Raw genomic sequence first — 114395 nt, forward strand, 5'->3', positions numbered from 1 at the left:
GTCATCAGGTACAGCCAGAAACCGAATACAGTCATGGATCCGGCATCGTGGTGCCCATGCTCCTCAGCATGGGCAACTTGGTTGTGAAGAACTTGACTAGACATAAGTTTAAGCCTGACTCGCTGCTAGTTTCTGGAGATGTTCATTCTCGATACGTGCCACTTCAGCGGCAGGTACGTAGTAGTCGATGTCATCGTCGAAGCTGCGAACGATAAAGGTAGCGATCATGCCGACGAATCCAACAGCAGCTAGCCACCAGATGTGCCAGATAAGAGCAAAGCCGAGGGCTAGACTGAACATACCCATGATGAATCCAACGCCTGTGTTGCGCGGCATGTGAATGTCTTTGTAGTCAGCAGCTTTACGCTCAGCCAGACCTTTTTCCTTAGCTCCCCAGTACGCGTCGATATCATCAACAACCGGCTGCTCTGCGAAGTTATAGAAAGGTGGCGGAGAAGAAGTAGACCATTCCAGTGTACGGCCACCCCATGGGTCACCGGTTACATCCTGGTTCAGTTTACGGTCACGGATGCTGACATAGTACTGAAGCAACTGGCATAGGACGCCACACAGGATGATAGCTGTACCAATAGCCGCCACGATCAGCCAAGGATGCCAGTCCGGGTTGTCATAGTGGTTCAGACGACGAGTCATACCCATGAAGCCCAGTACATACAGCGGCATGAAGGCTACATAGAAGCCAACCAACCAGCACCAGAAGGCGTATTTACCCAGTCTTTCATTAAGTGTGAAGCCGAAGGCTTTCGGGAACCAGTAGGCAACACCTGCAAAGTAACCGAATACAGCGCCACCAATGATCACGTTATGGAAGTGAGCGATCAGGAACAGGCTGTTGTGCAGAACGAAGTCGGCACCTGGAACAGCCAGTAGAACGCCGGTCATACCACCGATACTGAAGGTGACAATAAAGCCAATCGTCCACAACATGGGAGTAGTGAAGCGGATACGGCCTTTATACATGGTGAAGAGCCAGGTAAAGATCTTCACACCAGTTGGGATGGCAATAATAGTCGTAGCGATACCGAAGAACGCATTGACGTTAGCGCCGGAGCCCATGGTAAAGAAGTGGTGCAGCCATACGATAAAGGACAGCACGGTAATAGCCAGCGTAGCCCATACCATGGATACGTAGCCGAACATGCGCTTGCCGCTGAATGTAGACGCTACCTCAGAGAACACGCCAAAGGCGGGCAGAATGAGGATATATACTTCCGGGTGACCCCACGCCCAAATCAAGTTGACGTACATCATGGGGTTGCCACCAAGCTCGTTGGTGAAGAAGTGCATGCCCAGATAACGGTCAAGCGAGAGCATAGCCAATGTGGCGGTCAGAATCGGGAAAGCTGCAACGATCAGAATACTGGTGCACAGGGCGTTCCAGGTGAAGATCGGCATTCTCATTAGAGTCATGCCAGTGGTACGCATTTTTAAAATGGTTACCACAAAGTTCACACCTGTTAACAACGTACCCAGGCCCGAAAGCTGCAATGCCCAGATGTAGTAATCTACCCCTACGCCCGGGCTATATTGAATACCCGATAGTGGTGGATAGGCTACCCAGCCGGTTGCTGCGAATTCACCTATGGCTAGAGACAGGTTGATGAGGATCGCACCTACCGCGAACACCCAGAAGCTGAAAGAGTTCAGGAAGGGGAAGGCAACGTCCCGCGCGCCAATTTGCAGCGGCACGACAAGGTTCATCAGGCCAGTCACCATCGGCATGGCCACGAAGAAGATCATGATCGTGCCGTGTGCGGTGAAAATCTGGTCATAGTGATGCGGAGGCAGATAGCCTTCTGCACCGCCGGCTGCGATAGCCTGCTGTGCACGCATCATAATGGCGTCGGAGAAGCCGCGGAGCAGCATGATGAGCGCCACCAGGATGTACATCACCCCGATTTTCTTGTGGTCAACTGTCGTGATCCATTCGGACCACAGGTAACCCCATTTCTTGAAATAGGTGAGGCCGATAAATACGGCTATCACACCCAGAATCATGGCACCGACCGCACCTACGATGATCGGTTCATGATAAGGAATGTCTGCGAGACTTAATTTTCCGAACATGATTTACTCCGCCGCACCTTCGTGCGCACTCTTATTCATTGCCTGATCCATTACCTGATCTACACGCTTGCTGTAATCGCCTTTCAAGTATTTATCGATGATGTCCTGGAAAAGGTGAGGAGCCACGGATGAGTAATACTCGATCGGGTGCTTCTCGCTGGGCATGGCCAGGTCTGCATAGACCTCAGAGCTCAGTGTCTTAGGAGAAGCCTTGACCTTGTCGACCCATGCGTTGAACTCTTCAGGTGTCGTAGCGTGTGCGATGAACTTCATATCCGAGAAGCCAGCGCCGCTGTAGTTGGCCGAGCCACCGCCATACTGGCCAGTTTCATGAGCCATCAAATGCAGTTGGGTCTGCATGCCACCCATGGCGTAGACCATGCTGCCCAAGGCCGGAATAAACAGAGTGTTCATGACGGTATCGGAGGTGATGCGAAAGTTAACCGGCGTGTTGGCCGGGAATGCAATCTCGTTGACCGTAGCGATACCCTGTTCCGGATAAACGAAAACCCACTTCCAATCGGTAGCAATAGCTTCGATGGTAATCGGCTTGACGTCAGAGTCGAGTGGCCTGAAAGGGTCAAGAGAGTGGCTGGTCTTCCAGATGAGCACGGCCAGAATAGCCACGATCACCAGCGGAACACCCCATACAACCACTTCGACCTTGGTCGAGTGCGCCCAGTTGGGTGCGTAATCGGCATCCTTATTGGAGGCGCGATATTTGATTGAGAAAAGGATCGCCATGACGATGACTGGGATAACGACAATCAACATCAGGCCAGTGGCAGTCAATATAAGGTGTTTTGATTCTAAACCTACTGGGCCTTTAGGGTCTAAAAGCGTCATGTTACAACCACTGAGTAAACCAGTGGCACCTAAAGCCAATAGGCTAGAAAAAATACTATGTTTCTTTTTTCTCATCTCACGACCTCGGTTGAGGGGCACTCTTCGTTTCAGGGGGATAGCCAGTAATCGGTACCATCACTTATTTAAGTGCGGCGCAGAAATAGGTCAGGCTGATGAAGCTTTGGGTGTCGCGGTCATTACAAACGTGTCGATGACGTCGTGCGTCATTGAGTCACATGTAAGGATATGTTACGACCGAAATCCATTTGAGCCAAGCTGAGCCAGTCTTGGGCCTACGTCTGGATTGCACGTTTCACCAGTCCTCCTTACCTAGCCTGCGTAGAGTGCGGGCTTGTTCGGGCCTTAATGTTGAAATCGATCGCAACTGGAAAACAGGACTCTCCCAGACAGGCTACGCGCTCGTGGTATTACCAAGCATAGCAGGGGATACATTTAAGGCTTGGCCGTGCCATGAATCTTATTCACGTCAGTGCCGTGTACCAAAAATAACGCTGCAACTTGGGTAGCGTAAGCTGTACCAATAAGCACGAGGCCTATGCGGACGCGCTAATGGGCAGCATCCGGACCAATCTCGCTTGCTTACCAACCCGGTGGACTTGAAGCCATCTGCTTGCGAGCGAGCATATTGTTGCAAGTTGAAAATTCACCCTGCCTTATGTAGGCATATTGCTATCAATCAGGTGTTTTTTCTCTCTCTCAAGAGCGCTTCAAGGCACGCCTTATTGGGCCGTGCGCAGTTTAAGTTCATCTAGGGTTCACGTCTATCATTGAGTCGCTTTTAGGCGATACAAGGAGCTAGCTAAGTCCTTGATTTTTCAATGCCTGCTTCAATATGTCGCACCTTGGTTGAGAGATTGTTGATTGTAGGGAATTGACAGCAGGCAAGTACTACAAAAAGAAGCGGAAAAGGAGTCGAAGCGAGAGTGCTAAAAATAAAGATTGTTACATATTATGAAATTATGTTTTGTCATGAAAGTGCGCTGACAAGCATACGCCAGCGCAACTCAAATAAGGTTTGGTTTCTACGAAGTCAGCTCTGTTATGCATATTGGGGCTTTCTTATTTAAAAGACTATTTATTAAGTTCAGGTAATTAATTTAGCAGCATACCTTTTAATAAAGGTTTTTAGTTCAAGTGCGACCCCATTCTTTGCACATCTTGAAGCCATCTCAATCGTTGTTCCTCGCTACTTGCTCTTATTGGTGCGAATTCCAGATGTTCACGAATCTGTATGCCACACACATCCAAGGCCTCTCGCATCATGAGGCGATGCGGAGAAAGTCCTCTCAGGCGCTTCCAGGGAGTAGGCAGGCTGTCAGCAGTGACGATAAGGTCAGCGCTTCGGCCTGATAGAAGTTGTTCACCTCCCCAGATCTGATCGCGATAAGCGAATGCAAAGCCTGGCAAGAAAACACGCTCGATAAAGCCGCTTAAAAGGGCAGGTAGACCACCCCACCAGATGGGGTAAACAAATAGAAGATGTTCTGCCCAATGAATCAGTCGTTGAGCTTCCAGCAAATCTTCTTCAAGAATCTGGCTCTTATCGTAGCCTTCTCGAAGTACCGGGTCGAAACTAAGCTCTCCCAGTCGTAGTTCACGTACCACATGATTATGTTGGCGAGCCCCTTGTATATAGGCTGCGCTCAGCGCATGACAGAAGCTTTCGCTCTTGGGCGAGCCCTGGATAACCAGGACTCGTTTGCCATCGCCCTCTAGAGGTGTTGCGCCCGTTCTTGGCTCAGCCATGGCTGCCTGCTTCCAGCATGGTTTCAGGCCTTACCCACTCATCGAACTGCGCCTCGCTCAGATGACCAAGCTCAAGGGCTGCTGTTCTGAGGGTCTTATTTTCGGCATAAGCCTTCTTCGCAATTTCAGCGGCCTTGTCATAACCAATGTGGGGGTTCAAGGCTGTTACAAGCATCAGACCTTGCTCAAGGTGAGCTGCCATTTTCTCGGCGTCAGGCTCCATGCCGGCTACGCAGTGTTTGTTGAAATTGCGGCAGCCGTCGGCCAGTAAGCGAATGGATTCAAGAATGTTATAAGCAATGACAGGCTTGAAGACGTTCAGCTGCAGATGCCCCTGGCTGGCAGCGAAAGTGATGGTGGTATCGTTTCCCATTACCTGGCAGGCCAGCATGGTTAAGGCTTCCGCCTGGGTTGGATTGACCTTGCCGGGCATAATGGAGCTGCCAGGTTCATTGGCTGGTAGTTTGACCTCGGCAAAGCCTGCCCTGGGGCCAGAGCCTAGCAAGCGCAGGTCGTTACCAATCTTCATGAGGGCTACCGCCAGAGTTTTCAGTGCGCCTGACAGTGCGGTAAGTGGTTCGTGACCTGCCAGGGCAGCAAACTTGTTGGGTGCAGTGACAAAGGGTAGGCCGGTAAGTGATGCAATTTCTTTTGCAATCGCCTCGTCGAAGCCTTTGGGAGAGTTGAGGCCAGTTCCTACTGCCGTTCCGCCCTGAGCAAGTTCATAAATGGCTGGAAGGGCTGCACGAATGGCGCTCTGAGCGATGTCGAGCTGAGCGACGTAGGCCGACACTTCCTGACCGAAAGTAATAGGTGTTGCGTCCATCATATGGGTACGGCCAGTTTTGACCAGACTCATATGGCGTGCGGCCTGCTGGGCCAGACCTCCGGAAAGCTCATCGATAGCAGGCAGCAGATCTCCCAGTACGGCTTGTGCAGTTGCGATGTGCATGGCAGTCGGGAAGCAGTCGTTGGAGCTTTGGCCGCGGTTGACATGGTCGTTAGGGTGCACAGGCTTCTTGCCGCCCTTGCCCTGGCCTGCAAGTTCATTGGCGCGCCCCGCAATCACTTCATTGACGTTCATATTGCTTTGGGTGCCGCTGCCGGTTTGCCAGACAACCAAGGGAAACTGATCATCATGACGCCCTTCAAGCACCTCATTGCTTGATTGCTCGATAAGGTCCGCTATCTCTTGCGGCAATTCGCCTAGCCCTGCATTCACCCGAGCCGCTGCTTTCTTGATCAGCGTAAGTGCATGCACGATCGCCAGCGGCATTTTCTGGCCACCAATGGCGAAGTTTTCCATAGAGCGCTGTGTCTGAGCTCCCCAATAGGCATTTTCGTCGACTTCTACGGGACCTAGGCTGTCGGTTTCGGTACGGCTCATGATGCTCTCCTGCATGCAGATTTGGGTGGTCGGCGCGCTGGCCAATGAAAGGCTTTCAAGTAGTGATGGGAAACCAATAGAGCCAAGGCTAGCGCTTATCGGTGATTAGTCTATTCAGATGTGGGGTGGGTTCCGAAAACATCAGGCGGGTCAGATTTCAGCTGGATTTACCATTGAAGATGCTGAAGCTTGCCTGAACGGAGCCGGAATACGACTTGAGTCATCGGGAAACACGTGGGCAGAATACGGATCTTTTAGCTATCGCTATTCATGTTTAAAGGATGTCCGATGAAGACTTTTCGTGCTGTCTGCACCGCTGTGATGCTCTCTGGTGTCAGTGGCCTGGCCCTGGCTGATGCGGCTAGCCATGCTGCCCAAGCCGAGCGGTTTCTAAAGCTGGCCAACGCCGACAAGCTCACTACACCGGTTTATGCCCAAGTGCATGAATTGTTTGATCAGCATTTCGCCCAAGCCAAGGCTCCGAGCAAGAAGGCTGTTCTTGAAAGCTACGTTGCGCGTGCTAATGCGACACTGGACAAGTCGATTGGTTGGGACAAGGTTAAGCCTGATCTGGTCAAGCTCTATACTCAGAACTTCAGTGAAGCCGAGCTGAAAGACTTGATCGACTTCTACCAGTCTCCACTGGGTAAGAAAATGATGAACACGCTACCGCAGATCTCCATGCAGTCTGCCCAGCTGACCCAGGGCAAGCTCGAGCAGGCCGTTCCCCAGGTCAACAAGCTGCTGAGTGATATGGATAAGGAGCTGGGTGTTAAGCCACAGGCTGCTCCTGAAGGTAGCGGTTCTAAGAAATAAGCGAGACCTATCCATGAGTATGCGCGACCGTATTCTTTCAACGTTAAGCATGCTGCAGCCGCAGCATCTTGATGTTGTTGACGAAAGCCACATGCACAGCCGTGGTCAGGAAACCCATTACAAGGCTGTAGTGGTCAGTGAACAATTTGAAGGGTTGAATGCCGTTAAGCGGCATCAGAAGGTCTACGGGGCGCTGGGTGGGCTGATGGGTGAGTTTCATGCCCTGGCGCTTCATACCTACACACCCGAAGAGTGGGCCAGACAAGGAATGGCACCTGAGTCGCCGACATGTCGCGGTGGCAGCAAGCATGACGGACTGCACGACTAGAAATGGCTGTGATCCGCTTGAGGGCTCTGTTCAAGCCCGTCGCGCTTCCTTAGACTTGTCGCTCCAGCGCCGGCCTTTGCCGGCGTTGTGCATTAACCGGTCCGTCCCTTACGAGGACGACCACTGGAGAAGTCGACATGTCTGGTTCTATTGTTGTAGCTGCACTGTATAAATTTGTCACCCTTGAAGATTACGTCGACCGCCGTGAGCCCTTGCTTACTGTCATGTTGGACAATGAGGTAAGGGGTACCCTGCTACTGGCGCAAGAGGGCATCAATGGCACCATTGCTGGCTCTCGGGCCGGAATTGATGCGGTTCTGGCTTTTTTGAAGGCAGACTCGCGTCTGGTTGATCTTGAGCACAAGGAATCCTATTGCGATGAACAGCCGTTCTATCGGACCAAGGTCAAGCTCAAGAAGGAAATTGTCACCTTGGGCGTGCCGGGCGTCGATCCCAACAAGAAGGTTGGAACCTACGTAGATCCGAAAGACTGGAATGCGCTTATTTCAGACCCTGATGTTGTATTGATTGATACGCGCAATGATTACGAGGTCGGTATCGGGACCTTTACCAATGCGGTGGATCCCAAGACCAAATCCTTCCGCGAGTTTCCTCAGTATGTCAGGCAGAATTTTGATCCTTCCCGTCATAAAAAAGTGGCCATGTTCTGCACTGGTGGTATCCGCTGCGAGAAAGCGTCGAGCTTCATGCTCAATGAGGGCTTCGAAGAGGTCTATCATCTTAAGGGTGGTATTCTGAAATATCTGGAAGAGGTGCCGCAGGAAGATAGTCTTTGGCAGGGCGACTGTTTTGTGTTCGATAACCGTGTAACGGTCAGGCACGATCTGAGTGAAGGGGAGTATGATCAGTGTCATGCTTGCCGGACGCCCATATCAGCTGCAGATCGGGAATCTGAGCACTACGTGCCTGGCATTAGCTGCCCTCATTGCTGGGACTCATTGCCAGAAAAAACACGTATCAGCGCACGTGAGCGTCAGAAGCAGATTGAACTGGCCAGGCAGCGGAATCAGCCGCATCCCATTGGCCGGGATCCCCGACAGGTTTCCAAGCTATCGCAGGAGGCTTGACCTATGAAGGCGCGATTGCTCTATGTGATGGATCCTATGTGTTCCTGGTGCTGGGGGTTCGCGCCTGTCATGGAAGCACTGGCTGAGCAGGCACGTCTCTATGGCGTGCCTATGCATCTTGTCGTAGGTGGGCTGCGTAGAGAGCGAGTCGCCATGGATGCCGCCGCTCGTGTACGTACCCTGTCCTATTGGCAGGCAGTCGAAGAGACTACAGGTCAACCCTTCACAATTGACAATGCACTGCCTGAAGGCTTTGTCTACGATACAGAGCCGGCCTGTCGAGCACTGGTTGCAGCAAGAGGACTGGATGAGCAGGCGGTATGGCCGCTGGCAAAGCTTATCCAGCGTGCTTTTTATGTGGAAAACAGCGATGTTACCCAGCCGGCTGTTCTTGTTGAGCTGGCGGAGAAGGTAGGGCTGCCTCGCATTGAGTTTGCTCCGGCTTTCGATGCCCCAGAAACAAGAGCCGCAACCCAGGCGGATTTTGACTGGGCTCTCAATTTAGGCATTGCAGGCTTCCCAACCTTGCTGGCGGAGCGTGAGGGTCAACTAGCACTTGTCACCAATGGTTATCAGCCTCTCGATAACCTCTCCGAGCTTTTGGGCATGTGGTTGGTGCGCGGTACTGAGTTCTAGTCCGCCTATTGTCTTTAAACCCTCATGATCCCTTGAGGTCTATCAAGGTACGTCCTTGCTTATGGCTGCATATCAATGATTAGTATATCCAATACTGTTTCCCTGCCAGATACTGAAGTGGAATTGACGGCGGTGCGTGCTCAGGGGGCGGGCGGCCAAAATGTAAACAAGGTATCCAGCGCCATTCATTTGCGTTTCGATATTCGGGCTTCGTCGCTCCCGGATTTTTATAAAGAAAGGCTGCTGGCTCTGCAGGACACGCGTATTACGCGTGAAGGTGTTGTGGTACTCAAGGCGCAGCAATACAGAACGCAGGAGCAGAACCGTGAAGATGCATTAACGCGTCTTGCTGAGCTTATTCAGAGTGTTACCCGCGTTCAAAAAACACGTCGTCCAACCAAGCCAACGCTGGCGTCCCAAAAGAGACGACTCGAAGGAAAGACCAAGCGCAGTGCAGTCAAGGCAGGGCGTGGCCGGGTTGATTTTTCATAGAGGAGTTTGTACGGACATTTGATTTGTCTGCAGTGTTTCCTGAGCATGACTCCCTTCTTTTGATGTAAGCCTGCCTTTTTGATGGTAATCAGATTATCTGGCGCCTCGGCTGTCTTTCACCGGGACATCAGCGATTTGCGTTCCTGTCCATGATCAAGCGGCATCAGTACTGAGATAGCCGTTAAGACCTTTGTCGAATAGTTACCAAGGCGCTCAGCCAGTAAAACGGAACTACAAAAACAACAAACTTCTCCGTTGAGGTAACCGCCATGAGTGCCGCATCCCTCTATCCCGTACGTCCTGAAGTAGCCGCCCTGACGCTGACTGATGACGCTAGCTATAAGGCTCTATATCAGAAGTCCGTGATTAATCCAGACGGATTCTGGCGGGAGCAGGCCCAGCGGATCAGCTGGACAAAGCCATTTACTCGCGTCAAACAAACTTCATTTGACGATCACCATGTCGATATCAAGTGGTTTGCCGATGGAACGTTGAACGCGTCTTACAATTGCCTTGATCGCCATCTCGAAACGCGGGGTGATCAGGTGGCTATTATCTGGGAGGGCGATGATCCTTCTGAGCATCGTCACATTACCTATCGTGAATTGCACGAAGAGGTCTGCAAGTTTGCTAACGCACTGCGTGGCCAGGATGTACACCGTGGCGACGTAGTCACCATCTATATGCCGATGATTCCAGAAGCAGTGGTGGCCATGTTGGCGTGCGCTCGCATCGGTGCGGTGCACTCTGTCGTCTTTGGCGGCTTTTCTCCCGAGTCATTAGCGGGTCGTATCAGTGACTGTCGCTCTAAAGTCATCATCACTGCGGACGAGGGTGTCCGAGGCGGCAAGAAAACACCTCTGAAAGCCAACGTTGACGAGGCCTTGACCAATCCGGATACATGCTGTGTTCGTAAGGTCATTGTATGCAAGCGTACGGGTGCCCCCATTGCCTGGCATGCGCACCGCGACGTCTGGTATCACGACGTAACTCAGGTTGCCTCCGCGCACTGCGAGCCCAAGGAGATGAATGCCGAGGCGCCACTGTTCATCCTGTATACCTCAGGCTCTACCGGTAAACCCAAGGGCGTCATGCATACTACTGGCGGCTATATGGTTTATGCGTCACTCACGCATGAGCGGGTGTTCGACTATAAGCCAGGCGAGGTTTATTGGTGTACGGCTGATGTAGGCTGGATTACCGGTCATAGCTACATTGTCTACGGGCCTTTAGCCAATGGGGCTACCACATTATTGTTCGAAGGGGTCCCTAACTATCCGGACGTAACCCGTGTCGCCCAGATTATCGACAAGCACCAAGTAAATATTCTGTATACCGCTCCGACGGCTATCCGAGCGATGATGGCCCAGGGGGATGCGGCTGTTCGAGGGGCCGATGGTAAAAGTCTGCGCCTGCTGGGGTCAGTAGGTGAGCCGATCAACCCTGAGGCGTGGCACTGGTACTACAAAACCGTAGGACAAGAGCGCTGCCCGGTTGTTGATACCTGGTGGCAGACCGAGACAGGCGGTATTCTTATCAGTCCGTTGCCTGGCGCTACGGCCTTGAAGCCTGGCTCCGCCACTCGTCCTTTCTTTGGTGTCCAGCCGGCACTGGTCGACAATGAAGGCAATATCATCGAAGGTGCCGCGGAGGGCAATCTGGTTATTCTGGATTCCTGGCCGGGACAGGCACGCACGATTTACGGCGACCATGATCGTTTTGTGGATACCTATTTCAAAACCTTCAAAGGTATGTATTTTACCGGAGATGGTGCGCGTCGCGATGAGGATGGTTACTTCTGGATTACTGGTCGCGTTGATGATGTCCTTAACGTTTCGGGGCACCGCATGGGTACTGCGGAGATCGAAAGCTCAATGGTTGCGCATTCCAAGGTGGCCGAGGCGGCTGTCGTAGGGATGCCTCACGATCTCAAGGGGCAAGGGATCTATGTCTACGTTACCCTCAATTCAGGTGAAGAGCCTTCTGAAGCGCTACGCCAAGAACTCAAGCAGTGGGTGCGTAAGGATATAGGGCCTATTGCAACGCCTGATATCATCCAGTGGGCGCCGGGACTGCCCAAAACACGCTCTGGAAAAATCATGCGTCGGATCCTGCGCAAGATTGCTGTGGGTGAATATGACTCGTTAGGCGATATTTCAACGTTAGCCGATCCGGGTGTTGTTCAGCAGCTTGTTGATACCCATCGTGGCATGACTCAGGCTGTAGCATGAGTACGTAACAATGGATGCGCCGAAATGAGGCCATGAGTAACATCTAGGCTTCATTTCGGCGCATTCTCTCTTCCCTGGCTCTACACGAATTGAGCTAAGCAGCGGTTTCATAAGGAAATATTGTCCTTGGGCGCGCTTATTGCTTCGTATATCTATTTTTAATTTTTTTCAAGCATGCTATCGTATAGCCTGTCAAGACTGTTTAGGTCTGTCTAAAACCCTTCTGTAATTACTTGTCGCATAGACGAAATAACCCTTACTAGGCTGCCGCTAGAATGCCGCTACCCACGCTGCTGCATTGCTGGTGCCATGCATGTGCATAGAGTATTGCCATGCGTATTGGTAGCCTGGGCTATTAACTAACGTCCGCAGCCCATTCCTTCGTAGGAGCTTGCATGAAAAAGCTGGCATTGCTTGGCGCTCTCGCGCTGTCTGTCCTCACCAACGTATCCGTAGCGGCCGATGGCAAGCCGGTTCGCATCGGAATTGAAGCAGCGTATCCGCCCTTTGCCTCGAAAGCAGCCGACGGTAGCATCGTGGGTTTTGACTATGACATCGGTAACGCGCTGTGTGCTGAAATGAAGGTCAAGTGCCAGTGGGTTGAGCAGGAATTTGATGGTCTTATCCCTGCACTCAAGGTACGCAAGATCGACATGATCCTGTCATCGATGTCCATCACCGATGAACGTAAGCGTTCCGTTGACTTCACTAATAAGTACTACAATTCGCCAGCCAAGCTGGTGATGAAGGAAGGTGCTCAGGTCAACGATATCAAGACTGACCTGAAGGGTAAGAAGCTGGGTGTACAGCGTGGCAGTATTCATGACCGCTTTGCTACTGAGGTACTGGAGCCTGCCGGCGTTAGCATCACCCGCTATAGCTCTCAGAATGAAATCTATCTTGATCTGACTGCGGGCCGTCTCGACGGCACATTGGCCGATGCTACCTTGCTGGACGACGGCTTCCTGAAAACTGATGCAGGCAAAGGGTTTGCCTTTACCGGGCCTGACTTCAATGATCCCAAGTATTTTGGCGAAGGTATCGGTATCGCTGTACGCAAGAACGACGGTGAGCTGAAAGAAAAGCTGAACACTGCAATCAGCACCATTCGCGAGAACGGTACGTATAAGAAAATTCAGGACAAATACTTTAATTTCAATATTTACGGAAATTAACGAATCCTGATGAGGCGTGGTGGCTTCACTGCCATCGCGCCTGTTTTGTATCTGGGCGCTTGATTTTGTTGCGCTGAGGAGTTGTCCACTATGCTCAACGGCTACGGGGCGAATATTGTCGATGGTGCCTGGCTTACCATACAGCTGGCCCTGATATCCATGGTGTTGGCCTGCGGCCTGGGTCTGGCTGGCGCTGCCTTTCGCCTTTCACCGGTACGCTGGCTGGCTTGGCTGGGCGATCTGTATTCGACAGTCATTCGGGGAATTCCCGACCTGGTATTGATTCTGCTGATCTTCTACGGTGGTCAGGATTTGATCAATCGTCTGGCTCCTATGGTGGGGTATGACGATTACATAGATATCAATCCGTTTGCAGCAGGTGTTTTTACCCTGGGTTTCATCTTCGGCGCATATTTGTCCGAAACCTTTCGAGGCGCTTTTTTGGGTATTCCAAAAGGGCAGGCTGAAGCGGGTGTTGCCTATGGCATGAGCGGCATCCAGGTATTTTTCCGAATTCTTGTCCCGCAAATGATTCGACTGGCCATCCCTGGATTTACCAATAATTGGTTGGTACTGACCAAGGCAACCGCGCTGATCTCTCTGGTGGGACTGCAGGACATGATGTTCAAGGCCAAGCAGGCGGCCGATGCTACCCGCGAGCCCTTCACGTTTTACGTGGCTGTTGCGGCGCTTTATCTGATTATCACCAGCGTGTCGCTTCTGTTGTTGAGGCTGGTTGAAAGACGTTATTCCGCGGGCGTTAAGGTGGCTGACCTATGATCTTTGACTACAACGTCATCTGGGAAAATTTGCCGCTTTATTTTAACGGGCTTCTGGTTACCTTGAAGTTGCTGGCTGTTTCTCTGGTCATTGGACTGGCCGCTGCCATCCCGCTGGCGTTTATGCGGGTATCCAAACGTATTCTGATCAATTTTCCTGCCTGGCTTTACACGTATGTAATTCGAGGAACACCAGGCTTGGTGCAGCTTTTCCTGATCTATTACGGCTTGGCTCAATTCGAGGTGATAAGGGAAAGCTGGCTCTGGCCTTGGCTCTCGAACGCCACGTTTTGTGCATGCCTGGCCTTTGCCATCAACACGAGCGCTTATACCGCGGAGATCATTGCGGGTAGCTTGAAGGCAACGCCGCACGGTGAGATCGAGGCGGCTCAGGCGATGGGAATGTCCCGTTCGCTCATGTATCGGCGGATCGTATTACCTTCTGCATTGCGTCGCGCACTGCCTCAGTACAGCAATGAGGTCATCATGATGCTGCAGACGACTAGTCTGGCCTCGATCGTAACCCTGGTCGACATTACCGGCGCAGCCCGTACAGTCAATTCCCAGTTTTATCTGCCTTTCGAGGCCTATGTCACCGCCGGCGTGTTCTACCTTGCGCTGACGTTTATTCTGGTCCGGCTATTCAAACTGGCCGAGCGGCACTGGCTCGCCTATCTGGCGCCTCGTAAACATTAAATATCGAGTACGAGCCGGGGCCTGTGCACTGGCTAGACTAATCAAGGCTTTGAAACCATGTTCAAACTTGAAATACAGGATCTACACAAGCGTTACGGTGATCATGAGGTGATCAAGGGGGTTTCGCTTGCGGCCAAGGCCGGCGATGTCATCAGTATCATCGGCTCCAGCGGTTCGGGTAAATCGACGTTGCTACGTTGCATCAATATGCTGGAACAGCCCCATGCGGGCAAAATCCTGCTTAATGGTGAAGAGCTCAAGCTGCAGTCTACCAAGCAGGGTGCGCTCAAGGCGGCAGATCCCAAGCAGCTGCAGAAGATGCGCTCGCGCTTGGCGATGGTGTTTCAGCATTTCAATCTATGGTCACATATGACGGTAATGCAGAACGTGATCGAGGCGCCAATTCATGTATTGGGTGTTCCCAAGGCTAAAGCCATCGAGCGAGCTGAGCGTTATCTGGCCAAGGTCGGGGTATCTCATCGTAAGGATGCATACCCTGCCCATATGTCGGGAGGCGAGCAGCAACGCGTAGCAATAGCTCGCGCGCTGGCCATGGAGCCTGAAGTCATGCTGTTTGATGAACCTACCTCTGCGCTGGATCCTGAGCTGGTAGGCGAGGTGCTCAAGGTGATGCGTGATCTGGCGCTTGAAGGGCGTACCATGGTGGTGGTTACCCATGAGATGGGCTTTGCCAGAGAGGTCTCCAATCAGGTTATCTTTCTGCATCAGGGGCGCGTCGAGGAGTCTGGCAATCCTCGTGAAGTCCTGGCTAATCCGAGCAGTGTGCGACTACAACAATTCCTGTCTGGCAGCTTGAAATAACATATGGCCATTCGTATAGGCTTTTTGATTTGGCCCGAAACCCGCCCTTTGACGGTAGCCCTGGCCGAAGAAGCCTTTCGAGTGGCTAGACGGCAGCAGGCCAGCGCTGAATACGTGCTTGAATTGATACGCATCGATCAGGCCGAGCAGCGCTTGACGCATATCTCCTGGCCCGCTCAACTGGAGCACTTCCAAAGAGTGTTTTTGTTGGCGGATGAGATTCCGCAATCACTCTCGGTCCCGCTGAGTACGGCGCTAAAGCAGTGCGCTCGATCCGGAGTGCAGGTAGGGGCCATTTCAGCAGGCGTATTTCCGCTGGCGCAGTCAGGTCTGCTTGACGGGTACCGCGCTGCGGTGCACTGGCGCTGGCTGGATGATTTCACAGAGCAATATCCCAAGGTTATCGCAACCAATCATCTGTTTGAGTGGGATCGTGACCGGCTCTCTGCTTGTGGCGGTCTGGCTATCCTGGACATGGTCTTGGCCATGCTGAGCCATGACTATGGGGCGGACCTGGCTGGTGTTGTTTCGGAAGAGCTGGTTGTCGAGCGAATCCGCGAGGGTAATGAACGCCAGCGAATCCCGCTGAAAAACCGGCTGGGCTCCAGTCATCCAAAGCTGACCCAGGCAGTCATGCTCATGGAGGCCAATATTGAAGAGCCGCTTACCACTGATGAAATTGCGCAGCATGTCTGCGTGTCACGTCGTCAGCTCGAGCGCATTTTCAAGCAGTACCTGTCACGTGTGCCAAGCCAATATTATTTGGAGCTTCGGCTGAATCGGGCACGCAAGATGCTGATGCAGACCAGCAAATCCATTATTCAAATTGGGCTGTCGTGCGGTTTTTCGTCGGGGCCTCATTTCTCCAGCGCCTATCGAAATTTCTTTGGTGTGACGCCGCGTGATGATCGTAATCAGCGGCGTGGTGCAGGACCGGATGTCGCGGTTGTTACCGAACGTTGAACCGGGGCTTGGGCTTGCTCAGCCAAACAGTAGAGACAGTTCATGCGCAGGTAATGCCTTGCTGAAATGAAAGCCCTGTACCTCGTCGCAGGCATCGCCACGTAGGTGCTCAAGTTGCTCTGCTGTTTCTACGCCTTCAGCCGTAACCGTCATGCCAAGGGATTGGCCCAACGTAATGATGGCCTGGACGATAGCGCGATCGTCTGGGTTTGTACCGATACCAGCGACAAAGCTGCGGTCTATCTTGATGCCATCAAAGGGGTAGCTGCGTAGGTATCCCAGAGAAGAAAAGCCTGTACCAAAATCGTCCATGTGGAGACGTATCCCGAGCGCCTTCAGGCTGTTGAGTGTCTCCAGCGCTCCGTCAGCATCGTCCAGCATGACGCGCTCGGTAATTTCCAGTTCAAGTCTGGAAGGATCCAGCCTACTCTCGGTCAGCGCATTTTGTACCTGATTGATCAGGTCATGACGACCAAACTGTCGGGGCGAGAGATTCACAGAAATACCCACCGGTTGTGGCCATTTGACGGCTACGTGGCAGGCGCGTTTCAGTACCCAGTTTCCGATGGGAACGATAAGGCCGGTGTCTTCTGCCAGTGCAATGAAACTATCGGGTAGCAGCATGCCATGTTCAGGATGCTGCCAGCGTAATAGCGCTTCGAACCCGGTCAGCCGATTTCCTGTAAGCGAATAACGTGGCTGAAAATGGAGGCTCAATTCTTCTCTTTCCAGCGCCTGACGGAGATCGTTCTCCAAGCGTCGACGGCTGGTAATCAGCTCGTTCATTTCGTGGGAGTAGAAACGCCATGTATTACGGCCTGCAGCCTTGGACTGATAAAGCGCAATATCGGCGAGCCGCAGAAGCTCCTCTGCGTTATTTGTATCAGAGGGCGCTAGTGCAACGCCTATGCTTCCTCCAATAAACACGGTCTGGTCATCCACTTTGATAGGCTGATGGAGCTGATCAATGATTCGTGAGCTCAGTGCAGAAATTTCTTCATGGTTCTGAAGGCGGGTCATCACGACAATAAACTCATCACCACCGACCCGCGCGACTAGATCGGCTTCTCGAATGCAATTACGCAGGCGCTTGGCTACTTCCCTGAGCACTCTGTCGCCCGCTGCATGACCCAGCGCATCGTTGACCGGTTTGAAGCGATCCAGATCCACACTTAACAAGGCCACAGGGGCAACGCGTGTTGATGGGCCTACATGCTTTTTTAGAAACTCGTTCAAACGGTTGCGATTGGGCAGATCGGTTAAGGGATCATGCAGAGACAGGTGCCTTACCTGAGCTAGCGCTTTGACCTCGTCGGTAATATCGCTGGCCGTACCGCGAAACCCTTGCATGCCATCTTTTATCGGTCGCGCCGAGACGCGGCAGGTCCGCTGCTTACCTTGTCGGTCATGATAATGACAGACGAGTGGAGTAGATGTAGAGGTATTCCTTCGATGGTTCAGCCATGTTGTCAATGACTCATGGTCTGCTGTCAGCAGTTCATCAAGGTTTTTACCAAGCCACTGCTCAGGTGTAGTGCCTGTAACTTCCTCGAAGCGCCCTGAAAGATAGGTCAGGCGGTACTGAGCGTCGATTTCCCACAGCCAGTCCGACGCGGCTTCTGCTACGTCTCTGAAGCGCTCCTCGCTAACCGCCAAAGCTTCCTTGCTCTGAGTCAATTCAACGTAATGAGCTTCCATGAGTCGTGCCGTAGAAAGTGCATTACGCAGGACTAGCCAGGTTGACGCGATCAGCATGAGACCCGCGATACCGAAGTAGGGAAGAATCGAGTCAAGCAGCGTCTGCCCATGACGTGGCGGGTCCCAGGCCAAGTAGCTATCAGCGCCAGGTGCTAGACGAAGCGTGGACGAGCCTTCAATCTGAGGCGTCTGTGTAGTCCGCAGATTGACTAATCCATATTGTGTACCCAGCGCCTTGAGCTTGTCTGGTGTAAGGATATTGACGAAGAGAAGTACTGAGCGGGTGCCGGGCCGCTCCTTAACGGTTGGGTCTTTTCCTGGCGTGATGGATCCAGCCGCAACGATGGCAGGTACTGAGTCGACTTTCAGGAGCTCACTGACTACCTCTTCCTTATTTTCAGGCGCGCGTGCCTTTTTCAGCAGAGCGTCAAAATCGCCTTGTAGCCATTGTCGGGCATCAAGAGGTGTTTGCTCACCTTCAAACAGTGAATAGACGGTTTTGTCCTGCGCATTTAGAACAAGTAATCCCTGAAAGCCATAGAGCTCATAAATCGACTCGCCCAGGTTTTCTCCGTCATACGCCCAGCTGATGTTGAGCTTAAGGTGCATGTTCTTGTAAAGCTCACCCCATTTGGAATAGTCAGATATATCCTTTTTTATGCTTGTATTCAGGTCTTCAAGGGCTTTTTGAGCAGCGTATAAGGTGTCTGCCTGAGCCTGTTGATCCTGGCTACGAGCGTTGTGGATCAACAGCCCACATGCGAGCGAAAACATCAGGAACAGCAATACTGTAACCAGAGGGAATACGCGACGGGTAAAAGTAGTACTGAGCATAGTAGGCAAAGGCGGCGCAGAGTGGTCTTGAAATATAGGCATTGATGGCAGATGGCCACTCTTGGGGAGGGGAGGCATCCTATAAGATGTCGACTGATGTGTGAAATAATTCAGCTAAAACAGATATTAAACTAGCAGGCCTAGTGAGCTTGGCGAAATAGATATTCGTCTGATGTAAGGCGGGCGCCCATGAGGCAGTAAACGAAGAACCTTGGATAAGAGGCTTTCATTGCCAATGCGTGCTGTTTGAGGCTTAGTAACAGCACGCAGGACTGGATTTCTTTAATGGGTGTCAGTAGCACCGCCATAGTGCGCGCAGCCTGACATGCTCTTGCCATTGACACGCAGCTCCGCCTGAAGGGATTGAACCGTACCAGTGCTTTCATCAACACAGCGCTGCGGACTAACCCATAGCTCGACACGCTCGCCGTTGGCTTCGGTAGACAGGCTACGACTACCGTCGGGTAGTTGCTCCTGCAAATATGGAAGAGCCTGCTGGCTGCGATCGGTCGAGGCTATAACCATGCCTTGGCCACTTACTACCACATTCCATTCTGGAGTATGACCGGCTGCGCGAAGCGTCAGGCGCTTGAAATTAGGGTCTGAACAGCCGGGCCCGGTATACTGCATGCGATACACCTCGGAAACGGCAAATACGCCATCGCTTCCAGCCGGCCCTCCAGATTTCATCTTTCCGCGTAAATCTGCGAATAGGCTGCTGGCACCGCTATCGGCCGTCAACTCATGAGCATCGTTGATAATAGACGTGTTGGCCGCATCGTCTATTTGAAAGTAGCGATGCTCCTGACAGGGGCGAAAGAGTAACTGGTCATTCGCTAACCGCAAATCACCTTGCAGGCGTACGCCTTGAGACGCCTTGGACGAAGCGATGCTATCGCTCGGGGTGCTATGGCAGCCTGCCAGCAACGTGGCCAGCAAGGTCAGGGGCAGCAGCAAGCGTGGCGCTAACATCTAGAGCTCTCCATTGAAACAAGGGTGGCAACGTTACTGAGCTATATCCGTTAGGACAAGGCTGAAATGAACTTGTGCGCTCTTTTTGAACGGAGCGCACAAGCGATCCTTTAGCCTCCCAGGTAGGCCTTGCGTACGTCAGGGTTGGCCAATAGGGCTTCGCCGGTATCCTGCATGACGATATGACCATTTTCTAGAACGTAGCCGCGGTCTGCCAGTCTGAGCGCCTGGTTGGCGTTCTGCTCGACCAGAAATACCGTTACGCCATCCTCGCGCAGTTGTTCGATGATATCGAAAATCTGCTGAATGATGATGGGGGCTAAACCCAATGAGGGCTCGTCAAGCAGCAGGAGACGCGGATGACTCATCATCGCACGACCGATGGCCAGCATCTGTTGCTCCCCACCGGACATTGTGCCTCCGCGCTGGTGATAGCGCTCCTTCAAGCGAGGAAACAGGCCAAGAACCTTTTCAAGCTGACGATCATAGTCATGCTTGTCGGTAAAAAAACCGCCCATGGCGAGGTTTTCCTCGACAGTCAGGCGAGCAAAGACGCGGCGACCCTCAGGAACCACGGCGATACCCTTGCGCATGATTTCGGAGGAGTCTTTTCCGACCAGCTCTTCACCTTCGTAACGAATACTACCGCCAGCTGCCTTAGGAGAACCGCATAGCGTCATCAGGAGGGTAGACTTGCCAGCGCCATTGGCGCCGATGAGTGTCACGATCTCCCCTTTGTTGACGGACAGGCTGACCCCATGCAGCGCCTGGATCTTGCCATAGAAAGTCGAAACGTTTTCGAACTGCAGCATCACGCTTCTCCCAAATAGGCTTTGATCACGTCAGGGTTATTACGGATTTGCTCCGGCTTACCATCGGCCAGGGGGGTGCCCTGATTGATAACGACAATATGATCCGAGATGCTCATGACTAGGTGCATGTCGTGCTCAATGAGCAGAACAGTTACGCCGTGCTCGTCTCGCAGCAGGGAAATCAGCGCTTTCAGGTCTTCCGTCTCGCGAGGATTAAGGCCGGCGGCAGGTTCATCAAGCATGAGGAGTTGGGGGCGTGTCATCATGCAGCGAGCAATCTCAAGACGGCGCTGTTGGCCATAGGCCAGATTGCCGGCAGGTCGGTTGGCGACCTCGGTGAGGTTGACCTGCTCAAGCCAGTGGCGGGCAAAGTCCATGGCTTCAGATTCTGCGCGGCGAAAGTCGGGAGTTTTGAAAAGGCCAGCTAGAAAATTCGTATTCAGATGGCGGTGTTGAGCAACCAGCAGGTTTTCAACCGCCGTCATTTCCTTGAACAACCGAACATTCTGGAAGGTGCGTACGATGCCGCGTCGAGCGATCTGGTGACCCGGCAAGCCATGAATGGGCGTACCTCTAAGTAGAATTTCACCTCCTGTTGGTTGATAGAAACCGGTCAGGCAGTTGAACACGGTTGTCTTGCCAGCGCCGTTCGGTCCTATCAGGGAAACGACCTGCTTTTCCTCGACGCTGATATTGACGCCATTGACCGCCAAGAGGCCGCCAAAACGCATGGTCAGGTCTTTAGCTTGAAGAATAAGTTGGCTCATTTACGCAGCTCCAAATGGGGGCGCTGCATCGGGAGCAGGCCTTGCGGCCGCCAGATCATCATCAGGACCATCATGGCGCCAAACATCAACATGCGATATTCACTGAACTCACGCATCAGCTCTGGAAGCAGAATCATGACAATGGCTGCCAGAATGACGCCCAATTGTGAGCCCATTCCACCCAGAACAACGATCGCCAAGATGATGGCTGACTCAATGAAGGTGAACGATTCCGGCGACACCAGCCCTTGGCGAGCCGCAAAGAAGCTGCCCGCGAAACCTGCAAAGCAGGCACCCAGCGTAAAAGCGGAGAGTTTGATAAGGGTCGGATTCAAGCCTAATGCACGGCAGGCGATCTCATCTTCACGTAAGGCTTCCCAAGCGCGACCGATGGGCATGCGCAGTAACCGATTGATCACGAAAAGCGTAAGCAGGACGAGCAGTAACGCAACCAGGTAAAGAAAGATCACCTTGTAGTTCGAGTTGTAGGCGATGCCAAAAAACTCATGGAATGTCTGCATGCCTTCAGGGGCACGCCGCTCAAACGTCAGGTTGAATAGCGTAGGCTTGTCGATTCCGCTAATGCCGTTGGGGCCGCCGGTGATGCTGGTAAGGTTGCGTAGCAGAATACGGATGATCTCGCCGAAGCCGAGCGTTACGATGGCGAGATAGTCACCTCGCAGGCGCAGCACGGGAAAGCCCAGCAAAAAGCCGAATAGCGCAGCCATCAAACCGGCAATGGGCAGGCAGATCCAGAATCCAAGGCCGTAATAGTGGGAGAGCAGGGCGTAACTATATGCCCCTACGGCGTAAAAGCCGACGTAGCCCAGATCAAGAAGACCCGCCAGGCCGACCACAATATTCAGACCAAGCCCCAGCATCACATAGATGAGAATCAGCGTAGCGATATCCACGGCCCCCCGTGAGCCGAAGAATGGCCAGACTAGCGCGACAAGAACCAGCCCGAGGATGACCCAGCGTTGAACAGATGGCTCGGTGAGCTGGGCGCCTAGTTTGGTCAGTGGTGAGGTGTGGGTGCCCCTGGTTCGGCGCGGCATGGGAATGCGATCACGTACCAACTGCCATACGAACATAAGGGCGGCCGCCCCAAAAATGATCGTCAGGGTGGTTGGGCTGGCGCCATGGACTTCGAGCCCGATACCCACTGTGGTCAGTTTTAGCCCCAAAACAGGGTAGGCCACTGCGAGTACGAGAAGCGCACTGAAAAAAGCCGTTTTAAGCTGTTTGTTGAAAGGGGTACTGCTCATACTTTTTCTACCTCCGGACGGCCCAGAATGCCGGTCGGCCGGAACAACAAAACGAGGACAAGAAGTGTGAATGCCACGACATCCTTGTACTGATCACCAAAAATATCGGCCCCGAACGCTTCGGCTACCCCTAGCACCAGTCCGCCCAGCATGGCGCCTGGAATACTGCCGATCCCGCCCAGTACTGCGGCAGTAAACGCCTTGATACCTGCCAGAAAGCCCAGACTCGGATTAATGACGCCGTATTGCATTCCGAGCAAAACAGCCGCGATGGCTGCCAGGGATGCGCCGATAACAAAGGTCAGGGCGATAATGTTGTTGGTGTTGATGCCAAGCAGGTTGGCCATCTTGATGTCTTCGGCGCAGGCGCGGCAGGCGCGGCCGAGACGCGAACGTGAGATGAACAGCGTCAATCCGAGCATGGCCAGAAACGTGACCACGAAGATCAGAATCTGCATGTACGAAATGACGACTCCACTCATGGCATCATTGCCAAATATGATGTTGCCAGGTAGCAGGCTGGGAATGGCCTTGTCCTTGGAGTCCTGTGCCAATAGCACTTCGTTTTGCAGAAAGATGGACATGCCGATAGCTGAGATCAACGGAATCAGGCGATTACTGCCACGCAGCGGACGGTAGGCAATACGCTCAATACTGTAGCCATAGGCACTGGCAACAATAATGCTGGCAGCAAAGGCCGCAATCATGATGATCGGCAGACTATGAATGCCCATGAGTGCCAATCCGGCGATGACAATGAAGGCTACATAGGAGCCAATCATGTATACCTCGCCATGGGCGAAGTTGATCATGCCAATAATGCCGTAGACCATGGTGTAACCAATGGCTATCAAGGCGTAGGTGCTGCCAACGGTCAAACCGTTTACCAGCTGTTGAAGATAGTGGTAGAGCTCAGGCATTACTTTCTCCTGAATAGCGGCCACAGTGCTTTTGGCGTCTTGGCACGCCTACTCATTTGGAATGAACAAAGCCCACGGAGGATACCGTGGGCTTTTGAGGACGTTTGCCAGACAACGTGCTGGCAAGTTCCTGCTTAACGGTTACTTGGCTTCGGTCTTGGTGCCGTCGGCGTGCCACTCATAGACGACAAATTCGAAGTTCTTCAGGTCGCCTTTTTCGTCAAACGCCAGGTCGCCTGTAGGTGTGCTGAACGTACTGCTGCGCAGGGCCTCTGCTACAGCATCGGTTTCAGTGTTGCCTGCCTTCTTGATGCCATCAGCAATAACTTGCACGGCTGCGTAGGAGGGGAAGACGAACGGGCCGCTCGGATCCTGCTTCTTGGCTTTGAATGCTTCAACCAGGGCTTTGTTTTTCGGATCCTGATCGAAAGAGCGGGGAAGGGTTACAAGCATGCCCTCTGAGGATTTGCCTGCAATGGCGGAAATTTCAGAGTTACCCACACCTTCCGGCCCCATGAAGCGAACTTTCAAGCCTTTTTCCTGTGACTGGCGCATCAGAAGGCCGAGCTCCGGGTGATAGCCGCCGTAATAGACGAAATCCACACCCGCCTGCTTCAGCTTGGAGATCAGAGAAGAAAAGTCCTTGTCGCCGGCATTGATACCTTCGAATACGGCAACTTTGACATTGGCGCCTTCAAGTGTCTGCTTGACGGCCGTGGCAATGCCTTCACCGTACTGCTGCTTGTCGTGGATGATGGCGACTGTCTTGGGCTTGATATGCTCGGCTATATATTTGCCGGCAGTAGGGCCTTGCATGTTGTCAAGACCAATGGTGCGGAAGATCAGTTTATGTCCGCGTGCCGTGAGATCAGGGCTGGTTGATGCTGGGGTGATCATCAGGATGCCTTCGTCCTCGTAGATATCGGACGCCGGCTGAGTGGAGCTGGAGCACAGGTGGCCAACCACGAATTTCACTTCGTCATTGACGATCTTGTTGGCAACGGCAACCGCTTGCTTGGGGTCACACGCATCGTCGTAGACTACGCCTTCGAGCTGCTGGCCATTGACGCCGCCAGCCTTATTGATTTGCTCGATAGCCATTTTGGCGCCGACAAATTCCATTTCCCCATATTGCGCTACAGGACCGGTAACCGGGCCGGCCAAGGCGATTTTTATTGTATCGGCAGCGACGCTGTAGCTGGTGAGTCCAGCCAGGGCCATGGCGGCGAATAGTCGGGAAAGACGCTGAGTTGCCTTATTCATAGTGCTCCACTCGAAATGCTTATTGGTTTTGGCAGATCACAAACGTTTATTGCAGTATTTATTCTTATTGCTGGCTTTCTTGTTATGACGATAAATCGGCATCGCAACGTGCGGAGTGTAGAGTGCCGATCACGGAATTGAAAAGTGGCACATCGACTGTATCGATACACTTTGTCGCATCATGTATCGGATACGAGCCGAAACCGGGCTGAAGACATGTCAATCCTGTCGACAATAAGCGACAGCCGCTATCATGTCGCTTTATTTTTAGGGGTGACGTGATGTCCGAAACCAGCACTCTGTACGCTACGCTGTTGGGCCAGACCGCTGAAATCACATGGCAAGAGTTACAGCCGCACTTTGCCAAGGGTTCGTTGCTTCGGGTGGATGCCGAGATAGACTTGATAGAGGCGGCAGAAGCCATTGTTCAGGACAATACAGGCAAGGTTTCTGCCTGGCTGACGTCCGGGCAAATGGCCAAGGTGACCGAGGATGAGGCACGGGGGTTTTTGGTAAGCGATCCAGTCTTTTGGGCAGTGGTCGTTGCGCCCTGGGTGCTTATACAGGCTAGAAACGGTAACAGCGGCGAGGCATGAGACCGCCAGGGTGGATCAATGATTGATCCACCGCTGACGGATCCAGGCACTAAAAGCGTCCACCAGCAGTACCAGGGTCAGCATGGCCAGGATAATGGTTGCAGCCTGAGCGAGTTGAAACAGGCTGAGGCTGATTTGAAGCATTTGTCCTAGGCCGCCAGCGCCCACGAATCCCAATATCGTCGCCATGCGGATATTGTTTTCCCAGCGATAGAGAATATAGGCAAGCAGCTGAGGCCAGACGCTTGGCAGAATGCCATAGGCGAAGGCGGCAAGGCGTCCGCCCCCAGCCAGTCTGATCGCATCGCTGGGGGCGGACGGAGTGTTTTCCAGCGTCTCGGCAAACAGGCGACCCAGTACACCCGCCGTATGCAGTGCCAATGCAAGCGTGCCGGCGTTGGGCCCTAGCCCTGCAGCCAGTACCATCAGTGCCGCCCACACCAGTTCCGGGACGGCGCGGAGGGCATTGAGCAAGAACCGCGCAACTGCTTTGAATAAAGTGCCGAGTCGGCCTGCCGCAGGCAGGGCCAGTATTATGCCAAGCAGGGCTGCCAATAAGGTACCCATGGCTGACATGGCCAGTGTTTCAAGGCAGGCCCAGGCAATGGCGTACAGGTGACTGCGGGAGAAATCGGGAGTAAGAAATCCGTTGGCAAATTTTGCCATTTGCGCAAGAGAGGTCCGCGAAAACAGCTCGATAAAATTCGTCTCAAGGTAAGCAAAGGACGAGGCAATGGCGGCTAGTACTACGATAACGGCGGCAAGACCCTTGATTTTCATCGTTACGGCTCTCGCAGCAAGCGGCTGATCAGGTCGGCCAGCATGACCAGTATCAGAAAGGTCAGCATCAGGCTGGCAACTTCTCCGCCAGCAAACATTCGCAGAGACAGATCGACCTGTTGTCCCAGCCCGCCAGCGCCAACAAATCCCATGACGACCGATGCACGGATAGCACACTCCCAGCGGTAGATCGTATAGGAGATCATTTCGCCGCTGGCGGCCGGTAGCAGTCCATATGCGAATGCCTGAAGTCGCGAGCTGCCACCCAAGAGCAATGCTCGCGTCGCGTCAGCAGGTACGGATTCGAAAATCTCGGCGTACACCTTACCCAGCATGCCACCATACGTGATGGCAATGGCCAGGACGCCCGCGGTTGGACCTAGGCCTACCGCTCGTACAAATAATAAGGCCCAGACAATTTCGGGAATGCTGCGCAGAATTACAAGAACGATACGTACCGTATTGCGAATCGTCTGACCCAGCCACGAAGGACGTCCTTGCCGATGAAGCGCGGAGATGGAAAGCGAGCGGGTTGCCAGCAAGGCTGCTGGAAAGGCGATCACCCAGGCGAGCGTCATACCGGCCGTGGCAATGGCTAGGGTTTCCAGCGTGGCTTTGCCAACTATCGAGAGAAACTCCGAATCGTAGGCTAGCGGCCAGAATCCTGCCAAAAAGCTACCCATGATTCTGGCGTTCTCGCCGGTGAGCAAACCAGGAATATCCAACTCGGACAGGTGAAGCCCAGGCCAGAGCAGTAAGAGTGCCAGTAGGCTGATGCCTAGACGAGGCAGGGCGGCAGGATCACGCGAGGGGGCAATCAGCATCGCGGTGGTGTGGCAGGCATGAAATAAACACTGGATGAGTTCTCTGGTGCTAATTGCTCATTGGCATAGAGCTGCTCCAGATCATCGGAGGTAACGGCTTGCGTTGCTTTGTCGAATACAATAACGCCTTGGCGTAGCCCAATGATTCGCGGAAAGTGTTTGATCGCCAGCTCTACGCTGTGCAGGCTGGCGATCAGCGTTGCGCTTCGTGTTTCGGCCTCACGAGCGAGAATGGTTAGTGTATGGCTGGCAAGTACAGGATCCATGGCGGAAACAGGCTCATCCGCCAGTATCAGCTCAGGCGCCTGGTATAGCACGCGGGCAATGCCGACGCGCTGGAGCTGGCCCCCCGAGAGCTGATCGCAACGCTGATACAGCTTTTCTGACAGGTCCAGCTTTGCCAGAGCCTGTTGGGCGCCCGGACGATCCAGTGGATAGACAAGGCTGACCAGGCTCTTCCATAAAGGCCATTGGCCCAGGCGCCCAGCCAGTACCGCCGTTACGACGCGTTGCCGCGCCGGGAGGGGAGGTGCCTGGTGAATCAGACCGATATGTGCACGAAGCGACTTCAATCGGGACACGCTCAATGACCACGGATCGGTCTGCAATACGGTGAGTTGTCCTGCCGTTGGCTTATGGCTTGTCGCCATCAGGCGGAGCAAGCTGGTCTTGCCTGCTCCAGAAGGGCCAATCAGTGCTACGCGTTCACCTTTGGTGATCTTCAGGTCAAGCTTTGAAAGCGCGCGATGCCCATTGGCGTGAAGAAGCTCCACGCCAGCTAACTGGACGCTCACTTCAACAGACCGGCCGCACGTGCAGAGCCTTCGATGCCCTTATAGTTTTCAGGAGAAGTTTCTACAAAACGACTGGCTGCCTGTAGATCCAGAATGGCTTTGTCTTCAGGCTTCGAAGGATCCAATGCAAGAAAGGCCGCCTTGATTTTGGCCGCCAGTTGCGGATCCAGATTGCCTCTGACGGTCCAGTTGTAATCGTAATAGGGCGGAGTGGTCGCGAAGACCTTGACCTTGCTTGTGTCTACTTTCTTGGCATCAACCAGCTTCTGCCAGACCGAAGCGTTCAAAACGCCTCCATCCACTTTTCCAGCCTGTACCCAGGCGGCAGTTGCATCATGGGCTCCAGAATAGGCTACACGTGAGAAAAACTGCTCCGGTATTACCCCTTCCTGCTGCATGAAGTAACGGGGCATCAGGCTGCCGGAGGTCGAAGAGATCGAGCCAAAGGCGAACGTTTTGCCTTTTAGGTCTTGAACCGATTTGACGTTTGGATCAGCTGTAATGAATTTGCTGGTGAATTTCTGATCTTCTTCCCGTTGTACCAGCGGATTCATGGGCGCTTTGAGTTGGGCCTGGACAAAGGTAAAGCCACCCAACCATGCCATGTCCAGTCTGTCAGAGGCCAGCGCTTCGACCACGCCTGCATAATCGGAGACCGGCACGAAGGTAACAGGCATGCCAATCTGCTTTTCCAGGTACTCTCCCAGCGGTTTGAACTTGCGAAGCAATTCGGTAGGTGCTTCATCCGGGATAGCCGAGACGCGTAGTGCATCTGCTGCCTGGGTAAGAAGGGAAGTGGCGCACAGGGTAAGACCGGCCACGAGGGCCAGGGAACGCTTCAACATGAGTTTCTCCGGTTCAATAGCGGAAAAAATAGAGCCGCGAAGTATACGGAGATTGACGAAATTTCACAGCCGCTTAATGGCACCCTGGTGTGGCGACGTGTAACGAGGCAGGAGCTGCAAAGCTATTGCAGCTCCTGCTTAAGTCATCAAGTTTCGTCAAAGAAGCGTTCGTGCCACTCTACCAGTGGCTGAGGCGTATTGAGTTTTTGGCCGTAGATGACCGCATACGCTAGCACGTTTTGGACATATTGACGGGTTTCGTCAAACGGAATGGTTTCTACCCAGACATCGAACGCCAAGTGCCGGGCGTCCTTCAGCCATCTTTTTACACGTCCGGGACCGGCGTTATAAGCCGCTGAGGCTAGAACACGGTTACCGTTGAATTGTGCATGAACCATGCTCAGGTAAGCGGTGCCCAGCTGGATGTTTGTGTCCGGTTGCAGGGCTGATTGAGGGCTGGCCAATGGAATAGAAAACTTGCTGGCAGTATGTTTTGCCGTCGCAGGCATCAACTGCATCAAGCCCATGGCTCCCACGCCTGAACGGGCATCGGCCATGAAGCCGCTCTCTTGCCGGGTAATAGCGAAGACCCAGCTGCTATGCAAGCCTCGCTGGCGCGCTTCACGAACGAAACTGTCGCGGTAGGCGATAGGGAAGCGGATGTCCAGATCGTCCCAGTACTTGGCTTGGCTAATTGAGCGAATAGCCGGGAAATACCATTGCATGTCGTAGGCCATGCGGGCCTGGGCAACCAATTCGTCCCGGTTGAAGCTGCGGCTGACATGAAACCACTCGCGCCGCGCATTTACAAATTCACCACGTGCATAGAACTCGAGCGCGCGCTGAATACCAGGCGTGGTGCGTACGCGGTTGCGAAGGCTATTGCTCAGTACGAGCGGACGATTGTTCAGCTGATAAGGCGCCTTGATGCGGTCGGCTGCTAGAAAGCCGTAGAAATCGCGCTCACGCGAGACTGGCTGGTAATCAGCCAGTACGCTTGAGCTTTGCGGCTGAGACAGCTCCAGGGTACGGGCGCGCCAGTATTGCCAGCGGTTGGTTTCCAGAAGCGATGGGGGAAACCGCTGGATTAACTGGTAAGTCTCTTTCCAGCGGGCCAGACGCAGTAGAAGGCGCGCACGCCATTCGCTGACCGTGTCATCACGGAGTTCCGGATCGTAACGCTCCATGAGCGGAAGGGCTCGTGGGTCAAAGTTCTTGGCCAGGGTCAGCCCGATCTCACGCGCAATGGATACTTTTTCGTCGCGCGAAAAGGGCAGGCGCTGACTATAGGTATCGAGTAGGCCCAATGCTTTCTCGGGATCCTGTTTGGCAAGGCGTCGCAAACCCAGACCAACCACATCGGCCATGGGCTCGCTGGCAGGTGTGAAGCGCTGCACATCGGCTAGCTGTTGGGGTTTCTGAGCGATATCGCTCATCAGGTTGGCAAGTGAGCCCAGGGTGGGCATCTGCTGTCCCAAATGGGTGACTAGCCCGTAATTACGCGCTTCGGCCGCCAGCTTGGCACGTTTCCAAACCATGCTTTCAGGCATCTGGCCGCGAGCAGCCCAGGCACTGAAAAGGCCATCACAGGCGGCTGGTTGTGACTTGCCTACCAGCCAGAGCTTTTCCGCTGTCTTGAAGGGTTGTGTTGTCTGGCCTTCCTGAATCTGGTGCTGGGCATTCAGGCAATCCAGTTCGGTAAAGTTGAGCTTGGAGTCATAGTAGCGGTCAAAGGTACTCCAATCGCCGCGCTCGGAGAGCCAGCGCAGCCAGCGCAGCTTCATCCAGTTTGCCTGCGGGAGATCGCCATGCTCGGCAAGAAAGGCTTCTATTTCTGTATTGCTGGCGTTCTTGAGGCGTGCGGTCAGCTCGTCATATTGCAGGTAGGGCTCCAGGGGATACCCTTGCAACGCATTGCGTGACTGCAAATAGAGACTGGCATCTCCCTTGGCCAGCGCTGCCTTGGCTTGGTCGTATAGGAGACGTTGTTGCTCAATGGGGGCCGCGTGAGCGGTTTCCAATCCAATGAGAGAAGCAAAGACACAGGTCAACAGCTTGAACAGACGGCCGCGCATGAGATTCCCGGAGAAGACTGCTGGTACATGCGGCTCGGCCGCACAAAGGCGATTACTTTAGCTTGTCGGCCATTACGACGAAAGCGTATGAGCTACCAACGGTCAGGCTAATAATCTTGTCGTCATATGTACGAAAACATTGAGTGCCGTCGGTAGGAAAACATGCAGTTCGTGCGGATGGGCACTAGAATGCACGTCCTTTTTCTTGGAGATGCCTATGACCTTGCTCAAATTCACCGGCGTATCCCTGGCTTTCGGTGCCATGCCATTGCTGGACGGAGTGTCCTGGCAGATTGCTCGGGGTGAGAGAGTCTGCGTGATCGGGCGCAACGGTACTGGCAAGTCCAGCATGCTGCGCCTGGTCAAGGGCGAGCAGATGCCAGACGATGGCGAGATCTGGCGTGCTCCGGCGCTGAAGATCGGAGAGTTGCCTCAGGAGCTGCCTCGGGCAGATGATCGTACCGTATTCGATGTTGTGGCCGAGGGATTGACTGGCGTAGGGGAGTTGCTGGCGGAGTATCATCGACTGTCCCAGAACATTCACACTGACGAAGACCTGACGCGTCTGATGCGCGTTCAGCAGGATTTGGAAGCCAAGGATGGCTGGCGACTGCAGCAGCTGGTCGAGAGCACGCTGAGCCGCCTTCAGTTGCCTGCAGAAAAGACCCTTGCAGAGCTTTCCGGAGGCTGGCGTCGGCGTGTGCTATTGGCGCAGGCCCTGGTGGCCGAACCTGACTTGCTGTTGCTCGATGAGCCAACCAACCATCTGGATATCGGGGCTATTGCCTGGTTGGAAGAGGCCTTGAGTCAATATCCGGGTGCGATTCTGTTCATCACCCACGACCGAGCCTTCTTGCAAGCCCTGGCGACACGCATTCTTGAGTTGGATCGAGGCCATCTGATCGATTGGCAGGGCGATTACGCCAGTTTTCTGGTGCATAAAGAGCAGCAGCTTGCAGCGGAAGAGACCGCCAACGCACTGTTCGACAAGCGTCTGGCTCAGGAAGAGGTCTGGATTCGTCAAGGCATCAAGGCTCGACGTACCCGCAACGAAGGGCGAGTGCGTGCATTGAAGGCCATGCGCTTTGAACGCAGCGAACGACGCGAACGCCAGGGTAAGGCAAACCTGCAGCTGGAAACCGCCGACAAGTCTGGAAAACAGGTCATTGTTGTCGAGCACGTGGATTATGCCCATCCAGGCAGCGAACCCATTATCCGTGATTTTTCCTTGGTGGTGCAGCGAGGCGACCGGATGGGCTTGTTAGGCCCCAACGGCTCTGGAAAGACAACCCTGCTTAAACTGCTGCTGGGTGACCTTGAGCCGACGGCAGGAAAAATCGTGCATGGCACCAAGCTCGAAGTGGCCTATTTCGATCAGCTGCGACATGCGCTTGAGCCTGAAAAAACCGTCATCGACAACATGGCTGAAGGGCGTGAAATTATCACAATCAACGGTCAGGATCGTCATGTCCTCAGTTATCTGGGGGACTTCCTGTTTAGCCCACAGCGTGCCCGTACGCCAGTGAAAGCGCTGTCAGGGGGCGAGCGTGCTCGGTTGTTGCTGGCGAAGCTGTTCAGCAAGCCGGCCAATCTGTTGGTACTCGACGAGCCTACCAACGATCTGGATGTGGAAACGCTCGAACTACTGGAAGAAGTGCTTCTGAGCTTTGAGGGCACCGTGCTGATGGTCAGTCACGACCGGGCGTTTCTTGATAACGTCGTAACCAGCACCCTGGTGTTTGAAGGCTCGGGCCTTGTACGTGAGTATGTCGGGGGCTATCAGGATTGGCTACGTCAAGGTGGATCGCCTCGCTTGTTAGGTGCGACAGGGTCGAAAATGGAGGCCAAGTCGGATGCGGCGGCCACTCAAGCGACACCCGTAGAAGCATCCAAGGCAGCAGCGCAGCAGGCGCCGGCCCGTAAAAAGCTCAGTTATAAGGATCAACGCGAGCTGGATGCCTTGCCGGCACAAATCGAGGCGACGGAAAACGAGCTGGCGAGACTGCAAAGCCAGATTTCCGATCCGGCGTTCTACCAGCAGCCGCTTGAAACGACGCGTGTCGTTGTTGAGCGCTTCGAGGCTTTACAGCTTGAGCTCGATCAGCTGCTGGAGCGATGGGCTGAACTGGAAGAATGAAAAAAGGGCTCCTGAGGGAGCCCTTTTTAGTATTACTTCCGGGTCAGGGAGACCGCTAAGGTGTCACACGGGGCACCATGTAACAGGTCATTGGCGGTCGAGCCCAGAAGAAGGGCAAGGCCATGGCGGCCGTGGCTGCCTACAACGATCAGATCACAGGCATTTTCGCGAGCAAAGCGGTGGATTTCCTGGCGAGGCTGCCCATAGGCCAACTGGCACTGGCCTTCCAGAAGGCTGTATTGCGCAACAAAGCTGTCCAGGCGTTCACGGGACTGTTCGATCTGCTGTTGTTGAAGGGAGGAAAGGTCCATGGGCACGTCACCGCCGAACGCCATAGCCATTGGTTCGACCACATGGACCAGGGAAACCTTGCTTTGGAGGCCGGTAGCCAGATCGACAGCACGACGGATTACGGCATGGCATTCATCAGTCAGGTCGATGGCTACCAGAATGTGTTTATAAGACATTTTATTTCTCCTCCTTAAGGATGGCGAACATTTCAAGTATGGCCTGTCTGGTGCGGCTCGCACCTGCTATCCAGATACCGTTTGGACCGCATTTCGCGGTACTTGCTCCTTGCTGCGGGTGTTGCGCCTCGCTGTTGTTAACAGATCGCTGCGCCAATTGCACCTATCCTTTGTAGAGATTGACGATTTTTCAGTCTCATGCCCTCTGGGCTCAATGGGTTGTTATGCCACGTTAACGCATGGGTCGAATTGACATAACGCAGGTTTTGAATGATCGTGTAGGGGCTGTCAAACACTTGTATGAATCAGATGTTTGTCTTGCGGGCCCTGTAGTGCTCGGGCAGAGAAGAGAAGGTTGCCGCAAGGTATAGCTTTCGCGTTTCGCCCGGGCTTAACGAATCCTAGTATCACGCCATGCAGTTGGCTGCCTGCCTGAATGGGCAACAAGGCTTGGATGTGAGTGTTCCGCTTCCACGTATGGAGATCAGTTGATGATTTACGAAGGTAAAGCCATCACGGTTAAGGCTCTAGAAAACGGTATCGCCGAGTTAAAGCTTGATCTTACTGGCGAGTCGGTCAATAAATTTAATCGCCTGACCTTGAACGAGCTGCGCCAGGCTGTCGATGCCCTCAAGGCCGACGCTTCGGTCAAGGCCGTCATTCTCAGTAGCGGAAAGGATGTTTTCCTCGTAGGGGCAGACATCACCGAGTTTGTCGAAAGTTTCCGTATGCCAGACGAGGATCTGCTGGCAGGAAACCTCGAGATCAATCAGATCTTCAATGACTTTGAAGACCTCAACGTCCCTACCGTAGCGGCAATTAACGGCATCGCGCTTGGCGGTGGCCTTGAAATCGCCATGGCTGCCGACTTCCGGGTCATGAGCGAGACCGCAAAGGTTGGTCTGCCAGAAGTAAAACTGGGCATTTATCCCGGTTTTGGCGGGACTGTTCGGTTGCCTCGCCTGATCGGTAGCGACAATGCCATCGAGTGGATTGCTTCGGGCAAGGAGAACTCTGCTGCCGAGGCGCTCAAGGTCGGTGTCGTGGATGCAGTTGTTGCACCCGACAAGTTGCAGGCCGCGGCGTTGGATCTGGCACGTCGAGCCATTTCTGGCGAGCTTGACCACAAGGCCCGTCGTCAGCCCAAGCTTGAAAAGCTCAAGCTAAACCCCATTGAAGCCATGATGGCATTCGAGTCGGCCAAAGGCTACGTTGCAGGTCAGGCGGGTCCGAATTATCCCGCGCCAGTAGAAGCGATCAAGACCATCCAGAAGGCCGCTAATTTCGGACGAGAGAAGGCGCTTGAGGTCGAAGCCAAAGGCTTCGTGAAGCTCGCCAAGACAACTGTTTCGCAAAGCCTGATCGGTCTGTTCCTGAATGATCAGCTGCTCAAGAAAAAGGCTAAGGTTTACGATCAGCAGGCGGGTGAGATCAAACAGGCCAGCGTCTTGGGGGCAGGTATCATGGGCGGTGGTATCGCCTATCAGTCTGCGCTCAAAGGCACGCCGATTCTCATGAAGGATATCCGTGAGGAAGCCATTCAGCTCGGTCTTGATGAAGCGAGCAAGCTTCTCAACAAGCGCGTCGAGAAGGGCCGTCTCGAGCCGGTGAAAATGGCTGAAGCGCTCAATCGTATTCGCCCCACTTTGTCCTATGGCGACTTCAAGTCGGTGGATATCGTGGTTGAGGCTGTTGTTGAGAATCCCAAGATCAAGCAGGCTGTGCTGGCAGAGGTCGAAGATCAGGTTGGTGAAGAAGCCATTCTGGCGTCCAATACCTCAACCATTTCGATCAGCTTGCTTGCACAAGCTCTGAAGCGTCCTGAAAATTTCTGCGGTATGCACTTCTTTAATCCGGTGCACATGATGCCTCTGGTTGAAGTAATCCGCGGCGAAAAGACCAGCGAAAAAACGATTGCGACCACTGTGGCCTATGCCAAGAAAATGGGTAAGAACCCTATCGTGGTCAATGATTGTCCGGGCTTTCTGGTCAATCGGGTGCTGTTCCCTTATTTCGGTGGTTTTGCCGGCCTGATCGGGCAGGGCGCTGATTTCCAGCGTATCGACAAGCTCATGGAAAAGTTTGGCTGGCCTATGGGGCCGGCTTACTTGATGGATGTTGTGGGGATGGATACGGCGCATCACGCCCGTGATGTGATGGCGGAAGGCTTCCCTGACCGGATGAAAGAGTCCCGCAAGACCGCTGTTGATACGCTGTACGAGGCTAAACGTCTTGGACAGAAGAACGGCAAAGGGTTCTATGTGTACGAGACCGATAAAAAGGGCAAGCCAAAGAAAGTCGCTGATGCAGAAACCTATGCCTTGCTCAAGCCTGTCGTGTATGAGCAGCGCGATTTCACGGATGATGAAATCGTTCAGCGCATGATGATTCCGCTGTGCCTGGAAACGGTTCGTTGCTTGGAAGATGGCATTGTCGAGTCGGCTGCCGAGGCGGACATGGGATTGATCTATGGCATTGGCTTCCCTCCCTTCCGAGGCGGTGCGCTGCGTTATATCGATTCCCTGGGCGTTGCCGAGTTCGTGGCACTGGCCGACCAGTATGCTGATCTGGGGCCGCTGTATCACCCGACTGAAAAGCTGCGCGAAATGGCCCGTAACGGCCAGTCCTTCTTTGGTTAACGCAGACAGTACAGAGCGAGAATTCTTATGAGCCTGAATCCAAGAGACGTTGTTATCGTCGACTTTGGCCGCACACCGATGGGTCGCTCCAAGGGTGGCATGCATCGTAATACCCGGGCAGAAAACATGTCTGCCCATTTGATTACCCAGCTTCTGGCACGCAATCCGCAAATCAATCCGGCAGAAGTGGAAGATGTGATCTGGGGGTGCGTAAACCAGACGCTCGAGCAAGGCTGGAACATTGCGCGAATGGCGTCCTTGATGACGCCCATCCCTCATACTAGCGCAGGGCAGACCGTAAGCCGGCTCTGCGGGTCTTCGATGAGCGCACTGCATACAGCTGCGCAGGCCATCATGACCGGTAATGGGGATGTGTTCGTGGTAGGTGGCGTCGAGCATATGGGACACGTCAGCATGATGCATGGCGTTGACCCTAACCCGCATCTGTCGCTTTATGCTGCAAAGGCCTCTGGCATGATGGGGCTCACAGCAGAGCTGCTGGGCAAGATGCACGGCATTACCCGGGAAGCACAGGATAAATTTGGCTACCGTTCGCACCAGTTGGCTTGGAAGGCCACTCAGGAGGGTGCGTTCAAGGACGAAATCATCCCCATGGAAGGACATGATGAAAATGGCTTCCTGAAGATGTTTGACTATGACGAGACCATCCGTCCTGATACAACGGTGGAAGGCCTGGCCGAACTCAGACCTGCGTTTAATCCAAAGGATGGTACAGTAACTGCAGGTACGTCATCCCAGATCACCGACGGCGCCTCCTGTATGATTGTGATGTCCGGTCAGCGGGCAATGGACCTTGGCCTGCAGCCACTGGCACGTATTCGGGCCATGGCGGTTGCTGGCGTAGACCCTGCGATCATGGGCTATGGTCCTGTTCCGGCTACCCAGAAGGCCCTCAAGCGTGCAGGGCTGTCGATGGGCGACATTGACTATGTCGAACTCAATGAGGCTTTCGCAGCCCAAGCATTACCGGTGCTGAAAGACCTCAAGCTCCTCGACAAGATGGACGAAAAGGTCAATCTTCATGGTGGGGCCATCGCGTTAGGTCATCCCTTTGGTTGCTCTGGAGCCCGTATTTCCGGCACGCTATTAAATGTCATGAAACAAAAGGGTGGTGCACTGGGCGTAGCAACCATGTGTATCGGCCTGGGTCAAGGCATTACGACGGTGTTCGAACGCGTCTGAGAATGGCGTTTATGCTACCGAAACCGGGGCCTGGCCCCGGTTTTTCTTTCTGGAGGGAACATGTCCTTACAACCTGGGCTCTATCGGCATTACAAGGGGCAGGAGTACCGTGTCCTGGGCGTAGCCAAACATTCTGAAACGGAAGAGGAGCTTGTTTTTTACCAGGCGTTGTATGGTGAATACGGCCTTTGGGCGCGTCCGCTCAGCATGTTTCTGGAAAGCGTCGAGGTGGACAGCGAGCGTGTTCCCCGCTTTGCTTTAGTAAAGGTTGAGGAGAATCCGTTAGGGCTTGCCGATAACGCGCAGCCTTGACCTTGCTCCAACAGCCACTATATATAGCGGGGCCTTACAGCCACGCTGTCATGGTTCGTCAGTCACTGCCTCACTGCCAAATGTCTGTCAGACTGTCTCGCCTTTCTCTTTACATCTTTTAATAACGCAGGAATCAACCGATACATGGGCAAATCGCTGGTCATCGTGGAATCCCCGGCCAAGGCCAAGACCATCAACAAGTATTTGGGCAACCAGTACGTGGTGAAGTCGAGTATCGGCCATATCCGTGACCTGCCTACCAGTGGGTCGGCAGGCGCGTCAAAAGAGCCCGCCACGAAAGGACGCAAGTCTGCTGCCGAAGCTCCAGCCCTTTCTCCAAAGGAAAAGGCCAAGCGCCAGCTTATCGCTCGCATGGGGGTCGACCCTGAGCATGGCTGGAAGGCGCACTACGAGATCCTGCCTGGAAAGGAAAAGGTGATCGAAGAGCTCAAGCGTCTGGCTAAGGAAGCTGACACTGTTTATCTCGCAACCGACTTGGACCGCGAAGGGGAAGCCATTGCCTGGCATCTTCGTGAGGCCATCGGAGGAGACGAAAGCCGATTCAAGCGGGTCGTCTTCAACGAAATCACTAAAAAAGCGATTCAGGATGCGTTCTCCAAGCCGGGCGAGCTGGATATCAATCGAGTCAATGCTCAGCAGGCCAGGCGCTTTCTGGACCGTGTAGTAGGCTACATGGTCTCGCCTCTGCTATGGCAGAAGATCGCCCGAGGGCTTTCGGCTGGACGTGTTCAGTCCGTTGCGGTCAAGCTGCTTGTGGAGCGTGAGCGGGAAATTCGTGCCTTCGTCCCTGAAGAGTACTGGGAAGTTCACGCCGATTTGGCGAACCCCAAGAATGCCAAGGCGCGTTTTGAGGTCGTCCGGCAAAACGGCGAAGCATTCAAGCCGTTGAACGAGGCGCAGGCAAGTGCTGCCGTCGAGAAGTTAAAGGCTTCCAGCTACAGCATTAGCAAGCGTGAAGACAAGCCTACCAGCAGCCGACCTTCCGCTCCGTTCATTACATCGACTTTACAGCAGGCTGCCAGCAATCGGCTGGGCTTTGGTGTAAAGAAAACCATGATGATGGCCCAGCGTCTTTACGAGGCGGGTTATATCACTTACATGCGTACCGATTCGACGAACCTGTCCAGCGATGCCATTACCATGGCTCGGGCGTTTATCGAAAATGAATTTGGCGACAAATACTTGCCGGCCAAGCCTAATTTCTACAGCAGCAAGGAAGGTGCGCAGGAGGCTCACGAAGCAATTCGTCCGTCTGACGTAAACACGCGTCCTGACCAGCTGTCTGGCATGGAGCGAGACGCCGAACGCTTGTACGATTTGATCTGGCGTCAGTTCATTGCCTGTCAGATGCCTCCTGCGGAATATCTTTCTACGACCGTTACGGCAAAGGCCGGTGAGTTTGAGTTGCGCGCCAAAGGGCGAATCCTTAAGTTCGATGGCTTTACCCGAGTTCTGTCGCAACAGAGCAAGCCTGGCGAAGACGACGTACTGCCCGAAATGAACCAGGGCGATGCCATGAAGCTGCTGAAGCTGGATCCCACTCAGCATTTTACCAAGCCGCCGGCACGTTTCTCCGAGGCCAGTTTGGTCAAGGAGCTGGAAAAGCGCGGTATTGGTCGTCCGTCAACCTATGCAGCCATCATTTCCACGATTCAGGATCGCGGCTATGCCACCGTGCATAATCGCCGTTTCTATGCGGAAAAAATGGGTGACATTGTTACTGATCGGCTGGGTGAGAGCTTCTCTGACCTCATGGATTATGGTTTTACCGCCAACATGGAAGGTGATCTCGATACCGTAGCGCAGGGCGAGCTCGACTGGAAAAACCTGCTGGATGAGTTCTATAGCGACTTCAAGAAAAAGCTGGAAGCCGCTGAGAGCGCTGAAGGGGGGATGCGTGCAAATGTGCCGACTCTCACGGATATCCCCTGTCCGACATGTAGCCGGCCGATGATGATCCGTACCGCTTCAACGGGTGTGTTCCTTGGATGCTCGGGTTATAGCCTGCCGCCCAAAGAGCGTTGCAAAGGAACGATCAACCTTGTTCCGGGTGATGAAATTGCTGAGGACGACGAAGGTGAGTCGGAATCGCGTGTGCTGCGCGGCAAGCACCGCTGCGATATTTGCGGAACCGCGATGGATGCTTACCTGATTGACGAGCATCGCAAGCTCCACATCTGTGGCAATAACCCCGATTGCTCGGGTTATGAAGTTGAAACCGGTAACTATCGCATCAAAGGCTATGAAGGGCCTTCGTTGGAGTGTGACAAGTGCGGCAGTGAAATGCAGCTCAAGACGGGTCGCTTCGGCAAATTCTTTGGATGTACCAATCCTGAGTGCAAGAATACGCGCAAGCTGCTGAAGAACGGCGAGCCGGCTCCGCCCAAGATGGATGCCATTGCAATGCCTGAACTCAAGTGCGAGAAAGTCAACGATACGTATGTATTGCGAGATGGAGCTTCAGGTTTATTCCTGGCGGCCAGCCAGTTTCCAAAGAATCGCGAAACTCGCGCACCGTTGGTCAGCGAGCTGTTGCCGCACAAGGATGAAATCGATCCGAAATACCATTATCTATTAAGTGCTCCGGCCAAAGACCCAGACGGCCGTTCTGCTGTTATTCGCTTCAGTCGCAAGACGAAGGAGCAATATGTACAGACAGAAGAGAATGGTAAGCCGACCGGTTGGAAAGCCTATTTCGATAATGGGAAGTGGAAGGTAGAAGACAAGCGTAGTTGATGCGCTGTATCTGGTTGCCAGGTCTGCAAGCCTGGCAATCGGTGTCTGTGTAGCGGGGCAGCTGGCACCGCTTTGCCTTGGGAGGATTCAGGCATGTCTCATGAGATCTATACTCGTACCAACCAGAAGTTGTACTTCGCCGGTTTAAGCCTTGAATCGTGGCGCAGAGCGGAGCACGAGCAGAGCATGAATGCCCAAGGGCAGATTCAGGCCGAGCGAGAGGCAACGTTGTTTCATTTGTATGGTGCTGTTTTGGGGTTGTGTCATGAAGTGGCAGGTTATTACCGCCTGCCTAACGCCCAGGCTGCCTCAATCGAGCAGTTTTTAAACCCACAAGCTTTGAAAGATTCGCCAACTCCTGAGTTGGCTGAATTGTTTGAATTGGCAAGTCATCAGCAAACATGGCTGGCTCAGTTGCTGGATGGGTTCTCTGCATTGCAAAAACCACCGCAGCCTATCAAGCAGGCTAAGGTTGACCCTGGTCTGCCGCTGATTGAGTCGGTTACGCTTGATGAAGAGAAGAGGCTGCTGAGCCATACTGAACTCGAAGCCTGGAGAAAAAACATCAAGGAGTTGGCGCTGCGCTTTCGTGGTTTATTGACCGAATGGTGAGGCACAGACGCCAAAAATGTGTAGATCTTCTTGATTGAAGAGCTGTCTTGCAACATTTTAGTCTTTATTGCATTACGTTAATCGATAGAGCCTAGGGAAGGGCAGGTGCGACTGCTACAATGCCAGCGCCTGCTGGAGATGCACATATGTCTACGTCTTATCTTGAAATTGTCGAACTGGCTGATGGCCGTATCGTTCTGCGCCGTGCCGATGGTGAAGAGGCACTGGTGACATTGGAATTTTCTTCCGATGCGAAGGACTTTCTGCATGGCCAGCAAGTTGAAGTGGCTAAAGCCATGTTCAATTTGGGTGTGCAGATGGCGGGGCGTCTAGCCGAAGGAGATATGATAGAACGCGAAGATACTCCCCGCGTTCTTCATTGATCAGCCCAAGCGAATGTTAAGGCTTTGGGCGTTGCCTGTCTGAGCGGCCAAAGCCAGCTTTTTCTTCTCGGAAGTCTTCATGCCGTGGAGCCAGCTCACCACGGTATGGCTTCTTCCTGAGCGTAAGGCTTCACAAGCAAGCTCTAGTGTCTGCATGCTCTGACGCGGTTGCAGCAGCAGGATTCTATTCAGATTCAAATCCCTTGAGCGCAGCCACTTTGTCGTTAGCAGCGTCGGAGGTGCTATCAGTGTCAGCCACCGGGGATCCTGTTCGTCACTCAACTCCCGCAGCATGGGTGCTAGCAAATGCAGGCAATGGTCTTGAGCGCCGTTTAGAGTCACTTCACTAAAGCAATCAGGCAGAGTCGCCGCCTGAATAGGTCCAGCCAAAAAAGGATTGAGCGACGGTTGAACCAGTGCGTCGTGAAACAACGGCAACTGTCCATGATCCGGCGGCAATAAAGATTGCACTGAACACCTCCTTATAGATACGTTGACTCGTTAACGCCTGATGACACCTACGCTCAGGCCTTCGATTACTAGATCCTGCTTATTGAGGTCCACCTCAATAGGCTGGAAATCAGGGTTTTCAGCAATCAGCCAAACCTTGTTGCCCTCACGTTTGAACCGCTTGACCGTAACTTCTTCTCCGACACGAGCAACCACGACTTGCCCGTTGCGCGCCTCACGAGTGACGTGAACCGCCAGAAGGTCACCATCAAGAATACCAATGTTCTTCATGCTCATGCCTTCTACCTTGAGAAGGTAATCCGCACGTGGTTGGAAGAAGTCAGGGTTAATATTGCAATTTTCTTCCACGTGCTGCTGGGCCAGGATTGGCGCGCCTGCAGCGACACGACCGATGACAGGGAGCTCACTGTCAGAAGGTTTCTGTGTTTCCAGCCCAGGAATGCGGATTCCGCGAGAGGCACCAGGCGTCATTTCAATAGCGCCTTTACGTGCAAGCGCCTTGAGGTGCTCCTCTGCCGCATTCGGGGATTTGAAGCCAAGCTCCTGAGCGATTTCCGCACGGGTGGGCGGGAATCCGTTTTCTTCAAGGCAGCGCTTGATGAAGCTCAGGATTTCAGACTGTCTCGGAGTTAGTTTTAGCATGATAGGTGTCTGGCTTTATATACAGTTCCTGGGATTATATACAGTATTGGTTTGAGGGCAACCGACTTTTTATCAGCCAAATGCCATTACGGCACTTAGCTATCCCAGGCATTGACTCAGGAATGTTTTAAACATATGTTTAAAACATTTTATGATCAGGTAGTTAAGCGATGGCTCAATCTGAAACGGTCGAGCGGATATTGGATGCCGCTGAACAACTTTTTGCTGAGCGTGGCTTTGCTGAAACATCGCTCCGCCTGATAACCAGCAAGGCGAATGTAAACCTTGCAGCAGTGAATTATCACTTCGGCTCGAAGAAATCCCTTATCCAGGCGGTATTCTCTCGTTTTCTGGACCCTTATTGCGCGTGTTTGGAAAATGAGTTGGACCGACGGTACGGCAAGTCCGGGACCAAGGCAGACCTTAAGGAGCTTCTTTATCTGCTGGTAGATCAGGCGTTAGCCATCAAACCGCGTCACGGTAATGATCTTTCCATTTTCATGCGGCTTTTAGGGCTGGCATTCAGTGAGAGCCAGGGGCATCTGAAGAAATACCTCGAAGAGGCATACGGACGCGTTTTTCGTCGCTACATGGAGCTGGTTGCCATGGCTGCGCCTGCCATTCCTCCGCTGGAGCTGTTCTGGCGCGCTCACTTCATGATAGGGGTGGCTGCATTCAGCATGTCAGGTATCAAGGCTTTGAAGGCCATGGCTGATAATGATTTTGGTGTACATACGTCAACGGAGCAGGTATTGCGTTTGATGGTGCCTTTCATGGCCAGTGGCATGCTGGCGGAGAGTGCAATGACGGATCAGGCTCTGGCATCTGCGCAATTCAAGCCCCGCAAGCCTGTCAGTCAGGATGCTCAGCGCTTCTGAGTGAGGATATGCCAGCGCTTTCAGCAAAGGCATTACTGACACATTGATTGAAACGAGTTGAAAGGGCACCATGCCTCACTTGTTTTCTGTGCCTCAGGAATGCCTATGCAAGGCTCATTAATGGTGGACATTGGCGGCACATGGCTGACCGCTGAAGACCGACATTTCCTGCGCCAGCCCGAAGTGGGTGGGCTCATTCTTTTTGCTCGCAATATCGAGCATCCTCGCCAGGTGCGTGAGCTATGTGAAGCCATACGCGCCGAGCGGCCGGAGTTGCTATTGGCTGTCGACCAAGAGGGCGGCCGCGTCCAGCGACTTCGACAGGGCTTTGTACGTCTGCCTGCCATGCGGCGATTTGCCAATCATCCAGAGGCCGACCGCCTTGCCGAGGCATGCGGGTGGATAATGGCAACCGAAGTGCTGGCCGTCGGGCTCGACTTCAGCTTTGCTCCGGTTCTGGATCTTGATCATGGCCGTAGCGCAGTAATCGGTCAGCGAGCCTTTGAAGGAGCGCCGGGCAGGGCAACCGATCTGGCGGGTGCTTTCATTCGCGGCATGCATGCTGCCGGCATGGCTGCAACTGGCAAGCATTTCCCGGGACATGGGTGGGCAGAAGCCGACTCGCATGTGGCCATTCCCCGTGATGAGCGCAGCCTGGAAGACATCAAGGCCGTCGACCTTGTACCTTTCAAGCGCTTGAGTGGGCAGTTGGAGGCGATCATGCCTGCTCATGTGATCTATCCCTGCGTAGATGAGCAGCCAGCCGGGTTTTCGCGGCGGTGGCTGCAGGACGTGCTTCGCGGCGAGTTGGGTTTCAAGGGTGTTATTTTTAGCGACGATCTATCCATGGCCGGTGCGCATGTTGCCGGTGACGCGGCAGGACGCATAGAGGCTGCCTTGAGTGCTGGCTGTGACATGGGGCTCGTTTGTAATGACCGTGCCGCGGCTGAGCTGGCGCTAACCGCGCTGCAGCGCTTGAAAGCCAAGCCTTCGCAGCGGTTGAAACGCATGAGTGCAAAAGCATTTCCGCCCATTGAATACCGTCAGCATCCTCGCTGGCTTGCGGCTTTATCTACTCTGCGCCAAGCAGGTTTGATTGATTAAGGAGTTTATATGACCGTTTACGCCATTATTGGCGGGACTGGCCTGACGCAGCTGGAAGGTCTGACGCTGGATGAGTCCCTCAGAATAAACACGCCCTATGGCGCGCCTTCGGCGGACATTCTCAAGGGCCATTATGCAGGGCGCGAAGTATTGTTCCTGGCACGCCATGGTCATCCACATCGCATCCCGCCTCATCAGGTTAATTATCGAGCCAATATATGGGCGCTCAAGCATGCCGGTGCAGAAGCAATCCTGGCCGTTAATGCGGTAGGCGGTATCCATTCAGCAATGGGTAGCGGGCATCTATGTGTGCCTCACCAGATCGTCGACTATACATGGGGTCGTGAACACACCTTTTTTGAAGGGTCTCTGGAAGCAGTAACCCATATCGATTTCAGCTACCCCTATGATGAGGCGCTTCGCCAGCAATTGATCAGTGCGCTGCGTCAACACGGCTATGCCCACAGTGATCAGGGCGTCTATGCCTGTACACAAGGGCCGCGCCTGGAAACGGCAGGAGAGATCGTTCGCCTGGAGCGTGATGGATGTGACATCGTGGGGATGACAGCCATGCCAGAAGCCGCACTGGCTCGGGAGCAGGATTTGGCTTATGCCTGTCTGGCGTTGGTTGTTAATCCAGCTGCAGGTAAGGTAACTGGCGTTATCACCATGGCTGAAATAGAGCAGGCGCTGCATGAGGGTATAGGCAGGGTTAAAGCTGTACTGGCAACAGTACTGGCAGGTTAAGCCCGACTGGCCGGGCACCTCCTGAGTGCCCGGCCGGTTACCTGGACTAGACGTTTTCCGGGGTCAAGCGCTCGAAAAGTGCCTCAATGATATTGAAACGCTCTTCAGGACGCTCCATCGGTACCTGGAATTTAAAGATGGTTGCACCCTCAAGGCGATACTTGTTGGGCTGGCTTTGTATCATTTTGACCAGTACCAACGGATCAACCTTCGTATCATGAGTGAACTCGATGCGACCGCCTTGCGGGCCGGCATCAACCTTCACAACACCTAGGGCTTCTGCCTTGATCTTCATAAGTGTCAGGCGGACCAGGTTTTTGACGGCATTGGGCAAAAGGCCAAAGCGGTCAATCATCTCGACCTGTAGCTCCTTGAGTGCATCTTCATCGGCTGCAGAAGCAATACGCTTGTACAGAATCAGGCGAGTATGGACGTCTGGTAGATAGTCCTCTGGAATGAGCGCAGGTACCCGCAGATTGATGTCCGGACCACCCCCAAGGGGCTGTTCCAGGTTCGGTTGTTCACCTTTGCGAATAGCCTTGACCGCCCGTTCCAGCATTTCCATGTACAGCGTAAAGCCTACAGCCTGGATCTGGCCGCTTTGACCTTCGCCCAGGAGTTCGCCGGCGCCCCGTATTTCAAGGTCATGGGTGGCCAGAATGAAGCCTGCGCCCAGGTCCTGCGCACCAGCAATCGCCTCAAGACGTTTTTCAGCATCAGGCGTCATGCTTTTTCGTGGCGGTGTTAGCAGGTAGGCATACGCCTGGTGGTGACTTCGTCCCACGCGTCCACGCAACTGATGCAGTTGCGCCAGGCCAAACTTGTCTGCACGCTCGATAATGATGGTATTGGCGCTGGGCACGTCGATACCGGTCTCGATAATAGTTGACGCTACCAGCACGTTGAAGCGCTTGTGGTAGAAGTCGCTCATGACTTGTTCCAGTTCCCGTTCGCGCATCTGCCCATGACCAATGCCAATACGGGCCTCCGGCACCAGCTCCGCAAGGTCCCGGGCGCACTTTTCAATGGTCTTTACTTCGTTGTGAAGGTAGTAGACCTGTCCGCCGCGTAGCAGCTCGCGAAGAAGGGCTTCCTTGATAACCGCGTTCTGCTGCTCCATGACGAACGTCCGGACCGACAAGCGTCGAGCCGGCGGAGTGGCGATGATGGACAGATCGCGCATACCTGCAACAGCCATATTGAGCGTGCGCGGAATCGGTGTGGCCGTAAGGGTCAGAATATCGACTTCGCTGCGTAGCGCTTTGAATTGCTCCTTCTGACGCACGCCGAATCGGTGCTCCTCATCAATGATGACGAGTCCCAGATTCTTGAGCTTCACGTCGTCCTGCAACAGTTTGTGTGTGCCGATAATAATGTCGATATTACCGTCAGCCAGTTCCTGTACGGCCTTTTCAACATCCTTGGCAGACTTGAAGCGAGACATCACCTCGACGCGCACAGGCCAGTCGGCAAAGCGGTCGCGAAAGCTGTTGTAATGCTGCTGCGCCAACAGTGTTGTAGGAACCAGGACGGCCACCTGCTTGCCGCTGTGTACCGCTACAAACGCCGCCCGCATGGCGACTTCGGTCTTGCCAAAGCCTACATCGCCGCAGACCAGACGATCCATGGGCTTGCCTGACAGCATATCCTTGAGTACAGCATCGATAGTAACTTGCTGGTCAGGTGTTTCTTCAAACGGAAAGCCTGCTGCGAAGGTTTCGTAATCCGCTTTGGGATCAGTAAACGCAAATCCTTCCCGAGCGGCTCGACGGGCATATACATCCAGCAGCTCGGCGGCAACATCGCGTACCTGCTCAGCTGCCTTGCGTTTGGCTTTCTGCCAGGTTTCAGAACCTAGTTTGTGCAGTGGAGCAAGCGCGTCGTCAGCGCCTGAATAACGGGCAATCAGGTGCAGGTTGGCAACCGGAACATAGAGCTTTGCTTCGTCTGCGTATTCTAGCAGTAGAAACTCTTGCGCCTGGCCCTCCAGTTCAAGCGTTACCAGACCCATATAACGCCCAACGCCGTGATCGATATGCACGACCGGTGCGCCCTCGCGTAGCTCGGTCAGGTTCTTGACGACGTTGTCACCATGCTCGTTGCGCTTTTCCCGGCGACGACGCTGCATGATACGCTGACCAAACAACGGACTTTCGGCAATGAGGGCTACATCGGGTTTTTCGAGTAGCAAACCTTCGTCGAGCGGCGCGACTGTAATCGACAGGCGCTCGTCAGTTTCCTGAAAATCTTCCCATCCCTCGACCGATGTAGGACGCAGGTTGATACGTGCCAGCAACTCAAGCAGCACCTCCCGACGGCCGGCGGATTCTGCTGTAAACAGGATGCGTCCATCAAACTCAGCCAGGAAATTTTGCAAGGCCGCCAATGGCTGGTTAGCCTTGGCCTCAATGGCAAGGTTGGGCAGAGGCCGCGCTGAAAAACGCTCACGACCCACACCCGGCTCGATATCATCGCTACTGATAACAATGCGTGGCCATTGCTTGAGACGAGCGAAGCACTCTTCTACCGGGAGGAAAACTTCAGCCGGTGGTAATAGAGGACGCTCCGGGTCAACGCGACGGTCTTCGTAACGGGTCCGTACGTCCGTCCAGAACTGTTCAGATGCCTGCTCGATGCCTGGTAACGAAAAAACCTGTGCGCTCTGGGGCAGGTAATCAAACAGCGTCGACGTCTCATCAAAGAACAACGGCAGGTAGTACTCAATGCCCGCGGGCGTCAAGCCACTCGCCAGATCCTGGTAAAGAGGGCTGCGACGATAATCCACATCAAAACGCTCTCGAAAGCGTGCCCTGAACCCTGTGACGGCTTCTTTATGCAGCGGAAATTCTCGAGCAGGAAGCAGTCGGATCGAATCCACCTTGTCGATTGATCGCTGCGTCTCTGGATCGAATGTGCGTAACGTCTCAATTTCGTCATCGAATAAGTCGATTCGGTACGGGAGGCTACTGCCCATCGGGAATAGATCAATCAATGCTCCGCGAACCGTGAACTCGCCATGCTCGTAGACGGTATCGACATAGCGGTATCCGGCTGCCTCCAGGCGAGCCCGCGTAGCCTCTACATCCAGACGTTGCCCCACATCCAGCACAAGACTGCTGCCTAGCAGGAAGCGTGTAGGTGCCATGCGATGTAGGGCTGTTGAGATAGGCACTACCAAAATGCCGTGATCAAGCTCTGGTAGACGATAGAGCGCCGCTACACGTTGGGAAATAATGTCTTGATGCGGCGAGAAAATATCGTAAGGCAACGTTTCCCAATCAGGGAAATGCAGTACGGGAAGCCTCGGGGCAAAGAAGCGCAGTTCTTGCTCCAGGCGTTCGGCGCTCTGGCTGTCCGGCGTTAAAAGTAGGGTGAAGCGTTGGCTGGCAGCGCTTGCAGCCTCGGCAATAGCCAGACTTAGCGCGGCTCCGGGGAGATTTCCCCAATGCTGTCGTCCGGCGGTATCAGGAATTGATGGAATGCGCAAAACGGGCACGCTGGTTAGGCTCCGTTGAAAAAATCTGAGTTGGGATTGTAACGACGGTCTCGTCTCGCTGTCAGTGCATCGACGCGCGAAGATTGCCGGTTCAGGCAGGTGCGGTCATAATGTAGTTCCTTTTGTTAGCCCCTACATATGGAAGGTATCACCGTGAGTCAGAACTCCGACCAGTGTCTTGGTGAATGGATCGATCGTGAGGCGATTGCGGAGGCAATGATTCCGCTGATCGGTCAGCTCTACCGTAATAATAATGTTGTGACCTCTATATATGGGCGTGGTTTGGTTAATCGTTCAGTGATCGCCATTCTCAAGGCGCATCGCTTTGCACGTCAGGTCGATGATGTCGCATTGTCTGTACACGATACCTATCCGCTGCTTAAGGCTATTAGTGAACTTGAGCTAGGTGCCGCTTCCATTGATTTGGCGCGTCTGAGCTTGAAATTCAAGCAGGCGGGGGCAGGGCGTGATCTAAAAGAGTTCCTACGCGAAGAACTGGCTGCCGTTGTAGGTAAGCAGGGCACCGAAAAGCGCCAGGGAACCGATGTGGTTCTGTATGGCTTTGGCCGTATCGGACGTTTGCTTGCACGTATCCTTATCGAGCACTCTGGAAGCGGCGATGGCCTGCGTCTACGTGCCATTGTGGTGCGTAAAGGCGCTGAAAACGATCTGGTCAAGCGCGCCAGCCTGTTGCGTCGCGACTCGGTACATGGCTCCTTTGAAGGCACCATCACCGTTGACGAGACCAACAACACAATTTGTGCAAATGGCACCTTGATTCAGGTGATTTATTCCAACGATCCGACCACAGTCGACTACACCCAGTACGGTATCAATAATGCGATCATTGTTGATAACACCGGTAAATGGCGTGATGCAGAAGGCCTGTCGCAACATCTGAAGTGCCCGGGCGCTGCACGTGTCGTGCTGACTGCGCCTGGCAAGGGTTCGCTCAAGAACATCGTTCACGGTATCAACCACAACACTATCAGCCCGGAAGACAGCATTGTTACGGCGGCTTCCTGCACCACCAATGCTATCGTGCCCGTGCTGAAGGCCATCAATGACAAGTACGGCATCATCAGCGGTCATGTAGAAACGGTTCACTCCTTCACCAATGATCAAAACCTGATCGACAACTTCCACAAAGGTGATCGTCGCGGTCGTAGTGCACCGTTGAACATGGTGATTACCGAGACGGGCGCCGCCAAAGCGGTCGCCAAGGCGCTGCCAGAATTGGCTGGCAAGCTGACAGGTAATGCCATTCGCGTTCCAACGCCCAACGTGTCGATGGCTATCCTGAACCTGAACCTTGAAACAGGCACCAATAAGGAAGAGATCAACGATTATCTGCGTTATATGGCGCTGCACTCTGATCTTCACAAGCAGATCGATTTCGTCAACTCGCCTGAAGTGGTATCCAGCGACTTCGTTGGCTCTCGTCATGCTGGCATAGTAGACGCAGGTGCTACCATTTGCAGCGATAACCGTGTCGTTCTCTATGTGTGGTACGACAACGAGTTCGGCTATAGCTGCCAGGTTGTTCGTGTGCTTGAGGAAATGGCTGGTGTAAACCCACCGGCTTATCCAGCGGTTTAAGCATTGTTCATATGAAGACGGGAGCTTAGGCTCCCGTTTTTATTTATCGCTTTAAATTGAAAAGATTTTCTAGTGTGACGAAAGGTCGCAACGAGAGGATAGGTGTAACCTATATAGAGATCATCGCTTAAATCGGGTTGCCGTAGAGCCGGTGATGATGTGCTCGACGCTCATGAGCGATCGGTTCGTTTTTTCGAGGAGTAATCATGGCTGTCTATAACTATGACGTAGTGGTGCTGGGATCGGGCCCGGCAGGCGAGGGGGCTGCAATCAATGCAGCCAAGCACGGACGCAAGGTGGCGGTCGTGGACAGTCGCCAGGTCATCGGTGGAAATTGCATTCACCTTGGCACCATTCCGTCAAAGGCTCTGCGTAACTCAGTCAAGCAGATCATTCATTTCAACAATAATCCGATGTTCCGCACGATTGGCGAGCCTCGCTGGTTTTCCTTTCCTGACGTGCTCAAGAGTGCTGAGCGCGTCATTGGAAAGCAGGTTAATTCACACACATCCTATTTTGCTCGTAACCGGGTCGATGTGTACTTCGGAACCGCAAGCTTTATCGACGAGCACACGATCAACGTCATAAATCCCAATGGCGGTACCGAACAACTGGTTGGCAAGCAGGTGGTTATTGCAACGGGCTCGCGTCCTTACCGCCCAGCTGATGTTGATTTCTCCCACCCGCGTGTCTATGACAGCGATACCATCCTGACCTTGAGCCATACACCACGGCGCCTGATCATTTATGGAGCAGGTGTCATTGGGTGTGAATACGCCTCCATCTTCAGTGGCCTGGGTGTGCTCGTCGATCTGATCGATACGCGCGATCAGCTGCTGAGCTTCCTGGATGATGAAATCTCCGATGCGCTTAGCTACCACTTGCGCACCAATAATGTGCTCATTCGTCACAATGAAGAGTATGAGCGTATTGAAGGCCTGGAGCATGGGGTCGTTCTTCACCTTAAGTCAGGCAAGAAGCTGCGAGCTGACGCGCTTCTGTGGTGTAACGGGCGCACCGGCAATACCGACCAGCTGGCGTTGGAGAATGTTGGTATCGAGGTGAACAGCCGCGGCCAAATTAACGTGGATGAGAATTACCGCACCAGTTGCCCCAATATCCTGGCGGCTGGAGATGTCATTGGTTGGCCTAGCCTCGCCAGTGCAGCGTTTGACCAAGGTCGTTCAGCTGCCGGTAATATTCTGGATGATGATTCAGCGCGCTATGTCGATGATATTCCTACTGGAATTTATACCATTCCCGAAATCAGTTCTTTGGGTAAAAACGAGCGCGATTTGACGCAGGCTAGAGTACCCTACGAAGTTGGCAAAGCGTTCTTCAAAAGCATGGCGCGAGCGCAGATTTCAGGCGAGCCGGTAGGCATGCTCAAAATCCTGTTCCATCGCGAGACTCTGGAAGTCCTTGGTGTTCACTGCTTTGGCGATCAGGCGTCCGAGATTCTTCACATCGGACAAGCCATCATGAACCAGAAAGGTCCTGGCAATAACATCAAGTACTTCATCAATACGACGTTTAATTATCCCACCATGGCTGAGGCGTACCGCGTAGCTGCCTTTGATGGGTTGAACCGGCTTTTCTAAGCCGGCTTAGCCTGTGGTTTGTGATCATCCAGCACGGTTCTGGCCAGTGCTGGATAATCCGTAATTAAACTGTCTGCACCGAAGTCGATTAGGCGTCGCATCAAGGAGGGCTCATTTACCGTCCATACCGATACATGCAGGCCCTGGCGCTGGGCCTTCAAGAGTCGCTCAGGGGTGCACAGCGTCCAATTGAGCGCAAGTAAATGGCAGCCGTAGTTAGCAGCCACTTTCAGCGGATCCAGCCAGGCGTATTCTGCCACCAGCCCACGTTGAAGCCAGGGAGTGTCACGGTTAAGCGCCCTTAATACTTCCCGTGAGCTGGACGTTATCGTAATACGGTCGCTGAGATTGAAACGTTTCGCCAGCTCATCGATGGCTTTGATGGTGCGTGCAGCCCGGACGCGTGAAGCGCTTTTGACTTCAAGCTGCCAATGCTCGAAATCCACTTGCTTGAAAAGATCCTCAAGGCGTGGAATAGGGCAGGGTCGAGGCCATGAGGGACCTGCCAAGCGTGCGTCGTAGGTAACCAGCGTATCGGCAGGCAACTCGGCAACCTTACCTCGACGTCCCGTAGTACGCTTGAGGGTAGGGTCGTGAATGACCATCAATTCTCCATCACTGGACAGGTGGAGGTCCAGCTCGCAGCGGGTTACGCCCACCTGCAGGCACTGCTCAAAGCTGGCTAGCGTGTTTTCCGGGGCCTCGCCTTTGGCTCCTCGATGGCCGTAGATGACTGTCATGGCGTTTCCCTGCGATTAAGTGGCTGATGGTCACGAACCGCATCAATGACACGGTTATTCTCAAAATAGACGCTGAAGTCGCGATAGTCCCAGCGAGTAATGGGCGGCTTACCTACGGCTGGATGTTCTTCGTCCGGCAAACCAAATCGATTCAGCACCTCGGTGCGAAGTTGCCCAGGTTGGGGCAGGGCCGTGTGGGTGTCACCTTGACGACTAATAGGGATCGAGAGCGTATCGGCGAAAACAGCTGTTGGGCCGAGCAACAGTAAAAAACTCAGCCAGTAGTTCACTATTGCTCACCCTTGGGCTGTGCTCTGAGCGTACGGCGCTCATGGGCCTGCTTCTTGAAGATATGCCGAGCAAGCAGCTGACGTTGTGCATCGCTGATGTCTACGAAGCTGGTGCCTATCTCATAACTGTCTGGCGTAGCCGGCTGGCAGTGAATCACTTCAGCTTTCAATTCAAGGCCCAGTGCCTGAGGCATCAGTATCATGCGCAGGCTTAGCTGGCTACCCAGTGAAAACGCCTCTGAATGTTGAAAGCTGATGCCACCCTCGGACAGCACGACAGGTCTGGGTTCTCCGACTTCATGAATCAAATTCCAGGTCAGTGCCTGACCCAGTAAATCGATTCGCTTGTTGAGCAGCTTTATACAGGCGGCAATTGGGCGGTCGCGCTCATTGACGCTACGCAAAAGGTGCTGTGATTCGAACTCCAGAAGATGCATTTCACTTAGCAGATCGAACAAAGGTGACACATTAGGCGTGGCGGATTGTTCTGTCCCGGCAAGTGGGGTGATTTCCAGTGCGATCGAGTCTGTGATGCGATAGTATTCGCGGCGTTCATCCGCGTCTGGTGCGGTCATGGTAAACCCACGGCGATGATCGAAGCGTTGAGTGTAATGCCTGCTGATGGGGGCTTGCCAGTCTGTAAGCTGGCGCTTCGTCAGGGCTGTGAAGCAACAGGGATTCGCTCCGCCTGAAGTGGCGAACGCTACATATATGAGTGTAGTCGAGCTTGGGACTATAACGGCCAGTTCTGTATTGTTTGCCGTTTCCCTTGTCCATAAGGACTCGCTTGCGTCCCATTCCTGCTTAAGCCCGGATATGTTTAGACCACTACCTATCTACATCGGCATGCGTTATGTGCGTGCCAAGCGAAGAAATCACTTCGTTTCATTTATTTCCCTGACCTCCATGGTTGGGCTGGCGCTGGGTGTGCTGGTCATGATCGTAGTGCTTTCGGTCATGAATGGATTCGACCGTGAAATGCGCGACCGCGTCCTGGGGATGATTCCCCATGCCACTGTAGAGTCCTACCAGCCGATTAATGATTGGCGGACTATTGCCGATCAAGCCAGAAAAAATCCTCAAGTGGCCGCGGTTGCGCCGTTTACCCAGCTGCAAGGCATGCTGACCCAGGACAAGGCCGTTCAGACCGTACTTCTCAACGCCATTGATCCGGATGAGGAGCCGAAGGTTTCGATCATCAGTGACTTCATGCGTGAAGGTAAGCTGACGGATCTCAAACCGGGCGGTTTCGGCGTTATTATCGGAACGCTGGCTGCGCAGAAACTGGGCGTTAAAGTGGGTGATAAGGTTACTTATATCGCCCCGGAAGTAGCCGTGACGCCTGCCGGTATGTTTCCCCGGATGAAGCGGCTTACCGTCGTAGGTATTTTTAGCGTCGGGGCCGGAGAGCTGGATGGTTCGGTGGGTCTGATCCATGTTGAGGATGCGGCGCGCCTGCAGCGGTGGCAGCCCAGTCAGGTCCAGGGCATCCGCCTGAAACTGCACGATCTGTTCAAGGCACCCCAAGTCTCATGGGATATTGTCCGGTCGCTGGCAAGTGACAACGAAGACTTCTATGCACGTGATTGGACTCGCACCCATGGCAACCTGTATCAAGCCATCGGTATGGAGAAGACCATGATTGGCCTTCTCCTTCTTCTGATCGTGGCGGTAGCTGCCTTCAATATCATCTCGACATTGGTCATGGTGGTAACTGACAAGACGTCCGACATTGCCATTTTACGGACGTTGGGTGCCACGCCTCGCCAGATCATGTTTGTTTTCATGGTTCAGGGTACTTTCATCGGCGTAATCGGAACCCTGCTTGGCTGCGCCTTGGGAGTTGTCGCTGCGCTTAATGTCAGCGGCTTCATTGCTTGGCTGGAACGTACGACAGGACATCAGTTCCTGAACGCTCAGGTGTATTTCATCAATTATTTGCCGTCCCAGTTGCAGCTCAATGATGTCTTGTGGGTGTGTGGTGCCTCGCTGCTGCTGAGTTTCCTTGCCACCCTGTACCCTTCCTGGAGTGCTGCTCGCACCCAGCCTGCCGAGGCGTTGCGTTATGAGTGATAAAGCCGTACTGCGTTGCCAGAACCTGGGCAAGCGCTACGAAGAGGGACCGCAAACGGTCGACGTCCTGACCGGCGTAGAGTTGGAGCTGCTTCCAGGAGAGCGTGTTTCGATCGTAGGCAGTTCCGGTTCAGGAAAAACTACGTTGCTGAACCTGTTGGGCGGACTGGACACCCCAAGTCAGGGCAGTGTATGGCTGGATGGGGAGGAGCTTTCGGCGCTCAATGAGAAGGCACGCGGCCTGTTGCGTAACCGTGCCATGGGCTTCGTTTATCAGTTTCATCACTTGCTCCCTGAGTTCAGCGCACTGGAAAACGTCTGCATGCCATTGCTTATCGGTCGAATGTCGATAGCTGAAGCCCGCAGGAAAGCTTCTGCATTGCTGGAGCGGGTGGGGCTGGGACATCGACTAAGCCATAAGCCGGCTGAGTTATCCGGAGGCGAGCGCCAGCGGGTAGCCATCGCACGTGCATTGGTCAATGAACCCAAGCTGGTTTTACTGGACGAGCCTACAGGCAATCTGGATCAGCATACGGCCCATGGAATTCAGCAAATGATGCTTGAGCTTTCAACGTCCTTGCGGACGTCCTTTCTTGTAGTAACCCACGACCAGTCGCTGGCCGCTCAGATGGATCGTACGCTGCGCCTGGAAGATGGCCGCCTGGTTCCGGCCTGACGGCCATTCTTCTCCTGAAACAGTGTAAGGCGAAATGTTCAGACCTTTATCTCTTTTTATTGGATTGCGATATACACGGGCAAAGCGCCGTAAATCGTTTATCTCATTTTTCTCGCTGGTCTCCATGATCGGGCTGACGCTGGGCGTATTGGCCATGATTCTGGTGCTATCAGTCATGAACGGCTTTCAGCGGGAGATGCGTACCCGAATCCTGGGAATGGTGCCTCACGCAACCATTAATGCAGAGCAGCCATTCTCGGACTGGAAAAGCGTAGCGGACAAGGCGGTGCAGCAGCCTCATGTATTGGCTGCGGTTCCTTATACCCAGCTGCAGGGCATGCTATCCCAGCGCGGACGCATGCAGCCGCTGTTGGTGGATGGTATTGATCCTGAGCTGGAGCCCAAGGTCTCGATCATCGGTGATCGCATGGTTCAAGGGCAGCTGGATAACCTGAGGGCGGGTGAGTTTGGCATCGTTATTGGCGAGATCACAGCTCATCGCTTCCAGCTGGGTATGGGTGACAAGGTCACCGTTATCGTCCCTGAGGTAACCTCTGCGGCAGGCAACATCACGCCACGGATGCGTCGCTTTACTGTGGTAGGTATCTTCAAGGTCGGTGCAGAGCTTGATGGTTCCCTAGGGCTTATCAATGTAGCGGACGCCGCTCCATTGAAAGGATGGGAGCCAGGGCTCGTTCAGAGCGTTCGTCTGGCATTCGATGATCTGTTCAAGGCGCCACAGTATTCCCGTCAAGTAGCTAATGCCATGGGGCCGGGTTATCAGGCGCAGGACTGGACCAGTACTCAGGGAAGTCTGTTCCAGGCAATGAACATGGAAAAGACCATGATTGGTCTGCTGCTTCTACTGATCGTAGCGGTAGCGGCCTTTAACATCATCGCCACGCTGATCATGGTTGTTGCCGACAAGAAGGCAGATATTGCGATCTTGCGTACATTGGGTGCTACGCCTCGCCAGATCATGTTTGTTTTCATGGTGCAAGGGACCATAATTGGAGTTATCGGCACGCTTGTTGGCGGTGTCCTGGGTGTTATTGCTGCGCTTAATGTAAGCCAGTGGATTTCAGCCCTTGAACGTATTGTCGGGCATAAGATATTTGGCTCTGACATGTACTTCATCAGCAACCTCCCGTCTGAGCTCCAGCTAGAAGATGTAGCGCTAATCTGTTGCGCCGCGTTGTGCATGAGTTTTTTGGCTACGCTTTACCCTGCCTGGCGTGCATCGCGCACAGAGCCTGCCGAGGCATTGCGATATGATTAACGAGGCCGTGCTGCGTTGCGTTGATCTGGGCAAACGCTATGTCGAAGGTCCTGAGACCGTCGAGGTTCTTTCAGGGGTCAATCTGGACCTTCAGCCAGGTGAGCGCATTTCCATTGTAGGCAGCTCTGGTTCAGGCAAAACCACATTACTGAACCTATTAGGTGGCCTGGATACACCGTCTCAGGGCGGTGTTTGGTTGGCAGGCGAAGAGCTTTCCCGACTGGGTGAGAAAGCGCGCGGTCTATTGCGCAATCGTGCCATGGGCTTCGTCTATCAGTTTCATCACTTGCTCCCGGAATTCAGTGCATTGGAAAACGTCTGCATGCCGCTGCTTATTGGCGCTACGCCGATCTCGGAGGCGCGGGAGCGTGCCGCTCAACTGCTTAAGCGGGTGGGGCTGGGGCATCGGTTGAGTCACAAGCCTGCTGAATTATCGGGTGGTGAAAGGCAGCGGGTCGCGATAGCCAGGGCCCTTATCAATCAGCCCAAGGTTGTTTTGCTGGACGAGCCTACAGGCAATCTGGATCAGCATACTGCACACAGTATCCAAGAGTTGATGCTTGAGTTGAGTGACTCGCTGAGCACAGCCTTCCTCATAGTGACGCATGATTTGGCGCTCGCAGCGCAGATGGATCGGTGTTTGAAATTAGCTGACGGACAATTGGCTGACGTATAAGGTTGAACCCGGCAGGATGCCGGGTTGTTGTTCTTGGGCTTCGATGGAGCGGAGTCATGCGCACAGGGATCGTTGCGTTCATTGCAGGCCTATTGGTGCTGCGCTTTCTACCCGAATTGCCTGATCGAGAGGTTCTTGTTGCCTGCTTGATAGTGGCATTCGGTCTGATGTTCCTGCCCCGTGTCTACGTGGCAGGTGCCTTCTTGATAGGCTTTGGCTGGGCCTGCCTGTCGGCTCATTGGGCGCTGGATGAGCGACTGGATGATGGTCTGGATGGACGAATAGTCTGGCTTGAGGGAACAGTTGTAGGGCTTCCTGAGTTGCGCGAAGGTTCGACGCGTTTTCTTTTGGAAAATGCGCAGAGCCGTCGAGGGGCTTTACCAAGCCGTATCCGAGTCTCCTGGTCAAATGCGCCAGCCGTACGATCAGGTGAGCAATGGCGTCTCGCTGTAGAGTTGCAAAAGCCGGGCGGGCTCCACAATCTCCGGGGAATGGATGGCGAAGCCTGGATGCTGGCTCATCGAATCGGTGCAAGCGGTGTCGTTAAGGCAGGGCAACGACTTTCCCGTCAGGCCACCTTGGATGCCTGGCGAGACGCATTAAGGCAGCGGTTATTGCATCTTGACGCCTTTCAGCGAAACGGTGGACTGGCTGCATTGGTTCTGGGCGACGGCTCAGGCGTTTCGACTCAGGATTGGCAGCTTTTACAGGCCACAGGCACCACGCATCTGATGGTTATTTCCGGTCAGCACATTACGCTGCTTTCGGGATTTGTATTTGCGCTGATCGCCGGATTGGCGCGTCTGGGCTACTGGCCTGTCCGGATACCGTGGTTTCCTGTTGCTTGCCTGTCTGCGCTTGTATCGGCGGTAGGATACGGATTTCTGGCAGGCTTTGACGTTCCTGTAAGACGAGCCTGCGTCATGATCGCGCTGATTACACTATGGCGATTACGGTTTCGTCACCTGGGGGCATGGATACCGGTAGGTATTGCCTTGGCGGCTGTGCTGGTGGCTGAGCCGCTGGCAAGCCTTACGGCAGGCTTTTGGTTGTCTTTTATCGCTGTAGGTCTCTTGATATGGATCTTTGGCGGCCGTTTGGGTCAATGGAATCCTTGGCGCAGTTGGGGGCGGGCCCAATGGATGATGGCAGTCGGGCTAGCGCCGGTTTTACTGGCTCTGGATCTGCCTGTCAGTCTGTCGGGGCCGATCGCTAACCTTGTTGCCGTGCCTTGGGTAGACTTTTTAGTGGTGCCAGCCGCCTTGCTGGGTACCGTGTTTCTTCTGATCCTTCCTCCCCTAGGCGAGTTGCTACTGTGGTGTTCAGGCGCGACCCTTGATGGTTTATTCGCATTTCTCGGGTACGTGTCGGCACTGGTTCCTGCGTGGCAGGGAGCATGGATGCCTGCGTGGGCTGTCGCTTTAGGCATGCTGGGTGTGTTGCTATGGCTGGCTCCCGATGGGGTGCCGGTCAGGCCTTTGGCAGTATTTCTGCTGATTCCGTTGTTCTGGCCGCCAGTGACCCGACCAGCGTCAGGACTGGCAAAGGTAACCGTGCTCGACGTCGGACAGGGGTTGTCTGTATTCATACAGACCAAAGGCCACGCCATGCTATACGACGCCGGGCCGCTTAGCGGAAGCTATGATGCTGGCGAAAGGGTGGTAGTCCCCAACCTGAAAGCTACAGGCGTCAGTCATCTAGACATGATGTTGGTCAGTCATGGGGACGCAGATCATGCAGGAGGCGCCGCTGCTGTTTTCAGTGCCTTGAAGGTGGACAAGGTGGTGAGCGGGGAAGTGAAGCGGCTTCCTCCTGGCTTGCATCCGACACCCTGCGAAGATAATCAGCGCTGGGTGTGGGAGGGAGTCTTATTTACTGTCTGGCAGCCTAGCCCCTTGATGAAGGGAAACGCTGCATCGTGCGTGCTGATGGTAGAAGCAGCAGGCGAGCGCCTTTTGCTAACCGGTGATATAGACGAAAAGGCCGAGCGTCGCCTCGTTGAATCTGGGCGGGATATACGGGCTCAATGGTTATTGGCACCTCATCATGGCAGTCGAACGGCTTCGAGCGAGCGTTTTGTCAGTCTGGTAAAACCTGAATATGCCTTGATCTCGAGGGGAATTCACAACAACTTTGGCCATCCACATGCACAAGTGATCAGTCGTTATGAACGTCATGGCGTCCGGATTTACGATACAGCCTTGAACGGTGCAATATCATTTACCCTCGGTAAGCATGATTTGCCGCAAGGCGCTCGTCAGAAGCGTTATTTCTGGCAAGAAAAATAATTGGCGCTTCATGATAGAGTTGCGCACTTTTAAGGAAAGGGTTCAGGGCGTGTTCGAACTGGTCAAAGCAGGCGGCTGGATGATGCTGCCAATTATTCTGAGTTCTATTGTAGGCATGGCTATCGTAGCCGAGCGGTTATGGACACTGCGCCGTGCACGTGTCGTTCCGCCGCAACTGTTGGCTCAGGTATGGAAGTGGCTGCAAGATAATTCGCTCACAAGCGAGAAGCTTAAGGAGTTGCGCGCCAATTCGCCTTTGGGTGAGGTAATGGCTGCAGGGCTTGCCAATTCCCGTCATGGCCGTGAAGTCATGAAAGAGGCCATTGAAGAGGCTGGTAGCCGCATCGTGCATGATCTGGAGCGCTATCTGAATACCCTGGGTACGATTGCTGCCATGGCACCCTTGATGGGACTGCTAGGCACGGTGTTTGGCATGATCGAGATCTTCAGCTCTTTCATGGAAAGCGGTCTGGCCAACGCTCCGGTTCTGGCTGGCGGTATTTCCAAGGCCTTGCTGACCACGGCGGCTGGTCTGATCGTGGCTATTCCTGCCGTATTCTTCCATCGCTTCCTGCTGCGTCGTGTCGATGAACTGATTGTCTCTATGGAACAAGAGTCCATCAAGCTGGTTGAAGTCGTTCAGGGTGATCGTGAAGTAGACTTCGTCACGGAAGGTACCAAAGCGTGAAGTTTCGGCGTAGATCAGGCGGGGCAGCTAGAGACGAGGCCTACGTCAACCTGACATCACTGATCGATGTTGTATTCGTGTTGTTGCTGTTCTTTGTCGTAACCACCACTTTCAACAAGCCGAGCCAGTTGAAACTGGAGCTGCCTGAGGCGCAAAGTGCAGAACCTGCCGAAGCAGCTGCCAAGGACTTGGAAATCAGCATTTCAGCAGACGGCGTCTTTTCTCTGAACGATCAAACGTTGGCTAAAGGTGATCTGACTTCGCTCATGACTGCATTGCAGCGTGAGTCGGGTGGGGATAACAGCGTGCCACTGATCATCTCTGCTGATGGCCGCACGCCTCACCAATCAGTGGTGACGGCAATGGATGCCGCTGGAAAGCTGGGCTTTTCACGAATCCGCATCACAACGGTTGAGGCTCAGGCAGACAAACAGTGAGTATTTCCTCACGGCTTCTCAGGGCTTGGTATCGTGGTCATCCGGCCCTGAATGTACTGAAACCCTTGGAGGCCCTGTATTGTCACGTTGCTCGACGAAAGCGTAGGCGCTTTCTGGAGAGCGACAAGGGTGTTTTCGTTTCACCTGTTCCTGTGCTGGTCGTGGGAAACCTCACAATAGGTGGAACGGGCAAAACTCCGATGATCCTTTGGCTCATCGAGCACTGCCGCGGTCGTGGATTGCGAGTCGGTGTGGTGAGCCGGGGCTATGGTGCAAAACCTCCACATTTTCCCTGGCGGGTAATGCCGGAGCAGCTGCCTGCGGTAACGGGTGATGAGCCTTTGCTTATTGTTCAACGGACCCGGGTTCCGCTTGTCATCGCTCCGAATCGTCCTGCTGCGGTTCAGGAGTTGCTGCGAACCGAGTCGCTGGATCTCATCCTCAGTGATGACGGTCTACAACACTATGCGCTTGCACGTGACCTTGAGCTTGTCATGGTTGACGCGGCAAGGGGCTTTGGCAACAAGCGCTGTCTTCCGGCGGGGCCACTTAGAGAGCCTATTGAGCGACTGCTAAGCGTTGACGCCATTCTTTATAATGGTGGCACCAGCGATACGGAAGATGGCTACTCGGTTCAATTGAAACCAACGGCCTTGATCAATCTAGTATCAGGTGAGCGCCGGCCTCTCAATTATTTTTCTCCTGGCCAGGAGGTTCACGCACTGGCTGGGATTGGTAATCCTGATCGCTTCTTCAAGACGCTCGAAGCATTGCAGTGGCGACCCATTGCCCACCCATTCGCCGACCATGCAGTTTATACCTCTGAGCGACTACGCTTTCAGCCGGCTTTACCATTGATAATGACTGAGAAAGATGCCGTCAAATGCAGAGCCTTTGCCGCTCCTGATTGGTGGTATCTTGCGGTTGATGCTCAGCCTTCAGCAGCTTTTGTTTCGTGGCTGGACAGACGACTAGACCTGTTACAGGCTCAATAACTTATTTACCCAACAAGGATTCCTTATGGATCTCAAGCTTCTCGACATCCTGGCTTGTCCTATTACCAAAAGTCCGCTCAAGCTAAGCGAAGACAAGACCGAGTTGATTAGCAAGGCCGCAGGGCTTGCGTATCCTATCCGGGATGGCATCCCGGTCATGCTGGAAAGCGAAGCCCGTGTCCTCAGCGTTGATGAGCGTCTGGATAAATGACTGTCTCCTATACCGTAGTCATTCCTGCGCGTTTTGCTTCGAGCCGTTTGCCCGGCAAGCCGTTGCAGGATATTGCAGGCAAGCCCATGATTCAGCATGTATGGGAACAGGCGAGTAAGAGCGCAGCCGGTCAGGTGGTTGTGGCTACAGATCATTCCGACATCATGGCAGCCTGCGAGCGTTTCGGTGCACATGCGCTGCTGACGCGTACTGATCACGCTTCAGGTACGGACAGGCTGGCAGAGGTAGCCGAACTTATTGGCCTCCCGGACGATGCCATTATCGTGAATGTTCAGGGGGATGAGCCGCTTGTTCCGCCTGCCATTATCGATCAGGTTGCTCAGAATCTTGCCGCTCATTCCGAGGCGGGCATAGCCACCTTGGCTGAGCCCATTCATGATATCGCCGCGTTATTCAACCCGAATGTTGTTAAGGTTGTCAGCGACAAGAATGGTCTGGCCTTGTCATTTAGTCGAGCGCCTATGCCTTGGGCGCGTGATGCGTTTGTCACAAGCCGCGATATCTTGCCCTCAAGCGTGCCGTACCGACGTCATATCGGTATCTATGCCTATCGAGTAGCATTTCTGAAGGACTTTGTGCGCTGGGGTGCATGCTGGCTTGAAAATGCTGAAGCCTTGGAGCAGCTACGTGCACTTTGGCATGGCGTGCGTATCCATGTAGCAGATGCCATTGAGTCACCAGAGGCCGGAGTAGATACAGCTGAAGATCTGGAGCGGGTTCGCCGAGTCTTGGGAGGCGAATAATGCGTGTTCTGTTTGTCTGCATGGGCAACATTTGCCGCTCCCCTACGGCCGAGGCCATCTTTCGCGACAAGCTTGTCAAGGCTGGCCTATTTGACCGTATTGTTGTCGACTCGGCGGGAACAGGCGACTGGCATGTCGGTAAAGCCCCCGATCCTCGCTCGATCCAGGAAGGTGCTAAGCGAGGATATGATCTTTCAGGTCTGCGGGCTCGACAGATTACGGCTGAAGATTTTCGCTCATTTGACCTTATCTTGGCGATGGACCATGAGAACATGGCCTTTTTGTCCAGGCTTCGTCCTTCCAACGCTTCAGCTGAAGTGGATCTTTTGCTTCGCCGTTATGGTCTTGAGCAGGATGAAGTGCCGGATCCCTATTTTGGCGGAGTTGCTGGCTTCAAGCATGTTATTGACTTGCTTGAAAAGGCATGTGAAGCGCTTGTGCATGAGGTAAGGGGGCCACTTGAGCCTTACTGTACGTGAGTGGGTTTGTCTTAAACCTTTTAATACATTTGGTTTCGATGTGCGGGCACGCTTCTATGCAGAGGCTTACACGGATAATGATGTTCGTGAGGCTATGGCGTTTGCCGACAAGCAGGATGTGCCGCTCTATATCTTGGGCGGAGGCAGCAATCTGGTGCTTACGGAAGATGTTCAGGCTCTGGTGCTGCACATGCGTAGTCAGGGGATCCGACTTCTTGAGGAGGGCTCCTCAGGCCGTGTGATCGTTGAGGCTGAGGCAGGCGAGTCATGGCATGGGCTAGTCGAGACTTCATTGAGTATGGGGCTGAGCGGGCTGGAGAACCTGAGTCTCATACCGGGTACTGTGGGCGCCTCTCCCATGCAGAATATCGGTGCCTATGGTGTTGAGCTAAAGGATGTGTTTCATGGCTTAACGGCATTGGATCGCAAAACTGGCCAGACTTGCGAGTTTACCCTTGAAGAGTGCTGTTTTGGGTATCGAGAAAGCCGATTCAAGCAGGAGCCTGGCCGTTGGGTCATATTGCGGGTTCGTTTCAATCTAAATCGACACGGTACTTTGCGTCTGGATTACGGTCCTGTTCGCCAGCGCTTGGTGGAACAGGGCGTTGATGAACCGTCTCCCCAGGCAGTAAGCAAGGCCATTATTAGTATTCGACGGGAAAAACTGCCTGACCCTGCCATGTTGGGCAATGCGGGCAGTTTCTTCAAAAATCCTGTGGTTTCAAATCAATTGGCTACAAGACTTAAGGAGCGCTATAGCGATCTGGTCGTTTACCCTGTCACGGATGACCAGGTAAAGCTTGCAGCGGGTTGGTTAATTGATAAGGCTGGCTGGAAGGGCTTTCGGGAAGGGGACGCAGGCGTTCATGCGCAGCAGGCGCTTGTACTGGTTAATTACGGTGCAGCGTCGGGTAAGGATATTCTTGATCTTGCTCAGCAAATTCGCACTGATATCGAGAGTCGGTTTTCTGTCCTGTTGGAGATGGAGCCCGGAGCGCTGAATTAGCGGTAACGGCATAATAAAAAGGGATGCATATGCATCCCTTTTTATTTGTTGAGGTATCAGGGCTGCGGTTTAGGCGCCTGCTTTTCCTCTTCGCTTTCAGATGGCTTTTGCTCTTCCACAGCATCCTGCTGAGGTTGTTGCTGCTCTACTGCTGGCTTTGGCAGGGCAAGCTCTGCAGGAATTTCGGCAGACTCAACCCTTTGAGCTGGCAGTTGATTCAAGCTTTCCGGGCTTGGCATAACAATCTCGGCCGTCATGGCAGGCTGGCTTTCTTTCGAGGGCTCATCCAATGGTTTTTCCACATGTACATTCTCCAGGCGTTCTTGTGCCTGAGTAATGCCAGAGGGGGGGGCGACTTCAACAACAGGTTCTGAATCGGCCGCCAGGACTGGGGAAGCATGCTCTTCGATCGCTGGGATTTCAGCAGGCGAGGAGGTAGCCGGAGCCGTCGGGCTGACAGATGTTGCAGCCTGTGCCACAGCAGCTTCCTCCTGTTCACGCGCCAAGCGCTCGGCCTCACGCTGACGGCGACGACGCTCACGGGGATCGTTAGGCGCACGTCCAACGGCCGGTGGGGTTAACTTAGGCTGTGCTCCAATGTCAGGCGTGTCTTCGCTTGCCTGAACGAGGGGCTGAGCCTCGGAAGAGACCTCCACGGGGGATGCGGCTTTCTCTTTCTGCACAGGCGCCGTTTCATTGACTGCCTGGGTAGGCTCCTCGGCTTGAGGAGCTTCAACCTCTACTACCGCTACCGTCTGATGAGTTTTCAAAGTAGTCTCGTGCGAGACTACTTCAACGACAGGCTGCTCTTCAGTGTGGTTAGGTGCAGAAACATCCTGGGCGACGACTGCTTCTGCTTCCGCCTGGGTCTGATTTTCCTGTTTGGGCTCGTTTCTTTCCGTTACGGTTGTGGCTTCAGCTGCTTGGGCATTGACCACTTCGGCAACCACAGCGGCGTTGGCAAGAGATTCAGTGTTGGATTCTCCCGTCAAGGCAACAGATTCGTTGTCGTTTGACTCGCCATGAGTGTCACGCTGACGTTCACGGCGATTGCTGCGACGACGCTGGCCGCGGGAGCGACGGCGTGGACGCTCATCGCTGTCTTGATCGTCATTCTGATCGTTCAGCTCTTCGTCGTTCAGTTGCTCGGCGTCAACTGTTGCATCCTGACGTGTTTCGGCCTCTTCTCTGGTCTGACGGCGTTCGGCGCGGGAAGGACGTTCGCTGCGGCTGGGTTGTTCCTCGCGGGCAGGGCGCTCGTCCTTGTTTGCACGCTCTTCACGGGCAGGACGCTCTTCGCGTGGTTGGCGTTCCTCACGGGCGGGACGCTCTTCGCGTGGCTGACGTTCCTCGCGGGCAGGGCGTTCTTCACGGCTCTGACGCTCTGCTCGTGGCTGACGCTCTTCACGTGGTTGGCGCTCTTCACGGGTCGGACGTTCTTCTCGAGCGGCCTGGCGCTCTTCGCGTGGAGGGCGCTCGGTACGCGGTTGGCGCTCTTCACGGGTCGGACGCTCTTCGCGATTGTCACGGGCCTGCGACTGACGTTCTTCGCGAGGCTTGCGTTCTTCATCGCGACGGTTGTCACGGCGACGATTCTGCTGACGACCATTGCGGCGCTCATCAGTACGACGTGCTTCGCCATTGGGCTGGGCAGTTTCGGCTACAGCGGCAGGTTCTTCCGTCTTGCCAGCAAACAGACTGACCAGGGAGCGCACTAAGCCCTTAAAGAGGCTTGGCTCCGGCTGATGAGCAGGTTTGCTGGGTGCTTCGACCTGAGGTGCCGGAGTGCGCTCGGGTGCGACCTTGACTGCAGCTTCTTGGCGAACAAGGGTTCGTGTAGCGCTTGCGGGCTGGATCTCTTCGGCCTCGCTGTGAGTCATTTCATAGCTGGACTGGCCGTTCAGAAGATCCGGGTTGTCATCACGCAGGCGTATCACTTCGAAATGCGGGGTTTCGATGTGATCATCCGGTAGGATGATGATGCGAACCCGTGTGCGTAGTTCAATTTTGGTGATGCTGTTGCGCTTTTCATTCAATAGGAACGAGGCGACCTGTAAGGGTACGCGTGCTCGAACCTCTGCTGTCCGATCCTTGAGTGCTTCTTCTTCGATCAGGCGCAGGATGGCAAGCGACAAGGATTCGACGTCTCGGATAATGCCCTGACCGTTACAACGTGGGCAGACGATGCCGCTCGTCTCGCGTAAAGAGGGGCGCAGCCGCTGGCGAGACATTTCCAGAAGGCCAAATCGAGAAATGCGACCGATCTGTACTCGAGCACGATCAGCCTCAAGCGCCTCCCGCATGCGATCTTCAACGGCGCGCTGATTTTTCACCGGTGTCATGTCGATGAAATCAATAACGATCAAGCCGCCGATATCCCGTAAACGCAACTGGCGAGCGATTTCCTCGGCCGCTTCTAGGTTCGTTTGCAGGGCTGTCTCTTCAATATCGCCACCTTTGGTAGCGCGTGCAGAGTTGATATCGATCGAAACAAGCGCTTCAGTAGGGTCGATAACAATCGAGCCGCCAGAGGGCAGCTTTACTTCACGTTGAAAGGCAGTTTCGATCTGACTTTCGATCTGGAATCGATTGAACAGCGGTACGCTGTCCTGATAGAGCTTGATCTTGCTCTGGTACTGAGGCATGACCTGACGAATGAAGCTTAGTGCTTCTTCCTGAGCCTCTACGCTATCAATAAGCACTTCGCCGATATCCTGGCGAAGATAATCACGAATGGCTCGAATGATGACGTTGCTTTCCTGATAGATCAGGAAAGGCGCACTACGCTCGACAGAGGCTTCCTTGATAGCGGACCAGAGCTGCAGTAGGTAGTCCAGATCCCACTGCAGCTCTTCGGTGCTGCGGCCAAGGCCCGCTGTGCGGACAATCAGTCCCATGTCGGCTGGGGCATCCAGTCCATTCAGGGCTTCGCGCAGCTCGTTGCGCTCTTCACCCTCGATGCGGCGGGAAATGCCACCTGCACGTGGGTTGTTTGGCATCAGAACCAGATAGCGACCAGCCAGGCTGATAAAGGTAGTTAACGCAGCGCCCTTGTTGCCACGCTCTTCCTTTTCAACCTGAACAATGACTTCCTGCCCTTCGGACAGAACTTCCTTGATGTTGATGCGACCTTCTGGCGCTTTCTTGAAGTATTCGCGAGAGATTTCTTTGAGAGGGAGAAAGCCGTGACGCTCTGAACCGAAGTCGACAAATGCGGCCTCGAGGCTGGGCTCGATACGAGTGATGCGGCCTTTATAGATATTGGCCTTTTTCTGTTCACGAGCCCCTGACTCGATATCCAGATCAAATAGTTTTTGGCCATCTACTAACGCAACACGTAGCTCTTCAGGCTGCGTGGCATTGATGAGCATTCTTTTCATGTAATACCGTCGGTTTCCGGGCTACCGGAAACGGCGTGCGGCACACACGACTCGCCGAGGGTCGGTGCTTGGGGTCGTATCAAAGGCGGAGCCATCCGCCTTCGTGTCCAGCAGTACTCGGTTGTATGCCGAGCCGCGACTACGTCTCCTGCTTGCTGTCGTAACAGCAGCAACGTCAAACAGTCAGGAGGAGGAATAAGCTGTCAAAAGCGGACGAATAAGCGTCTAAGCCAGGCATTACCGGCTACACAGTTCAACAGCGGTACATCTCCACCCTTCACGTATCCTTCAGGAATCCTGGTGCCGCTCGCAGAATCCGGAGCGGTTGTTTTTTGTACTCACCTTCAACAGTGGGCACGGTGTTTTTATAAGGCTTTTGTTTTAAGTGGCACGTGTACTGCTTATAGCCATACGAACCACTCGAAGGACGGCCTGACGTCCACTGAACATGTTTATGACAGGGAGCTTATTTACAAGCGCTGTGTCATGCCAGGGTTATTGGCTTCCGGGACTATAACAGCAACCATTAAGTGCTTCAATTAAGTGGAAATTGCTATTATGTAGCAATGACTAATCCTACTTCTTCCAACAATGGCGTACAGCTCTTCGAAGTTTCTTCAGAGCTGGCTGGCCAGCGTATCGATAACTATCTGCGTACTTTGCTCAAAGGTGCGCCGAAAACCTTCATTTATAGAATACTTCGCAAGGGTGAAGTGCGTGTTAATAAGGGGCGTATAAAGCCGGATTATCGGCTGCAAGCCGGCGATATCATTCGTGTCCCTCCTATGCGGTTGCCTGAAAAAGATGAACCTGCACCTGTCTCCCAGGCGCTTGCCGAGTTGATGGAGGCTGCGATTGTCTATGAAGACAAGACACTGATCGTTATCAATAAGCCTGCAGGTATTGCCGTTCACGGAGGGAGTGGTGTCAGCCTAGGCGTTATAGAGGTCTTTCGTCAGATTCGTCCAGATGCCAAAGACCTTGAGCTGGTTCATCGCCTGGATCGGGATACCTCGGGTCTGCTCATGATTGCCAAGAGGCGCAGCATGCTGCGTCATTTGCATGAGGCCTTGCGTGGAGATGGAGTCGACAAACGCTACCATGCGCTGGTTCGTGGTCACTGGCCTGCAGCAAAAAAACAGATTCGAGCGCCTTTGATGAAAAACAACTTGCGTTCCGGTGAGCGGATGGTTGAAGTCAATGTAGAGGGTAAGGACGCTCTCACGGAATTTCGAGTGCTCAGACGCTACGGTGATTTCGCTACTCTAGTAGAGGCAAAGCCGGTCACAGGACGTACTCACCAGATTCGTGTTCATGCCAAGCACGCAGGTCATTCCATTGCAGGGGATCCTAAGTACGGTGATGAGGCGTTTTCCAGGGAGATTCGGGATTTGGGCGGTAAACGGCTGTTTCTTCATGCTGCCAGTCTTAATGTACCGCTCCCCGATGGGGAAACATTGCAACTGACTGCTCCTGTTGATGAGACCTGGGCGGCTACATTGAGTCGACTGGATGCCTAATTACGACTTGCTGGTATTTGACTGGGACGGGACGCTCTCTGACTCGGTTGGTCGCATCGTGGACGTTATGCAGGCAGCTGCCGCCGACCTTCGGCTCCCTGTTCGAAGCGATCGATCGATTAAGTCCATTATCGGGCTGGGCTTGCCAGAGGCCATCCAGACGCTTTACCCGGAGATGACGCCAGGAGCTGTGGAGCGTTTTCGTCAGTGTTATAGCGATCATTTCGTTATGCGTGAGCAAGAGCCTTCTCCGTTTTTCGAGGGTGTGGCTGAAGGCTTGGCAGCGTTTCGGCGCAAAGGCTATCGTTTGGCTGTTGCTACCGGTAAAAGCCGAAGAGGGCTGGATAGGGTGCTTGCAGCCAAGGGGCTGGCTGACTTCTTTGACGTAACGCGTTGCGCTGATGAAACGGCCAGCAAGCCGGATCCGTTAATGCTTAACGAGATCTTGGCGCATTGTCAGGTGCATCCGTCAAAGGCGCTGATGATCGGGGATGCACCATTCGACCTTGAAATGGCTCGCAGAGCGCAAATGGCCTCGGTTGCAGTCAGTTACGGTGCTCAGCCAGTTGAGGTGCTGCGTAATTACGAGCCAACGCTTGTGGTTGATCGTTTTGAGGAGTTGCGTGTCTGGTTGGATGCGTAACGATTAATTGAACCAAGCAGGACTACCAATGGCAGATGATTGGAAAGCGTCGGATCGCCCGGCGGATGAAAAAAGCTGGAAGCTCATCGAAAAGGCGATGCTGGCCAGCGTGCATGAGCAAAGAAGGGCACGTCGTTGGGGAATCTTTTTTAAATTCCTAACGTTTACTTATCTTTTTATCATGCTGGCGCTCTTTGTTCCTTTTTCCGGGCTCAAGGGAGAAGCCTCGCGTGAGGGTTCCCATACGGCGCTTATTGAGGTGAAGGGAACCATTGCGGCTGATGAGAAGGCGAGTGCCGACAATATTGTTGGAGCACTGCGCGATGCCTTTAAAGACGAAGGTACCAAAGCCGTTATCCTTCGTATCAATAGCCCAGGAGGCAGTCCTGTGCAGTCAGGTTATGTCTATGACGAGATCAAGCGTCTGCGTGGATTGCATCCTGACATCAAGCTTTATGCCGTGATTTCTGATCTGGGAGCTTCGGGCGCCTATTACATCGCCAGTGCTGCCGATGCCATCTATGCTGACAAGGCCAGTCTTGTGGGCTCAATCGGCGTAACGGCAGCATCCTTTGGCTTTGTCGGAACCATGGATAAGCTAGGCGTTGAGCGTCGCGTTTACACATCCGGTGAGCACAAGGCCTTTTTGGACCCCTTCCAGCCTGCTAAAGAAGAGGAGACCCGCTTCTGGCAACAGGTGCTCGATACTACACATCAGCAGTTTATCGATAGCGTGAAAAAGGGGCGTGGTGATCGCTTGAAGGTCGAGGGTCATCCTGAGTTGTTTTCCGGGCTCGTATGGTCTGGAGAGCAAGCGCTTGGGCTGGGGCTAATCGATGGCCTGGGCAGTGCTAGCTTTGTGGCTCGGGAGGTGGTTGGTGAAGAAAAGATTGTGGATTACACCGTTCAGGAGAGCCCATTCGACCGCTTTGCCAAGCGCCTGGGGACCAGTGTGGCGGAGCGCCTGGCATTGCTGGTGGGGTGGCAGGGACCTGTGTTGCGATAAGTTGAGAGGCTGATGCTAGGGTACTACCACGCCCTCATTGAGTAGGAGATCGGTCAGCCGAATAAGCGGCAGGCCGATCAAGCTGGTCACGTCCTCTCCTTCGGTAGAGCGAAAAAGGGTAATTCCCAGCCCCTCGACTTTAAAGCTTCCAGCGCAGTCATAGGGTTGTTCAATATTGAGGTAACGCTCGATTTGATCGCTTTCCAGCGTACGGAAATGAACGGTAAACGGTACGCAATCCAGCTGGCAGGTTCCGGTTTGAGTATTGAGCAGCGCGAGCCCGGTCATGAACGTCACGCTTTTTCCGCTGGCATTCGACAGTTGCTTATGGGCGCGCTCGTATGTCAGAGACTTGCCAAGTATCTGGCCGTCAAGCGAGGCGGTTTGATCGGAGCCAATAATAAGATGGTTGGGGTAATTAGGCGCCAGCGCGCGGGCCTTGGCTTCAGTCAGTCGCATAGCCAAATGACGAGCGCTTTCGCCTGGATGAGAGCTTTCGTCTATATTAGGTGAAGCGTATGTAAAGTTTAGTTTCAGGCGAGCCAGCAGTTCGCGTCGATAGGGTGAGCTTGAAGCGAGCAGTAACGGAAGCATTATAATGAGTCTCTGTGAACGCAGAATCGTCGGTCTAACCGACCAAAAGTCAGCAAAGGATACTATCCTTTGCCTAATTTCCTTTGACAGGCCTGAGGTCGTCTCTATAATGGCGCGCTTATGTTGAATGGGCCACTTCCACCTCACGTAGATCCACGCAAACTGGCTGATCGCGGTGTCACGCTTCGGGGTGAACTGCCGGTATCTAGTTTGCCACGTCTTTGCGAGCAGCTGTCGAGCACTGAGGGAACGGTGAAGGCCGTCCTCGAGTTCTTCCGTGATGAGCAAAGGCTTGTCGTCATTCATGGCGCACTGGATACTGAAGTGCAAATGGTATGTCAGCGATGCCTGGAGCCGGGCGCGTTTCCTGTACACGGCGAGTACGATTACGCAGTGCTATGGGAAGGGCAGTCGGCGGATGCGTTGCCAAAAGGTTATGACGCACTGGAAGTCGGTGAAGAGCCTTTGGATCTGATTGGTTTGATTGAGGATGAGCTTTTGCTTGCCTTGCCAATCATTCCAACTCATGAGCCCGGCATCTGCCATCATCCAGCAGGATTCGAAGCGCCTGAAGCGCCCGAAGAAAGCGCGGACGAGGAAAAGCGAGCCAACCCGTTCAGCGTACTGGCGCAGTTGAAGCGTGACCCAAACGTTTAGGAGTTAATGAGTTATGGCTGTTCAGCAGAACAAAAAATCCCGTTCCGCCCGTGATATGCGTCGCTCCCACGATGCGCTCGAGCCGAATGCATTGTCTGTAGAAAAGAGCACTGGTGAAGTTCACCTGCGTCACCATGTGTCTCCGGACGGTTTTTACCGTGGTCGTAAAGTGATCGACAAGGGTTCCGACGAGTAATCCTTGTCGTCACCTGTCATCGCTATCGATGCAATGGGCGGGGACTTCGGTCCCCGCTGCATTGTGCCTGCCTGTATTTCCTTCCTCGCTAGTCATCCTGCCGTTACGTTGATCCTTGTTGGTGATCCTGATGTCATCCAAGGCCATGTCGATCAGTTCTCATTTGATGATTCTCGTCTGCGTATCCATGTAGCCACTCAGGCCGTTGATATGGCGGAAAAGCCTTCTTATGCCCTTCGTAACAAGCCTGACTCTTCCATGAAGGTTGCGCTGGGGCTGGTTGCTAGTGGCGAGGCTGACGCATGCGTTAGTGCAGGTAATACTGGCGCCCTGATGGCCTTTGCTCGACAGACGCTGGATACGCTTCCTTGGATAGAGAGGCCGGCCATCTATACCCATCTGCCTGTGATGGGTCGTCAATGTGTATTGGTGGATCTTGGCGCTAATCTCGACTGTTCCGCTCTCAATCTTTACCAGTTTGCATGCCTGGGGGCCGCTGCTGCTAAAGCAACAGGGATACATGAACCTCGAGTCGCTCTTTTGAATGTAGGTGTTGAGCCGACCAAAGGTAATAGTGTCGTCCAGCAAGCATCAATCCTGCTGGAGAAGTGCAGGCGCCTTAACTATGTCGGCTTCATCGAGGCGAACGCAGTGTTCCGGTCTGAAGCGGATGTGGTGGTGTGTGACGGATTTGTTGGCAATGTCCTGCTTAAAGGAAGCGAGGGGCTTATTTCCATGCTTTTCAAGCAGTTGGAAGGGGCGCCTGTTTTTCTAAGGCTCCTGGCTGCTCCCCTGTTATATCGTCTGCGAAAAGAGATGATGCCTGCCCGCTATAACGGTGCCGGTTTTCTCGGGTTGCGTGGACTGGTTATTAAAAGTCATGGCAGTGCTGATGAGTTCGGCTTTCAGCGTGCGATAGAGCAAGCGGTGCAGGCAGTAGAGCTTCGCCTGGATACCTTGATAAAGGCGAATTTTCTGGACCTTTATGAGGATTCAGTGCCTAAGTGTGACTGACCTCGGTTGCCTGACATCAAACCAAGAACCTGCTGCGGCATGCTGTTAGGCTGTGGCTTTTGATGAGACTAAAAAGAGATCGACTATGTCTGCTTCTTTCGCTTTCGTATTTCCAGGCCAAGGCTCACAGTCCTTGGGTATGCTGGCCGATATTGGAGCTCAACATTCGCAGATACGCGATACGTTTGCTGAGGCTTCTGATGCGCTTGGCTACGATATCTGGTCACTGGTTCAGCAAGGTCCGGAAGAGCAGTTGAATCAAACGGACAAGACTCAGCCCGCCATTCTGACGGCGTCCATTGCCTTGTGGCGACTGTGGGAGGCAAGGGGAGGCGTACGTCCTTCTTATGTGGCAGGTCATAGTCTTGGCGAATATTCCGCTCTGGTTGCTGCAAGTGCTCTGGCCTTTACTGACGCTGTAAGGCTCGTTGAGCGCCGTGGACAGCTGATGCAGGAGGCTGTGCCAGCGGGCGAGGGCGCAATGGCCGCTATCCTGGGGCTAGAAGATGCAGATATCGTTAACGCCTGTGCTGAAGCGGCCCAGGGTGATGTTGTGAGCGCAGTGAATTATAATGCGCCTGGGCAGGTGGTCATTGCAGGTAACGCAGCTGCAGTGATGCGAGCTGTCGAGCTATGCAAGGCGCGTGGCGCAAAACGTGCGGTTCCGCTTCCGGTAAGTGTGCCCTCCCATTGTGAGTTGATGCGTCCGGCAGCGGAGCGCTTTGCCGAGGCTGTTAACGCGATCCAATGGCAGCAGCCCTCCATTCCGGTCGTTCAGAATGTAAACGCCGGAGTCAGTGCAGATCTTACAGCGCTGAAGCAGAACCTGCTGGCGCAATTGTACAGTCCGGTGCGCTGGGTTGAGTCCGTTCAACTGCTTGCGGACAAAGGGGTTATTCAACTGGTAGAGTGCGGGCCCGGAAAAGTCCTGGCAGGTTTGAACAAGCGGTGTGTCAAAGGTATAGAGACCTATAGTCTTGACGCGCCTGATGCTTTTGTTGCTACCCAAGCAGCATTGGCTTGATTTAAGGAGAAAACATGAGCCTCCAAGGTAAAGTCGCATTGGTAACCGGTGCAACACGTGGCATCGGACAGGCCATTGCTCTTGAGCTCGGACGCCTCGGGGCTACCGTGATCGGTACGGCTACCAGCGAAAGCGGTGCCTTCCGTATCAGCGAAAGCCTGAAGGCCAATAGTATAGAGGGCACCGGACTGGTGCTGAACGTTGCAGACAACGCTTCGGTGACGGCGGCGTTGGAACAGATTCAGCAGCAATATGGTGCGCCTGCTATTCTGGTCAATAATGCTGGCATCACGCGAGATAATCTGATGCTGCGCATGAAAGACGACGAGTGGTTCGATGTAATCGATACCAACCTGAACAGCCTGTTCCGTTTGTCGAAAGCCGTATTGCGTGGGATGACCAAAGCTCGTTGGGGGCGCATCATCAGCATAGGCTCTGTTGTCGGGGCTATGGGTAATGTTGGCCAGGCCAATTATGCTGCCGCCAAGGCCGGTCTTGAGGGGTTTACTCGGGCGTTGGCTCGTGAAGTAGGTTCCAGAGCGATCACGGTAAATGCCGTGGCTCCAGGGTTTATTGATACTGATATGACGCGTGAGCTGCCAGACGCTCAGCGTGAAGCGCTTCTGACTCAAATTCCACTGGGTCGATTAGGGCAAGCTGAAGAAATTGCAAAAGTTGTCGCCTTTTTAGCAACGGACAGTGCTGCGTACGTTACAGGTGCTACTGTTCCAGTTAACGGCGGAATGTATATGAGTTAAGCGATTTTTGACGGGTTGAACGACTTTTTGTGAATTTTCAAGACTAGCAAAAAGTCAGTTCAGAGGTCAGGATGTCGCGTCAGCTTGAAATATTGAAAACCCTTTCTATACACTTACGCGCAGTCCGGCTGCACGGATTATTCCATAGGAGTGAAAACACGGTATGAGCACCATCGAAGAACGCGTTAAGAAGATCGTCGCTGAACAACTCGGCGTGAAAGAAGAGGAAGTAACCAACAGCGCTTCCTTCGTCGAGGATCTGGGCGCCGACTCCCTTGACACCGTTGAGCTGGTGATGGCTCTGGAAGAGGAATTCGAAACTGAAATCCCGGACGAACAAGCCGAAAAGATCACCACTGTTCAGGAAGCTATCGACTACATCGTTGCTCACCAGCAATAAGTCGGTTCTTCTGTAGAACACGAAAGCCGCACGCCTGTCCAGGCGTGCGGCTTTTCTATATAACGGTCATCAATGTAATAACTTTAGATGATCGAACAAACGAGCTATGAGGAAATCGTTGTGTCACGTAGACGCGTCGTGATCACGGGCATGGGCATGGTATCGCCGCTGGGCGGGGACGTGCAAAGCAGCTGGGAAGGCATTCTTGCTGGTCGCAGCGGTATTGCCCCGATTGAACACATGGACGTTTCTGCCTTTGCTACCCGCTTTGGGGGATCAGTCAAAGGATTCAACGTAGAAGATTATCTCTCTGCGAAAGAAGCTCGGAAACTCGACCTCTTTATTCAATATGGCCTGGCGGCTAGCTTCCAGGCTATGCGTGATTCTGGACTTGAAGTGACAGATGCCAATCGGGATCGAATTGGTGTCGCCATGGGGTCTGGTATTGGTGGTCTCTCCAATATCGAGAACAACTGCAAGGCCTTGTTTGATCAAGGTCCCCGCCGTATTTCGCCATTTTTTGTCCCTGGCTCGATCATTAACATGGTCTCCGGCTTCCTTTCCATCCACTTGGGATTGAAGGGGCCTAATTATGCAATCGCTACAGCATGTACAACCTCCACGCATTGTGTAGGTATGGCTGCACGTAACATTGCCTATGGTGATGCTGATGTCATGGTGGCTGGCGGTGCCGAAATGGCTACCTGCGGGCTAGGGTTGGGTGGTTTTGGTGCTGCACGGGCACTTTCTACCCGAAATGAAGAGCCTACTAAGGCCAGCAGACCTTGGGATCGTCAGCGAGACGGCTTTGTGCTGTCTGATGGCGCGGGTGCATTGATTCTGGAAGAGCTAGAGCATGCTCAAGCGCGTGGCGCCCATATTTATGCTGAGCTTATTGGGTTTGGCATGAGCGCTGATGCGTTTCATATGACGGCCCCCCCTGAAGATGGCGCTGGCGCAGCACAGTGCATGAGCAATGCACTGAAAGATGCGCGAATCGATCCATCCCAGGTCGATTACATCAATGCGCACGGTACGTCCACGCCTGCTGGTGATATGGCAGAGGCTTCTGCGGTCAAGCGGATCTTTGGTGAGCATGCCTACAAATTGTCGGTGAGCTCTACCAAGTCAATGACTGGGCATCTGTTAGGGGCTGCCGGGGCTGTTGAAGCCATTTTCAGCATCCTGGCCATTCGTGACCAACTGGCGCCACCTACCATCAACCTGGATGATCCGGATGATGGCTGTGATCTGGACTTTGTGCCGCATAAGCCAAAGGCAATGCCTATCGAGATCAGCCTGTCCAACTCCTTCGGCTTCGGTGGTACTAATGGTAGTTTGATCTTCCGTCGCTTTTCTGAGTGATGAAAGACTGGGTTAATGGTCAGCCGGATGAGGCTGGCCTTTCCTTCCGGGATCGTGGTTTGGCATATGGCCATGGGCTTTTCGAAACGATAGGCGTCCATAACGGCCAACCACGATTCCTTGATGATCACCTGATGCGGCTGCTTGAGGGATGTCGTCGTCTGGCAATTCCCTTGGAGCTTGATGCAGTCAGGCTTGAAATTCTTGAGTATGCTGCGTTGCTACGCAACGGTGTAGCCAAGCTGATCATTACGGCCGGCCTCGGTGAACGGGGTTATGCGGCTCCGTCGAATCCACTTCCGCAACGTCTTCTGCTGGCCTCTCCTGTGCCTCGCTATCCATCTGAGAATGCTGAGCAGGGGATCCGCCTGTTTCCCTGCCAGACACGTCTGGCTTGCCAACCGCTATTGGCTGGACTCAAGCACCTGAACCGTCTTGAGCAGGTATTGGCGCGGGGAGAGTGGCAGGGAGCAAACTATGCTGAAGGCCTCATGTGTGATGCATTTGGGCATGTTGTAGAAGGCGTTTTCAGTAACCTTTTTATCGTGTCCAGGAACACATTGATAACGCCTGCGCTTGATAGCTGTGGTGTCGCTGGCGTGATGCGCTCCTATCTTCTTCGCTGCGCGGATGGGCTTGGCGTCATGACCGAAATCAGGCCGGTGACGTTGAGTGAGTTCATGGCCGCTGATGAGGTATTTATGTGCAACAGTCAATATGGTGTTTGGCCAGTATGTACGTATGCTGAGCATGAATGGCCAATAGGCCCGTTGACACGTCAACTTCAACAGATTGCCTCGAAGGCTCTGGATTCGTAATGCGAAAATTATTGGTTCTGCTCGAGGGCGGCTTGCTTTTGATAGGGCTGGCGCTAGCCGGAATGGGCTGGTTGCAACACAAGGCACTCGAGCAGCCTGTGGCGGTTGGCCAGGAACAGCTTGTCGAAATACCCAAGGGCGCTACGCCGGGCGGTATGCTCCGGCATCTTGAGGAGGAGAAGTTACTGAGCGGTTCCTTCTGGTTGCGTTTGTATTGGCGTTTCAATCTTTCCGGACAGGCTCTGCACAGCGGTGAGTACCGAGTAACGCCAGGGATGAGTGTTCGTGAATTACTTGCCCTCTGGCAAAAAGGCGAGGTGGTCCAATACAACGTTACGCTCGTTGAAGGCTGGAACTTCCATCAGGTTCGGGATGCCTTGGCTCGTCAGGAAAAGCTGGAGCAAACATTGGCTGGACTGAGTGACGAAGACGCCATGGTACGTTTAGGCAAGCCTGGTATGCATCCCGAGGGACGTTTCTTTCCCGACACCTATCGTTATGTAAAAGGAATGCGCGACGTCGAAATTCTGAAGCAGGCCAGTCAACGTTTGGAGCAGGTTCTTGCCGAGGAGTGGGAAGCGCGCGCCCCGGATGTGCCCTATCAGGAGCCGTATCAGGCTCTGATCATGGCCTCTTTAGTGGAGAAGGAAACCGGGGTTCCGCAAGAGCGACCTCAGATAGCAGGCGTTTTTGTACGCCGGCTGGCATTGAACATGCTCCTGCAGACAGATCCTACGGTTATCTACGGGCTGGGTGACAACTACAAGGGCAAGTTGACCCGAGAATATCTCCGCCAACCTACGCCTTATAATACCTACGTGAACCCTGGTTTACCTCCTACGCCTATCTCCATGGTAGGGCGGGAAGCGATTCATGCTGCGCTGCATCCTGAGCCAGGTAAAAGTCTTTACTTCGTAGCGCGCGGAGACGGAACGCATGTGTTCTCCGATGATATCGATGCCCATAACCGCGCTGTTCGTGAGTATCAACTTAAACGCCGAGCCGATTACCGTTCGAGTCCGGCACCTATTACCAAGGAGTCTGAGTGAGCGGGTTGTTTATTACGCTGGAGGGGCCGGAAGGGGCAGGTAAAAGCACTAACCGTGATTATCTGGCAAGGCAATTACAATCGCATGGCCTTGAAGTGGTGTTGACACGTGAGCCTGGTGGAACTCCATTGGCCGAGCGCATCCGCGGACTTTTGCTCGACCCCTGCGATGAGGGCATGCATGCGGATACTGAGCTGCTGCTTGTGTTTGCTGCACGTGCACAGCATTTAAACACTGTAATTAAGCCTGCCCTTGATCGTGGTGCGGTTGTCCTGTGTGATCGATTCACTGATGCGACCTACGCGTATCAGGGCGGGGGGCGTGGGCTTTCGGAAGCACGCATTGCCACCTTGGAGCACTTTGTTCAGTCAGGCCTGCAGCCTGATCTTACCTTGGTGTTCGATTTACCTATCGAAATAGGACTTGAAAGAGCAGCCAAACGAGGTCGCCTCGACCGGTTTGAGCGGGAACAACACAGCTTTTTCGAGGCCGTAAGGCAGACTTATCTCTCCCGTGCCGCGGCTAGTACCGACCGCTATCGGGTGATTGACGCAGCCCAGTCGCTTGCCGATGTACAACAACAACTTGATCAGCTTGTGCCTGAGTTGTTGGAGCGCGCCCGTGGTTGAGCGGTACCCGTGGCAATCGGAACTATGGGAGCGGCTGACTCATCGTGAGCGGCATGCCCATGCTTATCTATTTCATGGGCCAGCGGGTATTGGCAAGCGGGCGCTGGCCGAGCGGCTTGTAGGGCGTTTGCTTTGCCAGAACGTAGCAGCAGGGGAGGCATGCGGCCAGTGTAAGGCTTGTCTTTTGTTAAGGGCTGGAACGCATCCTGACTATTTTCTTGTAGAGCCGGAAGAGGTGGAAAAGCCTATCCGCGTTGATCAAATCAGGAGCCTGGTTGACTTCGTTGCCCAAACCGCACAGTTGGGCGGCCGCAAGGTCATTCTGCTGGAACCAGCTGAGGCGATGAACCTCAATGCCTCAAATGCTTTACTGAAAAGCCTGGAAGAACCTTCCGGTGACACGGTCCTGGTGTTGATCAGCCATCAGCCGAGTCGACTATTGCCTACCATCAAAAGTCGTTGTGTGCAGCAGGCCTGCCCCGTACCTCGTCCAGAAGAAAGCCTGGCTTGGCTAGCGCAGGCCTTGCCCGATCTCTCCTCGGAAGATCTCAATGATGTGCTGACGCTGGCTGGTGGTTCGCCTTTAACGGCTGCTCGTTTGCATGCGATGGGCGTTCAGGCTTACCGGTCACATGTTGTAGACGGCTTGAAAAAGCTCTTGAAGCGGCAGATCGCGCCAAGTCCATTAGCCGAAAGCTGGAACAGCATTCCGTTACTGCTGTTGATGGATTGGTTCTGTGAGTGGGCATTGTTGATCCTGCGCTATCAAATGACTCGGGATCAAGAAGCGACCGGCTTGGCCGATATGAGCAAGGTAATCCAGTATCTGGGTGACAAGGCCGATTCTACTCAGGTCATAAATCTGCAGAACTGGCTGCTCGAGCAACGGCAGAAAGTAATGGGTAAGGCTAATCTGAATCGCGTGCTGCTACTTGAAGCGCTGTTGATACGGTGGGCAAGCCTACCGCAGCAGGGCTAGAATTCACTTAATAATGGTTGAGTGCTGTCGTATGAGTTTGCCTCCGAATCTGGGTCCTCGAAACGGAATTCTATCCCTTACGATCAAGGACAAATCAGTACTGTATGCCGCCTATATGCCTTTCATCCGTAATGGTGGCCTGTTTATTCCAACAAACAAGTCATACAAGCTAGGGGATGAAGTATTCATGCTGCTCAACCTGATGGATGAGCCTGAAAAAATCCCTGTTGCCGGAAAGGTCGTCTGGATAACGCCCCGGGGCGCACAGGGAAATCGTGCTGCTGGGGTTGGCGTTCAATTCAATGACGGCGATAACACGGCTCGAAACAAGATCGAGACCTATTTGGCGGGTACGCTCAAGTCGGACCGCCCTACGCATACCATGTAATTCTTTCTTTCGTGCAAGCATGGCCTTGCTGAAAGCGCACGTTTTTACCAGGAAAACCCATGAAACTGATCGACTCCCATTGTCATCTAGATCGCCTTGATCTAACGGCTCATAATGGATCGCTGGACGCGGCGCTTGAGGCGGCAAGGGAGAGAGGCGTAGGGCACTTTCTATGCATTGGTGTAAGCGCCGAAAATGCTGCCGATGTGAAGACTGTTGCCGAGCGTTACCCGGACGTGCATTGCTCTGTTGGAATTCATCCATTGGATGTTTCTGCTGAAAAGGAGCCTGCGCTGGAGTGGCTGTTGCGCGAGCTGGATCATCCTCGTGTGGTCGCCATCGGAGAAACCGGGCTGGACTATCATTACGAGCCTGAAAGCGCTGAGCTGCAGAAGCAGTCCTTTCGGTTGCATCTTGAGGCGGGGCGGATTACCGGTAAACCTGTTATTGTGCATACCCGTGAAGCCAGAGCTGACACGTTGGCCTTGCTCAGAGAGGCTGATCTGACTGCGGCAGGAGTATTGCACTGTTTTACCGAGGACTGGGAAATGGCCAAGGCTGCCCTGGACCTGGGTTTTTATATCTCTCTTTCAGGAATCGTGACGTTCCGAAATGCCGAGGCATTGCGTGAAGTGGCTCGTCAGGTGCCAGCCGATCGGCTTCTTGTGGAAACCGATTCGCCTTATCTGGCGCCTATTCCTTATCGTGGCAAACCGAACCTCCCTCAATATGTGCGTGAAGTGGCTGAGTTTTTAGCTTCGGTTCGTGGTGTCGAGCTGGAAGCACTGGCCGAGCAAACTACAGAAAATTTCTACCGGCTCTTTCCTCTGGCAAAAGCTGTATAAAACCAATAGTCAAAAAAAACCCGGTTTTTGCTAACCGGGCCAAGACCATTAGGAGTTTAACGGGATGCACCAATAGCGATGTATCCCACCGATAACGCCTCGGGGGAGTGGCGCTGCCGGTAAGTAGAAGTATTGATCAGCCATGGGGAACATCCAGTCGGGATTGATCATTTTTTAAACAGATTTGGAATAGGCAACCTTTCATTGAGCACTTATCGCGACAGCTTCCGGATGATATCCAGCGTCTCATCCAGTACCTGTTGCGGTGTGTAAAAGTGTGGCGAAAGGCGGATGCCTGCACCGCGTTGAGCGCAGATAATGTTCTCGCGCTTCAGGCCTTCAAAAAGAGTCGTATTGTCTTTGCCATCCAGCGTAAACGTTAGAATGCCAGCTCTGCGATTGGGATCTATCGCACTGTGGACATGAGCGCCGGGAAGTGCTTTCAGTCCTTCAATCAACATGTGCATTCTGGTATGTAATTCCTGCGCAACTTGCACCATGCCTACCTCATCGAGCAATGAGAGACTGGCCTTCAAGGCGACAGCGCCGAGCATGTTGGGGCTACCGCATTCGAAGCGGCGGGCGGTGCGTGCAGGTTTCCATTCTCGACTGTTATAATCACCAGCATTATCGAGCATATGCCAGCCATATTCATTTAGCGTCAGCTGCTCTCTAAGATCACTCCGACAATAAAAAACGCCAAGCCCCTCTGGGCCTAGCATCCATTTATGCCCGTCTGCCATGGCAAAGGCGCACTCGCAGGCTTGTACGTCCAGAGGAAGTGCGCCTAGCTGTTGAATTGCATCAACACACAACAGTACGCCTTTCTGGCGACAGCCCTGGCCTAATTTGACCAAGTCCAGGCGTAGGCCGCTTGCATATTGCACTGCGCTGATCGCCAGCAGGCGTGTCCGGGACGTACAGGCCTCTAGCAGCGCCTGTTCAGGATCTGTCCCAGCCAGATTGACCTCAATGACTTCGACTCCAAAGCGGGACAGTGCCTCCCAAACGATTCGGTTCGATGGGAATTCTTCATTGCTGATGACCACTTGATCGCCGGCCCGCCAGTCCAGACCAAGCGCAACAAATGACAGGGCCTCTGACGTATTCTTGACCAAGGCGATATCTGCCGTGCTGGGCGCGTTAAGCAGCTTCATCAGGTGTGTTCTCAGCTGCTGCTCAATCTCAAGCCAGGCGGGGTAATCCTTGGCTCCCTGGATAACGTTTTCCTGTGCAAACGCCGCTACGGCCTGCGATGCACGCGCTGGCCAAGGCGCTACTGCGGCATGGTTGAGGTAGCGCAGGGTTTCATGATGCGGAAACTCGTTCATCCAGGTGTTCATAAGAGGCTCATCCATACAAAAATATGTATTTTTAGGCATAATGCCGTAATCAATGTGACATCGCCTGTCAGATGCGTATCGTCCATCTCGCGTTGTGCCAGCCGATGGTAATAGCTTCCCCTACCGATACCTTCCGCATTCAGACTCTAAAAAGAAACTTATTTCTATGCAGAAAGAACCTCGAAAGGTCCGTGAATTTCGCCGCCGTGAGCAGGAGATTCTAGACACAGCCCTCAAGCTTTTCCTGGAAGAAGGGGAGGACAGTGTTACTGTAGAGATGATCGCTGACGCGGTCGGGATTGGAAAAGGAACGATTTATAAACATTTCCGATCCAAAGCCGAGATCTATCTTCGCCTGATGCTGGATTACGAGCGAGACCTGGCTTCGCTGTTTCACTCGGAAGACGTGGCACGTGATCGGGAAGCTCTGTCCCGGGACTACTTTGAGTTTCGTATGCGCGACCCTCAGCGCTACAGGCTTTTTGACCGGCTGGAAGAAAAGGTGGTCAAAGCTAATCAGGTTCCTGAGTTGGTCGAACAATTGCATAAGATCAGAGCGTCAAACTTCGATCGTTTGACTCAGCTGATCAAGGGACGAATCGCTGAAGGGAAGCTGGAAGATGTTCCTCCTTATTTTCACTATTGCGCTGCCTGGGCGCTGGTGCACGGGGCGGTAGCCTTGTACCACTCTCCCTTCTGGCGAGATGTCATTGAAGATCAGGACGGATTTTTTCAGTTTCTCATGGACATTGGCGTGCGTATGGGTAACCGCCGTAAGCGAGACACGGAAATACCGGCTTCCCGGTGAAGTCCGAAAGTCTGAGCTTGAATAAATCGTTCTCGACCCAGATATCTTTTTTCTCTGTTAAGCAGTTGGAGTTCAAGCATGATCGTTGACCGTCAGGGTCGAGCCTTTCGCAACCTACGGATCAGCTTAACCGCTGCATGCAATTATGCATGTACATATTGTGTTCCCAATGGGAAACGCCTCGTAGCGGCTCAAGATGAGTTATCGGCTGATGCCATGGCTCGTGGTGTTGAATACCTTATTGAGGCTGCAGGCATCGAGCGTCTGCGTATTACTGGTGGTGAGCCACTGGTCACTCCCAAGTTCGAGCCTTTCTTGCAGGCGGTTTCCGCCTTAAAGCTCAAAGACATTAGTCTTACCACTAACGGCCAGCTGCTGGCTAAAAAGCTGCCCATCATCATCGACAACGGGGTTCGCCGTCTGAACGTCTCTCTGGATACGCTCGATGCGGAAGCCTTCCCTGTACTCGCGCGGGGAGGCGACCTGAAGACGGTGCTTGCAGGTCTTGAAGAAGCCCGTCAGGCAGGACTTAAAATCAAGGTCAATATGGTCCCATTGCGTGGCCAGAATCTTGATCAGATATTGCCGCTGCTCGAATACTGTCTCGAGCGCGGCTTCGAGTTACGGTTTATCGAGCTGATGAGGATGGGGCATCTCGCGCGTGATCCCAACGGCTTCCAGCAGCAGTTCGTACGGTTGGCAGAGCTTTTAGAGATCATCGGTGCGGTCCATCCCTTTGTACAGGCTGATGCGCCTGTAGACGCCACTGCCTTGCGTTATCAGGTAGAGGGTGGGGGCTACTTCGGCGTTATTGCGAATGAAAGCGTACCTTTCTGCCGTAGCTGTTCGCGTCTACGCTTGTCTTCAACAGGTTGGCTGCATGGCTGCTTGTCATCCAGTAATCGCCACTTTGTTGGTGATTTGCTGGACAAGCCCCGTCATCTAGCGCTTCCGGCGCTACAGCGGTTGCTGGTCAAGGCCTTGGGCGATAAGCAGGACGTTGCGTTCTCTGGTGGTGTAACGGTGATGAAGATCATCGGGGGCTAGCGTATAGATTGGCCTGGAAACTGCTAGACGCGTGTCAGCGCCGGTTTTTCGTCGCCGGTTCAGGAGAAAGAGATGCGTCGTTTCCTCGCCATTTGTGCGATTGTATTGTTGTCCGGTTGTATGAATGTCAGTGATATGGCTGCTGGTACTACCTATCATCTAAGGGATGCTGGGTTTCTTGACTACAGCCATACACAGCGATTGAACAACTTCCGGTTGCAGCCGGACTCTTATATCTATATCGCACAAGGTGCGTTCGTGCCGCCAGGGCATCCATACGCCAGGCCCAATGTCGTAGCGGAACAGGCCTTCAATGGTTTCGTGGAATATTTTCCGCGGATACGGCGTGCCAAAGGGCCCGTTGGGTTGGATGAAGCCATACTCGAGGCACGTAACCTAGGGGCTCACTATCTGCTGTATACCCGCTTTGCAGCCGCTGATGATGCCATTGGCAACTGGCAGGAGTGGGAGGATCAGGAAGCGCTGGATCGAGTAGGTCGGGACCGCAGTGTGGTTCAGGTCATGCTGATCGAAACGGCAACTTATTATCTGGTCGATACGGCCCGTATTCGCAGCCGGGGCGGTTTCCTGACATTTTACAATGAGAAACCCGAAGACCTGCTAGCGCCTCCGCTTGCGGAGTATGCTCAGCATCTGTTGGGTTTGACGCGATAAGGAGTGCTCATGAGTGAGTCGCATAAGGTTGATGACCTGATCGCCCAGTTACCGAACGGGGAGGGTAAGGCATTGCCGCCGGTTCATTCATGGAATCCCCCCTTCTGCGGCGATATCGACATGCGTATCGCGCGCGATGGCACTTGGTTTTACCAAGGCTCTGCTATAAATCGACCTGCCATGGTCCGGCTGTTTTCAACCATCCTGCGTAAGGATGAGCAAGGCTATGTGTTAGTGACGCCTGTTGAAAAGGTAGGTATTCAGGTTGAGGATGCTCCCTTTGTGGCCATTGATTGTAATGTACAAGGTCAAAGGCAAAATCAGGTTTTGTGCTTTACAACCCAAGTAGGCGATACGGTGGAAGCCAATGCTGATCATCCCCTGCGCGTGGTCATTGATCCTAGTACGCAAGAGCCTTCGCCATACGTGCTTGTAAGGGATAGCCTCGAAGCCTTGATTCATCGCAATGTCTTCTATCGGCTCGTCGAATGTATGTCGCTGGAACATTATGAGGGGGCGATGTGGCAGGGCCTATGGAGTGGCGGGGCGTTTTTCCCGGTGGCTCGGCATGACTGAAATAAGAAAGGGCTCCCTGGGGAGCCCTTTTTGTTACATGTTAGGGTAGTTGGGGCCGCCAGTGCCTTCTGGCGGTACCCAGGTGATGTTTTGGGAAGGATCCTTGATATCACACGTCTTACAATGCACGCAGTTTTGGGCATTGATCTGGAAGCGTTTCTCGCCGTCTTCCTGCGTCACAACTTCGTATACACCAGCAGGGCAATAACGCTGCGCAGGCTCGTCGTAGAGCGGAAGGTTGCGGTCGATCGGAATGGACGGGTCCTTGAGCTTCAGGTGAACAGGTTGGTCCTCTTCATGGTTGGTATTGGAGAGAAACACCGAGGACAGTTTGTCGAAGCTGATTTTGCCATCAGGCTTGGGATAATCGATCCGTTTGGATTCAGACGCCTTTTTCAGGCAGGCATAATCAGGCGTTGTGTCATGCAGCGTAACGGGTAACTTGCCGCCAAACAGGTTCTGCTCGATAAAATTAAAGGCGTTGCCCTTTATTGCTCCATATTTGTGGATGGCAGCGCCGAAGTTGCGGCTCTTGTAGAGCTCCTCGTACACCCAACTGTTCTTAAACGTATCCAGATAACGGGTCAGCTCATCAGCTTCACGCCCGGCTACCAGGGCTTCGGCAATGGCTTCAGCGGCCAGCATACCGGTTTTCATCGCCGTGTGGCTGCCCTTGATCTTCGAGAAGTTGAGCGTACCGCCGTCACAACCGATCAATGCACCGCCTGGGAACGCCAGTTTGGGAAGTGAGTTCAGGCCGCCCTTAGTGATGGCGCGAGCGCCATAAGATACACGCTTGCCGCCCTCCAGATATTGCTTGATTACCGGGTGATGCTTGTAGCGCTGAAATTCATCAAAGGGCGAGAGGTAAGGGTTGCTGTAGGACAGATCCACGATCAGGCCCACTACGACCTGGTTGTTTTCCAGGTGATAGAGGAATGAGCCACCCGGGTTATCATCGTCTAGCGGCCAGCCTGCTGTATGCACAACAAGGCCCTGCTCATGCTTGGCAGGGTCGACATCCCAGATTTCCTTGATGCCTATCGCGTAGTGCTGCACATCGGCATGGGCGCCCAGGTTGAAACGCTGGCTCAATTGCTTGCCAATATGCCCACGACTACCTTCGGCGAATAGGGTGTATTTGGCACGTAGTTCCATGCCGGGCGTGTAGTAGCCTTCCTTGGGGTTTCCTTCGCGGTCTACGCCCAGGTCGCCGGTTACGATACCGCGCACAATGCCGTTCTCATCAATCAGGGCTTCCTGCGCAGCGAAGCCTGGATAGATTTCTACACCTAGTCCTTCAGCCTGCTGGGCTAGCCAGCGGCACAGATTCCCAAGGGAAATGATGTAATTGCCTTGGTTGTGCATGGTCTTGGGGACAAGAAAGTCAGGCAGCTTCCTGGCACGTTCGGGGTCCTTGAGCAGGTAGATATCGTCGCGCTTGACTGGCGTATTCAGCGGGGCACCCAGTTCCTTCCAGTTAGGGAACAGTTCATCGAGTGCGCGCGGCTCGAACACGGCGCCAGAGAGAATATGAGCACCGACCTCGGAGCCTTTCTCTACAACGCAGACGCTGATTTCCTGACCGGTCTCAGCCGCCTTTTGCTTCAATCGGCAGGCAGCGGAAAGGCCTGCCGGGCCGGCGCCGACAATAACAACGTCGAACTCCATAAATTCGCGTTCCACGGACAGTCTCCTCAAGGCATTGATGCTAGTTATATTTTGGCGGCTGTAATAAAGAAAAACATTATATAGGGGTCTTTCCAGAGGTCCAATACAAACGTTTGTTTGAATTTTCTCTCGGACTGGTACATTCTGCTTGTGCTGCCTCCAGAAGCGGCTAGGGTTATGTCGGGTAACTGCCTGTTTGCATTATGGCTTGGTTAAAAAAGCGTTCGGACGGCCTTTGCTAAAGGCAAGTACCCTTTAACTGTGATGCCTTTAGCCTATCGCATTTCCTTCTGGCAGCACGCCGACTTGCCTTGGAGCGTTGACCCTCTCGACTGATGCAGTCAACATACGGCGGTTAATGGTTATTTGTAAGCCGAGAGCCGTTATTTGGTCGATTCGATCGGCTAGGCCTGCCTGGCTACCCTATTTATTCACTACAGAATAATGAGGAACTCATGAAGGTTCTTGTAGCTGTAAAAAGAGTGGTGGACTACAACGTCAAGGTCCGCGTCAAACCCGATAACTCCGGTGTTGACCTGGCCAACGTCAAGATGTCCATGAACCCCTTCTGTGAGATCGCCGTTGAAGAAGCGGTGCGCCTGAAGGAAAAAGGTATCGCTACCGAAATCGTTGCCGTGTCTGTAGGCCCAACCGCTGCGCAGGAGCAACTGCGTACGGCGTTGGCTCTGGGAGCGGACCGTGCCGTTCTGGTCGAGACCAATGAAGAGTTGAGCTCGCTGGCGATTGCGAAGCTGCTCAAGGCGGTTGTCGACAAGGAACAACCCCAGCTGGTTATCATGGGCAAGCAGGCTATTGACAGTGATAACAACCAGACGGGTCAGATGCTGGGTGCACTGACCGGCTTTGCCCAAGGGACCTTCGCTTCCAAGGTCGAGCGTGATGGCGACGTATTGAACGTGACCCGCGAAATCGATGGAGGGCTGCAGACCGTTGCTCTGAACCTGCCTGCTATCGTGACCACTGACCTGCGCTTGAACGAGCCGCGTTATGCCTCGCTGCCAAACATCATGAAGGCCAAGAAAAAGCCACTGGATGTCTTAACGCCGGACGCTCTGGGTGTTAGCACGGCTTCGACTGTCAAGACGCTGAAGGTGGAAGCACCGGCTGGCCGTCAGGCAGGTATCAAGGTGAAGTCGGTTGCTGAACTGGTCGAAAAACTCAAGAACGAAGCGAAGGTGATCTGATGGCTATTCTGGTCATTGCCGAACACAGTAATGCTGCGCTCAATGGCGCAACGCTCAATACCGTGGCTGCAGCCAAAGCCATCGGTGGTGATATTCATGTTCTGATCGCCGGTCAGAGCTGCGGTGGTGCGGCTGAAGCTGCTGCCAAAGCCGAGGGCGTTTCCAAGGTGTTGGTTGCCGATAATGCTGCTTACGCCTACCAGTTGCCAGAAAACGTGGCGCCGTTGGTTGTTGAGCTGGTTAAAGGCAATGGGTACACCCACGTACTATCGCCAGCCGGTTCGAACGGCAAGAATTTCATGCCACGTATTGCTGCGCTACTAGACGTGGATCAGATTTCCGAGATCATTTCGGTAGAAAGTCCGGATACCTTCAAGCGGCCCATCTATGCCGGTAATGCGATTGCAACCGTGCAGTCATCCGCTCCGGTAAAAGTTATTACCGTGCGCGCTACTGGTTTTGATCCGGTTGCTGCCGAAGGTGGTTCTGCCGCTATCGAAGCGGTTTCTTCCGTACAGGATGCAGGTATTTCCCGCTTCGTGAACGAAGAATTGGCCACGACAGGTCGCCCGGACTTGGGCGCTGCGAAAGTGGTGGTATCGGGCGGTCGTGGTTTGCAGAACGGTGATAATTTCAAGATTCTGTACTCCCTGGCAGACAAGCTGGGTGCTGCCGTAGGCGCTTCTCGCGCAGCGGTGGACGCAGGCTTCGTACCCAATGACATGCAGGTTGGTCAAACAGGCAAGATCGTTGCGCCGCAGTTGTACATTGCGGTAGGCATCTCCGGTGCGATTCAGCACCTGGCTGGTATGAAAGACTCGAAAGTCATTGTGGCCATCAACAAGGATGAAGAGGCGCCAATCTTCCAGGTGGCTGATTATGGACTGGTAGGTGACCTGTTCGAGTTAATCCCTGAGCTTGAAAAGTCGATATAAGCAATAACCTCCTAAAAACCCGTTCGATCGAGCGGGTTTTTTATTGGGTAGATTTTTGTTGACGGACAAATGCCTTTCAACATGACAAAATTCTGGTTTTAGGCAGCGTCATAGAGCTGTCGCCTGACTCTGCAGGAAACCAGATAGTGAAAAAATCTTATTGTTGGGCAGCTTCTGTTTTGGCCCTGTTGCTTGCCGGGTGCGCCAACGATCCCGCACCATCCGAGCAAATGAAACTGACCACCCAGGCATTCGACCAAGCCCATGACATTGGGGCGGATGACTCCATTCCTGAATACAGCCTCGCCAACGACAAGCTTGAACGGGCCCGAAAAGCCATGCGGGTTGAAGATTACAAAAAAGCTCGTGTATTGGCGGAACAGGCTGAACTCGACGCTCGCCTGGCCGAGGCCAAGGTGCTCAATAACAAGAGCCAGACACATGTGGATGAACTCAACAAGCAGATCGCCCGATTACAAAAGCGTTTGGAGAGTACGCCATGATACGTTCGGTACTGTCGGTGGCTGGACTTGCGCTGGCGTTTTCAATGATCACAGGGTGTACGAGCAGCAGCACCATTACTCGGCAGGCGTTACAGGACGCCAAATCCAGGTATGCCACGGTCAAGACTGATTCCGACGTGCTGCGTAGCGCACCCAAGGATGTAAAAAGAGCCGAGGAAACCCTGGACAAGGCGGAGCAGCTGGCTGGCTATTGGGGAAGCAGCAAAGATGTACGCCACTTTGCCTACCTGAGCCAACGCTACAGCGATATCGCCCGAGAGCATGCAAGCCTTCGCTTGAGCCAGGACAAGGCGACCCAATTACAACTGCAGATCGAACGCCTGCAATTGCAGTTGCGGGAAAAAGAACTCCGTTCTGCACGAGAGCGTAACGTATGGCTTACCGATCAGCTGTTTAACCTGGGTACGACTCAGACAGAGCGCGGTCTCGTCATGACGCTGGGCGATGTGTTGTTTGCTCCGGGACGATCACAACTCAATCCAACGGCTAATGAAACGGTTCTCAAGCTTGCCCAGTTTCTTCAAATCAACCCCAAGCGGGAGATCCGAATCGAAGGCTACACGGATAACTCCGGTGATGAGGATCGCAATCTTTCCCTCTCCAAACAGCGTGCCCATGCCGTCGCCAGGGCCTTGAGTGCATTAGGTGTAGAGGCAGGCCGCCTTCAGGTCATTGGATATGGCGAGGATTATCCGGTGACATCCAACGGGACGGCCGAGGGCCGCGCCAAAAATCGCCGAGTCGAAGTGGTGTTTTCTGACGAAAACGGTAATTTCATACCGGCACGTTGAGCGTAAACGGCAGGTTTAAACGGCCCGCCTGTCGCGCTCATGCTTAAAAGCGGCATCCCTTGTTTCATTGCCGACTGATTATCCGTTAGCACTGGCTGTATTGTCCTAAATTTACCAAGCTGTACCGGTGCAATCTGGTAAGACGATGCTACTGTTTCGGTTCAGTGACCAAGGGAATGCGTGCCATGACGAATCTGTTGCTCTATCAACGTATCGCTCATCAGTTGGCTGAAGATATTCGCCGGGGTGTCTACCAACCGGGCGAGCGCGTTCCCTCTGTTCGCAAGATGAGTCAGCAGTTGGGCGTCAGTCACGCAAGTGTTTTACAAGCTTATGCCACACTGGAAGACCAAGGGCTTATCCGGGCTCGTCCCCAGTCAGGGTTTTACGTACACCAGACGCCTGCCTTGACAGCGCCTACACCTGAAATCGGCAGGGTAGAGCGGCCAACCCTGGTCACTCGCGGTGACATTATCAATCAAGTGCTTCTGGAGTCCCGACGAGATGACGTGGTTCCTTTCGGGGCTGCCATTCCTAATGTGGATTTTCTACCTATCCGGGCCCTGCATCAGCAGATCAGCAAGGTGACGCGCTTTCACAGTCAGCGTGCGTTCAGCTATATGTACAGCCCGGGTTACGAGCCCTTGCGCCGCCAGGTTGCGATCCGTATGCGGGATGCCGGGGTCTCGGTAGCGCCTTCTGAGGTTGTTATTACCCATGGCTGTGTGGATGCCTTGCAGATGTCCCTGCGTGTGCTGACCAAACCAGGTGATCTGATCGCTACCGAATCGCCTACCTATTACGGCTTGCTGCAATTGGCTGATGTGCTAGGTCTCAAGGTGGTCGAGATTCCCTGTGACCCACAGACCGGTCTAAGCGTAGAGGCATTGCAGCTGGCCGCGCGGCAGTGGCCTGTAAAGGCGCTGGTCATGACCTCCCGGCTGAGCAATCCCCTAGGCAGTACAATGCCTGAGGCGCGTCAAAAGCAGCTGCTAAGGCTTGCCAATGAGCGAGACTTCATGATCATTGAGGACGATATCTACGGTGAATTGTTCTATGAGGTCGGTGCGACGAAGGCGTTGAAAGCCCATGATCGGAACGGCAGGGTGGTCTATTGTTCAAGTTTTTCCAAGACGATCTCACCTGGTGTGCGTATCGGTTGGGTCATTGCCAATCAATACCAGTCGGACATTCAGCGCTTACAGACCTTTACCACCCACTCTGCCTGTAGTCTCACGCAAATGGGTGTAGCGGCTTATCTTGAAAATGGCGGGTATGACCGTCATCTACGCTCCATCAGGCAGGAATACCGCAAGAATATGACGGCGTGGCAGCTAGCCGTTCAACAGTACTTCCCTGAGGGAACCCAAATGAGCCGACCTATCGGCGGCTTCATTCTATGGGTGAGCCTTCCAGCCAGGGTCAATACGAAGGATCTCCACCTCCGAGCGTTGCAGGAGGGCATCAGCATTGCGCCAGGCATTATTTTCAGCAATACGGATCAATTCAACAATTGTATTCGGCTCAATTGCGGGATGGCGTGGAATCGACAAACCGAGCGCGCTTTGATGACGATTGGAATACTGGCCAATCAGCTCTGCCAAGAGGCTCAGGTAGCTGCTTAACGGTGTGAACTCGTTCGCCATTTTGTGAGTCTGTTTACATTAGGCGTGAAGAGGTAAAGGTGTCGATGGGCTCGACCGAGGCCGCAAGCTGGCTGCCGATGATTGGAGTGCTAGGCAATGTACCGCTGGTGCTTGTTTGGCTGACAGGGCTGCTGGTGGCTTGCCTGAAATGGCGAACGCACCGCAAGGCGAGCCTGTTATGCCTGTTGAGTATGGTCATCCTGCTTGTCTGGCTTGCAGCCTATAGCGCGCTTACGCTGGCATTGCCGGTTTTACTGCCGCTCTGGCAGATCCCACTGGCGCCAGGGTGGGCGTATGCGTTACTCAACGCCGTCGGCAACCTGGTAACCGCAGTGTGCTATGCGCTATTGCTGTGGGCCATCTTCACAGGAAGGAGTTCACGACGTTCTGCCTGAGGCTTTCTTATGAGGACTCTACGTTGGATGGTGAGTGGTCATAAGCCGTGCTGGCTGGCGCTGGTATTGATACTCAGTGGGTGTGATAAGCCGGAAAAGGAACCGCCCAAAAAGCCAGCCGAACCGCAGGCGGCCTCTGTAGAGCAGACCGCGCCAAAACCAGTATCGCCAGCAGCTTCCCATGCCAAGCCAGTACCGGACACTTCGGCCCGGCAGGAACCCATCCTCACCTCCCGTGTCCCTGAAAGCTTTGATGAGGAGCCTGTGCCGGCTCCTCAGCCGGACAAAAAGCCTGAGCTGGTTATTGAAAAAACAAAGCCCAAACCGGTGCCCAAGACTGTAAAACAGAAGCTTCCCGAACCGGAGGAGCCACTCAAGGTTGACCTGAGTATTCCCAAAGAACTTATCGAGAGCGCAGTGCCTGTTACAGCAGAGCAAAAGGAGCCGACGGGCATGCTTCCTCCGCTGTTCGACAAGCATGAGGAGAATGATCGATTCAACCTGAGCGGTCGAATACTAAATCGCGAACGCTCAGATGATTTCGAAGGTGCTGAGTTGCAGTTTGAGTTCAGGCGCTAAGTCACAACTTAGGATATCTAGCGATTCCGGGCATCCTTGGCGTCCATTTCCGCGTTTCGCTGACGGATCCGCTGACGCTGCTCATCAGTGAGCTCTACCTTGTTGGCCGAGCTGCGAAGCATCAACAGGCTACCTACAATCGAGCCCACCGCAATAATCAAGAAAAGCCAGGCATACCAGGGCATGGTGCAGTCCTCCGTGCAAATGAAACAGTCTATGCTGCTTAGACCCGTCTAGGCAGTAGGAGTGCTTTTAAGCAAGGGTAAAACGCTATCGTCTTTCAAGTTGACCCCGGTCAGTTTTAGCTTTAAGGCCTGCTTGATCAGGTAGTCGAGTTTATGAACCGCCAAGCGGTACGGTAGCCCCTCGGGCCGTACATTGGAAATACAGTTACGCTCGCTATCCATACGTCCGCGGCGGGGCTGGTAGGTAACGTATAATCCGAGGCTGTCAGGTGATGTAAGACCAGGTCGCTCTCCGATCATCACGATTACGAGCTGAGCATTGAGCCGCTCTCCAATCTCGTCACCCAAGGCCACGCGGGCTTGCTCGGCAATGACCACGGGTATTTGGGACCAGTCGGTATCGAAACGCTCCTTTAGTAGCTCAAGTATGGGAACTGCATGGCTACTGGCCGCAAAGGACGACAGCCCGTCGGCAATGACGATAGCGATGTCCGGAGCAGGCGCTTCAGCCATTAACTGCTCACGGCTGGCGATATCCAGCATTCGGCCATGATCCGGGCGTAATAGATACTGCTGCCGATCCGCAGCCTGGCTGTGTACATGAATCGTGCGAAAACCTTTTGACTGGAGTTGCTCGCTCAGCATGTGGACATCCAGCGGATGGTGTACGGCATCTCTTGCCTGCGCATGAGCCAGGCCGAATCGAAGTACTTCCGCCGTGGGGAGGCTTGAGCCAACTCGGCCCAATGCTATACGTGCCGACGTATGGGTGCGCAGTTCGTCCCAGGGGTTTGTCTGGACCAGCGTAGGTTTGGCGGTCGTCATCATGCGGCTCCCGGCAGGTGGGGCAGGGCACGTAGCAGCTGGTGCTCGCGGTTGATGTCTCGTAGCTGTCCGGAGGGCTCTGTAATGGACATGCGGGTCAGCCAGGCTTCAAATTCGGGGGCACGCCTTAAATCCAGTACGCTGCGCAGATAAAGTCCATCATGAAAGGAAGTGCTCTGGTAGTTGAGCATAATGTCGTCAGCGCCTGGAATGCCCATGATGTAGGTCAACCCGGCGACGCCCAAAAGCGTCATGAGTGTGTCCATGTCATCCTGATCCGCTTCGGCATGGTTGGTGTAGCACACGTCGCAGCCCATCGGGACGCCCAGCAGCTTGGCGCAGAAATGGTCTTCAAGGCCGGCCCGGATGATCTGCTTTCCATCGTAGAGGTACTCGGGACCGATAAAGCCAACCACCGTATTGGTCAGCAGCGGTTTGAACGTCCGCGCGACCGCGTAAGCACGTGCTTCGCAGGTCTGCTGGTCAACACCATGGTGTGCGCTGGCGGAGAGGGCACTGCCTTGACCTGTCTCGAAATACATGACGTTATCGCCCAGCGTGCCCCGCTTGAGTGAACGGGCTGCATCATGCGCTTCCTGTAACAGGCTCAGCGTTACACCAAAGCTATCGTTGGTCTTTTGCGTGCCGGCAATGGATTGAAAGACTAGATCAACCGGGGCGCCTTTTTCGATCGCCTTGATTTGGGTGGTGACGTGGGTCAGTACACACGTCTGCATGGGAATATCAAAGTGCTGACGCAGCTCATCCATCATCTCCCACAGCGGCGTCAACGTTGAAAGCGAGTCACTGGCCGGATTGATACCGACAACGGCATCGCCTGCACCGTAGAGCAAGCCATCCAGCATGCTGGCCGCAATGCCTTGCAAATCGTCAGTAGGGTGATTGGGCTGCAGGCGCACCGAAAGATGGCCGGGCAAGCCTATCGTATTGCGGAAGCGGGTTATGACCTGGCATTTTTTGGCTACCAGGATCAGATCCTGATTGCGCATCAGTTTGCTGACAGCGGCGGCCATTTCAGGCGTGATGCCTGGCGAGACCGCTGTCAGGGTTTTGCTGTCCGTACTGTCGAGCAGGAGCCAATCACGAAAATCGCCTACGGTGAGATGACTGATAGGGGCAAATGCAAACGCGTCGTGACTGTCGATGATCAGGCGTGTTACGTCGTCCTGCTCGTAGGGAATCAAGGCCTCCTCAAGAAAGCGTTTGAGCGGGACATCCGCCAATGCGATCCTGGCAGCCATACGCTCCTCTGCCGAGCCGGCCACAAGCCCGGCCAGTTCGTCACCCGAGCGCGCCGGACTGGCCTTGGCCAGAAGTGTCTTGAGGTCTTCGAAGCGATAGGCCTGATGGCCGATGATGGTCTGGTAGATCATACACACTCCGGTTCTGTGACTGTCTCAGAGGGCCATCCCGAGGACAAGTGCTATCAGGCTCATATGGCGTTGACCTTCAGCAGGCTATCCGTGGGCGCCTGGGCACGCTGGCGTGCGGTAAAAAGAAAGTAGACGAAGCCGACGCCCATGAAGGTCAGGAAGACGAGGCCTATGACTGGGTTGAACCATGCCATGGCGACCAGGCAGACCAGTGCAATGGCCAATGCCAGCGCGGGTACGAAAGGGTAGCCGGGCGCACGGTAACTGCGCGGCAGGTTAGGTTCGGTGCGGCGCAGCCTGAACAGGCTCAGCATGCTCATGATGTACATGACGATGGCACCAAATACCGACATGGTAATCATGGCGGCAGTCAACGACATGCCTTGGAGGTTGATGAGCCCGTCGCTATAGATAGCCGCAACGCCCACGACCCCACCTGCAATGATGGCGCGATGGGGCGTCTGGAAGCGTGACAGTTTGGCGAGTCCGACGGGCAGATAGCCTGCTCGCGCCAAGGCAAAGAACTGGCGGGAGTATCCCAGAATGATTCCGTGGAAGCTGGCTACCAGACCAAACAGGCCGATCCATACGAGCATGTGTAGCCAACCGGAATTTTCGCCTACCACCATCTTCATGGCCTGCGGTAAGGGATCATTGATGTTGGAAAGCGTACGCCAGTCTCCAACGCCACCTGCGAAAAGCATGACGCCAATGGCCAGTACCACCAGTGTCAGAATGCCCGTCGTGTAGGCTTTGGGAATGGTGCGCTTGGGATCCTTGGCTTCTTCGGCCGCCATTGCAGCGCCTTCGATGGCAAGAAAGAACCAGATTGCGAAAGGGATGGCAGCAAAAATGCCAGTAATGGCGGGCATACCGAAGGTATCCGAGCCTGCCCAGCCATTAAGAGCAAAATTGGCGAAGCTGAAACCGGGTGCTACTACGCCCATGAAGACCAGCAGCTCCAGAACGGCCAGTACGGTCACGACCAGCTCAAAGGTGGCTGCCAGCTTTACGCCCAGAATATTGAGTGTCATGAATGTGATGTAGGCGCCTACGGCTGCAAGTTTGGGATCAAGCGCAGGGTACTGAACATTCAGATAAGCGCCGATGGCCATGGCGATGGCAGGCGGTGCAAAGACAAATTCGATTAGCGTGGCAAGGCCGGCAATCAGACCGCCTTTCTCGCCAAAGGCACGGCTGCTGTAGGCAAAAGGGCCTCCTGCATGGGGAATGGCTGTGGTGAGCTCGGTAAAGCTGAAAATAAATGCGGTATACATGGCGGCGATAATAAGCGCCGTTACCAGAAAGCCGAGCGTTCCGGCTACGCCCCAGCCGTAACTCCAGCCGAAATACTCCCCCGAAATGACCAGGCCTACAGCGATACCCCAGAGATGCAAGGTGCCCAAGGCGGGTTTTAATTGTGTAGTCATCTTGTCTTCTCACCGAGTGGGTTCACGGGTAACCATTGCAGCGAGCATGCCAGCCTGTTATTGGCTTTTTGGCGGCTTTCTAACACCATAGCTGCCCAAACGTAGGGCGCCAGCCAAAAAGTGACTCTTTGTTTTGGTGCATGGGTGTAGCAGACAAGCAATCCTTTTGCCGGGAAATGGCTTTCTGCGACAATAGGGCTTCCCTGGATTCATATGTGAGAGTGCCATGCCTGCTTGCCAGACACCGATTATTGTCGCCCTGGATTTTCCTACTGCCGAGGGTGCCCTGGCGTTGGCGGATCAGCTCGATCCGGCGCAGTGCCGCGTCAAAGTGGGCAAAGAGCTGTTTACTTCCCACGGCAGACCTGTCATCGAAGCGCTGCATGCCAAGGGCTTCGAGGTCTTTCTGGATCTCAAATTTCATGACATTCCCAATACCACAGCCATGGCCGTCAAGGCTGCTGCCGAGCAGGGCGTCTGGATGGTGAACGTCCATTGCTCGGGCGGTTTGCGTATGATGACAGCCTGCCGGGAGACGCTCGACACCCTTTCCGGCCCCAAGCCACTGCTTATTGGCGTGACAGTGCTGACCAGCATGGAGCGCGAAGACCTGGCAGGTATCGGTCTGGACATCGACCCCAAGGAGCAGGTCCTGCGTCTGGCCGGATTGGCTGAGCGCGCTGGTATGGACGGGCTGGTATGTTCGGCTCAGGAAGCCTCTTCGCTCAAGGCCGCTCACCCCAGCCTGCAGCTGGTCACTCCAGGTATTCGCCCGGCAGGCAGTTCGCTGGATGACCAACGTCGTATTCTTACGCCGCGTGAGGCGCTGGACGCCGGATCCGATTATCTGGTGATCGGCCGCCCCATCAGCCGCGCCAGTGATCCCGCGGCGGCATTGACGGCTATCCTGGCTGATCTACGCTGAAATTAGGAGATGTTCGCATGGCTCGCTCTAGCATGAGCGTTGCCTGCGAGCGTCACAAAAGATTTCAGGCCCTGTTCTTCGCTTGTACGGTTCAAGTAGCATCGGGCTGTTCAAAAGGAGAACGTAATGCACGCGCAACTGGAAACCTGTCTCCAAGCAGTCGACAGGGTCCTGCTCGGCAAGGACAAGCAAGTCCGCCTGGCCATGACCTGCCTGCTCGCCAAAGGTCACTTACTGATTGAAGACTTGCCCGGTATGGGCAAGACCACGCTGAGCCATGCCCTGGCCAAGGTACTCGGCCTTTCGTTTCAACGTATCCAGTTCACCTCCGATCTGTTGCCTGGCGATATTTTGGGTACCTCTGTCTTTGACAAGGACACTGGGCAGTTCGTCTTTCACCAAGGCCCGGTTTTTACCGAGTTGCTATTGGCCGACGAAATAAACCGGGCAACGCCAAAAAGCCAGAGTGCACTACTGGAGGCGATGGAGGAGGGGCAGGTCACTATTGAGGGTGCGACTCGCCCACTACCGGAGCCGTTCTTTGTCATCGCGACCCAGAACCCTGTTTCTCAGGGGGGAACGTTTGCATTGCCCGAGTCCCAGCTGGATCGCTTTTTGATGCGGCTTTCGCTGGGCTATCCAGGCCGCGCAGCCGAGCGAGCATTGCTGTTGGGTGGGTCGGGTAGAGACCAGCTTCCCAGGCTGGAGCCCCTGCTGGATCATCGGCAGCTGGCTGCTATCCAGAACGAAGTGCCCAATATCCATGCCAGCGATGCGGTGGTGGACTATGTGCTGCGTCTGGTCGAAGCAACCCGTACGCAACCTAACTTTGCCCTGGGTCTCTCACCAAGAGGCAGTCTGGCGCTGCTGGGTGCCGCCCGCGCCTGGGCGCTGTTGGACGGTCGTGACTATGTAATTCCTGAGGATGTTCAGGTTGTCTTGCCTGCCGTAGCCGGACATCGTCTGCGGGATCAGGCTGATCCTGCCGGTCATGGGGGCGGGGCGCTGGTCCAATGGCTGCTCCGTGAAGTCCCGGCACTCTGACGCTTATGAAGGCAGGTTCTTTCCGTCGTCAGTGGAGCGCCTGGCTCGATCGACGCATACCCGCTGCGCCATCCATGGTATTGCACCAGAAGCGCATTTTTATCCTTCCCACCCGCCAGGGCACAGCGTTTGGCGTTGCGTTGATTTTGATGCTGCTTGCAGCCATCAACTACCAGAACAGCTTGGCGTACGGCCTGACGTTTCTGCTGTTTTCGGTTGGGATCGTCACCATCCTGCATACCTATCGAAATCTGGCGGGACTGCGGTTGACGGCAGCTGGGTCAGCGCCAGCGTTCGTCGACGAGCCCGTGCGGTTTCGGGTGCGTCTGGACGATGAAGGGCGCGCCCATCAGGCCATTGCAATCGGGTGGGGTAAGGACACGCTTCAATACACCGATGTCGAGGCAGGTAGCGCCAGTGAGTTGGACCTCTTCCTGACACCCGTGAGGCGGGGATGGTTGAGGCCCGGCAGGCTGCGGGTAGAAAGCCGATTTCCGCTGGGGCTGATGGTGGCATGGAGCTGGCTTGATCTGGAGCAGAAAGCCTTGATCTACCCAAAACCGATACCGGGTGATTTGCTGTTGCCGGCGGGTCTTGACGCAGACGCTGACGAAGGTGCCCGCACTCAAGGGCAGGGTGCTGATGATTTTCTGGGACTCAGACCTTACCAACCAGGGGACTCACGTCGCCGGCTGGACTGGAAAGCGTACTCGCGTGGACAGGGCCTATTGGTCCGGGATTTCGCCATGCTGACAGGCAGTGATTTATGGCTCGACTTTTCTGTATTGGACGGAGATGTCGAAGCACGACTATCCCAACTGTGCCACTGGGTTCTGGTTTGCTCCGCCAAGCAGCAACGGTTTGGGCTGCGCTTACCAGGAACCGTGCTGGGCCCTGATACCGGTGAGGCACATCAGTCGGCATCGCTCAAGGCACTGGCTCTGTTCGGACAGCCCTCATGACAGCCGTTCAACCTATCCCCCGTATCGCGCTGACCTGGTTGCTGGTTGCCCAGGCATTAGTCATTGCGCCCCACTTGTTCCATCTGCCGTTCTGGATCGTCGGGCTGTGGCTGGGGTGCGCGTTCTGGCGTATTCAGCAGTTCAGGATGAGGGCTCGGGCACCTACCCGGATTGAAAAAGCCGGCTTGCTGATTGTAGCTGCCGCTAGTGTCTGGTTCGCCCAGGGTACGGTGATCGGGCTGGACGGCGGAACCGCGCTGCTCATCTCAATGTTTGTGCTCAAGCTGGTCGAAATGAACACAAGGCGGGATGCCTTGGTAGTGATCTTTCTGGGCTTTTTTGCGGTTGTCATTGCTTACCTGTTTGATGACAGCTTTCTTGCCGCCTTGTATAGCCTGTTGCCCATCTCTACGCTGCTAGCGGCGCTCATTGGCCTCCAACAGAGCGGCATGGCGCATCGGCCATGGCCTACCTACAGGCTGGCCGGAAGTCTGGTGCTTCAGGCACTGCCACTCATGCTCGTGTTGTTTCTCTTTTTTCCACGCATGGGACCGTTGTGGTCAATGCCACAATCGGGTGACAAGGCCGTAACGGGGCTTTCGGACAATATCGCTCCCGGCGAGATTGCCGAACTTTCCCAATCTGCCGAGCGGGCATTTCGAGTCAGCTTCGAAGGGACGCCTCCGCTACGCAATACGCTTTACTGGAGAGCAGTAACTTTCGAGCGCTTCGATGGCCAGCGCTGGTCGGTCAGCCAGGAAACTGCCTACAGCACTGCCCCACAATGGCAACCGGCTGGCGTTGCTATTCACTATACAGTGGTTATGGAGCCAAGCCAGAAGCCTTGGCTGTTTGCGCTAGACGTGCCGCAAACCAATCAGAGTGACGTCAGGCTGGTCGGAGATTTCCACCTGCAACGCCGAAGACCCGTTGATACGCCTTTGATGTACGAGGCGACATCATGGCCGCAAGTGATACGCGAGGAAGCTATAAATCCGGCCAACTCACGGCGCGCACTGCAACTACCTACCAACAACGACCTGCAAGCGCGTGCCTGGATTAAAGATCTGCAGCAGCGCTATCCCGAGCCTCAGGCATTGGCAGAGGCGATACTGCGCTATTTTCGTGAGGAGCCTTTTATTTACACCCTCAAACCGCCAGTCGGGGGGACGAATGCTATCGATGCCTTTCTCTTTGAGCATCGTCGTGGCTTTTGCGCCCATTATGCTGGTGCGATGACATTTCTCCTGCGTGTCGCCGGTATCCCTGCACGTATGGTGGCGGGTTATCAGGGAGGAGAATACAACCAGGCAGGCAATTACTTGACGGTCCATCAATTTGATGCACACGCCTGGGTAGAGTACTGGGTTTCCGGAAAAGGCTGGGTAAGCGCCGACCCTACGGCCCAAGTCGCGCCCGAGCGGGTAGAGCGTGGCCTTGAGGATGCGTTGTCAAGTGCACGAGGTGAAGGTGCTTTTCTAGAGTCGTCACCCTTCTCACCGATGCGCTATCGACAACTCGCCTGGCTTAACGAAGCCCGGATGGCGTGGGACAGGCTCAACTATGGCTGGCAACGCTGGGTTCTAAATTATCAGGCTGAGACGCAAGGCGACCTGCTGCGGAATTGGTTTGGCAAGGTCGATAGTGCCACGTTTGTTGCGACGCTTGTTGGCGGTGGGGGATTGTTGATGGGGCTATTGGCGGTATGGCTGCTCAAACCCTGGAAACAGGCAACTGACCCACAAACACGGCTATTCAATCAGTTCGAGCGAGTGGTAAGGCGCTACGGACTGACTCGTGAGAAAGCTGAAACCGTCCGTCATTTCATGCAGCGTACTATTCAACGACTCCCTCACCAGCAAGGCGAAATTGAAGCGTTCTGCCTGACCTTCGAACGCCAGCGCTACAGCCGCGAAACTGTGGATGAACATCTTCTTAAAGCACAGCTAAAGGCTTTGAAAAACGCTCTAAGAACATCAAAAAGTGCTGATCAGGCCTAGAGAAAGCGCTCGATCAGCTGACAAAAAGCGAGTGGGACTTCTTGCTCGGCTCGTGAAACTGGATCGCCATTGCCGCTACGATACCTACAACGCCCACTGCAACACTGGCAAGACTATGGCACAGCAGGCCGCTGGTAACAGTCAGCGCAGACAGGCTGACAAGCGGGACCGACAGCATCAGTGCCGTATCGCGTGAGGAGGCCCGATTCATCATATGGCGCATGATTGCACTCCTGTTAATTGATACACTTACTGTAAGGGCTTTGATAATGTGGTCGCGAATCGTTCCTCACTATCAAAGCCATAGTTTACTTGTGCTTAAAGCTTGAGCTGTTGGATGGCCCTGTTCAGGTCACCTGCCAATGCGGCCAGCTCCTGACTGGTTGCCGATGCATCGGATGTCTGCCGTACGGTATGCTCGGTAACGTCTCGTATACCGACCACTGAGCGGCTCATTTCCTCTGCTACGTGAGACTGCTGCTCGGCGGCAACCGCAATCTGCGTGTTGCTGTCGCGCATCTGCGCCACGGCTCCAGCAATCGCCGCCAAGGCCTGTCCGGCTTCGGCAGCTTCTTCAACACATCCATCTGCTTTGATCGAACTTTCGTTCATGAATTCAACCGCATCGCGCGTTCCTGCCTGAAGCGTTGCAATCATCTGAGTGATTTCGTTGGTTGAATCCTGTACACGCTGTGCCAGATTACGGACCTCGTCAGCCACGACGGCAAACCCGCGGCCCATTTCGCCCGCGCGAGCCGCTTCAATGGCAGCATTGAGTGCCAGCAGGTTGGTCTGTTCGGCAATACCATGAATGACACTGACGACGCTGCTGATTTTCTGGCTGTTGTCAGCCAGATGCTGGATCATTTCAGCCGTCTGCTGAACACCCTGGGAAAGTCCGGAGATCGACTGGCTGACGCGCTCGACTACGGTCTGTCCGGCACCGGCTAAACGATCGGCTTCCTTGGATTGATCCCGAGTGTCGGCGGTGTGCTGGGCGATGTGATGGACCGTTGCAGACATTTCATTGATGGCTGTTGCCGTCTGGTCCGTTTCGCTCTGCTGATTCAACATGCCGCGCTGTACTTCCCGCATCGTGCTGGCCAGACGTGCTGCGCCCTCATCCAGTCGAGTGGCGGTCTCGGTCACCGTCATGACAATACGTTGATAGCCCCCCTGCATTGCATTGAACGCGTTGGCCATCTGGCCGACTTCGTCACGGCTGTTGAGCGGTACTCGTGCTGACAGGTCACCGCTGCGCTCTACGTGCAGCATGACATCCTTGAGTGTATGCAGGTTGGTCAGAATGAAACGGATCAGAAGCTGAGAGGCGCACAGTAGTGCCAGCATTAGCACGAAAACGGCCACACCGTATTCGAAGGCGCGATGCATGAAGACCTCGCCAAAGCTCACCCGCTCCACGGTTATGGCAAACGGCTGACCATCGGAGGTCTGGGCAACCCAGGCTCCTGCCAGCGCTTCGCTGCGCTCCAGTTCCACCCAGTCCCGCTTTCCACTCAGCGAGACTGCATCGACTCCAAGGCGCGCTAGCGCAGCGGTGTCGTTGAGTTTCACCGCTGTGTCTGTAACCGGGAATTGAGCAGCCGCTAACGTCGATAGATGGCTGGCTTCCAGTCTGGCAGCGTTCTGACCGGCATCAAGGCGGGCATTCTGCTCAAGATGCATGGCAAACAAGACCAGTAACAACGTCGTAAAGAAAGCAACGGCGTTGACGGCCCAGAATTTGTACTTCAGGGAAATGTCTCGAATCCAACCACTCATGGAATGTTGTGTCCGTAACGGGAGTTTTTCCAGCATAGAGCCGGAACAAAATGTCGAAGCGGTCTACAGAGGCGACCGCTTCTTTCCACTCAGGTTAACGGCACAATAAAGAGCAGCTTTAGGTCGGATCTTCAAAACTCGCTTCAATCACCGGCAGGTTGAAAAACTGCCGGGCTGTGACTGTGGTATGTGCGGCGAGGGCCTGAGGCGACTCGTGACGATGGCGAGCCACTTCATGCAGTACTTCAGTCAGGAATGCTGGTTCGTTATGCCCACTCTTGGGTTTGGGGCGTAGCGTGCGCGGTAGCAGATAAGGCGCGTCGCTTTCCAGCATCAGGCGGCCCATGGGAATGTCATTCATCAGCGGATGAAGGTGTGTACCGCGACGCTCGTCACAAATCCAGCCGGTAATACCGATGTGCAGGTCCAGATCCAAGTATTGATAGAGGGCCTGTTTTTCGCCGGTAAAGCAGTGCACGACAGCCGCGGGAAGCTTGTCGCGAAAATCGCGTATAATGGCCAGCAGACGTTCGCTGGCGTCTCGTTCATGCAGGAAGACCGGAAGTTGTAGTTCAACGGCTATGGCCAGTTGTTCTTCAAGCGCTTTCTCTTGCACGGAGCGGGGAGCAATGTCGCGGTTGAAGTCCAGCCCGCATTCTCCAAGAGCACGTACTTTCTGCTCTTTTGCCAGCGCCTTGAGGCTGTTACCTGTCGTGGCGGTCCAGCTTGCTGCTTCGTGTGGATGAATGCCGGCTGTTGTAAACAGCGTGTTCGAGTCATCCAGCGTGCGGCAAAGTTCGAGCGCAGCCTCGCTTTCAGCAAGGCTTGTGCCGGTCAGTACCATTTGAACGACACCCGCTGTGCGCGCTCGCTCAATAACGGCTTCGGCTTCTCGCGCCAGGCTGGGATGAGTCAGATTGACGCCGATGTCGATCAGTTGCATGAGAAATACCTAATAAACGGTGGCCAGCTGAGTATCAGTCTGTCCATTTAATAAAAAAGTCGATCATGAACAGGATTATGTCGGTGTTCATGGGTAGTTCGGCTTCCATTGCCTCCTGGAAAGGGAGGGCGTCGTTGCGCCTTGTCTTGCGCTTGGCCAACCATGGAGAACCGGATGGCGCGTCATCTTATTGTTGTGTGTTGTCTGCTGTTGTTGTCACCTTTTCCTGCCCAGGCACGGGTCGGAAGTACAGAGCACTGGAAGCAGGAGAAGACCGTACGTGACCTGTCTGCGATTCGAACTGCAGGCGTGCTGCGTGTCCTGGTCAATCAGAACCGTAACAGCTCCGGCGAACTGGACGGCAAGCCCATCGGCATAGAGTACCGTCGTCTTGATGCCTTCGAGCAGTATCTCAACGCCAAGGGCAAAAAGGCTCAGCCGCTCAAGGTTGTTTTCATCCCAAAGCCTAAAGAGGAATTACTGGCTGCGCTAGAGCGGGGTGAGGGTGATATTGCTGCTCCGGGTGAGCTGTTTTCGGGGCCTATCGGGACCAAGATCGTACGCAGCCATCCACTGATGACCAATACGCCACTTGTAGTCGTCAGCCGATCAGGGCAGCGTCGCTATACTCGTCTGGATCAGCTGTCTGGTCGCCAGCTCACTCTGCCAGCCGGTAGCGCAGCCGAACCCGCGTTGCGCGAGCTGAATGCGCAACTGGCTAAGCGTAAGCTCAAGCCCATCGAGCTTGAGCGGGTTGACTCCAGCCTGGGTGTTGAGGATGTGCTGGAAATGGTTTCCGCTGGAATCTTCTCCCTTACGGTCGTTGAACAGCCTATTGCAGACCGCTGGGCCAAGGTCTTGCCCAAGCTTCATGTAGAGCGGCGGCTAGTAGTGGCCAAGCAGCAGGATATGACTTGGTTTGTCCGGCGCGATACCCCTGAACTGCGTAAAGCGGTGAATGGCTTTCTTGCTGGACATCGTATGCCGACCGGCAGCGATGTGGCGTTTCAAAAGGCCTACAAAGGCAGTTCCAAGGTCCGGAATCCGTTAGGTGCAGACGATCACCAGCGGCTTACCGAAGTTCGTCCGGTCCTGAAGCGATACGCGAACACTTACAATCTGGATTGGCTAACCCTGGCGGCTATGGCTTACAAGGAATCAGGTCTGGATGGCGCTGCCAAAGGTAGCGGTGGCGCAACAGGGCTGATGCAAATTACACCATCGGCGGCCCGAAGCGTTGGGGTCAAGAATATTCGCACGGTTGACGGCAATGTGCAGGCTGCTGCTCGCTACATGGCAAAGCTGCGCCGCCAATTCTTTTCAAGCCGCACGCTGGATGAGCGTGAGCGTCGGGCTTTTGTTCTCGCAGCTTACAACCTGGGACCAGAGCGGGTTCAGCGGCTGCGGACCGAAGCGAAGCGACAGGGGCTTAACCCTAACAAGTGGTTCTTTCAGGTCGAGCGAATTGCCTCTGAAAAATATGGGATGGGCGTCGTCAATTACGTCAGCAGCGTCAATAAATACTATCTGGCGTATGCCCGCGAGCGTGACCGGCTGGAAGAGGGCAAGCGCAGCATCCGTATTACCAGTCGTTAATCCGGTTGGCAAACCGCCGTGCTTGACAGCATGAGTACCGCTTGCCTAGGATTCGAACGCGCCGATTTAAACAGCAACTTGCGGGGCGCGAGTCTATCGAGACTCAAAAAATACCGCTAAAGCGCTGGCCGGTGATTGCCTCACCGCTGACCAGCGGGACTTATGAGGCGGATACCATCACCATGACCATTTCCCACTGCCAATTGCGCCTGACCCCCATTACTCACGGATCGCTCAGCTCGCATCCTTCCATTTTGCTTGGCGGACTGCATCAGCCCACACTGCTCCGGTATCTGGAAGGCTGGCCAAGGCGTTGGCCTGCTTCTCGCTCCTTCCAGATCCGTTTTGCCCAGCAACCGCAGGAGTTGAGCCAATTTGCCAAGGACATGTTTGACTTCGCCGTCATCGAAGCGCCTTCCAGGGACCAGGCGGCTGCGGTCGTGCATGAATTGACACGGATCGCTCGGCAAGGCGTGATTACCCGGCGTCAGGGGTAATCAATTTCTACGATGTACCAGCGCTTCTCGCCGGTTGGTGTCTGCACGGTAATTTCCGCATCCAGCGGTTTACCGACCATGGCGCGAGCCAGCGGGGCGTCGATGCTGATCTGGTTGAGTTTTATGTCGAACTCATCCGGTCCTACGATGCGATAGCGAGCCTGTTCACCCTCGTCATCTTCCAGGGTTACCCAGGCGCCAAAATACACCTTGTTGGGATCTGCCGGCCGCTCGCTGATAACCTTGAGATTCTCCAATCGCTTACGCAAAAAACGTACACGGCTATCGATTTCACGCAGCATTTTCTTGCCGTAGGTGTACTCGGCATTCTCTGAACGATCACCCTGGGCCGCCGCTTCGCTCACGGACTGCGTGACTTGTGGTCGACGGACATTCCAGAGCTCATGCAGCTCGGCGCGCAGGCGCGCTTCGCCTTCGGGCGTAATCAAAGGGGTGCCTGCACTACGAGGCGGTCGGTATCGACTCATACATCCATTCCATATAAAAACCTGATTAACCTTCCCGCAGAATGCGTAGCGGACTGACCGTCAATGCCCGTCTCGTTCCCAAAAGACCGGCTGCTGCAATCATTGCTGCGCCTATCAGGGGAAGCAGCAAAAGCCATGGGTGTGGTTGCCATGGCATATCGAACACAAGGCGATACAGCAAAGCTGTAATGATCTCACACCCTAATGCTGCCAAAAGTCCACTGGTTGCGCCAAGCAAGGCAAATTCAACCCGGCGGGTGCGTATCAGGAGTCGTCGCTCTGATCCCAGTGCCCGCAAAAGTGCACCCTGGCGTATGCGCTCATCCAGTGTGGATTGAAGACCGGCAAACAAGACCGTCATTCCAGCGGCCAATACAAAGAGCAAGACGAATTCTACCGCAATGGTTACTTGGCCCAGGATGCTGCGTAGTTGCGCAAGGATCGCATCGATAGGCAATAACGTTGCGGCTGGAAACTGACGTGCCAACTCAACCATGGCCCGGTCATGGCCAGGCGGAATGTAAAAGCTGGTGAGATAGGTGACGGGAACATTGGTAAACGTTCCCGTCTGAAAGATCATGAAGAAATTGGGCTGAAAGTTATTCCAGTCTACGGTTCGCAGACTACTCACCTGCGCCTCTATGATCTTGCCGGCAATATTGAAGCTGAGATGATCGCCTATCCCTACTTTGAGGCTCTTGGCCAGTTCTGCCTCTACGGATACGCCCGGCAGATCACGTGTTGGAGGTGTGGCGTCCCACCACCGTCCGGCAGTGATGACATTACCTGAAGGCAGCGTGTCAGCCCAGGTAAGACTAAGGTCGCGACGCGTGGCGCGGTCTCCGCGTGACTCACTTTCTACGACCTCGCTGGCAGGCTCGCCATTGATCAACACCAAACGACCCTGCACGATGGGATATAACGGTTTCGGATTGGGCGACAGCTGGCCGATCTGTGCCGCAAAGGCGTCCTTCTCGGCAGGCAGGATATTGAGTGCAAAGTAATTGGGGGAGTCCGCTGGCAGCTGGTCCTGCCAGCGGTCCAGTATTTCTCCGCGCAACAAGGCAATAAGCGCCATCGCCAACAAGATCAGGCCAAATGCCAGGGCCTGTCCGGCAGCAGCGACTGGATGACGAAGCAATTGGCCCAGCCCTAAACGCCAGGCAAGCGGTGCCGAGGCCAGCAGGCGGCGTAATCCTTTCAAGCCCAGCAGCATTAATCCGCCAAGCACCACTGTGGCAATCAGTCCGCCACCTAGCAGTGCCAGGGTTAGCCTGAGATCCAGCGATAACCGCCACATGATCAGCCCTAAGGCCAGCAGGGCCGTACCATAGACGACCCAGCTTCTGGGAGGGACAGGAAGAAGGTCGCTGCGCAGAACGCGCAGGGGCGGGACTCGGCCAAGTGCAGCCAGGGGCGGCAACGCGAAACCAGCAAGCGCGATCAGGCCCGTCCCCATACCCGCAAGTGCTGGAAATAGTCCTGCACTGGGGATTGTTGCGGGCAGCAACCCTGCCATCAGGTGGAAGAGCAGAAATTGGGCAAGCCAGCCCAGTACAGCACCCAGTACGCTGGCCGCCAGTCCGAGCATGGCCAGTTGCACGCTATACAGAATCAAGGCTTCCCGGCGCGAAAGCCCAAGGCAGCGGAGCAGAGCGCTTGCGTCGAAGCGCCTGACTGCGAAGCGATTGGCCGACATGGCCACGGCCACGCCAGCCAACAACACGGCGGCGAGGCTCGCTAATCCCAGGTAGCGTTGCGCTCGGTCCAAGGCGCTGCCGAGCTGACGATTACCGTCGCGTGGGTCCTCGATTCGCTGATTGACATCGAGACTACGTTCGAGCGTTGCCCGGTAACGCTCCAGCTGATCGGTCGCTCCACTCCAGAGGTCTCGGTAGCGAACCCGGCTGCCCGGCTGGATGACTTCAGTGGCCGGCAGGTCTGCACTGTTCATCAGGACACGTGGCGTCAAACTGTAAAAGTCCCCAGCGCGATCGGGTTCGTAGGTCAGGATGCGAGAGATACGTAGTGTTTTACGACCAACATCGATCGTGTCACCTATCTTCAGTTCAAGTGCCGGTAACAGACGAGCCTCGACCCAGGCCTCCCCAGGATCTGGAAGGCCTCCAACTGTTTCCTGACCTTGTGGAGTGAGCGTGCTCTTGAGCTGTCCCCTGAGCGGATAGGAGCCGCTGACGGCTTTGACGCTGGACAGTTGAATGGCCTGTTCACCGGCAATGACGCTGGAAAACTCTATGGTTTGAGCATGTTTCAGCCCTTGGGCAAGGCCGGCATCGATCTGCTCTTGATGAGCTGCCGAGGTACCTCGCAGTGCCAGGTCACCGCCTAGAAACTCCGTGGCCCTCAACACCATGGCTTCGTTCAGGCGAGCCGTGAAATAACCGATCGCACAGCTTGAGGCAACCGCAATCACCAGTGCAAAGAAGAGCACTCGCAGCTCTCCGGCTCGAACTTCTCGCATAAGCTGCCGGCTGGCTTGACGCAATAATCGGAAGAAGGGGAGGCGAGTCATTCAGGCCTCCAATGTGACTAGGCGGCCGCTTTCCAGACGTATCAGACGATTGCATCGCTGCGCGAGTCGCTCATCATGGGTCACCAGCACCAGGGTGGTTCCAAGCTCTGTGTTCAGTTCGAATAACAGGTCGCTGATACGGGCGCCAGTAGTGGTATCCAGGTTCCCGGTAGGCTCGTCGGCAAACAACACCTTGGGGTTAGCAGCGAACGCCCGTGCGATGGCGACTCGTTGCTGCTCGCCTCCAGAAAGCTGGCGCGGATAATGACTCAGGCGATGCCCCAGATTGACTCGTTCCAGAAGAGACTCGGCGCGATCACGCGCATTTTTGTAACCTTCAAGCTCCATGGGGAGCATGACATTTTCTAAAGCGGTCAGGCTGTCGAGCAGTTGAAACGACTGAAAAACGAATCCGACATGCTCGGCACGTATTCGCGCACGCTCATCCTCTGACAATGCGGCCAGAGCATGTCCCGCCAGAACAACATCCCCCTCACTCGGCTGATCTAACCCGGCCAACAGGCCTAGCAGAGTGGATTTGCCGGAGCCTGAGCTGCCTACGATGGCTAGGCTGTCGCCCTTTGCCAATTCAAGGTCGAGGCCATGAAGGATGGTGAGTTCACCTTCCGCGCTGGGTACAACCTTGCTAAGGTTCTGGGCAACTAGAATGCTGGCGCTCATGAGGATTCCGCATGCGTAAATGGTTATCGGGCGGCTGTCTCGCGCTGTTTCTAATTGCGCAACACGCCGCAGCACAGACGCTTTTGATCGTTGGAGATAGTATCAGTGCCGGTTTGGGGATAGAAACGGGCCAAGGATGGGCTTCGCTGCTTGAAAAACGGCTGGACGAACAGAAGGGCAGCTACAAAGTCATCAATGCCTCGATCAGCGGTGACACCAGTGCCGGCGGGCTTTCCCGGCTATCGCCGTTACTTAATGAGCATAAGCCTGATGTTGTGCTGATTGAGCTGGGCGGCAATGATGGTTTGCGAGGCCAGCCCCCTGCGCAATTGCAACAGAATCTTGCATCAATGATTGACCAGTCCAAGCAGGCAGGTGCCAAGGTACTGCTTCTAGGAATGCGGTTGCCGCCCAACTATGGCATTCAGTATACCGAGCGTTTCGCTGCGGTTTATTCCAGTCTGGCTGAAGAAAAAAAGGTCGCACTGGTGCCCTTCTTTCTGGAGGGGGTTGGAGGAATAGAGCAGTACATGCAGCCAGACGGAATTCATCCCAATGCAGCCGGACAGCCAAGACTACTGGAAAATGCCTGGCAAGCCTTACAGCCCTTGCTTGAACGGACGCAGAATGCAAAGCACTGACATTTTGTAAGATTTTACAGTTTGGGGCGGTTAAATCCGGTTCACCTGCTTTTCAGGTCAACGCCTTTCCGTTAAGGTTGCGCCCCCCTTCTGGAGCCTCAAATGTCGCGTCACGCCTGGTCCTTGTTTGGCTTTCAACTTATCGTGCCTGATTCACAGCTCGATCTGTTCGCCTGCCGGACAACACGGCTGCACATCGTTGCACGCCAGCTTGAGCTAGGCGGACATGCCGATCGCACATTGTGCGGCAGCCTTCTCCCGGCCGAGCCCAAGTTTCAGCCATTGGCTCGGCATTGGCTGAGACACTCGCAGTTATGCCCCCAGTGCATGGAACGTCTGGAAGCAGATAAACGGGGTGAAGTGGGTACTGTTTCGTTCCTCTGAGGTCTCACGACCTTATAGGCGCAGTGTTACACTGACACTATTTACAGCATTCTTTTCAAAGGATTTTTCGATGTTGTCTCGCGCATCATCTATCGCCTGTTTATCGCTTGCCGTTAGTCTGACTGCCGGTACGGCTTGCGCCCTGGAATTGCCGCTTCCACCGCCTGGTGAAGATATCGTGGGCGAGGTGCAGGTTATCAAGGCCGCCTACGAAGACACATTTGCAGACCTCGGTGAGAAGTACGATCTTGGCTATTCGGAGATGGTGGCAGCGAACCCGGGCGTTGATGCCTGGTTGCCAGGGGCGGGTACCGAAGTAGTTCTGCCTACACGGTTCATCCTGCCGCCTGGGCCGCGTGAAGGGGTTGTCATTAATCTGGCTGAGTACCGTATGTACTACTACCCCAAAGGGGGTAATACGGTTTTCACCTACCCATTGGGAATTGGACGTGAAGGATGGGGGTCGCCTGTTGGGACTACCCGAATCACCGCCAAGACCAAGGACCCCAGCTGGTATCCGCCTGCATCGATTCGTGCCGAGCACGCCGCCGATGGTGATCCGCTTCCTGCCGTGGTTCCGCCTGGGCCGGACAATCCGCTTGGACCCTACAAGTTGAACCTTGCGCTACCAGGTTATCTGATCCACGGTTCCAACAAGAAATTTGGTATCGGCATGCAGGTCAGCCACGGCTGTTTCCGGATGCTGAATGAGGATCTCAAGGAGTTCGTTGGAATGGTTCCGGTGAACACCCCTGTACGCATCATCAACGAGCCTTACAAGTTTGGTATCAGCCAAGGCAAGCTGTATCTGGAGGCGCATGAGCCGCTCTCGAGCGAAAATGGCAAGCCGGCCATGATCGACCAGCACACGGCTGTAGTGAATGCCATGATCCGTCGCGAGGACTTGAGTGGTCACGCTGAGCTGAACTGGGAATTGGTAAAGGACATCGTCACGGCGCAGGATGGTCTGCCCGTAGAGGTGGCTGCTACCATCAATCAGGCTTCTCAAACTGCTGCGACTGCCGCTGATCAGCCTGCTGCAGCGCTATAAAACAGTGTGGCAACAAAAAGCCCGCCAAAATGGCGGGCTTTTTGTTGCTCGCAAAAGCCGACCCGAGAGTCGGCTTAACAGGTCAGAGACCTATTATTTGCGGCTGGCTTTTTCCAGCATACGCAGAGCGCGCTCGTTAGCTTCGTCAGCAGTCTGCTGAGCTTTCTGAGCAGCAGCCAGAGCGTCGTCAGCATGACGATAAGCTTCGTCAGCACGAGCCTGAGCGCGAGCAGCAGCGTCTTCAGTAGCGGTCAGACGGGCTTCGCTTTCTTTGGAAGCGTGGCTGCAACCAGTAGCCAGGGCAGCTGCCAGAGCCAGAGCGGCAAATTTCAGAGCGTTGTTCATCATTATCCCCTTGAGGTGGACTTCCATATAGAGTGCAAATTTCCCAGCGGAAAATTGCGCGCTACATACTACTCATAACGTGTAGTAAGTAAACTGAGCGAATGCAAGGTTCGCGAGTTTTTTTCACTTTCCCTTTCATAAGCTCGATAAATTGACATTGCGTTGCTTAAAAAGTGTCCAAGGGTGACTGATGACGGGTTTTCTGACGGTATAAGGAGCGCGACTAAGGCAAACAGTTACAAGGCTAATGGGTTGTATTAATGCAAACTTCAACGCACTATTAAGCTCTTAGTCTTGCGCCAGATGCTCGTTGTATTAAGCCTAAGGTCATGATTGTTGTGCGATGGCCGGCCCGAACGGGGCAGCCATTTCTGTAGTCTGAAAATAGGCTCGGCAGCAATGTCGCTTCCCAATAAGAGAGATAAGGCGGGTAATCGGTTTTCCGCCAAGGAGCAGATATGAACGAGTCGTTTTCAATCGACCACGACCTCTCATCTCACCAATTTGTCATCCACGTCGATGGGCAGCGCGCGTATCTTGCCTATATGGATCTTGGTAAGCAGACCATGGATTTTTACAGAACCTTTGTGCCCGATAATCTGCGGGGCAGGGGAATAGCCGCAGCGTTAGCCGAACACGCACTGACTTACGCGGAGTCACGTGGCTACAGCGTCATTCCATCCTGCTCCTATGTCGAGCGTTATATCGAGCGGCGTCAGCAGAAGCTAACGGCTCCTCACTAATCGACAGGCATAAAAAAGCCGGGTAAAGAACCCGGCTATAAGAAGACTGGCAATCAATCGCGCTTGCGCTTGGGCAGTACGTCCTTGAGCTTGTTATGCATGCTCATGATGCTCTGTTCCGTCATTTCCCAATCGATGCAGGCATCTGTAACCGAAACGCCGTATTTCAGTTCGTTGAGATCCTTAGGAATCGGCTGGTTGCCATAGCCCAGATGGCTCTCTACCATCAATCCGATAATGGACTGGTTGCCTTCGATTATCTGGTTGGCAACGT

113 protein-coding genes (2 of these 113 running past the window's edge) are annotated in these 114395 nt (G+C 54.2%); 73 read left to right on the forward strand and 40 right to left on the reverse strand.

Going from position 1 to position 114395, the window contains the following annotated elements; genetic code table 11:
- The 5 genes from JQR90_RS06705 to JQR90_RS06725 form a co-directional block, all read right to left on the reverse strand.
- Positions 1–104, reverse strand: the 5' end (the start) of a protein-coding gene (locus JQR90_RS06705) for a cytochrome o ubiquinol oxidase subunit III (RefSeq protein WP_010797662.1). Its footprint begins 511 nt before the window's first position; the window shows 104 of its 615 coding nt (coding positions 1–104); its start codon is at positions 102–104; its stop codon lies off the left edge, out of view.
- Positions 105–108: 4 nt separating this feature from the next.
- A complete protein-coding gene (gene cyoB / locus JQR90_RS06710; protein ID WP_010797663.1) occupies positions 109–2088 on the reverse strand; it encodes a cytochrome o ubiquinol oxidase subunit I in 1980 nt (659 codons plus the stop codon).
- 3 nt (positions 2089–2091) lie between these two features.
- Positions 2092–3009 (reverse strand): ubiquinol oxidase subunit II, encoded by a 918-nt coding sequence (cyoA, locus tag JQR90_RS06715; RefSeq protein ID WP_010797664.1) that lies wholly within the window; start codon positions 3007–3009, stop codon positions 2092–2094.
- 1071 nt (positions 3010–4080) lie between these two features.
- The gene (locus JQR90_RS06720) at positions 4081–4701 is read right to left on the reverse strand and encodes an NAD(P)H-dependent oxidoreductase (RefSeq protein ID WP_010797665.1); all 621 of its coding nucleotides are present in this window, start codon (positions 4699–4701) and stop codon (positions 4081–4083) included.
- A complete protein-coding gene (locus JQR90_RS06725; RefSeq protein WP_010797666.1) occupies positions 4694–6088 on the reverse strand; it encodes a class II fumarate hydratase in 1395 nt (464 codons plus the stop codon). The genes JQR90_RS06720 and JQR90_RS06725 overlap by 8 nt, the downstream gene beginning before the upstream one ends.
- A gap of 288 nt (positions 6089–6376) precedes the next feature.
- Here JQR90_RS06725 and JQR90_RS06730 point away from each other — a divergent pair, with 288 nt between their 5' ends.
- The 11 genes from JQR90_RS06730 (at position 6377) to JQR90_RS06780 (ending at position 16114) form a co-directional block, all read left to right on the forward strand.
- Positions 6377–6904 (forward strand): DUF2059 domain-containing protein, encoded by a 528-nt coding sequence (locus tag JQR90_RS06730; RefSeq protein WP_010797667.1) that lies wholly within the window; start codon positions 6377–6379, stop codon positions 6902–6904.
- Between the two features lie 13 nt (positions 6905–6917).
- Complete coding sequence (locus JQR90_RS06735; protein WP_010797668.1) at positions 6918–7232, forward strand: BolA family protein; 315 nt, start codon at positions 6918–6920, stop codon at positions 7230–7232.
- 137 nt (positions 7233–7369) lie between these two features.
- On the forward strand, positions 7370–8320 hold the full coding sequence (locus tag JQR90_RS06740) for a rhodanese-related sulfurtransferase (protein ID WP_010797669.1): 951 nt from the start codon (positions 7370–7372) through the stop codon (positions 8318–8320).
- A 3-nt stretch (positions 8321–8323) separates the two neighbouring features.
- Positions 8324–8956 carry a DsbA family protein gene (locus JQR90_RS06745; protein WP_010797670.1) on the forward strand — a complete coding sequence of 211 codons (633 nt, stop codon included), beginning with the start codon at positions 8324–8326 and terminating at the stop codon, positions 8954–8956.
- Between the two features lie 75 nt (positions 8957–9031).
- Complete coding sequence (gene arfB / locus JQR90_RS06750; protein ID WP_010797671.1) at positions 9032–9448, forward strand: alternative ribosome rescue aminoacyl-tRNA hydrolase ArfB; 417 nt, start codon at positions 9032–9034, stop codon at positions 9446–9448.
- Between the two features lie 269 nt (positions 9449–9717).
- A complete protein-coding gene (gene acs / locus JQR90_RS06755; protein WP_010797672.1) occupies positions 9718–11679 on the forward strand; it encodes an acetate--CoA ligase in 1962 nt (653 codons plus the stop codon).
- A gap of 395 nt (positions 11680–12074) precedes the next feature.
- Positions 12075–12854 carry an ABC transporter substrate-binding protein gene (locus tag JQR90_RS06760; RefSeq protein ID WP_010797673.1) on the forward strand — a complete coding sequence of 260 codons (780 nt, stop codon included), beginning with the start codon at positions 12075–12077 and terminating at the stop codon, positions 12852–12854.
- A 90-nt stretch (positions 12855–12944) separates the two neighbouring features.
- Positions 12945–13634, forward strand: coding sequence for an ABC transporter permease (locus JQR90_RS06765; protein ID WP_010797674.1), 690 nt, complete (start codon positions 12945–12947; stop codon positions 13632–13634).
- Positions 13631–14329 (forward strand): ABC transporter permease, encoded by a 699-nt coding sequence (locus JQR90_RS06770; protein WP_010797675.1) that lies wholly within the window; start codon positions 13631–13633, stop codon positions 14327–14329. The genes JQR90_RS06765 and JQR90_RS06770 overlap by 4 nt, the downstream gene beginning before the upstream one ends.
- A 57-nt stretch (positions 14330–14386) precedes the next feature.
- Positions 14387–15151: an ABC transporter ATP-binding protein gene (locus JQR90_RS06775; RefSeq protein WP_010797676.1), complete on the forward strand. Its 765-nt coding sequence runs from the start codon at positions 14387–14389 to the stop codon at positions 15149–15151.
- A 3-nt stretch (positions 15152–15154) separates the two neighbouring features.
- Positions 15155–16114: a GlxA family transcriptional regulator gene (locus JQR90_RS06780; RefSeq protein WP_434140662.1), complete on the forward strand. Its 960-nt coding sequence runs from the start codon at positions 15155–15157 to the stop codon at positions 16112–16114.
- 18 nt (positions 16115–16132) lie between these two features.
- Here JQR90_RS06780 and JQR90_RS06785 read toward each other — a convergent pair whose 3' ends face one another.
- From JQR90_RS06785 to JQR90_RS06815, 7 genes are all read right to left on the reverse strand, one after another.
- Complete coding sequence (locus tag JQR90_RS06785) at positions 16133–18646, reverse strand: bifunctional diguanylate cyclase/phosphodiesterase (RefSeq protein ID WP_434140663.1); 2514 nt, start codon at positions 18644–18646, stop codon at positions 16133–16135.
- A 282-nt stretch (positions 18647–18928) separates the two neighbouring features.
- A complete protein-coding gene (locus JQR90_RS06790) occupies positions 18929–19618 on the reverse strand; it encodes a hypothetical protein (protein WP_010797680.1) in 690 nt (229 codons plus the stop codon).
- A 110-nt stretch (positions 19619–19728) separates the two neighbouring features.
- The gene (locus JQR90_RS06795; RefSeq protein ID WP_010797681.1) at positions 19729–20430 is read right to left on the reverse strand and encodes an ABC transporter ATP-binding protein; all 702 of its coding nucleotides are present in this window, start codon (positions 20428–20430) and stop codon (positions 19729–19731) included.
- Entirely contained in the window at positions 20430–21197 is a 768-nt protein-coding gene (gene livG, locus JQR90_RS06800) for a high-affinity branched-chain amino acid ABC transporter ATP-binding protein LivG (RefSeq protein ID WP_010797682.1), read from the reverse strand. Before livG ends, JQR90_RS06795 begins: the two co-directional genes overlap by 1 nt.
- Complete coding sequence (locus tag JQR90_RS06805; RefSeq protein WP_010797683.1) at positions 21194–22465, reverse strand: high-affinity branched-chain amino acid ABC transporter permease LivM; 1272 nt, start codon at positions 22463–22465, stop codon at positions 21194–21196. The genes livG and JQR90_RS06805 overlap by 4 nt, the downstream gene beginning before the upstream one ends.
- Positions 22462–23385, reverse strand: a complete 924-nt coding sequence (livH, locus tag JQR90_RS06810) for a high-affinity branched-chain amino acid ABC transporter permease LivH (protein ID WP_010797684.1) — start codon at positions 23383–23385, stop codon at positions 22462–22464. The genes JQR90_RS06805 and livH overlap by 4 nt, the downstream gene beginning before the upstream one ends.
- Positions 23386–23526: 141 nt before the next feature.
- Positions 23527–24648: a branched-chain amino acid ABC transporter substrate-binding protein gene (locus JQR90_RS06815; RefSeq protein WP_010797685.1), complete on the reverse strand. Its 1122-nt coding sequence runs from the start codon at positions 24646–24648 to the stop codon at positions 23527–23529.
- 281 nt (positions 24649–24929) lie between these two features.
- Between JQR90_RS06815 and JQR90_RS06820 the strand changes: the two genes are divergently transcribed.
- Positions 24930–25244, forward strand: a complete 315-nt coding sequence (locus JQR90_RS06820; RefSeq protein WP_010797686.1) for a DUF2288 domain-containing protein — start codon at positions 24930–24932, stop codon at positions 25242–25244.
- 15 nt (positions 25245–25259) lie between these two features.
- On the opposite strand, the gene phnE is transcribed toward JQR90_RS06820, so the two are convergent.
- The 5 genes from phnE to JQR90_RS06845 all read right to left on the reverse strand — a co-directional run bounded on the left by phnE (position 25260) and on the right by JQR90_RS06845 (position 30562).
- The gene (gene phnE, locus JQR90_RS06825) at positions 25260–26024 is read right to left on the reverse strand and encodes a phosphonate ABC transporter, permease protein PhnE (RefSeq protein WP_010797687.1); all 765 of its coding nucleotides are present in this window, start codon (positions 26022–26024) and stop codon (positions 25260–25262) included.
- A gap of 2 nt (positions 26025–26026) precedes the next feature.
- Positions 26027–26848: a PhnE/PtxC family ABC transporter permease gene (locus JQR90_RS06830; RefSeq protein WP_010797688.1), complete on the reverse strand. Its 822-nt coding sequence runs from the start codon at positions 26846–26848 to the stop codon at positions 26027–26029.
- Positions 26842–27642, reverse strand: coding sequence for a phosphonate ABC transporter ATP-binding protein (locus tag JQR90_RS06835; protein WP_010797689.1), 801 nt, complete (start codon positions 27640–27642; stop codon positions 26842–26844). Before JQR90_RS06835 ends, JQR90_RS06830 begins: the two co-directional genes overlap by 7 nt.
- On the reverse strand, positions 27639–28487 hold the full coding sequence (locus JQR90_RS06840) for a putative selenate ABC transporter substrate-binding protein (RefSeq protein WP_010797690.1): 849 nt from the start codon (positions 28485–28487) through the stop codon (positions 27639–27641). Before JQR90_RS06840 ends, JQR90_RS06835 begins: the two co-directional genes overlap by 4 nt.
- Positions 28488–28633: 146 nt before the next feature.
- A complete protein-coding gene (locus tag JQR90_RS06845) occupies positions 28634–30562 on the reverse strand; it encodes a transglycosylase SLT domain-containing protein (protein ID WP_010797691.1) in 1929 nt (642 codons plus the stop codon).
- Between the two features lie 217 nt (positions 30563–30779).
- Here JQR90_RS06845 and JQR90_RS06850 point away from each other — a divergent pair, with 217 nt between their 5' ends.
- The gene (locus JQR90_RS06850; RefSeq protein ID WP_010797692.1) at positions 30780–32699 is read left to right on the forward strand and encodes an ATP-binding cassette domain-containing protein; all 1920 of its coding nucleotides are present in this window, start codon (positions 30780–30782) and stop codon (positions 32697–32699) included.
- A 32-nt stretch (positions 32700–32731) separates the two neighbouring features.
- Here the strand turns inward: JQR90_RS06850 and JQR90_RS06855 are convergent, their stop codons facing one another.
- On the reverse strand, positions 32732–33166 hold the full coding sequence (locus JQR90_RS06855) for a universal stress protein (RefSeq protein ID WP_010797693.1): 435 nt from the start codon (positions 33164–33166) through the stop codon (positions 32732–32734).
- A gap of 491 nt (positions 33167–33657) precedes the next feature.
- Between JQR90_RS06855 and fadB the strand changes: the two genes are divergently transcribed.
- From fadB to JQR90_RS06885, 6 genes are all read left to right on the forward strand, one after another.
- Positions 33658–35805 carry a fatty acid oxidation complex subunit alpha FadB gene (gene fadB, locus JQR90_RS06860; protein WP_010797694.1) on the forward strand — a complete coding sequence of 716 codons (2148 nt, stop codon included), beginning with the start codon at positions 33658–33660 and terminating at the stop codon, positions 35803–35805.
- Between the two features lie 27 nt (positions 35806–35832).
- Positions 35833–37008 (forward strand): acetyl-CoA C-acyltransferase FadA, encoded by a 1176-nt coding sequence (gene fadA / locus JQR90_RS06865; protein ID WP_010797695.1) that lies wholly within the window; start codon positions 35833–35835, stop codon positions 37006–37008.
- Positions 37009–37068: 60 nt separating this feature from the next.
- Entirely contained in the window at positions 37069–37320 is a 252-nt protein-coding gene (locus tag JQR90_RS06870) for a DUF1653 domain-containing protein (protein WP_010797696.1), read from the forward strand.
- A 144-nt stretch (positions 37321–37464) separates the two neighbouring features.
- On the forward strand, positions 37465–40077 hold the full coding sequence (gene topA / locus JQR90_RS06875) for a type I DNA topoisomerase (RefSeq protein WP_010797697.1): 2613 nt from the start codon (positions 37465–37467) through the stop codon (positions 40075–40077).
- A gap of 93 nt (positions 40078–40170) precedes the next feature.
- On the forward strand, positions 40171–40689 hold the full coding sequence (locus JQR90_RS06880) for a DUF6586 family protein (RefSeq protein ID WP_010797698.1): 519 nt from the start codon (positions 40171–40173) through the stop codon (positions 40687–40689).
- A 146-nt stretch (positions 40690–40835) separates the two neighbouring features.
- Entirely contained in the window at positions 40836–41072 is a 237-nt protein-coding gene (locus JQR90_RS06885; RefSeq protein WP_010797699.1) for a hypothetical protein, read from the forward strand.
- Here the strand turns inward: JQR90_RS06885 and sulA are convergent, their stop codons facing one another.
- Positions 41073–41543 carry an SOS-induced cell division inhibitor SulA gene (sulA, locus tag JQR90_RS06890; protein WP_010797700.1) on the reverse strand — a complete coding sequence of 157 codons (471 nt, stop codon included), beginning with the start codon at positions 41541–41543 and terminating at the stop codon, positions 41073–41075. It lies immediately after the preceding gene.
- A 30-nt stretch (positions 41544–41573) separates the two neighbouring features.
- On the reverse strand, positions 41574–42185 hold the full coding sequence (gene lexA, locus JQR90_RS06895; RefSeq protein WP_010797701.1) for a transcriptional repressor LexA: 612 nt from the start codon (positions 42183–42185) through the stop codon (positions 41574–41576).
- Between the two features lie 170 nt (positions 42186–42355).
- Between lexA and JQR90_RS06900 the strand changes: the two genes are divergently transcribed.
- The 3 genes from JQR90_RS06900 (at position 42356) to JQR90_RS06910 (ending at position 44914) form a co-directional block, all read left to right on the forward strand.
- The gene (locus tag JQR90_RS06900) at positions 42356–43063 is read left to right on the forward strand and encodes a TetR/AcrR family transcriptional regulator (protein ID WP_010797702.1); all 708 of its coding nucleotides are present in this window, start codon (positions 42356–42358) and stop codon (positions 43061–43063) included.
- A 105-nt stretch (positions 43064–43168) separates the two neighbouring features.
- Positions 43169–44167: a beta-N-acetylhexosaminidase gene (gene nagZ / locus JQR90_RS06905; RefSeq protein WP_010797703.1), complete on the forward strand. Its 999-nt coding sequence runs from the start codon at positions 43169–43171 to the stop codon at positions 44165–44167.
- A 9-nt stretch (positions 44168–44176) separates the two neighbouring features.
- Positions 44177–44914, forward strand: coding sequence for an S-methyl-5'-thioinosine phosphorylase (locus tag JQR90_RS06910; protein WP_010797704.1), 738 nt, complete (start codon positions 44177–44179; stop codon positions 44912–44914).
- Between the two features lie 46 nt (positions 44915–44960).
- On the opposite strand, the gene mfd is transcribed toward JQR90_RS06910, so the two are convergent.
- Positions 44961–48410 carry a transcription-repair coupling factor gene (gene mfd / locus JQR90_RS06915; protein ID WP_010797705.1) on the reverse strand — a complete coding sequence of 1150 codons (3450 nt, stop codon included), beginning with the start codon at positions 48408–48410 and terminating at the stop codon, positions 44961–44963.
- A 138-nt stretch (positions 48411–48548) separates the two neighbouring features.
- Here mfd and JQR90_RS06920 point away from each other — a divergent pair, with 138 nt between their 5' ends.
- Positions 48549–50009, forward strand: coding sequence for a glyceraldehyde-3-phosphate dehydrogenase (locus JQR90_RS06920; protein WP_010797706.1), 1461 nt, complete (start codon positions 48549–48551; stop codon positions 50007–50009).
- Positions 50010–50215: 206 nt separating this feature from the next.
- Entirely contained in the window at positions 50216–51610 is a 1395-nt protein-coding gene (gene sthA / locus JQR90_RS06925; RefSeq protein ID WP_010797707.1) for a Si-specific NAD(P)(+) transhydrogenase, read from the forward strand.
- On the opposite strand, the gene JQR90_RS06930 is transcribed toward sthA, so the two are convergent.
- From JQR90_RS06930 to JQR90_RS06940, 3 genes are read right to left on the reverse strand one after another with little or no spacing between them, the layout of a single operon-like run.
- Positions 51607–52350 (reverse strand): glycerophosphodiester phosphodiesterase, encoded by a 744-nt coding sequence (locus JQR90_RS06930; protein WP_010797708.1) that lies wholly within the window; start codon positions 52348–52350, stop codon positions 51607–51609. The genes sthA and JQR90_RS06930 overlap by 4 nt on opposite strands.
- On the reverse strand, positions 52347–52640 hold the full coding sequence (locus JQR90_RS06935; RefSeq protein WP_010797709.1) for a hypothetical protein: 294 nt from the start codon (positions 52638–52640) through the stop codon (positions 52347–52349). Before JQR90_RS06935 ends, JQR90_RS06930 begins: the two co-directional genes overlap by 4 nt.
- Positions 52640–53215: a PilZ domain-containing protein gene (locus JQR90_RS06940; protein ID WP_010797710.1), complete on the reverse strand. Its 576-nt coding sequence runs from the start codon at positions 53213–53215 to the stop codon at positions 52640–52642. Before JQR90_RS06940 ends, JQR90_RS06935 begins: the two co-directional genes overlap by 1 nt.
- 241 nt (positions 53216–53456) lie before the next feature.
- On the opposite strand from JQR90_RS06940, the gene JQR90_RS06945 reads away from it, so the two are divergent.
- Genes JQR90_RS06945 through murB form a run of 12 tightly spaced genes read left to right on the forward strand, consistent with a single transcriptional unit; the run spans position 53457 to position 64212 of the window.
- The gene (locus JQR90_RS06945; RefSeq protein ID WP_037030120.1) at positions 53457–54713 is read left to right on the forward strand and encodes a lipoprotein-releasing ABC transporter permease subunit; all 1257 of its coding nucleotides are present in this window, start codon (positions 53457–53459) and stop codon (positions 54711–54713) included.
- Positions 54706–55389: a lipoprotein-releasing ABC transporter ATP-binding protein LolD gene (gene lolD, locus JQR90_RS06950; RefSeq protein ID WP_010797712.1), complete on the forward strand. Its 684-nt coding sequence runs from the start codon at positions 54706–54708 to the stop codon at positions 55387–55389. The genes JQR90_RS06945 and lolD (JQR90_RS06950) overlap by 8 nt, the downstream gene beginning before the upstream one ends.
- A gap of 34 nt (positions 55390–55423) precedes the next feature.
- Entirely contained in the window at positions 55424–56668 is a 1245-nt protein-coding gene (locus JQR90_RS06955; RefSeq protein ID WP_037030123.1) for a lipoprotein-releasing ABC transporter permease subunit, read from the forward strand.
- The gene (lolD, locus tag JQR90_RS06960) at positions 56661–57344 is read left to right on the forward strand and encodes a lipoprotein-releasing ABC transporter ATP-binding protein LolD (protein WP_010797714.1); all 684 of its coding nucleotides are present in this window, start codon (positions 56661–56663) and stop codon (positions 57342–57344) included. Before JQR90_RS06955 ends, lolD (JQR90_RS06960) begins: the two co-directional genes overlap by 8 nt.
- Positions 57345–57400: 56 nt before the next feature.
- Positions 57401–59632 carry a DNA internalization-related competence protein ComEC/Rec2 gene (locus tag JQR90_RS06965; protein ID WP_010797715.1) on the forward strand — a complete coding sequence of 744 codons (2232 nt, stop codon included), beginning with the start codon at positions 57401–57403 and terminating at the stop codon, positions 59630–59632.
- Between the two features lie 49 nt (positions 59633–59681).
- Positions 59682–60320: a MotA/TolQ/ExbB proton channel family protein gene (locus JQR90_RS06970; RefSeq protein WP_019365918.1), complete on the forward strand. Its 639-nt coding sequence runs from the start codon at positions 59682–59684 to the stop codon at positions 60318–60320.
- A complete protein-coding gene (locus JQR90_RS06975; protein WP_010797717.1) occupies positions 60317–60757 on the forward strand; it encodes an ExbD/TolR family protein in 441 nt (146 codons plus the stop codon). The genes JQR90_RS06970 and JQR90_RS06975 overlap by 4 nt, the downstream gene beginning before the upstream one ends.
- A complete protein-coding gene (gene lpxK, locus JQR90_RS06980; protein WP_010797718.1) occupies positions 60754–61752 on the forward strand; it encodes a tetraacyldisaccharide 4'-kinase in 999 nt (332 codons plus the stop codon). The genes JQR90_RS06975 and lpxK overlap by 4 nt, the downstream gene beginning before the upstream one ends.
- Before the next feature lie 25 nt (positions 61753–61777).
- Positions 61778–61963 carry a Trm112 family protein gene (locus JQR90_RS06985; RefSeq protein WP_010797719.1) on the forward strand — a complete coding sequence of 62 codons (186 nt, stop codon included), beginning with the start codon at positions 61778–61780 and terminating at the stop codon, positions 61961–61963.
- Positions 61960–62727, forward strand: coding sequence for a 3-deoxy-manno-octulosonate cytidylyltransferase (gene kdsB / locus JQR90_RS06990; protein WP_010797720.1), 768 nt, complete (start codon positions 61960–61962; stop codon positions 62725–62727). Before JQR90_RS06985 ends, kdsB begins: the two co-directional genes overlap by 4 nt.
- Positions 62727–63206: a low molecular weight protein-tyrosine-phosphatase gene (locus tag JQR90_RS06995; protein WP_010797721.1), complete on the forward strand. Its 480-nt coding sequence runs from the start codon at positions 62727–62729 to the stop codon at positions 63204–63206. The genes kdsB and JQR90_RS06995 overlap by 1 nt, the downstream gene beginning before the upstream one ends.
- A complete protein-coding gene (gene murB / locus JQR90_RS07000) occupies positions 63187–64212 on the forward strand; it encodes a UDP-N-acetylmuramate dehydrogenase (protein ID WP_010797722.1) in 1026 nt (341 codons plus the stop codon). The genes JQR90_RS06995 and murB overlap by 20 nt, the downstream gene beginning before the upstream one ends.
- Before the next feature lie 56 nt (positions 64213–64268).
- Here murB and rne read toward each other — a convergent pair whose 3' ends face one another.
- Positions 64269–67592: a ribonuclease E gene (rne, locus tag JQR90_RS07005; RefSeq protein WP_434140666.1), complete on the reverse strand. Its 3324-nt coding sequence runs from the start codon at positions 67590–67592 to the stop codon at positions 64269–64271.
- Between the two features lie 566 nt (positions 67593–68158).
- On the opposite strand from rne, the gene rluC reads away from it, so the two are divergent.
- From rluC to JQR90_RS07020, 3 genes are read left to right on the forward strand one after another with little or no spacing between them, the layout of a single operon-like run.
- Positions 68159–69112 (forward strand): 23S rRNA pseudouridine(955/2504/2580) synthase RluC, encoded by a 954-nt coding sequence (gene rluC / locus JQR90_RS07010; protein WP_010797724.1) that lies wholly within the window; start codon positions 68159–68161, stop codon positions 69110–69112.
- Positions 69105–69755: an HAD-IA family hydrolase gene (locus JQR90_RS07015; RefSeq protein ID WP_010797725.1), complete on the forward strand. Its 651-nt coding sequence runs from the start codon at positions 69105–69107 to the stop codon at positions 69753–69755. Before rluC ends, JQR90_RS07015 begins: the two co-directional genes overlap by 8 nt.
- 28 nt (positions 69756–69783) lie before the next feature.
- Positions 69784–70761: a S49 family peptidase gene (locus JQR90_RS07020; protein WP_010797726.1), complete on the forward strand. Its 978-nt coding sequence runs from the start codon at positions 69784–69786 to the stop codon at positions 70759–70761.
- 15 nt (positions 70762–70776) lie between these two features.
- Here JQR90_RS07020 and JQR90_RS07025 read toward each other — a convergent pair whose 3' ends face one another.
- Entirely contained in the window at positions 70777–71355 is a 579-nt protein-coding gene (locus tag JQR90_RS07025) for a Maf family protein (protein WP_434140667.1), read from the reverse strand.
- 120 nt (positions 71356–71475) lie between these two features.
- On the opposite strand from JQR90_RS07025, the gene JQR90_RS07030 reads away from it, so the two are divergent.
- The 13 genes from JQR90_RS07030 to JQR90_RS07090 all read left to right on the forward strand — a co-directional run bounded on the left by JQR90_RS07030 (position 71476) and on the right by JQR90_RS07090 (position 81477).
- Positions 71476–72012 carry a YceD family protein gene (locus JQR90_RS07030; RefSeq protein WP_010797728.1) on the forward strand — a complete coding sequence of 179 codons (537 nt, stop codon included), beginning with the start codon at positions 71476–71478 and terminating at the stop codon, positions 72010–72012.
- Positions 72013–72025: 13 nt separating this feature from the next.
- Positions 72026–72208: a 50S ribosomal protein L32 gene (gene rpmF / locus JQR90_RS07035; RefSeq protein ID WP_010797729.1), complete on the forward strand. Its 183-nt coding sequence runs from the start codon at positions 72026–72028 to the stop codon at positions 72206–72208.
- Positions 72209–72211: 3 nt separating this feature from the next.
- Positions 72212–73222, forward strand: a complete 1011-nt coding sequence (gene plsX, locus JQR90_RS07040) for a phosphate acyltransferase PlsX (RefSeq protein ID WP_010797730.1) — start codon at positions 72212–72214, stop codon at positions 73220–73222.
- Between the two features lie 85 nt (positions 73223–73307).
- Positions 73308–74246: an ACP S-malonyltransferase gene (gene fabD, locus JQR90_RS07045; RefSeq protein WP_010797731.1), complete on the forward strand. Its 939-nt coding sequence runs from the start codon at positions 73308–73310 to the stop codon at positions 74244–74246.
- A gap of 14 nt (positions 74247–74260) precedes the next feature.
- Positions 74261–75004: a 3-oxoacyl-ACP reductase FabG gene (gene fabG / locus JQR90_RS07050; protein WP_010797732.1), complete on the forward strand. Its 744-nt coding sequence runs from the start codon at positions 74261–74263 to the stop codon at positions 75002–75004.
- A 163-nt stretch (positions 75005–75167) separates the two neighbouring features.
- Positions 75168–75404, forward strand: a complete 237-nt coding sequence (gene acpP, locus JQR90_RS07055) for an acyl carrier protein (protein ID WP_007160597.1) — start codon at positions 75168–75170, stop codon at positions 75402–75404.
- A gap of 120 nt (positions 75405–75524) precedes the next feature.
- Positions 75525–76769, forward strand: coding sequence for a beta-ketoacyl-ACP synthase II (gene fabF / locus JQR90_RS07060; RefSeq protein WP_074827562.1), 1245 nt, complete (start codon positions 75525–75527; stop codon positions 76767–76769).
- Positions 76769–77587 carry an aminodeoxychorismate lyase gene (pabC, locus tag JQR90_RS07065; RefSeq protein WP_010797734.1) on the forward strand — a complete coding sequence of 273 codons (819 nt, stop codon included), beginning with the start codon at positions 76769–76771 and terminating at the stop codon, positions 77585–77587. The genes fabF and pabC overlap by 1 nt, the downstream gene beginning before the upstream one ends.
- Complete coding sequence (gene mltG / locus JQR90_RS07070) at positions 77587–78636, forward strand: endolytic transglycosylase MltG (protein WP_010797735.1); 1050 nt, start codon at positions 77587–77589, stop codon at positions 78634–78636. Before pabC ends, mltG begins: the two co-directional genes overlap by 1 nt.
- On the forward strand, positions 78633–79265 hold the full coding sequence (gene tmk, locus JQR90_RS07075) for a dTMP kinase (protein WP_010797736.1): 633 nt from the start codon (positions 78633–78635) through the stop codon (positions 79263–79265). The genes mltG and tmk overlap by 4 nt, the downstream gene beginning before the upstream one ends.
- Positions 79258–80244: a DNA polymerase III subunit delta' gene (locus tag JQR90_RS07080; RefSeq protein WP_010797737.1), complete on the forward strand. Its 987-nt coding sequence runs from the start codon at positions 79258–79260 to the stop codon at positions 80242–80244. The genes tmk and JQR90_RS07080 overlap by 8 nt, the downstream gene beginning before the upstream one ends.
- Positions 80245–80275: 31 nt before the next feature.
- On the forward strand, positions 80276–80632 hold the full coding sequence (locus JQR90_RS07085; RefSeq protein ID WP_010797738.1) for a PilZ domain-containing protein: 357 nt from the start codon (positions 80276–80278) through the stop codon (positions 80630–80632).
- Positions 80633–80691: 59 nt separating this feature from the next.
- On the forward strand, positions 80692–81477 hold the full coding sequence (locus tag JQR90_RS07090; protein ID WP_010797739.1) for a TatD family hydrolase: 786 nt from the start codon (positions 80692–80694) through the stop codon (positions 81475–81477).
- Positions 81478–81689: 212 nt separating this feature from the next.
- Here the strand turns inward: JQR90_RS07090 and JQR90_RS07095 are convergent, their stop codons facing one another.
- A complete protein-coding gene (locus JQR90_RS07095; protein ID WP_010797740.1) occupies positions 81690–82820 on the reverse strand; it encodes an aminotransferase class V-fold PLP-dependent enzyme in 1131 nt (376 codons plus the stop codon).
- Positions 82821–82986: 166 nt separating this feature from the next.
- Between JQR90_RS07095 and JQR90_RS07100 the strand changes: the two genes are divergently transcribed.
- The 4 genes from JQR90_RS07100 (at position 82987) to JQR90_RS07115 (ending at position 85926) form a co-directional block, all read left to right on the forward strand.
- Positions 82987–83628, forward strand: a complete 642-nt coding sequence (locus JQR90_RS07100; protein WP_010797741.1) for a TetR/AcrR family transcriptional regulator — start codon at positions 82987–82989, stop codon at positions 83626–83628.
- Between the two features lie 78 nt (positions 83629–83706).
- The gene (locus JQR90_RS07105; RefSeq protein ID WP_010797742.1) at positions 83707–84675 is read left to right on the forward strand and encodes a GTP 3',8-cyclase MoaA; all 969 of its coding nucleotides are present in this window, start codon (positions 83707–83709) and stop codon (positions 84673–84675) included.
- Between the two features lie 72 nt (positions 84676–84747).
- Positions 84748–85350 carry a DUF4823 domain-containing protein gene (locus JQR90_RS07110; protein ID WP_010797743.1) on the forward strand — a complete coding sequence of 201 codons (603 nt, stop codon included), beginning with the start codon at positions 84748–84750 and terminating at the stop codon, positions 85348–85350.
- 9 nt (positions 85351–85359) lie between these two features.
- Positions 85360–85926 (forward strand): DUF1285 domain-containing protein, encoded by a 567-nt coding sequence (locus tag JQR90_RS07115; protein WP_434140668.1) that lies wholly within the window; start codon positions 85360–85362, stop codon positions 85924–85926.
- A gap of 33 nt (positions 85927–85959) precedes the next feature.
- On the opposite strand, the gene JQR90_RS07120 is transcribed toward JQR90_RS07115, so the two are convergent.
- Complete coding sequence (locus JQR90_RS07120) at positions 85960–87612, reverse strand: electron transfer flavoprotein-ubiquinone oxidoreductase (RefSeq protein ID WP_010797745.1); 1653 nt, start codon at positions 87610–87612, stop codon at positions 85960–85962.
- A 440-nt stretch (positions 87613–88052) separates the two neighbouring features.
- Here JQR90_RS07120 and JQR90_RS07125 point away from each other — a divergent pair, with 440 nt between their 5' ends.
- The 7 genes from JQR90_RS07125 (at position 88053) to JQR90_RS07155 (ending at position 93672) form a co-directional block, all read left to right on the forward strand.
- Positions 88053–88802 carry an electron transfer flavoprotein subunit beta/FixA family protein gene (locus JQR90_RS07125; protein WP_010797746.1) on the forward strand — a complete coding sequence of 250 codons (750 nt, stop codon included), beginning with the start codon at positions 88053–88055 and terminating at the stop codon, positions 88800–88802.
- Entirely contained in the window at positions 88802–89737 is a 936-nt protein-coding gene (locus JQR90_RS07130; protein ID WP_010797747.1) for an electron transfer flavoprotein subunit alpha/FixB family protein, read from the forward strand. Before JQR90_RS07125 ends, JQR90_RS07130 begins: the two co-directional genes overlap by 1 nt.
- Positions 89738–89883: 146 nt before the next feature.
- The gene (locus JQR90_RS07135; protein WP_010797748.1) at positions 89884–90240 is read left to right on the forward strand and encodes a DUF4398 domain-containing protein; all 357 of its coding nucleotides are present in this window, start codon (positions 89884–89886) and stop codon (positions 90238–90240) included.
- Positions 90237–91052 (forward strand): OmpA family protein, encoded by an 816-nt coding sequence (locus JQR90_RS07140; protein ID WP_010797749.1) that lies wholly within the window; start codon positions 90237–90239, stop codon positions 91050–91052. Before JQR90_RS07135 ends, JQR90_RS07140 begins: the two co-directional genes overlap by 4 nt.
- A gap of 185 nt (positions 91053–91237) precedes the next feature.
- Positions 91238–92677 (forward strand): PLP-dependent aminotransferase family protein, encoded by a 1440-nt coding sequence (locus JQR90_RS07145; RefSeq protein ID WP_010797750.1) that lies wholly within the window; start codon positions 91238–91240, stop codon positions 92675–92677.
- Positions 92678–92736: 59 nt separating this feature from the next.
- Complete coding sequence (locus tag JQR90_RS07150) at positions 92737–93093, forward strand: hypothetical protein (RefSeq protein WP_125912962.1); 357 nt, start codon at positions 92737–92739, stop codon at positions 93091–93093.
- 9 nt (positions 93094–93102) lie between these two features.
- Complete coding sequence (locus JQR90_RS07155; protein ID WP_010797752.1) at positions 93103–93672, forward strand: hypothetical protein; 570 nt, start codon at positions 93103–93105, stop codon at positions 93670–93672.
- Positions 93673–93689: 17 nt separating this feature from the next.
- Here JQR90_RS07155 and JQR90_RS07160 read toward each other — a convergent pair whose 3' ends face one another.
- Genes JQR90_RS07160 through eat form a run of 4 tightly spaced genes read right to left on the reverse strand, consistent with a single transcriptional unit; the run spans position 93690 to position 97506 of the window.
- The gene (locus tag JQR90_RS07160; protein WP_010797753.1) at positions 93690–93857 is read right to left on the reverse strand and encodes a DUF2897 family protein; all 168 of its coding nucleotides are present in this window, start codon (positions 93855–93857) and stop codon (positions 93690–93692) included.
- Positions 93858–93905: 48 nt separating this feature from the next.
- Entirely contained in the window at positions 93906–94682 is a 777-nt protein-coding gene (gene eutC / locus JQR90_RS07165) for an ethanolamine ammonia-lyase subunit EutC (protein WP_010797754.1), read from the reverse strand.
- A complete protein-coding gene (locus JQR90_RS07170; RefSeq protein WP_010797755.1) occupies positions 94682–96076 on the reverse strand; it encodes an ethanolamine ammonia-lyase subunit EutB in 1395 nt (464 codons plus the stop codon). The genes eutC and JQR90_RS07170 overlap by 1 nt, the downstream gene beginning before the upstream one ends.
- 59 nt (positions 96077–96135) lie before the next feature.
- Positions 96136–97506: an ethanolamine permease gene (eat, locus tag JQR90_RS07175; RefSeq protein ID WP_010797756.1), complete on the reverse strand. Its 1371-nt coding sequence runs from the start codon at positions 97504–97506 to the stop codon at positions 96136–96138.
- Positions 97507–97732: 226 nt separating this feature from the next.
- On the opposite strand from eat, the gene pyrF reads away from it, so the two are divergent.
- The 4 genes from pyrF (at position 97733) to JQR90_RS07195 (ending at position 102437) form a co-directional block, all read left to right on the forward strand.
- Positions 97733–98431 carry an orotidine-5'-phosphate decarboxylase gene (pyrF, locus tag JQR90_RS07180; protein WP_010797757.1) on the forward strand — a complete coding sequence of 233 codons (699 nt, stop codon included), beginning with the start codon at positions 97733–97735 and terminating at the stop codon, positions 98429–98431.
- Positions 98432–98557: 126 nt separating this feature from the next.
- Positions 98558–99475 (forward strand): AAA family ATPase, encoded by a 918-nt coding sequence (locus JQR90_RS07185; protein ID WP_010797758.1) that lies wholly within the window; start codon positions 98558–98560, stop codon positions 99473–99475.
- 5 nt (positions 99476–99480) lie between these two features.
- Entirely contained in the window at positions 99481–100437 is a 957-nt protein-coding gene (locus JQR90_RS07190; RefSeq protein ID WP_219653017.1) for a DUF58 domain-containing protein, read from the forward strand.
- Positions 100434–102437, forward strand: a complete 2004-nt coding sequence (locus JQR90_RS07195) for a transglutaminase TgpA family protein (RefSeq protein WP_434135994.1) — start codon at positions 100434–100436, stop codon at positions 102435–102437. The genes JQR90_RS07190 and JQR90_RS07195 overlap by 4 nt, the downstream gene beginning before the upstream one ends.
- A gap of 13 nt (positions 102438–102450) precedes the next feature.
- Here JQR90_RS07195 and JQR90_RS07200 read toward each other — a convergent pair whose 3' ends face one another.
- From JQR90_RS07200 to JQR90_RS07210, 3 genes are all read right to left on the reverse strand, one after another.
- Complete coding sequence (locus tag JQR90_RS07200) at positions 102451–102660, reverse strand: hypothetical protein (RefSeq protein ID WP_010797761.1); 210 nt, start codon at positions 102658–102660, stop codon at positions 102451–102453.
- Positions 102661–102755: 95 nt separating this feature from the next.
- The gene (locus tag JQR90_RS07205; protein ID WP_010797762.1) at positions 102756–104219 is read right to left on the reverse strand and encodes a methyl-accepting chemotaxis protein; all 1464 of its coding nucleotides are present in this window, start codon (positions 104217–104219) and stop codon (positions 102756–102758) included.
- A gap of 118 nt (positions 104220–104337) precedes the next feature.
- Positions 104338–105162, reverse strand: a complete 825-nt coding sequence (locus JQR90_RS07210; RefSeq protein WP_010797763.1) for a TatD family hydrolase — start codon at positions 105160–105162, stop codon at positions 104338–104340.
- Positions 105163–105336: 174 nt separating this feature from the next.
- On the opposite strand from JQR90_RS07210, the gene JQR90_RS07215 reads away from it, so the two are divergent.
- Positions 105337–106758, forward strand: a complete 1422-nt coding sequence (locus tag JQR90_RS07215) for a transglycosylase SLT domain-containing protein (RefSeq protein ID WP_125888928.1) — start codon at positions 105337–105339, stop codon at positions 106756–106758.
- Between the two features lie 182 nt (positions 106759–106940).
- Complete coding sequence (locus JQR90_RS07220; protein WP_037030853.1) at positions 106941–107255, forward strand: hypothetical protein; 315 nt, start codon at positions 106941–106943, stop codon at positions 107253–107255.
- Here the strand turns inward: JQR90_RS07220 and greB are convergent.
- From greB to JQR90_RS07235, 3 genes are read right to left on the reverse strand one after another with little or no spacing between them, the layout of a single operon-like run.
- Positions 107246–107743, reverse strand: coding sequence for a transcription elongation factor GreB (gene greB, locus JQR90_RS07225; protein WP_010797766.1), 498 nt, complete (start codon positions 107741–107743; stop codon positions 107246–107248). The genes JQR90_RS07220 and greB overlap by 10 nt on opposite strands.
- 25 nt (positions 107744–107768) lie before the next feature.
- A complete protein-coding gene (locus tag JQR90_RS07230) occupies positions 107769–110276 on the reverse strand; it encodes an ABC transporter permease (RefSeq protein ID WP_434140669.1) in 2508 nt (835 codons plus the stop codon).
- A complete protein-coding gene (locus JQR90_RS07235; protein ID WP_010797768.1) occupies positions 110277–110957 on the reverse strand; it encodes an ABC transporter ATP-binding protein in 681 nt (226 codons plus the stop codon).
- Between the two features lie 11 nt (positions 110958–110968).
- Here JQR90_RS07235 and JQR90_RS07240 point away from each other — a divergent pair, with 11 nt between their 5' ends.
- The 3 genes from JQR90_RS07240 (at position 110969) to JQR90_RS07250 (ending at position 113033) form a co-directional block, all read left to right on the forward strand.
- Positions 110969–111598, forward strand: coding sequence for an arylesterase (locus tag JQR90_RS07240; protein ID WP_010797769.1), 630 nt, complete (start codon positions 110969–110971; stop codon positions 111596–111598).
- 102 nt (positions 111599–111700) lie between these two features.
- Entirely contained in the window at positions 111701–111982 is a 282-nt protein-coding gene (locus JQR90_RS07245) for a hypothetical protein (protein WP_010797770.1), read from the forward strand.
- A 70-nt stretch (positions 111983–112052) separates the two neighbouring features.
- A complete protein-coding gene (locus JQR90_RS07250) occupies positions 112053–113033 on the forward strand; it encodes a L,D-transpeptidase family protein (protein ID WP_010797771.1) in 981 nt (326 codons plus the stop codon).
- 93 nt (positions 113034–113126) lie between these two features.
- On the opposite strand, the gene JQR90_RS07255 is transcribed toward JQR90_RS07250, so the two are convergent.
- On the reverse strand, positions 113127–113378 hold the full coding sequence (locus tag JQR90_RS07255; protein ID WP_026003970.1) for an Lpp/OprI family alanine-zipper lipoprotein: 252 nt from the start codon (positions 113376–113378) through the stop codon (positions 113127–113129).
- A gap of 458 nt (positions 113379–113836) precedes the next feature.
- On the opposite strand from JQR90_RS07255, the gene JQR90_RS07260 reads away from it, so the two are divergent.
- Positions 113837–114121: a GNAT family N-acetyltransferase gene (locus tag JQR90_RS07260; RefSeq protein WP_010797773.1), complete on the forward strand. Its 285-nt coding sequence runs from the start codon at positions 113837–113839 to the stop codon at positions 114119–114121.
- Positions 114122–114174: 53 nt separating this feature from the next.
- Here the strand turns inward: JQR90_RS07260 and JQR90_RS07265 are convergent, their stop codons facing one another.
- A protein-coding gene (locus JQR90_RS07265; protein ID WP_026003971.1) for a 3-deoxy-7-phosphoheptulonate synthase crosses the window boundary here: on the reverse strand, positions 114175–114395 show its end. 856 nt of this gene lie beyond the right edge of the window; the window shows 221 of its 1077 coding nt (coding positions 857–1077); the start codon falls outside the window, past its right edge; it ends in the stop codon at positions 114175–114177.

Origin of the sequence: Pseudomonas sp. JZ114 (genome assembly GCF_051027705.1) — a bacterium.
Lineage (GTDB): Bacteria > Pseudomonadota > Gammaproteobacteria > Pseudomonadales > Pseudomonadaceae > Chryseomonas > Chryseomonas luteola.

Coding starts and splice junctions, on each gene's coding strand:
- JQR90_RS07130 (WP_010797747.1), top strand. CDS start 88,802: ATGGCTATTCTGGTCATTGCCGAACACAGTAATGCTGCGCTCAATGGC.
- lexA (WP_010797701.1), bottom strand. CDS start 42,185: ATGCTAAAACTAACTCCGAGACAGTCTGAAATCCTGAGCTTCATCAAG.
- pabC (WP_010797734.1), top strand. CDS start 76,769: ATGAAAGACTGGGTTAATGGTCAGCCGGATGAGGCTGGCCTTTCCTTC.
- cyoA (WP_010797664.1), bottom strand. CDS start 3,009: ATGAGAAAAAAGAAACATAGTATTTTTTCTAGCCTATTGGCTTTAGGT.
- JQR90_RS06965 (WP_010797715.1), top strand. CDS start 57,401: ATGCGCACAGGGATCGTTGCGTTCATTGCAGGCCTATTGGTGCTGCGC.
- topA (WP_010797697.1), top strand. CDS start 37,465: ATGGGCAAATCGCTGGTCATCGTGGAATCCCCGGCCAAGGCCAAGACC.
- JQR90_RS06940 (WP_010797710.1), bottom strand. CDS start 53,215: ATGACCGCACCAGACGCGGATGAACGCCGCGAATACTATCGCATCACA.
- JQR90_RS07110 (WP_010797743.1), top strand. CDS start 84,748: ATGCGTCGTTTCCTCGCCATTTGTGCGATTGTATTGTTGTCCGGTTGT.
- lolD (WP_010797714.1), top strand. CDS start 56,661: ATGATTAACGAGGCCGTGCTGCGTTGCGTTGATCTGGGCAAACGCTAT.
- JQR90_RS06820 (WP_010797686.1), top strand. CDS start 24,930: ATGTCCGAAACCAGCACTCTGTACGCTACGCTGTTGGGCCAGACCGCT.
- JQR90_RS07245 (WP_010797770.1), top strand. CDS start 111,701: ATGTCGCGTCACGCCTGGTCCTTGTTTGGCTTTCAACTTATCGTGCCT.
- JQR90_RS06830 (WP_010797688.1), bottom strand. CDS start 26,848: ATGCTGATTGCCCCCTCGCGTGATCCTGCCGCCCTGCCTCGTCTAGGC.
- JQR90_RS07140 (WP_010797749.1), top strand. CDS start 90,237: ATGATACGTTCGGTACTGTCGGTGGCTGGACTTGCGCTGGCGTTTTCA.
- JQR90_RS07215 (WP_125888928.1), top strand. CDS start 105,337: ATGGCGCGTCATCTTATTGTTGTGTGTTGTCTGCTGTTGTTGTCACCT.
- JQR90_RS07240 (WP_010797769.1), top strand. CDS start 110,969: ATGCGTAAATGGTTATCGGGCGGCTGTCTCGCGCTGTTTCTAATTGCG.
- JQR90_RS06815 (WP_010797685.1), bottom strand. CDS start 24,648: ATGAATAAGGCAACTCAGCGTCTTTCCCGACTATTCGCCGCCATGGCC.
- livH (WP_010797684.1), bottom strand. CDS start 23,385: ATGCCTGAGCTCTACCACTATCTTCAACAGCTGGTAAACGGTTTGACC.
- JQR90_RS06900 (WP_010797702.1), top strand. CDS start 42,356: ATGGCTCAATCTGAAACGGTCGAGCGGATATTGGATGCCGCTGAACAA.
- sthA (WP_010797707.1), top strand. CDS start 50,216: ATGGCTGTCTATAACTATGACGTAGTGGTGCTGGGATCGGGCCCGGCA.
- JQR90_RS06920 (WP_010797706.1), top strand. CDS start 48,549: ATGGAAGGTATCACCGTGAGTCAGAACTCCGACCAGTGTCTTGGTGAA.
- JQR90_RS07235 (WP_010797768.1), bottom strand. CDS start 110,957: ATGAGCGCCAGCATTCTAGTTGCCCAGAACCTTAGCAAGGTTGTACCC.
- JQR90_RS06790 (WP_010797680.1), bottom strand. CDS start 19,618: ATGTTAGCGCCACGCTTGCTGCTGCCCCTGACCTTGCTGGCCACGTTG.
- JQR90_RS06910 (WP_010797704.1), top strand. CDS start 44,177: ATGACCGTTTACGCCATTATTGGCGGGACTGGCCTGACGCAGCTGGAA.
- JQR90_RS06780 (WP_434140662.1), top strand. CDS start 15,155: ATGGCCATTCGTATAGGCTTTTTGATTTGGCCCGAAACCCGCCCTTTG.
- JQR90_RS07105 (WP_010797742.1), top strand. CDS start 83,707: ATGATCGTTGACCGTCAGGGTCGAGCCTTTCGCAACCTACGGATCAGC.
- JQR90_RS07190 (WP_219653017.1), top strand. CDS start 99,481: ATGAAGGCAGGTTCTTTCCGTCGTCAGTGGAGCGCCTGGCTCGATCGA.
- JQR90_RS07170 (WP_010797755.1), bottom strand. CDS start 96,076: ATGATCTACCAGACCATCATCGGCCATCAGGCCTATCGCTTCGAAGAC.
- JQR90_RS06870 (WP_010797696.1), top strand. CDS start 37,069: ATGTCCTTACAACCTGGGCTCTATCGGCATTACAAGGGGCAGGAGTAC.
- rne (WP_434140666.1), bottom strand. CDS start 67,592: ATGAAAAGAATGCTCATCAATGCCACGCAGCCTGAAGAGCTACGTGTT.
- nagZ (WP_010797703.1), top strand. CDS start 43,169: ATGCAAGGCTCATTAATGGTGGACATTGGCGGCACATGGCTGACCGCT.
- livG (WP_010797682.1), bottom strand. CDS start 21,197: ATGAGCCAACTTATTCTTCAAGCTAAAGACCTGACCATGCGTTTTGGC.
- JQR90_RS07025 (WP_434140667.1), bottom strand. CDS start 71,355: ATGCTTCCGTTACTGCTCGCTTCAAGCTCACCCTATCGACGCGAACTG.
- JQR90_RS06945 (WP_037030120.1), top strand. CDS start 53,457: ATGTTTAGACCACTACCTATCTACATCGGCATGCGTTATGTGCGTGCC.
- JQR90_RS06855 (WP_010797693.1), bottom strand. CDS start 33,166: ATGTCTTATAAACACATTCTGGTAGCCATCGACCTGACTGATGAATGC.
- fabG (WP_010797732.1), top strand. CDS start 74,261: ATGAGCCTCCAAGGTAAAGTCGCATTGGTAACCGGTGCAACACGTGGC.
- JQR90_RS06720 (WP_010797665.1), bottom strand. CDS start 4,701: ATGGCTGAGCCAAGAACGGGCGCAACACCTCTAGAGGGCGATGGCAAA.
- rluC (WP_010797724.1), top strand. CDS start 68,159: ATGACTAATCCTACTTCTTCCAACAATGGCGTACAGCTCTTCGAAGTT.
- JQR90_RS07160 (WP_010797753.1), bottom strand. CDS start 93,857: ATGCCCTGGTATGCCTGGCTTTTCTTGATTATTGCGGTGGGCTCGATT.
- JQR90_RS06735 (WP_010797668.1), top strand. CDS start 6,918: ATGAGTATGCGCGACCGTATTCTTTCAACGTTAAGCATGCTGCAGCCG.
- JQR90_RS06745 (WP_010797670.1), top strand. CDS start 8,324: ATGAAGGCGCGATTGCTCTATGTGATGGATCCTATGTGTTCCTGGTGC.
- JQR90_RS07100 (WP_010797741.1), top strand. CDS start 82,987: ATGCAGAAAGAACCTCGAAAGGTCCGTGAATTTCGCCGCCGTGAGCAG.
- JQR90_RS07085 (WP_010797738.1), top strand. CDS start 80,276: ATGAGTTTGCCTCCGAATCTGGGTCCTCGAAACGGAATTCTATCCCTT.
- JQR90_RS06765 (WP_010797674.1), top strand. CDS start 12,945: ATGCTCAACGGCTACGGGGCGAATATTGTCGATGGTGCCTGGCTTACC.
- acs (WP_010797672.1), top strand. CDS start 9,718: ATGAGTGCCGCATCCCTCTATCCCGTACGTCCTGAAGTAGCCGCCCTG.
- greB (WP_010797766.1), bottom strand. CDS start 107,743: ATGAGTCGATACCGACCGCCTCGTAGTGCAGGCACCCCTTTGATTACG.
- JQR90_RS07090 (WP_010797739.1), top strand. CDS start 80,692: ATGAAACTGATCGACTCCCATTGTCATCTAGATCGCCTTGATCTAACG.
- JQR90_RS06885 (WP_010797699.1), top strand. CDS start 40,836: ATGTCTACGTCTTATCTTGAAATTGTCGAACTGGCTGATGGCCGTATC.
- JQR90_RS06880 (WP_010797698.1), top strand. CDS start 40,171: ATGTCTCATGAGATCTATACTCGTACCAACCAGAAGTTGTACTTCGCC.
- rpmF (WP_010797729.1), top strand. CDS start 72,026: ATGGCTGTTCAGCAGAACAAAAAATCCCGTTCCGCCCGTGATATGCGT.
- JQR90_RS06740 (WP_010797669.1), top strand. CDS start 7,370: ATGTCTGGTTCTATTGTTGTAGCTGCACTGTATAAATTTGTCACCCTT.
- JQR90_RS07095 (WP_010797740.1), bottom strand. CDS start 82,820: ATGAACACCTGGATGAACGAGTTTCCGCATCATGAAACCCTGCGCTAC.
- cyoB (WP_010797663.1), bottom strand. CDS start 2,088: ATGTTCGGAAAATTAAGTCTCGCAGACATTCCTTATCATGAACCGATC.
- arfB (WP_010797671.1), top strand. CDS start 9,032: ATGATTAGTATATCCAATACTGTTTCCCTGCCAGATACTGAAGTGGAA.
- mltG (WP_010797735.1), top strand. CDS start 77,587: ATGCGAAAATTATTGGTTCTGCTCGAGGGCGGCTTGCTTTTGATAGGG.
- acpP (WP_007160597.1), top strand. CDS start 75,168: ATGAGCACCATCGAAGAACGCGTTAAGAAGATCGTCGCTGAACAACTC.
- JQR90_RS06805 (WP_010797683.1), bottom strand. CDS start 22,465: ATGAGCAGTACCCCTTTCAACAAACAGCTTAAAACGGCTTTTTTCAGT.
- JQR90_RS07200 (WP_010797761.1), bottom strand. CDS start 102,660: ATGCGCCATATGATGAATCGGGCCTCCTCACGCGATACGGCACTGATG.
- JQR90_RS07205 (WP_010797762.1), bottom strand. CDS start 104,219: ATGAGTGGTTGGATTCGAGACATTTCCCTGAAGTACAAATTCTGGGCC.
- JQR90_RS07015 (WP_010797725.1), top strand. CDS start 69,105: ATGCCTAATTACGACTTGCTGGTATTTGACTGGGACGGGACGCTCTCT.
- eat (WP_010797756.1), bottom strand. CDS start 97,506: ATGACTACACAATTAAAACCCGCCTTGGGCACCTTGCATCTCTGGGGT.
- JQR90_RS06930 (WP_010797708.1), bottom strand. CDS start 52,350: ATGACAGTCATCTACGGCCATCGAGGAGCCAAAGGCGAGGCCCCGGAA.
- JQR90_RS06795 (WP_010797681.1), bottom strand. CDS start 20,430: ATGCTGCAGTTCGAAAACGTTTCGACTTTCTATGGCAAGATCCAGGCG.
- JQR90_RS06760 (WP_010797673.1), top strand. CDS start 12,075: ATGAAAAAGCTGGCATTGCTTGGCGCTCTCGCGCTGTCTGTCCTCACC.
- JQR90_RS07155 (WP_010797752.1), top strand. CDS start 93,103: ATGAGGACTCTACGTTGGATGGTGAGTGGTCATAAGCCGTGCTGGCTG.
- kdsB (WP_010797720.1), top strand. CDS start 61,960: ATGACTGTCTCCTATACCGTAGTCATTCCTGCGCGTTTTGCTTCGAGC.
- JQR90_RS06845 (WP_010797691.1), bottom strand. CDS start 30,562: ATGCGCGGCCGTCTGTTCAAGCTGTTGACCTGTGTCTTTGCTTCTCTC.
- fadB (WP_010797694.1), top strand. CDS start 33,658: ATGATTTACGAAGGTAAAGCCATCACGGTTAAGGCTCTAGAAAACGGT.
- JQR90_RS07185 (WP_010797758.1), top strand. CDS start 98,558: ATGCACGCGCAACTGGAAACCTGTCTCCAAGCAGTCGACAGGGTCCTG.
- JQR90_RS07250 (WP_010797771.1), top strand. CDS start 112,053: ATGTTGTCTCGCGCATCATCTATCGCCTGTTTATCGCTTGCCGTTAGT.
- JQR90_RS06785 (WP_434140663.1), bottom strand. CDS start 18,646: ATGCTCAGTACTACTTTTACCCGTCGCGTATTCCCTCTGGTTACAGTA.
- JQR90_RS06850 (WP_010797692.1), top strand. CDS start 30,780: ATGACCTTGCTCAAATTCACCGGCGTATCCCTGGCTTTCGGTGCCATG.
- JQR90_RS06840 (WP_010797690.1), bottom strand. CDS start 28,487: ATGTTGAAGCGTTCCCTGGCCCTCGTGGCCGGTCTTACCCTGTGCGCC.
- fadA (WP_010797695.1), top strand. CDS start 35,833: ATGAGCCTGAATCCAAGAGACGTTGTTATCGTCGACTTTGGCCGCACA.
- JQR90_RS07020 (WP_010797726.1), top strand. CDS start 69,784: ATGGCAGATGATTGGAAAGCGTCGGATCGCCCGGCGGATGAAAAAAGC.
- phnE (WP_010797687.1), bottom strand. CDS start 26,024: ATGAAAATCAAGGGTCTTGCCGCCGTTATCGTAGTACTAGCCGCCATT.
- JQR90_RS07260 (WP_010797773.1), top strand. CDS start 113,837: ATGAACGAGTCGTTTTCAATCGACCACGACCTCTCATCTCACCAATTT.
- JQR90_RS07195 (WP_434135994.1), top strand. CDS start 100,434: ATGACAGCCGTTCAACCTATCCCCCGTATCGCGCTGACCTGGTTGCTG.
- JQR90_RS07255 (WP_026003970.1), bottom strand. CDS start 113,378: ATGAACAACGCTCTGAAATTTGCCGCTCTGGCTCTGGCAGCTGCCCTG.
- fabD (WP_010797731.1), top strand. CDS start 73,308: ATGTCTGCTTCTTTCGCTTTCGTATTTCCAGGCCAAGGCTCACAGTCC.
- JQR90_RS06730 (WP_010797667.1), top strand. CDS start 6,377: ATGAAGACTTTTCGTGCTGTCTGCACCGCTGTGATGCTCTCTGGTGTC.
- JQR90_RS07030 (WP_010797728.1), top strand. CDS start 71,476: ATGTTGAATGGGCCACTTCCACCTCACGTAGATCCACGCAAACTGGCT.
- JQR90_RS07145 (WP_010797750.1), top strand. CDS start 91,238: ATGACGAATCTGTTGCTCTATCAACGTATCGCTCATCAGTTGGCTGAA.
- JQR90_RS07230 (WP_434140669.1), bottom strand. CDS start 110,276: ATGACTCGCCTCCCCTTCTTCCGATTATTGCGTCAAGCCAGCCGGCAG.
- JQR90_RS06770 (WP_010797675.1), top strand. CDS start 13,631: ATGATCTTTGACTACAACGTCATCTGGGAAAATTTGCCGCTTTATTTT.
- JQR90_RS06775 (WP_010797676.1), top strand. CDS start 14,387: ATGTTCAAACTTGAAATACAGGATCTACACAAGCGTTACGGTGATCAT.
- lolD (WP_010797712.1), top strand. CDS start 54,706: ATGAGTGATAAAGCCGTACTGCGTTGCCAGAACCTGGGCAAGCGCTAC.
- JQR90_RS06955 (WP_037030123.1), top strand. CDS start 55,424: ATGTTCAGACCTTTATCTCTTTTTATTGGATTGCGATATACACGGGCA.
- JQR90_RS06995 (WP_010797721.1), top strand. CDS start 62,727: ATGCGTGTTCTGTTTGTCTGCATGGGCAACATTTGCCGCTCCCCTACG.
- JQR90_RS06725 (WP_010797666.1), bottom strand. CDS start 6,088: ATGAGCCGTACCGAAACCGACAGCCTAGGTCCCGTAGAAGTCGACGAA.
- JQR90_RS07125 (WP_010797746.1), top strand. CDS start 88,053: ATGAAGGTTCTTGTAGCTGTAAAAAGAGTGGTGGACTACAACGTCAAG.
- JQR90_RS07115 (WP_434140668.1), top strand. CDS start 85,360: ATGAGTGAGTCGCATAAGGTTGATGACCTGATCGCCCAGTTACCGAAC.
- JQR90_RS06985 (WP_010797719.1), top strand. CDS start 61,778: ATGGATCTCAAGCTTCTCGACATCCTGGCTTGTCCTATTACCAAAAGT.
- JQR90_RS07210 (WP_010797763.1), bottom strand. CDS start 105,162: ATGCAACTGATCGACATCGGCGTCAATCTGACTCATCCCAGCCTGGCG.
- pyrF (WP_010797757.1), top strand. CDS start 97,733: ATGCCTGCTTGCCAGACACCGATTATTGTCGCCCTGGATTTTCCTACT.
- JQR90_RS07220 (WP_037030853.1), top strand. CDS start 106,941: ATGACCATTTCCCACTGCCAATTGCGCCTGACCCCCATTACTCACGGA.
- eutC (WP_010797754.1), bottom strand. CDS start 94,682: ATGACGACCGCCAAACCTACGCTGGTCCAGACAAACCCCTGGGACGAA.